The following is an 87503-nucleotide window of genomic DNA, read 5'->3' as shown; positions in this document are numbered from 1 at the left end:
AGTGGAGCGAGGGGGCACAGAGAGGTCTCACGGGTCGGCGGCTCGGCGGGGGACCGGGCTCGGGAGCAGGGGAAGCGGCTATGTCACCAGGCGGGGGTGGGAGACCGGTAAGACGGGCCTCCGAAAGCGCTCCGAATAACAGTACGGTAACGAGCGGCGCGTGTCACGCCCGATCGGGTCCGTCTGTGATCGCTAGACCGCCTAGGAAGTGGTCCCCGGCGCGTAATCGGGCGCATCCGGAAGGCCGAAGACGCGCTCGAGCGTCTCGATGCCGGAGTCGTGCAGGTACCGGGAGAGCTGGGTCCCGACGTACCGCAGGTGGTACGGCTCCGACTCGTACCCCGTGATCGGAGTGGTGTCGGGCTTGTAGCGCACGAGGAAGCCGAAGCGATGGGCGTTGGCGCCGACCCACTGCCCCTCCGGAGTGTCGCCCCAGCAGATCTCGAGCGCGCACGCGCCCGACGCTCCCACCACGTCGACCGCCCAGCCGGTCTGGTGCTCGCTGTGCCCCGGGCGCGCACTCGTCGCATCCGCTCCCGCCTGCCCGCGCGAGGACACCCAGCCCGCGTAGACGCTGACCTGGGTGTCGTAGGAGCGGTAGGCGCTCTGCACCGCCAGCGAGAGGCCGGCCTCGGAGCGGGCGGCGGCGAAGAGCGGGACGAGGGCGTCCGCGGTCGCCTGGCGCATCGGCTGCCGGTTGACGTAGGGCACGTCGGGGAAGGTCAGGTCGGCGGGGACGTAGTCGACCGGCGCGAGCGTCCGCAGCTTGTTGACGACGACCCAGGTGCTCGCCGGGTCGTCGACGGACTGCGCGGTGAGGTCGATCCCGGAGGCGGTGGGAGTGGGAGTGGGAGTGGCGGTCGGCACCGCCGTGGGCGTCGAGGTGGTCGCGGCCGCGGAGGGCGACGGAGCGGGCGGCGCCGTCGAGGGGGTCGGCGAGGGCGCCGGCGCTCCGTTCCCGATGGCGGCTCCGACCCCCAGCGCGGTCAGGCCCGCCGCGGCGGCCACACCCCCGATGACCAGGGCTCGGCGGCCGACGGGGCGCCCATCGGTCGGCTCGTTCTCGTTCGACGTCATCCTCCGAGCCTAGACAGACCCGTTCCTGCGCATCTGCTGAAGCACCGGCGATCGGTTCTGTCCACCCGTGCCCCTCCACGCGGGTCGCGCATATCCTCTAAGGATTCACATAAGCAGACCCCCTAGCTTGAGTGACAGCCACGACTCCGCGTGCGACCGCCCCCTCGGCTGCACGGCCCCCCACGGAGCCGTCGATGGAAGGACCCCATGCTCCGACCCCTCACCGCACCCTCCGTCCCTCTCGCCGCCCTCGCTCGGACGCTCGAGATCGGCGACGAGGGCGGCCTGACGGCCGAGATCAGCGGAGTGACGCTGATCGCCTCCGACGTCGAGCCCGGCGACCTCTTCGTCGCCCTGCCCGGGGTCAACCGCCACGGGGCCGAGTTCGTCGAGCAGGCCGTGGCCCGCGGCGCCTCCGCCGTGCTGACCGACGCCGCGGGCGCCGACGCCGCGCGCGCGACCGGTCTGCCCGTCCTCGTGGTCGACGACCCCCGCTCCCGCCTGGGCGCCGTCGCCGCCGCCGTCTACGGGACGGCCGAGCGCTCCCCCGTGCTGCTCGGCGTGACCGGCACCAACGGCAAGACGTCGACCGTCCACATGCTCGAGGGGATCCTCCGCCAGCTCGGCGTCGTGCCCGGCCTCAGCTCGACCGCGGAGCGCCACATCGGCGACACCTCGGTGACCAGCGGCCTGACCACCCCGGAGGCGACGGAGCTGCACGCGCTCGTCGCCCGCATGGAGGAGGAGGGCGTCGGCGCGGCCGCGATCGAGGTCAGCGCCCAGGCGCTCACCCGCCACCGCGTCGACGGCGTGGTCTTCGACGTCGCCGGCTTCACGAACCTCAGCCACGACCACCTCGACGACTACGGCGACATGGACACCTACTTCGGCGAGAAGGCCCAGCTGTTCCAGCCCGATCGCGCGCGCCGGGCCGTCGTCTCGCTCGACTCCCCCGCGGGCGCGCGCCTCGTCGAGGTCGCCGGCGTGCCGGTCACCACGATCACCTCCCTCCCGGGCGTCGACGCCGACTGGACCATGACGGTGCTCGAGCAGGAGTTCGGCCGCACCCGCTTCCGGATCGGCAACCGCGAGGGCCGTGCCATCACGACCTCCGTCCCGATCATCGGCACCCACATGGCCGCCAACGCCGGACTGGCGATCGTGATGCTGATCGAGTCCGGTCGGCCGATCGGCGAGATCCGCGCCGCGCTGCACCGCGACGGCGGAGTGGACGCCTCCCTCCCCGGCCGCACCGAGCGCGTCTCCGGCGACCGCGGCCCCACGGTGTACGTCGACTTCGGACACAGCGCCGACGCCTTCGCCCGCACCCTGGAGGCCGTCCGCGAGGTCACTCCCGGCCGCGTGGTCATGGTGTTCGGCGCCGACGGCGACCGGGACGCGCTCAAGCGCCCGGCCATGGCCGAAGCCGCCGTCCTGGGCAGCGACGTGCTGGTCGTGACCGACCACCACCCGCGCTTCGAGGACCCGGCCTCGATCCGGCGCACCCTCGTCGAGGCCGCCCGCGCCGCACGTCCGGACGCCGAGATCCACGAGGTCGACGACCCCAAGCGCGCCATCCGCGTCGCCGTGTCCCTGGCGCACGAGGGCGACGCCATCCTCTGGGCCGGCCCCGGGCACCAGAACTACCGCGACATCCTCGGCGTGCGCACGCCGTACTCGGCCCGAGCCGAGGCCCGCGCAGCGCTCCGCGAGGCCGGCTGGGCGGACGAGGCGGTCCCCGCTCCGGCCTGATGCACGGCCCCGGCACGGCGGCCCTGAGATCCCGTTCAGGCTCGCCGGACGCTCTGTCGCGCTCTCCGCACGCGGTGTAACTTTGCGCAGCACGCAACGTTTGCGGCGGATCGCCGTGCCTGGACGCGTCCGCCAGACAAGGGGACCACCGTGGCCGACTCCGCCTCCGCTCCATCCGCTCCGACCTCGACGCCGTCCGGCGCCGTGATGTCGCACCGGCAGATCCTGTTCGTCATCTTCGGCCTGATGGCGGGGATGTTCCTCTCCTCGCTCGACCAGACCATCGTCGGCACCTCGATGCGCACCATCGCGGACGACCTCGACGGCCTCTCGCAGCAGGCGTGGGTGACCACCGCCTACCTGATCGTCTCGACGATCGCGACGCCGATCTACGGCAAGCTCTCCGACATCTTCGGACGCCGCCCGCTCTACCTGATCGCGATCGTGCTGTTCCTGATCGGCTCGACGCTCGCCGGCTTCTCGACTTCGATGCTCGGCCTCGCGGGCTTCCGCGCCGTGCAGGGCCTCGGCGCCGGCGGGCTCATGTCGCTCGCGCTCACGGTGATGGGCGACATCCTGCCCCCGCGCGAGCGCGCCAAGTACCAGGGCTACTTCCTGGCCGTCTTCGGGATCTCCAGCGTCGTCGGACCGCTCATCGGCGGCCTGCTCGCCGGCACCCCCGAGATCCTCTTCATCACCGGCTGGCGCTGGGTCTTCCTGATCAACCTCCCGATCGGCGCCGTCGCGCTCTTCATCGTCGTGCGGTTCCTCCACCTGCCCAAGCCCGCCGGCAAGCGCTCGGTGCGGATCGACTGGTGGGGCGCCTCCCTCGTCGTCATCGCCGCGGGACCGCTGCTGCTGATCGCCGAGCAGGGCCGCGAGTGGGGCTGGGGCTCGCCGATCGCGTGGGTCTGCTACATCGTCGGCGCGCTGGGCGTCATCGGCTTCATCGCGGCCGAGCGGATGATGGGCGACGACGCGCTCATCCCCCTCAAGCTCTTCCGCTCGCCGACCTTCTCGATGGCGACCGTGCTGGGCGTCCTCGTCGGCTTCGGCATGTTCGGCGGCATGATGGCGATCCCGCTGTACCTGCAGCTGGTGAACGGCGCCACGCCGACCGAGTCCGGCTTCCTGATGCTGCCGATGATCCTCGGCCTGATGATCGCCTCGATCGTCTCGGGTCAGATCATCTCGCGCACGGGCCGCTACCGCGCCTTCCCGATCGTCGGCACGTTCCTGATGTCGGCCGCGTTCTTCTACTTCACCTTCGTGACGATCGACAAGCCGGTGATCTTCATGATGGGCGGGATGCTGATGCTGGGCCTCGGGCTCGGGCAGATGATGCAGACCCTCACCCTGGCCTCGCAGAACTCGGTCGACGTGGCGAACATGGGAGTCGCGACCAGCGCCTCCACGTTCTTCCGCCAGATCGGCGGCACCCTGGGCACCGCCGTGATCTTCTCGGTGCTGTTCAGCCGGATCCCCGACACCATCGCCGCGGCCTTCAAGAACCCGGCGCTCACGGCGGATCTGCAGCGGGCCGTCACCGATCCGGCCGTCGCCGCGGACCCGGCCAACGCCGGGATTTTGAAGCTGCTGCAGTCGCAGGACACCGCCGCGATCGGCTCCGCGCTCGACGGGGACACGTCGTTCCTGAACACCGCGGACCGCGCCCTGTCGGCCCCGTTCCTGACCGGGTTCAACGACGCGACCGTGACCGTGTTCCAGGTCGCGCTGGGCGTGGTCCTGCTGGCCTTCGTGCTCTCGTGGTTCCTCAGGACCCCGCCGCTGCGGGCGAAGTCGGCCATGCAGGAGGCCCACGACCTCGCGGCCGAGGACAGCGCGGAGGAGCTGCGCCGCACGGACCCGCAGCTGGCCGCGCGCGCCGGGGCCGACCTGGCCGCGGGCAGCATCGAGCCGGACGTCCGGACGGACTCGATCCGCACCGCTCCTCCCCGCGACGGGCACGGCGCCCACCGGGCCTGATCGGGAAGCGCCGACCGGCCCGCGTCCTGCGCTCCGCTCCTCTCCTCCGAGGCGCCGCCTCCGCCGCCCGGACACCGCCCTCACCGCGGTGTCCGGCCGGGGAGGCGGCGCCTCGCGGTCGTCCGGGGCGCGGTGTCCCGCGTTCCGGGGCGAGAGAGCGCTCCACCGGGGCTCTAGGATGGTCGGACCGCTGCCGAAGGAGTCCGCAATGAGCGCCGCCCCCACCCCCTCCCCCGCGACCCCGAGCCTCTCGGAGCAGATCGCCCGCGTCGACCGGCTCGCCGTCCGCGACTGGCCCGCCGGCTTCCTCTGGGGATCCGCGACCGCCGCCGCCCAGATCGAGGGCGCCGGCCACGAGGGCGGCAAGGAGGACAGCATCTGGGACGCGTTCTCCCGCGTCCCCGGAGCGGTCGCGAAGGGCGACACCCCCGAGGTCGCGGTGGACCACTACCACCGGATGCCCGCGGACGTGCGGCTGATGAAGGAGCTGGGGCTCGGCTCCTACCGCTTCTCGGTCAGCTGGGCGCGCGTGAAGCCGGGCGACCGCGCCGTGAACCCCGAGGGCCTCGACTTCTACTCCCGCCTGGTCGACGAGCTGCTCGGCGCCGGCGTGCTGCCGTGGCTGACCCTCTACCACTGGGACCTCCCGCAGGCCGTCGAGGAGACCGGCGGCTGGGCGAACCGCGACACCGCCGAGCGCTTCCGGGACTACGCCGAGGCCGTCTACGAGAGCCTCGGCGACCGGGTGCAGCACTGGACGACGTTCAACGAGCCGTTCTGCTCGACCCTGCTCTCCTACGGGGCGGGCGTGCACGCCCCCGGCGTGATCTCGCAGCAGAAGGCCCTCGCCGCCGTGCACCACACGCACCTCGCCCACGGGCTGGCCGTCTCGACGCTCCGGCAGCTCGGAGCGCAGAACCTGGGCATCACGCTCAACCTCTCGAACGCCGTCCCCGACGACCCCGAGGACGAGGCCGACCTCGACGCCGCACGCCGCTTCGACGCCCTCCAGAACCGGATCTTCCTCGACCCGCTGCTGCGCGGCGAGTACCCCGAGGACCTGCTCGAGGACGTCGCCGGGCTCGGGCTCGACGAGCTGATCGTCGACGGCGACCTCGATCTCATCTCGCTCCCGCTCGACTTCCTCGGCGTGAACCACTACCACGACGACAACGTCTCTGCGCATCCGCTGCCGGCCGGAGCCGACGACTTCGCCCAGGCGACCGACCGCGAGGTCGGCTCCCCCTGGGTCGGCTCCGAGTTCATCACCTTCCCGTCGCGCGGGCTGCCGCGCACCGCGATGGACTGGGAGGTGAACCCCGACGGGCTGCGCTACCTGCTGACCCGCCTGGGCCTGGAGTACGAGAACCTCCCTCCGCTCTACGTGACCGAGAACGGCGCCGCCTACGACGACGTCGTCGAGGACGGCCGCGTGCACGACGCGGACCGCACGCAGTACGTGCTCGACCACGTCGAGAAGGTCGCCGACGCGATCGACCAGGGCGCCGACGTCCGCGGCTACTTCGTGTGGTCCCTCCTCGACAACTACGAGTGGGCTTGGGGCTACGAGAAGCGCTTCGGCGTCGTGCGCGTCGACTACGGCACGCAGGAGCGGATCGTGAAGGACTCGGGCCTGGTCTACTCCCGACTGCTCGGCGGCAGCGCCGCGGCGATCCTGGACTGACCCGTGAGCGAGCCGACGGGCGTCCGCGGCGGGGGCCGCTCCCCCACCCTCGAGATGGTCGCGGCGCGGGCCGGAGTCTCGCGCGCGACGGTCTCGCGGGTGGTCAACGGCGCCCCGCAGGTGGCGGCCGAGATCGTGGCCGCCGTCGAGAAGGCGATCGGCGAGCTCGACTACGTGCCCAATCACGCGGCGCGGATGCTCGCCTCGCGGCGCACGCAGTCGATCGCGCTGATCGTGCCGGAGTCGACCGCGCGCGTCTTCGCGGACCCGTTCTTCGCCTCGATCGTGCAGGGCGCCGCGATGCGCCTGGCCGACACGGACTACACGCTCTCGATGCTGATCGCGTCCGAGACGGACGGCGAGAAGACGCGGCGGTACCTGCTCGGCGGCAATGTCGACGGCGCGCTCGTGGTCTCGCACCACTCCGGCGACCACTCCTACGCGGCGCTCTCGGGCACGCTGCCGATCGTCTTCGGCGGCCGGCCGCTCTCGCCGGACGAGCGCGGCTCCTACTTCGTCGACGTGGACAACACGGAGGGGGCGGCCGTCGCCACCGCGCACCTGATCGAGCGCGGCCGGCGCCGGATCGCCACCATCGCGGGCCCCGCCGACATGCCGCCGGGCGTCGACCGCCTGATCGGCTGGCGCGGAGCACTCACCGACGCCGGCCTCGCCGACGACCTCGTCGAGTGGGGAGACTTCTCGCCGGCCAGCGGCACCGAGGCGATGCGCCGCCTCCTCGCCCGCGACCCCGACCTGGACGGCGTCTTCGCCGCGAACGACCAGATGGCGGTCGGCGCCTACGCCGCCCTCCGCGAGGCCGGCCGCCGGATCCCCGAGGACGTGTCCGTCGTGGGCTTCGACGACGATCTCTTCGCGCGGAACGCCGTCCCCGCGCTGACCACCGTTCGCCAGCTCCCCGACGAGCTCGGCGCCCGCATGGTGGAGCTGCTGACCGCCCGCATCGAGGGGCTCCCCGTGGAGCACCGCACGCTGATGCCGACGTCGCTGGTCGTCCGCGCCAGCAGCTGACGCCGGCCCGCGACTGTCCAGGAGTCGTCGCAGTCGACGCCGAGTGCGACTACTTCTGCGTAGTCGGAGGGCTCTGCGTGCTCGATCGGATGCGGACCGGCGGGCGGATCCGGACGGTGGGGCGGACGCGGGCGGCGGGGCGGGGATGGACGAGCGGGTCGATCCGTCGACGGGGTGCGTCACGGTCGCCAGCCGTGGGCCACGAGAGCGGCACGGAGCTCGGCGATCGTGCGCGCCCTGCCCCGAATCAGACCCTCCGCGCGGACGACCACGACGATCCAGCCCGCGAGGTGCAGGGCCAGGAGCCGTTCACGATCGCGTGAGAACTGCGCGTCGTCCGTCCGGTGCTGGCCGCCGTCGTACTCCGCCACCACCTTCCACCGTTCGAAGACCAGATCGCCGACCGCGAGCAGTCGGCCGCCGATCCTGATCTCGGCGTTCACGTCGGGCGCGGGCAGTCCCGCCTCCTCGACGAGAGCGCGGAGCCAGGTCTCCCTCCGCGAGGCGGCTCCGGTCGATGCCAGCCGCAGAGCCTCAGCCAGGCCGCGTCGGCCCCGGCCCCGATGGGAGGCCAGGCGGTCCTGCAGCTCGTGAAGCCGGACATGGGGACGCGGATCGTCCCGGCGCGGGTAGCGCGGCTCGAACAGGAGGTGGTCCGTCGCCGCGAGGAGATCGCGGGCGGACAGCAGTGGCGCGAGCGCGATCCACGTCGACACCGCTCCCGTCACCGGCAGGCCGTGCCGCTCGACCCTGTCCGTCTCCGTGAGGGTGTGGCCGATCACACCCCGGGTCCTGGGGGGCCGGTGCGGCGTCGTCGCCGCCACGTGGATCGGATCGTCCTCGCCAGGTCGCGCCGGGAGCGGCACTCCCCAGGCTTCGGCCGCGGTCAGGTGGGAGAAGAGCTGCCAGGGCCGCAGCCGCGGCAGGTAGGCGGCGGCTCGTTCCAGGTGCGTCACGGGCGCCACCCGGGTGCGCACTCCGTGGAAGGGGCTGGCCAGGGCGGGAGTGCGCAGTCGGGCGTCCGTCACCCCTGCGCGGAGTGCCGCTCGCCGGGTGAAGGCTCCGAGGTCGGTGCTGGACATGCCGCGATTCTGGCGGTCCGTGATCCTCGTCCGACTCCCGCGATCCGCATTCTGTGGACGAACCCCTGATCCCGTATCTGGGGAGGCGTGCCTCCCACCACGACTGTCCAGGAGTTGTCGCAGTCGGCGTCGAGTGCGACAACTCCTGGACAGTCGGAGCGATCGATGTCGAGTGCGACACCTTCTGGACAGTGGGAGCGACCGAACTCGACTGCGACGACTCCTGGACAGTGGGAGCCGGCCGGTGCGCAGGAGTCGCGGGGGTGGCGAGCGAGGACTGCGACGTCTGAGGAGTCGCGAGCGCCCGCGTCAGAGGAAGAGCGGCGCCGGGTCGAGGGCGGCGAAGCGTCGGCGCATGACGGCGACCGCGTCGGCGTGCTCGTCGACGAGGACGAAGCGGCGGCCGAGAGCGTGCGCGACGGCGCCGGTCGTGCCGGAACCGGCGAAGAAGTCGAGGACGGCGTCGCCCTCGCGGCTGGACGCCTGCACGATGCGGCGGAGGATCCCCTCCGGCTTCTGCGTCGGGTACCCGGTCTTCTCGCGGCCTGTCGGCGAGACGATCGTGTGCCACCACACGTCGGTCGGCCGCTTGCCGCGCTCGGCCTTCTCGGGGGTCACCAGGCCCGGGGCCATGTACGGCTCGCGGTCCACGGCGGCGGAGTCGAAGTGGTAGCCGCGCGGGTCCTTCACGTAGACGAGGATCGTGTCGTGCTTGGTCGGCCAGCGGCGCGTGGCCTTCGCTCCGTAGTCGTAGGCCCAGATGATCTCGTTGAGGAAGCACTCGCGGCCGAAGAGCGCGTCGAGCAGCACCTTCGCGTAGTGCGCCTCGCGGTAGTCGAGGTGGAGGTAGAGGGTGCCGTCGTCGGCGAGGAGCCGCCACGCCTCGGCCAGACGCGGCTCGAGGAACGACCAGTAGTCGTCGAAGCGGTCGTCGTAGCGGAGCAGGTCGCCGCGGATCCGCTCGTAGCTGCGCCCCTTGAAGCCGGCGATCGTGCCTGTGGTGGAGCGCACCGAGGTGGTCGAGGTGCGCACCTGCGCCCGGCCCGTGTTGAACGGCGGGTCGAGGTAGACGACGGTGAAGGCCCCGTCGGCCAGCTGCGGCAGGACCTCGAGGTTGTCGGCGTGGAACACCGCGCTCCGCGACTCCGGGACGCCGTCCGCGATCTGGATCGTCCTGGGCACCCGGCAATTGTGCCAGTGCGCGCGAGCCCGGCGACACGCTCCGCGCCTCGCGCCCGGGCTCGACGGGTGCCGGGGAGGCTCCGGCGTAGAGTGGCGCGATGATCTCCGAGGTGCGCCACGACGAGGACTCGTCCCGCTACACGCTCTGGCTCGACGGCGAGACCGTCGGAGTCGCGGACTACGCCGTCCGCGGCCGCGACGTGGTCTTCCTCCACACCGAGATCGCGCCCGAGCACCGCCACGAGGGCCTCGGCGAGACCCTCGTCGAGGCGGCCCTCGACGACGCGCACGAGCGCTTCGGCGGGCGCATCGTCCCGGCCTGCCCGTTCGTCGCCGAGTTCATCGCCGATCACCCGGACTACCAGGAGCTCCTCGCGAGCTGAGGGGCTCCCGCCGGTCCGGTCCGCCGCGTTCCACTCCGGGGCCACGCGCCGGCGACCGCCGCCTCGGACCCGCGGGTCAGGGGACGCGCCGCAGCCACTCCGGAGTCGAGTACTTCGTCCGCACCAGCTCCTCCGCCGCCGCGTACTCCTCCTCGGTCAGCGTCCCCGCCTCGCCGCCGTGCAGCTGCACGAAGGTCGCCTTCATCCGCTCGATGATCTCGGCGCGGCTGAGCCCGGTCTGGCTGCGCAGCGGGTCGACGCGCTTCACGGCGGAGGCGATGCCCTTGTCCGAGAGCTTCTCGCGGCCGATCCGCAGCACCTGCACCATCTTCTCGGCGTCGATGTCGTAGCTCATGGTCACGTGGTGGAGGACCGCGCCGGAGCCCAGGCGCTTCTGCGCGGCGCCGCCGATCTTGCCCGAGGGCGAGGTGATGTCGTTGAGCGGCTGGTAGACCGCGTCGATCCCGAGCGACTGCAGCGCGCTGACAGCCCACTCGTCGAGGAAGGCGTAGGAGTCGGCGAAGGTCAGCCCCTGGACGAGGTCGCCGGGGACGTAGAGCGAGTACGTGACGACGCTGCCCGCCTCCATGAACATCGCGCCGCCGCCCGAGATGCGGCGGACCACGTCGACGCCGTACTTCGCCGCGTTGTCGAGGTCGACCTCGTTGCGGAGCGACTGGAAGCTGCCGATGACGACGGCGGGCTGGTCCCACTCCCAGATCCGCAGCGTCGGCTCCCGGCGGCCCTCGCCGACCGCGGCGGTCAGCACCTCGTCGAGCGCCAGGTGGGTCGCGGGAGGGACCGCCCGGTCGTGCACGATGCGCCAGTCGTAGTCGCGCCAGCTGGTCGCCTTCTGCAGCGAGCGGCGGATCGCGACCGCGACGGCCTCGGGCGTGAAGCCGAGCAGGACCGCATCGGCCGGGAGCGCCTGCCGGATGGCGGCGGCGATGGACTTCGCGTCCGTCTCGGCCGGGAGGCCCACGACCGCGCGGTCGATGTCGTCGAGGGCCGTGTCGGGCTCGAGGAAGAAGTCGCCCGCCAGGCGGAACCCGGCGAACCTCCCGTCGACCACGTCGAGGTCGACGACCACGAGCTTTCCGCCGGGGACCTTGTACTCGCCATGCATGACGCCAGCCTAGGCGCGAGCCGGGGCGGGGAAGCGCTCGCCCAGCCACTCCACGAGATCGGCGGTGACCTCGGCCCGGTTGAGCTCCTGGAACAGCTCGTGCCGCGCCTCCGGGTACACCCGCACCGAGACGTCCGTGTACCCGGCCCGCCGCCGGTAGGCCTGGGCGAGCGCGCGCACCGACCGCTCACCGCCGAGGGTGTCGTCGGCGCCCACGACCAGCAGCAGGGGCAGCGGATGCGCGGGCCCGCGCTTCGGGCGGCCGACCAGCCGCAGGGTCTCGACCAGCCCGATCCGCTTCGCGAGCGGCGTGGTGAAGGTGAGGGGGTCGTCGTGGAACCGCTGCCAGACCTCCGGGTCGCGGGAGAGCCACTCGAGGCCGAGGCCGCCGGCGACGCGGTGCCGCTTCGCCAGGTCGCCCGCGTTCATGTGCCCGGGGAGGCGGTAGGCCGTGCCGCTCAGCACGAGCGCGGCGTAGGCGCCGGAGTGGTGGTCGACGATCCGCTGCGCCATGAGCGACCCCCAGGAGTGGCCGAGCAGCACGATCGGCACTCCCGGGCTCTCCTCCGCGAGCAGCTCCGTCAGCCGGAGGAGCGCCGCCTCGGTCGCGCGCAGGCCGCCCGGCCCCAGCAGTCCGAGCCGGGAGGAGTCGCCGCCGTGCTGCTCGAGGCCGGTCCGGCCGTGCCCGCGGTGGTCGTCCGCCGCGACCGCGTACCCGGCGGCGACCAGCGCCTCCGCCAGCTCGACGTAACGCCCCGAGTGCTCGCCGACCCCGTGGGCCAGCTGCACGATCGCGCGGGGCGAGGGGTGCGGCCACCAGCGGTAGTGGATGACGACGCCGGAGGCGTCCTGGAAGGTCCTGTCGACAGCGGCGCCGGTCATGGTGACCAGTGTGGCGCTCCGGCCGCTGGGCGCGAGGGACGCGCGGAGAACTGAGAAGATACTCACGATCCATCGGCGGGCACCCTGCTCGCTACGGTGCCTCGCTACCTTTTCCCTTGACGAGCGACCCCCGCGACCGTCCCCCGACCCCCCTTCACGAGCGAGGCCAGCCCCTTCATGACCGTATCGCCCCTGATCTGGACCCTGACGATCGTCTTCATCGTCCTGCTCCTGCTCTTCGACTTCTTCTTCCACGTCCGGAAGGCCCACGAGCCCACGCTGAAGGAGTCGTCTATCTGGTCGGCGCTCTACGTCGGCATCGCCGTGCTCTTCGGGCTCGGCGTCCTCGTCTTCGGCGGAGCGACGCCCGGATCGGAGTACTTCGCGGGGTACATCACCGAGAAGGCCCTCTCGGTCGACAACCTGTTCGTCTTCCTCATCATCATGGCGAGCTTCAAGGTGCCCCGCGCCGACCAGCAGAAGGTGCTCCTCTTCGGCATCGTCTTCGCGCTGATCGCCCGCACCGGCTTCATCTTCCTCGGCGCCGCACTGATCAACTCGTTCGCCTGGGTCTTCTACATCTTCGGCCTGATCCTGCTGCTGACCGCGTTCAACCTGGTCAAGCCGGGCGACGACCACTCCAGCGACAACGTGATGGTGCGCCTGGCCAAGCGGATCTTCAAGACGAGCGACCAGTACGACGGCGACAAGTTCTACACGCACATCGACGGCAAGAAGGTCCTCACGCCGATGATCCTCGTCATGGCGGCGATCGGCGGAACGGACATCCTGTTCGCCCTCGACAGCGTGCCGGCGATCTTCGGCCTCACCAGCGACGTGTACCTCGTCTTCACGGCGACCGCGTTCTCGCTGCTGGGCCTGCGCCAGCTGTACTTCCTCATCGACGGCCTGCTCGACCGCCTCGTCTACCTCAGCATCGGCCTCGCCGCGATCCTCGCCTTCATCGGCGTGAAGCTGATCCTGCACGCGCTCCACGAGAACAACCTGCCGTTCATCAACAACGGCGAGCACGTGGAGGTCTTCGAGATCGGCACCGGACTGTCGCTCTCGGTCATCATCGGCGTCCTCGTGATCACGGTGATCGCCTCCCTCGTCAGCCCCAAGGGCCGCCGCATGGCCGCCGAGGCCGCCGAGCGCCGCCGCGTGGCCGAGGCCGCGGGCGCGGACGTCGACGCGACGCACTGAGTCGTCTCGTGCGCCGCGAGGCGGCGCACCGCAGTCGGCTCTCCTAGGCGGTCGGTTTCCCGAGAGCGGGTCCCGACCGCCTAGAACGATCCGCTGACACGCGGATCGCTCGTTCGACGGGCCGTCTCGTGCGCCGCAGGGCGGCGCACCGCAGTCGGCTCCCACGGGCGGTCGGGTTCCCGAGAGCGGGTCCCGACCGCCTAGGAGGATCCGCTGACACGCGGATCCCCCGTTCGGCTCGACCGAGCACCGCACGCCGGTGCTCCGCAGTCAGCTCCCCTAGGCGCTCAGGTCCCCGAGAGCGGGTCTTGACCGCCGAGAACGCCCCGCCGGCTCGAGCGCGGACTCCGCTCGCGGAGGGTCAGCGGGCGCGGTAGCGGTGCTCCGGGCGGCCGGTGGTGCCGTAGCTGAGGGTCATCTCGACGAGGCCGCGGCCCGCGAGACCCGAGAGGTAGCGCTGGGCGGTGGCGCGCGAGATGCCGGCGCGCTCGGCCACCTCGAGAGCCGACAGCTCGGCGCCCGACTCGGCCAGGCGCGCCAGGACGAGCTGCTCGGTCGCCGAGCGCGAGGGCTGCGCGGCGGTCGCGTCGCCCGAGTGCAGGATGCGCAGCGCCCGCTCCACCGCCTCCTGATCGGCCGCGCGGTCCTCCCGCAGCACGTTCCGGAACCGCACGTACGCGTCGAGGCGCTCGCCGAGCAGGCGCGCCTCGAACGGCTTGATGAGGTACCCGAGCGCTCCCGCGTGCAGGGCGCGCCGCACCGTCGCCCCGTCGGAGGCGGCGCTCACGACGAACGCGTCGGTGTCGAGCTCGCGGAGCAGCGCGATCCCGCTCTGATCCGGCAGGTGCACGTCGAGCAGCAGCAGATCGGGCGCGTGCTCGGCGACGGCCGCCCGCGCCGCGCGCGCCGTGTGCACCGGAGGAAGGGCCGTCAGCCCCTGCCGCGCCTCGACCAGGTCCGCGTGCAGCTGCGCGACCCGGAAGTCGTCGTCCACCACCAGCACCGTGCGCTCCCGCGCCGTGTCCGCGCTCATGACCCGTCCCCGTCCTGCTCCGGCGGCAGCACCGCTCCGGGGAGGCGCGCGCACAGCACGGCCCCCGACTCCGCTCCGCCGGGGTCCGCCAGCCAGACCTCGCCGCCGCGCCGGGCGGCCACCTCACGGCACAGCGGCAGGCCGAAGCCCCGGCCGTGCACGCGGCCGTCGTCCTCGACGGGGTCGCCCGCGCCGGCCCGGTCGAACAGCGAGTCCGGATCGAGCACTCCGTCGCCGGAGTCGGCGACCGTCACGAAGAGAGCGTCGCCGTCGTCGAGCAGCTCGACCTCGACGAAGCGCACGTCGCGCCGCCCCTCGACCGCCGCGCGCACCGCGTTGTCGACCAGGTTCCCGACCACCGTGGCGACGTCCTCCGGCTCGACGACGGTGCCGCGCACCAGCGTCTCCTCACCGAGCGTCAGCAGCACGCCGCGCTCGGCCGCCTCGATCCCCTTCGCGCCGACGAGCGCCTGGAGGTACGGCTCCTGCAGCCGGTCGGCGTGCTGCACCGGGTACTTGAGCGGGCCGCGGGTCAGCACCTCGTCGAGGTAGTCGCGAGCCGACGCGGTCCGCCCCGCATCCAGCAGGCCGGCGACCACGTGCAGGCGGTTGGCGAACTCGTGCCGCTGCACCCGGAGCGCGTTGGTCATCGCGCCGACCGCGTCGAGGCGCCGGCTCAGCGCGGCGAGGTCGGTGCGGTCGCGCAGCACCACCACCACGCCCAGGTCGCGGTCGCCGCGGGTCACCCGGCGGATGTCGACGTAGACGATGCGGGAGCGGACGACGAAGCCCTCCTCGCCTCCGGGACGGGGCGGTTCGACGGAGTGCAGCGCGGCCCCGATCGCGTCGGCCAGCGGAACGGGCAGGTCGAGCTCCGCGAGCGGCCGCCCGTGCAGCGCCCGCCCGGTCGGGTCGTCGGAGCCGAGGATCGCGGCGGCCCGCGCATTGCAGACGCCGACGCGCCCGTCGCGGTCGAGCGCGAGCACGCCCTCGTCGACTCCGTCGAGCACGGCGGCCTGGTCCTGCACGAGCGAGGTGAGCTCCTCCGGGGCGAGGCCGAGCGTCAGGCGCAGCAGGCGGCGGCGGATGAAGACGGAGGCGACGGCGGCGAGCACCAGCCCGGCGAGCGCCGCGGCGAGGACGCCGAGCAGCGCGGTCGGCAGGTCGGTGAAGACGCTGGAGCGCGCGAAGCCGATGCTGACCTCGCCGACGACCCGCTGCTCCCCCGCGGCGAAGACCGGGACCTTGGCCCGTGCCGACTCGCCGAGCGTGCCGGTGCCCCACGAGACGCTCTCGCGCCCGGCGAGCGCCTCGTCGGGGCTGGTCGAGACCCGCTCGCCGAGGCGGTCCTCGTCGGGGTGGGCGAGGCGGATGCCCTGGTCGTCGGTGATCACGACGAAGAGCGCGCCGGTGCGCTGCTCGACGGCGGCGGCGACGTCCTCGAGCGGTCCGCCGCGCAGCTCCGAGGCGGCGGGCGCGCCGGGCACGGCGGAGGACGCGGCGACCGCGTCGCGCACGTCGGGGTCCTCGGCGACGGTGCGGGCGATGGCGAGCGCCGTGCCCTCCGCCTCGCCGCGCAGCTGCTGGACGCTGAGCGCGGTGACGAGCCCCGCGCAGACCAGCACGGCGGCCGACACCGTGGCGAGCTGCAGGACCAGGACGTGGGTCGCGAAGCGCATCGGGGCCTCCTCGCCGTCGTCGTGCGCAGAATGCGCAGAAGCCACACTATGCGCAGATGTCGCCGTAATGAGCGATACCCCGGCGCCGGACGCGGGGCTGCCTAGGGTTTCCACCATCTCCCGGCCGGCTCTCCCGCCGAGCGCGGGCGGAGGCACTGGACGAAGGAGTCAGCTGTGTTGGTATTACTCGGTTTCACCATGATCCTGGCCTTCATGGCCCTGATCATGACCAAGCGGCTGACGCCGATGGTCGCCCTGATCGTCGTGCCGACGATCTTCGGCCTCTTCGCGGGCGCCGGCCTCGGCATCGGCGACATGGTCCTCGAGGCGATCGGCAGCCTCGCGCCCACGGCCGCGCTGCTGATGTTCGCGATCATGTACTTCGGGATCATGATCGACGTCGGGCTCTTCGACCCGCTGATCCGCTTCATCGTCCGCGCGCTCGGCGACGACCCGGCGAAGGTCGTGCTCGGCACGGCGCTGCTCGCGGGTGCGGTCTCGCTCGACGGCGACGGCTCGACCACCTTCATCGTCACCACCGCCGCGATGCTCCCGATCTACCTGCGCCTGGGGATGAACCCGGTCGTGCTGACCTGCGTCGCGGGCCTGGCCAACGGCACGCTCAACATCGTCCCCTGGGGCGGACCGACGGTGCGCGCCGCCGCGGCACTCCAGGTCTCGCCGAGCGAGATCTTCGTGCCGATGCTCCCCTCGCTCGCGGTGGGCCTGGCCGTCACGCTCGTCTTCGCCTGGTTCCTCGGGCTCGGCGAGCGCCGCCGCCTCGGCTCGCTCGCGCTGGCCGAGCCGATGCTCGAGCAGGAGCTCGTCGGCGCCGGCCGCGGCTCCTCCTCCCGCTCGGGCGGCGCCCGCACCGGCGGCCTCGCGGCCCTGACCGGGGGCATCCGCACCGTCGCCCGGGAGCGCTTCTCCTTCCTCCGCGGCCCCCAGGCCCTGCGCGGAGCCCAGGTGGCCGTCGCCGCCCGCGTGCAGGCCGACGACGCCGACACCGCGATGGCCGACACGATGCTCGACCCCGAGCGCGAGACGCTGCGCCCGAAGCTGATCTGGGTGAACCTGGTCCTGACCCTCGCGGTGATGACGCTGCTGGTCGCCGACATCCTGCCGCTGCCCTACGTGTTCATGGTCGGCTCCGCGGTCGCCCTCCTGATCAACTTCCCGAAGATGAAGGACCAGGCGGCCGAGATCGTCAAGCACGCGCCGAGCATCGTGGGCGTCGTGTCGATGGTGCTGGCGGCCGGCGTGCTGATCGGCGTCCTCAACGGCACCGGCATGGTCGACGCCATGGCGGAGTGGGTCGTCGCGGTGATCCCGCCGGCGCTCGGCCCGTTCCTCGCCGTGATCACCGGCGTGCTCAGCATCCCGATGACCTTCTTCATGTCGAACGACGCGTTCTACTACGGCATCCTCCCCGTGCTCTCCGAGAGCGCGGCGAACTACGGCATCTCGCCGGTCGAGATGGCGCGCGCCTCCATCACCGGGCAGCCGGTGCACCTCCAGAGCCCGCTGGTCCCGGCGATCCTCCTGCTCGTCTCCCTCGCCGCGGTGAACCTCGGCGACCACCACCGCAAGGTGCTGTGGCGAGCGGTCGTCGTCTCGCTGGTCATGCTCGCCGTCGGCGTGCTGGTCGGCTCGATCCCCTTCGGCTGAGGTCGGCGGAGCGGAGCGCCGAGCGATCGGAACGAGGACGGGACCCCTTGCTGCGGCGGGGGTCCCGTCCTCGTTCCGCGGCTCGGTCCCGGAGCCCGCGCTAGCGCAGCAGCGGCGCCAGGTTCTCGGTCCAGACGTCGGAGCCGACCTTGAGGATGAGGGCGCCGACCACGACGAGGAACGCGACCCGGATGAAGCGGCTGCCACGAGCGACGGCCATCCGCGAGCCGAGGTACGCGCCCGCCACGTTGGCGGCGCCCATCAGGAGGCCCAGCAGCCAGATCATGTGCCCGCCCGGCACGAAGTAGAGCAGGGCGCCGAGGTTGGTCGCGACGTTGACGATCTTCGCCTTGGCGCTGGCGAGCAGGAAGTCGTAGCCCAGCGCGGTGATCAGGGCGATGATCAGGAAGGTCCCGGTGCCCGGTCCGATCAGGCCGTCGTAGAAGCCGATCAGGAGTCCCAGCACGGCCGCCGTGACGAGGTGGCGCCGGCCCGCGTGCTTGAGCACCGTGACGCTGCCCAGTGCCGGGCGGGCGATCGTCACGACGGCGACCACGATCAGCGCGACGACGATGATCGGCTTGAACACCGCGGCCGGGAGGAGGCCGGCGAGCGTCGCGCCTCCGTAGCTGCCCGCGAGGGCGACCGCCGCCATCGGCAGCGCGGTGCGCAGATCGGGCTTCGCGCGCCGGTAGTAGGTGATCGCGCTGGTGGTCGTGCCGAAGATCGAGGCCAGCTTGTTCGTGGCGAGCGCCTGCACGGGCGAGATCCCCGGCACGAGGAGCAGGGCCGGGAGCTGGAGGAGGCCGCCGCCGCCTACGACCGCGTCGATCCAGCCGGCCGCGAAGGCGGCGAGGATCATCAGCGCGAGGACGGGGAGTCCGAGATCCTCTGTGAAGGTCAGCATCGGTCGGAAGCGTACGCGAGCACCGCGACCCCCTCGACCTCGGGGGCCGGGCCGCCCTAGGGTCGGCGGCATGCGATTCGGACTCTTCATCCCCCAGGGCTGGCGCCACGACCTCGTCGGCGTCCCGACCGCCGACCAGTGGCGCACCATGAGCGACCTCGCCCGGCACGCCGACGACGGCGCCTGGGAGTCGATCTGGGTCTACGACCACTTCCACACCGTCCCGCAGGTGACGGAGGAGGCGACGCACGAGGCGTGGTCGCTGATGAGCGCGTTCGGCGCCACCACGTCGCGCGTGCGGCTGGGCCAGATGTGCACCTGCATGGGCTACCGGAACCCCGCCTACCTCGCCAAGGTCGCGACGACCGTCGACATCGTCTCGGGCGGGCGGGTCGAGATGGGCATCGGCGGCGGCTGGTACGAGCACGAGTGGCGCGCGTACGGCTACGGCTTCCCGCCGATCGCCGAGCGGCTGGGCCGGCTCGACGAGGGAGTGCAGATCCTGCAGCAGGCCTGGACGACCGGGTCCGCGACCCTCGACGGCCGCTACTACCAGGTGGACGGCGCGCAGAACCGGCCGCTGCCCCTGCAGGAGGGCGGCATCCCGCTGTGGGTCGCCGGCGGCGGCGAGAAGGTCACGCTGCGGATCGCGGCCCAGTACGCGCAGTACACGAACTTCGCCGGGACCCCGGAGGCGTTCGACCACAAGAGCTCGGTCCTCCGCGGGCACTGCGAGCGCCTGGGCACCGACTTCTCGGCGATCACCCGGAGCTCGAACTACAACGTCGTGATCGGCGAGACGGAGGCGGAGGTCGAGGCGGCGCTGCAGCGTCTCGAGGAGCGCGTGGTCCCGTACCTCGGCGCGGAGGGAGCGGCGTCCTTCGTCGCCGAGTACCGCAGCCCCGACGCGCTCGCGGTCGGCACTCCCGCGCAGATCGTCGACCGGCTCGCCGGCATGCAGTCGCGCGGGATGGACTACGGCATCCTCTACTTCCCGGACGCCGCCTACGACCGGTCCGGCATCGAGCTGTTCGAGCGCGAGGTGCTGCCGGCGCTCTCCTGAGCGCGGAGCGGCGGGGGGGCGGGAGGCGTAGGAGCCCCCGCCGCTCCGCGCCTACGGTCGGAGCATGGACGCACAGGACATCCGCTGGAACGACGAAGCCCGCGACAAGATCCTCGAGGACTCGGACAGGGTCCTCCGCGAGGCGGTGCTCGACCTCGCGACGAGCAAGAAGGGCGAGCCCTGGGAGGACGTGTTCGCCGAGCTGAACGCGCGCCTCAAGGACCGCTTCATCGACTTCGAGCCCGGCCCGGACCTCCGCAAGTACGCCGAGGCCGTCTCCGCCGGGGAGATCGAGACCGGCTCGTGAGCGAGCACGACCGCGACGCCGCGCTCGAGGACGAGATCACCTCGATCCACGCCCTCGGCGAGGGCCGCGTCGGCGAGACGGCCGGCCCGGAGGACGAGGACCACGAGCTCTCGCCCGAGCAGGACGCCCGCATCGAGTCCGAGCTGAAGAGCCGGGGCAGCGAGAGCTGATCCCCCCGGTACGCGGAAGGCCCGCTCCCCCTCGAGGGAGCGGGCCTTCCGCGTGAGTCGCGACTACGCCGAGAGGGGCTCGTAGTCGGTGTAGCCCTCGGCTCCTCCGCCGTAGACCGTCTCCTGGACGACCCCGTTCTCGGGGTGCCCGCCCTGCCAGCGCTCGACCAGGTCGGGGTTGGCGATCGCCGGGCGGCCGACGGCCACGGCGTCGGCGTGGCCCTCGCTGATCAGCTCGGTCGCCTCCTCGCGGCTGGTCGGCGAGCCGAAGCCGCTGTTGGCGATGAAGACGCCGTCGAAGCGCGAGCGGAGGTCCTGGACCAGCTCGCCGGCGGGCTCGGCGTGCAGGACGCTGAGGTAGGCCAGGCCGAGCGGGGCGAGCCCGTCGACGACGGCCTCGTAGGTGGCGCGCACGTCGTCGCCGTCGGTCTCGACGACGTCCTGGATGTTGTGGGCCGGCGAGAGGCGGATGCCGACGCGGCCCGCTCCGACCTCGTCGACGATCGCGCGGGTGACCTCGAGCGGGAACGCGGCGCGCTCGGCCGGGGTCCCGCCGTACTGGTCGGTGCGCACGTTGGAGACGGGCGAGAGGAACTCGTGCAGCAGGTAGCCGTTGGCGCCGTGCACCTCGACTCCGTCGAAGCCGGCGTCGATCGCGCGGCGGGCGGCGGCGACGAACTCGTCGCGGACGGTCGCCAGCTCCTCGGTGGTCAGCGCGTGCGGCACCGGGAAGGGCTTCTTGCCGGAGGGGGTGTGCACCTCTCCGTCGATGGCGACGGCGCTCGGGGCGACGATGCGGTCGGTGCCGGTGATCTCGGTGTGTGAGACGCGGCCCGCGTTCATCAGCTGCATGACGATGCGCCCACCCGCGGCGTGCACGGCGTCGGCGACGGCGCGCCAGCCCGCGGCCTGCGCGTCGGTCTCGATGCCGGGCTGCCCGGCGTAGCCCTTGGACTCGGCGCTGGGGAAGACGCCCTCGCTGATCAGCAGGCCCATGCTCGCGCGCTGGGCGTAGTACTCGGCGACGATCGCGCCGGGCACGCCCTGCTCGTCGGAGCGCAGTCGCGTCATCGGTGCCAGGACGATGCGGTTGGGGAGGTCGAGGTCGCCGGCGGTGAGGGGGGAGAACGGATCCACGGGATCGCCTTTCTACGGAGCTGTCTCAGGGGCTGCCCTGAGGGGGGAGGCACGTGCACCTGCGGAGCACTCCGGTCGGCAACCGCGAGCGGAGCACGGTCATTCCTCCTCCCAGCGTTCTCCCATCCCCCGCGCCCCGGGCACGCGGTCGACGGCCTGCCGCCTCCCGACCCCTGCTCGGACATCCGGGCTGTCTACACTCGGGAGGCGACGACGAAGGAGTGTGCGCGATGCCGGCGAGACCCCACCACCCCGTGAGCTCCCGGCTGCTGCCGGCGCTCGCGGCCCTCCTGATCGCCGCGGTCCTCGCGCTGGTCCCCGCGACCGCGGCGACGGCCGAATCGCCCGTCTCCTTCTCCTCCTCCACCGTCCTCGACTCGGTCGGGGTGCTGAGCTCCGGAGAGACGGCCGAGATCGAGCAGGCCTCGCGGGCCCTCTACGACCAGCACCGCGTGCAGCTGTTCGTCGCCTTCGTCGACTCCTTCACGGATCCGTCCGACCGCGCCGCGTGGGCGGACGAGACCGCGACCCGCAACGGACTGGGCACCGACGACGTCCTCCTGGCCGTCGCGGTCGACGCCCGTCAGTACCAGGTGTCGGTCGCGCAGGGCTTCGCCCTCGACGACGCGCAGGTCTCCTCGCTCCAGTCCGACGACATCGAGCCGAGGCTCGCCGACGGCGACTGGGCCGGAGCCGCGGTGGCCGCCGCCGACGGGATCGGGCAGCGCCTCGACGCGCCCAGCGCCGGCGAGTCCCTCGGCTCGGGGCTGCTGATCGCGCTCGGCGTGCTCGCGGCCCTCGTCGTGGTCGGCCTCGTGGTGCTGCTGCTCGTCCGCCGCGCGCGGAAGCGCCGCGCCCAGGAGGCGGTGGAGGCCTCGATCGACGAGCTCGCCACCCGTGCCGGGTCGGCCCTCGTCCACGCCGACGACGCCGTCCGCACCAGCGAGCAGGAGGTCGGCTTCGCGGAGGCGCAGTTCGGCGCCGACGCGACCGGCGCGTTCCGCGAGGCGCTCGTCACCGCGAAGCGCCTGCTCGGCGAGGCCTTCACCCTGCAGCAGCGCCTCGACGACGCCGAGCCGGAGACCGATCAGGAGCGCCGCGACGGCTACCAGCGCATCCTCCAGCTCTGCGCCGACGCCGAGCAGACGCTCGACGAGCGCGCGAGTGCGTTCGAGGAACTGCGCGACCTCGAGAAGAACGCGCCGCAGGTCGCCGCCGCGCTCTCGGCTCGCGCCGCCGAGGTCGGCGACCGCCTCCCGTCGGCCCGCGCCCGCCTCGCCGAGCTCGCCTCCCGCTACGCGCCGACCGCGATCGACGACGTGGGCGACGACGCCGACCAGGCCGAGGACCGCCTCCGCTTCACCCGCGACCAGCTCGCCGGCGCCCAGCAGGCGCTGCAGGTCGGCGACTCCGGCCGCGCCGCCGTGCTGCTGCGCGCCGGGCAGCAGGCCGCCGAGCAGGCCTCCGGGCTCGTCGACGCGGTGGCCACGCGCGGCGACGAGCTGCAGAAGGCGGAGGCGTCGCTCGCCGGCCGCGTCGCCGAGATCCGCGCCGACGTGGCGCAGGGACGATCGCTCGCCGCCTCCCAGGACGCGGAGTCCGCCGCCCAGGCGCAGAACGTCGCCGCGGCGGTCGCCTCGACCGAGGCCGCCCTCGACGACGTCGAGCGCGCCGCCTCCGTGCGGCCGAACGACCCGCTCGCCCTGCTCGAGGCGCTCACCGCCGCCGACGCCACGATCGACGCCGCCGTCGGCGGGTTCCGCGACGCGCAGGCCCAGCGCGAGCGCGAGCGGGCCGCCCTCGGCGCCGAGCTCACCTCCGCCCGCAGCCGCGTCTCGGCCGCCGAGGACTTCATCGCGGCCCGCCGCGGCGCGGTCGGCTCGGAAGCGCGCACCCGCGTCGCCGAGGCCGCCCGCTCGGCCGAATACGCCGAGCGCATCGCCGCCACCGACCCCCGCGAGGCTCTCGCCTCCGCCCAGCGCGCTTCGCAGCTCGCCCAGCAGGCGCTCGAGCGGGCGCGGGCCGACGCCGGCTCCTACTCCGCCCCGAACGCCGTCGGCAGCCCCTACGGAGGCGACACGACCGGCGCGTTCCTCGGCGGGATCCTGGTCGAGTCGCTCCTGGGAGGCGGACGCCGCAGCGGCTACCGCTCGGGCGGCTTCGGCGGAGGCGGGTTCAGCGGCGGCTTCGGCGGCGGCGGCTCGTCCCGGCGCTCCGGCGGCGGCGGCTTCGGCGGCGGGCGCAGCAGCGGCGGAGGCGGACGCCGTGGAGGCGGCGGGCGCTTCTGAGCGCCCCCGGGCATCCGCGCACGACCGACGACCACCACCTCCCCCACGACTCCGGCACCACCTCCGACATCCGCCACCACCCACGACGCAAGGAGAGACACCCATGGCTCAGAGACAGTCGATCTTCGGCCGCATCGCGCAGCTCGCGAAGGCCAACATCAACGCGCTCCTCGACCAGGCCGAGGACCCGCAGAAGATGCTCGACCAGATGGTCCGCGACTACACCGACAGCATCCGCGACGCCGAGGCGGCGATCGCCACCACGATCGGCAACCTGCGCCTGCTCGAGGACGACTACCGCGAGGACGTGCAGAACGCCCAGGAGTGGGGCGGCAAGGCCCTCGCCGCGAGCCGCAAGGCCGACGAGCTGCGCACCGGCGGGAGCGCCGGCGACGCCGACAAGTTCGACGCGCTGGCCAAGGTCGCTCTGCAGCGCCAGATCCAGTCCGAGAAGGAGGCGAAGGACGCCGAGCCGACCATCGCCTCGCAGACCGAGGTCGTCGACAAGCTCAAGTCGGGCCTGAACCAGATGCGCGAGAAGCTGCAGCAGCTCTCGAGCAAGCGCGACGAGCTGATCGCCCGCTCCAAGACCGTCGAGGCGCAGAGCCAGGTCCAGGACGCCGTGAAGAGCATCGACCTGATGGACCCGACGAGCGAGGTGAGCCGCTTCGAGCAGAAGATCCGCCGCGAGGAGGCGCGCGTCCGCGGCGCGGAGGAGCTCGCCTCCTCGAGCCTGGACGCGCAGTTCGAGTCGCTCGAGGACCTCGGTGAGATGACCGAGGTGGAGGCGCGCCTCGCCGCGCTCAAGTCCGGCCGCCCGCAGGACTCGATCGGCTCCTGAGCCCGTGCGCCTCCGGCGGCGGTCCCGCCGGAGGCGCAACCCACCCTTCCCGACACGCGCGGAGCGAAGGCTGGCAATCGCCATGGTGCGGTGCCGCCGCCGCCCCCGTAGTGTTCACACCAGGTTGCCCTTGACCCCGGTCGCCCTGATGCCGCGTCCGGCCCCTACCGACGCGGTGAACCATGAGCGGACCGCCCCCGTCGGGATCGCTCGCCGAGAGACCGTCGACGCCGACGGTCACCACGAAGAGCGAGGCGCCGATGAGCACCCCCACCACCACGTCCGTCACCGGAGGCGCCCCCCGCGTCGTCCGCACCCGTCCCCGCGCCGACGGCCGCGTCAACCCGACGACCGAGTACTCCGGTCTCCTCAGCACGGTCCGCGACGCGGGGCTCCTCCGCCGCCGCACCGGCTTCTACTACACGATGTTCGGCGCGCTGGTCCTCGCGCTCGGCGGCATCGTCACCGGCTTCGTCCTGCTGGGCGACTCCTGGTTCCAGCTCCTGCTCGCCGCCGCCCTCGGCATCGTGCTGACGCAGTTCGCCTTCCTCGCCCACGAGGCCTCGCACCGCCAGGTGTTCGAGTCAGGCAAGGCCAACGACATCGCCGGCCGCACCCTCGCGAACCTCTTCGTCGGCATCAGCTACTCCTGGTGGATGACCAAGCACAGCCGCCACCACGCGAACCCGAACGTGCTGGGCAAGGACCCGGACATCGAGCGCGACGTCGTCTCCTTCACCGCCGAGGACGCGGCCCGCTCGCGCGGCCTCTACGCCTGGCTCACCCGCCGCCAGGGCTACGCGTTCTTCCCGCTCCTGCTGCTCGAGGGCCTCAACCTGCACCTGCACGGCTTCCGCACCGTGTTCGGCAAGGGCAAGGTCGACAAGCGCTGGGTCGAGATCACCATGCTCGTCACCCGCGTCGGCCTCTACCTCGCCGTCGTCTTCTGGGCCCTCCCCCTCGGCATGGCGTTCGCCTTCGTCGGCGTGCAGCTGGGCGTCTTCGGCCTCTACATGGGCGCCTCGTTCGCGCCGAACCACAAGGGCATGCCGCTGCTGCCGAAGGAGGCGCGCGTCGACTTCCTCCGCCGCCAGGTCCTCACCTCGCGCAGCATCCGCAGCACCTGGTTCACCGACCTCTACATGGGCGGCCTCAACTACCAGGTGGAGCACCACCTCTTCCCGAACATGCCCCGCCCGGCGCTGCGCCGTGCGCAGGTCATCGCCAAGGAGTACTGCACCACCCACCAGATCCCCTACACCGAGACCTCGCTGATGGAGTCGTACGCGATCGTCGTCCGCTACCTCAACAAGGTCGGCCTGTCGGCCGGCGGCGACCCGTTCGACTGCCCCGCCGCCTCCGCCTACGGACGCTGAGCACTCCCCCTTCGGAGGCCCCTCGCACCTTCCCGGTGCGGGGGGCCTGCGTCGTTCGCGGGAGCGCAAGGGGGTGCCCCCGCGGGCGGCGGAGTCGTAGCGTCAGGGCATGAGCAGCTCCGACTACGACATCGAGCCCACCCCCACCGACACCACCGACGGCACCGACACGGCCGACGGCGCGCGCACGCCCGACCCCGCCACCGAGACCGGCACCTCCGCGGGCCTCGACGAGGTCGGCGGCGCGGCCTCCCCCCTCGCCGACGGCGTCGGCGCCGACGGCGAGGAGCAGAACCCCCCGCTGCCCGACTGGGGCCCCACCGACGGCGTCCACGGCACCGACGCCGAGACCGACGCCTCGGGCACCGAGCAGCACTGACACGGCTCCGCGAGGGACCTCCCCGGCCGGTCGGCGAACGTTCCGACCGCGTTCCGAGGAGGTCCCTCCGTGTTCGCCGGAGGGTCGGCCGGCGCTCGGTCGGCGCGCCCTACACTGGCGAAATGCAGCCGACCGAACGCGCCCTCCGCGTGATCTCCTACAACCTCCGGGAGCACCGAGCGCACGCCGAGATCGCCCCCCTCGCCGCCCGCCACGACATCGACGTCCTGTGCCTGCAGGAGTGCGACACCACGAAGCTGCCGCAGGAGGTGGGCTCGCTCCGGCTCGCGTCCGTCACGGCCCGCAACCGCCTGGGCCTGGCCGTCTACTACTCGCAGGACCGCTTCGAGCTCTCCGGCAGCGCCGCGTTCGAGCTCAGCAAGTCCATGCACGACCGGGTGATGTCCCCCGCTCACGAGCGCCTGCTGGCCGTCCGCCTCGACGACCGCGACGGCGGATCGATCGCCGTCTCCTCCTTCCACGCCGCCCCGCTCTCGGCCGGCAACGCCCTGCGCCGCAAGCAGATCGACGAGGCGCTCAACCGGCTGCGCGAGTACGCGCCGGACACCCCCTCCCTGATGGTCGGCGACTACAACTACCCGTGGTTCTTCCGCGGACTCGACCGCCGGATGACCCGGAACGGCTACCTGGTCTCGCGGAGCGACTCCCCCACCTACGCGCGCTACCGCTACTTCAGCGGCCACTTCGACTTCGCGATCAGCGACTCCGTGCGGATCGAGCGGGTCTCCACGCTGCCCCAGGGCGTCTCGGACCACCTCCCGGTGATGGTCGACGCGCACTACGGCGTTCCCGCCGCCTGAGCGCGGGGCCCGCGGGCCCGCGCGGTCGGTAGGCTCAGGGGGTGACGACCCTGATCCTCGCCCGGCACGGAGAGACTGTCTGGCACTCCGAGAACCGCTTCGCGGGCTCCTCCGACATCGCGCTGACCCCCCGGGGCCAGGACCAGGCGGCGACTCTGGCCGCCTGGGCCGTCGACGCCGACCTCGAGGCGGTGTACTCCTCCACCCTGGTCCGGGCCGTGCGCACCGCCGTGCCCGCCGCGCGGGCGGCCCACCTCGAGCTGCAGCCCGACCCGGCGCTGGTCGAGGTCGACTTCGGCCGCGGTGAGGGGCTGACCACCGACGAGATGGAGAAGCGCTTCCCGGACGAGTACCACGCGTGGGTCGCGGCGCCGGCCATCCAGCCGATGCCCGGCGGCGAGTCCGGCCTCGACGCCGTCGCCCGCGCGAACACCTCACTCGCGCGCATCCACCGCGAGCACCCCGACGGCCGGGTGCTCGTCGTCGCGCACGGCACGCTCATCCGCCTCCTGCTGTGCGCCTACCTCGGCATCAACCCCGAGACCTACCGGCACACCTTCCCGGTGGTCGACAACGTCTCGCTGACCACGCTGCGCTGGGACGCGACCGGCGTCGGCCTGCTCGGCTACAACGTCCCGCCCGTCCAGACGCAGCGGCGCTCCAGCTGAGCGCAGCGGCCGCTCCGGAGCGGCGCCCGGCGAGCGCTGGCTCGATCGGCCTGGTGCTCGGGTCGGTCGCGAGCGTGCAGCTGGGCGCCTCCTTCGCCGTGCTGCTCTTCCCCGCCGCGGGGCCGATCGGCACCGTCACGCTCCGGCTGGTGTTCTCGGCCGTCGTGCTGCTCCTGGTCTGCCGTCCGCGGCTGCGCGGCCACAGCCGGAGCGACTGGGCCACCGTCGCCGCCTACGGCCTCGCCCTCGGCGGGATGAACGCCTGCTACTACGAGGCCATCGCCCGGATTCCGCAGGGCGCCGCCGTCACCCTCGAGGTGCTCGGGCCGCTGACGCTCTCGGTGATCGCCGGGAGGAGCGTGCTGAGCCTGGTCTGGGCGGTGCTCGCGCTGGCCGGAGTGGTGACCCTGTCGCAGGGCGGGTTCTCGGCGCTGGACCCGGTCGGCGTCGGCTTCGCGCTGGGGGCCGCTGTGCTCTGGGCCGCGTACATCGTCTTCGCCGGCCGCACCGGCGGGAGGTTCCAGGGGATCGACGGGCTCGCGCTGGCGCTGGCGGCCGGCGCGATCGTGTCGCTGCCGTTCGGCCTCGCCTCCGCCGGGCCCGCCCTGGTGGTGCCGCCGGTGCTGCTCCTCGGGCTCGCCGTGGCGGTGCTCTCCTCCGCGGTGCCCTACGCGCTGGAGCTGCTGGCGCTGCGGCGCCTGCGCTCCTCCACCTTCTCGATCCTGATGTCGCTCTCCCCCGGCGCGGCCGCGCTCTCGGGCTTCCTCGTGCTCGGGCAGCGCCTCAGCGCCGTCGAGGCCGTCGGGATCGCGCTCGTGGTCGCCGCGAGCATCGGGGCGGTGCGGACCGCGCGGATCTCCGCCTGAGCGGCAGTTCTTTTGTTAGGCTAACTATGTGCCATCGACCGAGACCCTGCAGACCGAGACCCCTCCGACCGACACCCCGCAGACCGATCTCCCGCTGACCTCCCTCGCGGGCGAGGTGCGGGCAGCGGTCGGCCGGCTCGGACGGCGGCTCCGGCAGGAGAAGGCCCAGCACGAGCTCAGCGATCCGCAGTTCAGCGTGCTCGCGCTCCTGCACCGCGAGGGCGCGAAGACCCTCGGCGAGCTGGCCCAGGCGGAGCGGGTCCGCCCGCCGTCGATGACCCGCACGGTCGGCTGCCTGGTCGACGAAGGACTCGCGGAGCGCCTGGCCGACCCCGCCGACGGCCGCGTCACCCGCATCCGCCCCACCGGGGCCGGCACCGCACTGGTGCTCGACGTGCGCCGCAGCCGCGACGCGTGGCTCGTGGCGCGCCTCGAGGAGCTCCCTCCCGAGGACCTGCGCCTGCTCCACGACGCGGCGGCGGTCCTGCGCGCGGTGGCCGACCGATGAGCGCGATGTTCCGCTCCCTCGCCGTGCCGAACTACCGCATCTGGTTCGCGGGCGCGATGGTCTCGAACGTCGGCACCTGGATGCAGCGGACGGCCCAGGACTGGATCGTGATCAACGACCTGACCGACCACGACGCGACGGCGCTCGGCGTGACCATGGCACTGCAGTTCGGACCGCAGCTCGTGATGGTCCCCTTCTCCGGCTTCATCGCCGACCGCTTCGACCGGCGGAAGCTCCTGATGGCCACCCAGGGCGCGATGGGCGCGCTCGGCCTCGGCCTGGGACTCATCGTCGTGACCGGGGTCGTCCAGCTCTGGATGGTCTACCTCTTCGCCCTGCTCCTCGGCTTCGCCGCGGCGATCGACGCGCCCGTGCGCCAGACGTTCGTCTCGGCGCTGGTCGAGGAGCGCGACCTCACCAACGCCGTCTCGCTGAACTCGGCCTCCTTCAACTCGGCGCGGATGATCGGACCGGCCCTCGCGGGCGTGCTCATCGCCGCGGTCGGCTCCGGCTGGGTCTTCCTCCTCAACGCCGCGAGCTTCCTCGCCGTCCTGCTCTCGCTGCGCGCACTCCACCGCGACCAGCTCCGCAGCGCCCCGCGCGCCACGCGCGGCCCGGGTGCGCTGCTGGAGGGGTTCCGCTACGTGTCGAAGCGGCCGGACATCCTCGTGGTGCTCGCGATCGTGTTCCTGATCGGCACCTTCGGCCTGAACTTCCCGATCTTCGCCTCGACGATGGCGACGGTCGAGTTCGACATGGGGGCGAGCGAGTTCGGCCTCCTCTCCTCCGCGATCGCCGTCGGCTCGGTGCTGGGGGCGCTCCTCTCGGCTCGCCGCGACCGCCCGAGGCTCCGGCTCATCGTCGGCGCCTCCGCAGCGTTCGGCGTCGCGCTCGCGCTGGCCGGCGTCATGCCGACGGTCTGGGCGTTCGCGATCCTGCTCCCGTTCGTCGGCATCGCGGCGCAGACGCTGATGACCTCGGCCAACGGCTACGTGCAGCTCTCGACCGCCCTCGAGATGCGGGGCCGGGTCATGGCGCTGTACATGGCGATCTTCGTCGGCGGCACCCCGATCGGCGCACCGCTGATCGGCTGGGTCGCGAACGCCTACGGTCCGCGCCAGGCGATGCTGGTCGGCGCCGCCTCCGGGATCGCGGCGGCCGCCATCGGACTCGCCTTCCACCTCCGCCTGCGCCGCGCCGCCCGGCTCGCGGCCCCCGGGCCGGAGGCCCTGCCGGCGACCGGCGGTGTCCCCCTGCTGCGCCCCCGCGCCTAGGGTCCGTCAGCCGGTCCGCGCGCCGGGGCGGATCCGTGGACAGCCCGCTCGACGGGGCGGCTCCGCGGACAGCCCGCTCGACGGGCCGCCCCCGACGCCGGGCGCGTCCGCCGCCCGCCCTCAGGCCTCGCGGGTGATCTCGACGCGGACGAAGAGCTTCGACGAGCGGGGCCCGGCGAACACCCCGCGCAGCGGCGCGATGTCGTTGTAGTCGCGGCCGCGGCCGACGATGACGTGGCGGTCGCCGATGTCGATCAGGTTCGTCGGGTCGTAGCCGCGCCAGGCGCCTCCGCAGAACCACTCGACCCAGGCGTGCGACTCCCCCACCACGGTCTCGCCGATCTCCGCGTGCGGCTTGGGGTGCAGGTAGCCCGAGACGTAGCGCGCCGGGATGCCCACCGAGCGCAGAGCCCCGAGCACGATGTGCGTGATGTCCTGGCAGACGCCCTCGCGCGCGGTCCACGACTCCGTCGCGGTGGAGTGCACGCCGGTGACGCCCTGCCGGTAGGTCATCGCCCGGCCGATCGTCTCGGCGATCGTGAGCGCAGCCTCGCACGGCCCGGCCGCCTCGTCCGCGAGCGAGCGCGCCATCGCCGAGAGGTCCTCCGGCGGCGCGGTGCGGTGGGTCTGCTTCGACTGCTCCACGTACTCGGTGCGCGTCTCGACCTGCTCGGACAGCTGATCCCACCCGGTCGGGTGGTCGGGGTGCTGCTTCGGCCGGATCTCGACGAGCGAGGTCGCCGTCAGCGAGAGCTCGCGGTGGGCGTCGAGCACGTCGAACGACGAGACGCGGGTGCCCCAGTAGTCGGTGTAGGCGTGCACCGAGGTCACCGGCCGGATGTCGAGGTTCGAGAACAGCACCAGCTGCCCGTCCGAGGAAGCGGGAAGCATCCGCGCCTCGTTGTAGGACGCGACCACGTCCCCCGCGTAGGTGAAGCCCGTGGTGTGCCTGATGCGCAGCCTGCTCACAGCGCCTCCCCGATCCAGCTCGGCATGACGTTGGTGGGGAAGTACCGCTGACGGATCGCCTCGGACGCGGCCGAGGTCGCCTCCTGCACGCTGTCCATGTGCCGCGGGAGGTCCTCGAGGATGTCGCTGATCGGCCGGAACTCCAGCTCGCTGCGGATCCGCCCGAGGACGCGCTGCGCGTCGCCGGAGTGGCCGATGCGGCCGGTGCGCGGCTCGATGTCGCGCATGCACGCCTCCGCCCGCGAGACCGAGAAGAGGATCGAGCGCGGGAACAGCCGGTCCAGGAGGAGGAACTCGGCCGCGTTCCGCGCGCTCGGCACGCCCCGGTAGGTGCGCAGGTACGCCTCGTAGGCGCCGCAGGAGCGGAGGATCGTGGTCCAGGAGGGGCCGCTCGCCTCGGTCAGCGAGCGGGTGGCGAGTAGGCGGGCGGTCATGTCGGCGCGCTCGATCGAGCGGCCGAGGGTGAAGAACTGCCAGGCCTCGTCGCGCGAGGTCGCCGACTCGATGATGCCGACGGCGAGGGCGGAGCGCTCCCTCACCCAGCTGAAGAACTCCGACACCCGCTCGCCCGAGACGCGGCGCGGCATCCGGGTGCGCGTGGTGTTGAGGCACTCCCAGAGCTCGGTCGAGACGATCTCGCGCGCTCGGCGGGCGTTCTCGCGGGCCGCGCCGAGCGAGTAGGCGATCGAGGCGGGGTTCGTGCGGTCGATCGCGAGGATCGCCAGCACGTCGGCGCGGGTGATCTCGCGCATGTCGTCGGGCGGGGTCGAGCCCATCACCGACAGGAGCGAGCGGCAGGCCGTGTCCTCGTCGATCCACGGGTCCTCGAGCAGGAGCTGGAGGTGGACGTCGAGGATGCGGGCGGTGCCGTCGGACCGCTCGATGTAGCGGCCGATCCAGAACAGCGACTCGGCGATCCGGGAGAGCATCAGTCGTCCTCCCCCGCCGCGAGCGTCTGCTGCTGCTGCTGGTCCTGGTCGGTGTTCGGCGCGTCCTGCGGCGAGTGGTCGGGCGTGTGGTTGAGCGGGTAGACGATCGGGATGGAGCTGGTGACCGCGGCCTGCTCGGCGACGAGCGCCTGGATGTCGCGCGCCTCGGGCTCGGCGCTGCGCGCCTCCTCGAGGCCGACCACCCAGGTGTCCTTCGATCCGCCGCCCTGCGACGAGTTGACGACGAGCTGCCCCTCCGGGAGCGCGACGCGGGTCAGGCCGCCGGGCAGCACCCAGACGTCGGTGCCGTCGTTCACGGCGAAGGGCCGCAGGTCGGCGTGCCGGGGGCGCATCCCGTCGTCGACGAGGGTGGGGATGGTGGAGAGCTGCACGACCGGCTGCGCGATCCAGCCGCGCGGGTCGGCCTGGAGGCGGGACCGCAGCTCCGCGAGCTCCTTCGCCGAGGCGGCCGGCCCCACGACCAGGCCCTTGCCGCCGGAGCCGTCGACCGGCTTCACGACGAGCTCGTCGAGGCGGTCGAGCACCTCCTCGAGCGCTCCCGGGTCCTCGAGCCGCCACGTGTCGACGTTCTTGATCACCGGCTCCTCCGAGAGGTAGTAGCGGATGAGGTCGGGCAAGTACGTGTAGACGAGCTTGTCGTCGGCGACGCCGTTGCCGACCGCGTTGGCGATCGTGACGTTCCCGAGCCGGGCCGCGAGCATCAGCCCGGGCGAGCCGAGCATCGAGTCGGCGCGGAACTGCAGCGGATCGAGGAACTCGTCGTCCACGCGGCGGTAGATCACGTCGACCCGGGTCGGGCCGGAGGTGGTGCGCATGAACACCTTGCCGCCCGTGCAGAACAGGTCGCGGCCCTCGACCAGCTCGACACCCATGAGGCGGGCGAGGAGGGTGTGCTCGAAGTAGGCGGAGTTGTAGACGCCCGGGGTGAGCACGACCACGGTCGGGTCGTCGACGCCGTCGGGGGCGGAGGCGCGCAGTGCCTGCAGCAGCTTGTTCGGGTAGTCGCCGACCGGGCGCACCCGCATCGAGACGAACAGCTCGGGCAGCGTCTGCGCCATCACCCGGCGGTTCGAGATGACGTAGGAGACGCCGGAGGGCACGCGGACGTTGTCCTCGAGGACCCGCCAGCCGCCCTTCTCGTCGCGGATCAGGTCGATCCCGGACACCTGGATCCGCACGCCGTTCGCGGGGACGATGCCCGCGGCCTGCCGGTGGAAGTGGCTGGAGCTCGAGATGAGCCCGGCGGGGATGACGCCGTCGGCCACGGCGTTCTGCGGGCCGTAGACGTCGGCGAGGAACGCCTCGAGAGCACGGACCCGCTGCTTGATGCCGGTCTGCACCTCGTTCCACTCGGCGCGCTCGATCACCCGGGGGACGGCGTCGAGCGGGAACGGCCGCTCCTCCCCCGCGAAGTCGAAGGTGACGCCCTGCGCGAGGTAGGAGGAGGCGAGCGCGTCGGTGCGGCCGCGCAGCTCCTCCTGGGTCATCCGCGCGAGCGAGGAGTAGATGTCGCGATAGGCGCCGCGGACCCCGTCGGGGCCTCCGGTCGACGCCACGTCGGCGAACATCTCGTCCCAGGGGGTGGCGCCCGTGTCGGGCCGCTCGACCTTCTGGGACCCGTATCCGTCGAAGAGGTCACCCATGGCACGACTCTAGTGCGGGGCGTATTGCGGGGATGTTTCGGGCGGCCGCGGGGCGAGCGGGGCGGGTCGGCGACGTCCGGGCACGGCACCGGCGCCGTCCTCCGACAGGCCGGCGGAGGCCCGGGGATCCACGGGAATAGATCCGGCCGCACGTGGTTGAATGAGGATGTACATGCAAACGCATGGACCAGGCCCCACCGGGCCGGAGGACAGAAGGAGCGCCTGATGCAGTTCGGCATCTTCACGGTCAGCGACATCACGACCGACCCCACGACCGGACGGACCCCGTCCGAGTCCGAGAAGATCCAGGCGACCCTCGCGATCGCGCTGAAGGCGGAGGAGATCGGCCTCGACGTCTTCGCCCTGGGCGAGCACCACAATCCGCCGTTCTGGTCCTCCTCCCCCACCACCACGCTCGGCTACCTCGCGGCGAAGACCGAGAGGATCACGCTCTCCACCGCGATGGCCCTCATCACCACGAACGACCCCGTGAAGCTCGCCGAGGACTACGCGATGCTCCAGCACCTCGCCGGCGGCCGCGTCGACCTGATGCTCGGCCGCGGCAACACCGGCCCCGTCTACCCGTGGTTCGGCAAGGACATCCGCCGCGGCATCGAGCTGACGATCGAGAACTACGACCTGCTGCACCGCCTGTGGACCGAGGACTTCGTCGACTGGGAGGGCCAGTTCCGCACGCCCCTCCAGGGCTTCCAGTCGACCCCGCGCCCCCTCGACGGCGTCGCGCCGTTCGTGTGGCACGGATCGATCCGCTCGCCGCAGATCGCCGAGCAGGCCGCCTACTACGGCGACGGCTTCTTCGCGAACCACATCTTCTGGCCCGCCTCGCACACCCAGAAGATGGTGCAGCTCTACCGCCAGCGCTTCGAGCACTACGGCCACGGGACCGCCGACCAGGCGATCGTCGGCCTCGGCGGGCAGATCTTCCTGGCGAAGAACTCGCAGGACGCGGTCTCGCAGTTCCGCCCCTACTTCGACAACGCCCCCGTCTACGGCCACGGCCCCTCGCTCGAGGACTTCACGGAGCAGACCCCGCTCACCGTCGGCTCCCCGCAGCAGATCATCGACCGCACCCTCGGCTTCCGCGAGTACGTCGGCGACTACCAGCGCCAGCTCTTCCTGATGGACCACGCGGGACTCCCGCTGAAGACCGTCCTGGAGCAGATGGACATGCTCGGCGAGATCCTCCCCGCCCTCCGCGCCGGCTTCGCCGAGGGCCGCCCCTCGCACGTGCCCGACGCCCCCACCCACGCCTCCCTCGTGGCCGCGCGCGACGCGCAGCCCGCGGCCGAGCCCGTCACCGTCTAGTCAGGAGCTCTCCATGGACACCCGCAGGATCACCGTCCTCTCGGCCGGCCTCAGCCAGCCGTCCTCGACCCGGCTGCTCGCCGACCGCCTGGCCGACGCCGCCGAGTCCTCCCTCACCGAGCAGGGCTTCGCCGTCGAGCGGAGCGTCGTGGAGCTGCGCGACCTCGCGCACGACGTCACGAACAACCTCCTCACCGGCTTCGCGAGCCCCGCACTACAGACCGCGCTCGACGCGGTCGCCGGCGCCGACGGCCTGATCGCCGTGACGCCGATCTTCACCACCAGCTACAGCGGGCTCTTCAAGTCGTTCGTCGACGTGCTCGACACGGAGGCGCTGCGCGGTCTGCCCGTGCTGCTGGCGGCCACGGGCGGGTCCCCCCGCCACTCCCTGGCCGTCGACTACGCGATGCGCCCGCTCTTCACCTACCTGCACGCGGCGCCCCTCGCGACCACCGTGTTCGCGGCGACGGACGACTGGGGCGGCGCGACCGAGGACGGACGGGCGCTGCCCTCGCGCATCGAGCGCGCCGGACGCGAGCTGGCGGATCAGGCCGCCCGCTCCTCCCGCTCGGGCTCCACGCCCGACCCGTGGGCGCTCGACGGCTCGTTCGAGGGGATGCTCGGCCGCCGCGGCTGAACGCCCGCCGGGCGGATCGGCCGCTCCTCTCATGGATCGGCCGATCCGTCCAGCCGCGATAACCGCGGCCCTGCCGGAATAGCCTGCCCCCGGGAGCCTGCCGCTGGCCCCCGGAAGGAGGCCGTCATGGGCCTGACCAGCAAGGGGCTCCCCGCGGGGGCTCTCGACCTCTCGCAGCTCGGACGCGCGGTCCTCGACCGCCGCCGCTTCCTCGGAGCGCTCGGCGTCGCCGCCTCCGTCCCGGTCCTCTCCGGCTGCGGCTTCGCCCCCGCGGGCCCCGCGGCGAGCGCCGGCAGCGACACCCTCACCTTCACCACCTGGGGCACCGACGCCGAGCTGGCCGGCTTCCAGCGCGCGATCGACGCGTTCCAGACGGCGAACGCCGGCGCCACCGTGACCCTCAACGCGGTCCCGTACGAGCAGATGTTCACCAACATCGACGCGCAGCTGCAGGCGGGCAACCCGCCGGACGTCTTCCGGGTCCCGTACTACACGTTCGGCAGCTACGCCGGCCGCGACCAGCTCCTGGACCTGTCGGGCTTCCTCGACTCCGACGTCGCCGAGCGGTTCACCGATCCGGCCTGGGCCGCGGTGCAGAGCGGCGGGAGCCCCTTCGGCGTCCCCCACCACACCGACTCCTCGCTGATCCTCTACAACACGCAGGTGCTGGCCGACGCGGGCGTCACCTCCTTCCCCTCCTCGCCCGAGGAGGCGTGGACCTGGGAGGAGTTCACCGAGGTCGGGCGGAAGCTGCGCGCCTCGCTCCCCGCCGAGCGCTACCCCTTCGCCTACAACTGGCAGGGCAACGGCGTCACGCGCTGGCTCAGCCTGCTCTTCCAGGCCGACGGCCGCTTCCTCACCGAGGACCTGTCCGGGCCCGCGATCGACTCCGCCGCCGGCCGCGCCGCGATCGACTTCAGCCGCAGCTTCTTCACCGACGGCCTCGTGCCGCCGAGCAGCTCTGTGCAGGCGACCACCTACGCCAGCGACCTCTGGTACTCGCAGACCACCGCGATGACCTTCGCCGGCGCGTTCCTCATCCCCGACGCCGACTCCACCCTCGACTTCGAGTGGGGCGCCACCTACTCCCCGCGCAACGTGCGCGGAGGCGGCGACTTCGGCGGCAACGCCCTCGTCGCGACCAAGGCCGCGAAGAACCCGGAGCTGGCCGCCTCCTTCCTCGCGTTCGTGACGGAGGAGGAGGCGATGCGCGACTTCTGCGCCGGCGCCTCGCTCCTCCCCACTCGCCGCGACCTCACGGAGTCGGGCATCGAGTTCGCCGTGCGCCCCGAGCTCGCCGAGGTGTTCCTCGGCCAGGCGGGCACCGTCCAGGCGTCCGACTCGGCGCAGGTCGCCTCGCCCGACATGGCCGCGATCATCACGGTGCTCAAGGAGCAGCTGGAGCAGGCCTTCGTCGGCGGGCGCAGCACCGAGGACACCATCGCCGGCCTCACCGCCGGCATCGCGGCCGCGACGCAGTGAGCGGGTCGGTCCTCGCGCCGGAGGCGGTGACCGCCCGCCCCCGGCGCACCTCCCGCGCCCCCGCCCGCGAGACGGCGGCCGCCTACGCGTTCCTCGCGCCGAACCTGCTGATGCTCGGCCTGTTCGTGTTCGTCCCCCTGGGCGGCGCGTTCCTGATCGGCTTCCAGCGCACGAACGGCTTCGGCGACGGCGTCTTCGTCGGGCTCGACAACTACGCGCGGCTGCTCGGCGACGGCCTCTTCTGGCGCTCGACGCTGAACACGGCGCTGTTCACCCTGATCGTGACCCCGCTCTCGATGGCGCTGGGCCTCGGCGCGGCGGTGCTGATGAACTCGGTGCTGCCCGCGCGGCCGGTGTTCCGCAGCATCCTCATCCTGCCGATGGCGGTCTCCGGCGTGGCGACGGCGCTGATGGGCGTGCTGATCTTCGACGAGAACAGCGGCGTGCTCGACGGCATGCTCCAGACGATCGGCCTCCCCCGCATCGCCTGGCAGTCCGGCGGAGCGGCGGCCTTCGCCTCCGTGGTGCTCGTCACCCTGTGGTGGCGCACCGGCTTCAACATGCTGATCTACCTGGCGGGGCTGCAGGGGGTGAACCCGGCGCTCTACGAGGCGGCCCGGCTCGACGGAGCGAACGCGTGGCAGCAGTTCCGCCACGTGACGCTGCCGCTGGTCGGCCCGTCGTCGTTCTTCCTGCTCATCCTCAACGTCATCTACTCGTTCCAGGTGTTCGACATCGTCTTCGTGCTCACCGGCGGCGGACCGCAGAACGCGACCTCGGTGCTCGTGACCTACGCCTACGACACCGGGTTCGTCACCCGCGACCAGGGCTACGCCGCGGCCATCGGCATCGTGCTGCTGATCCTGACCATGATCTTCACCGCGGTGCAGTGGCGCACCAACCGCTCGAGGGACCTCGTCGAATGATCCGCACGTCGCGCACCTCGCGCCTGCTCCGCCTCGCCCTCGCCCTCGGTGTCTCGGTGGTCATCGTCTTCCCGCTGTACTGGATGGTCGTCGTCGCGTTCTCCTCGCGGTCCGAGCTGCTCGGCGGCACCCTCCGCCTCTGGCCGCGCGAGCTGACGCTGGTGAACTTCGAGCGGGTGTTCTCGTCGTTCCCCGTGGCGACCTGGTTCGGCAACTCCCTCGCGATCAGCCTGGTCACCGCCCTGATCACCGTGACGATCAACCTGCTCGGCGGCTACGCCTTCGCGCAGCTGCGGTTCCGCGGATCCGGAGTGCTCTTCCTCCTGGCCCTGTCGACGCTCACCCTGCCCGTGCAGGTGATCATGGTGGCGCTGTTCCGGCTCGTCACCGACCTCGGCCTCTACGGGAGCTACTGGGCGGTGATCCTGCCGACGGCGGCATCGGCGTTCGGGCTGTTCCTGGCGCGGCAGTTCATCCTCGCGATCCCGCGGGACCTGATCGAGGCGGCCCGGATCGACGGCGCCGGGCACTTCCGCGTGTTCACGGCCATCGTCCTCCCCCTCTCGAAGCCGCTCATCGCCGTGCTCTTCTTCATGTCGCTGCTCGGCTCCTGGAACGACTTCGCCTGGCCGCTCATCGCCCTGAAGGAGAACGCGCTGTTCACGCTCCCGATCGGGCTGCTCTTCCTCCAGGGGCAGTTCGGCAGCGACTACGGAGCGACCATGGCGTTCGCCCTGGTGAACGTCGTGCCGATGGTGGTGCTGTTCCTGGTGTTCCAGCGCTACTTCGTGCAGGGCTTCGCGCGCAGCGGCCTCCGCTGACCCTGCGGCGGGGGGGGGTGCGGATCGGTGCGCTGAGCGGCCATTCGTCCCCCCGTCCGGGGCCGGGAGTGTCAATCCCCCCGTTCCGCCGACCCGGCCGGCGCCGCCCCGCGGTACCGTCGTCGCAGGCGCCCACCTCGTGCGCTCCGGAGCGCACCGTTCGAGCGGAAGGCGGGATCGCCATGAGTACCGTCGCCGCGAACGCCGCCCAGCAGAAGGTGGCCGGCCGCTACTACCTGATCGAGCGCATCGGCTCCGGCGGGATGGGCTCGGTCTACCGGGCCCGCGACGAGACCGTGCAGCGCGAGGTCGCCGTGAAGGTGTTCCGCGCGGAGGCCTCGAACCCCGAGGACGTGGCCCGCCAGGAGCGCGAGGTGCGGATGCTGAGCTCCTTCGCCCACCCGGGCATCGTCAACCTCTTCGACGCGGGGCTGCACAACTTCGGCGGCGAGGTCCGCCGCTACGTCGTGATGGAGCTCGTCGCCGACCCCACGATGGAGGCGCGGCTCGAGTCCGGCCCCCTCCCGGCGGCGGAGGTCGCTGCGATCGGCACGCAGCTCGCCGAGGCCCTGGCCTACCTGCACGAGCGCGGCGTCGTGCACCGTGACGTGAAGCCCGCGAACATCCTGGTCAGCGAGGTCGCCTCCAGCGGCTACGCCCGCACCGCAAAGCTCACCGACTTCGGCGTGGCCCACTTCATGGACGGCTCCCGCCTGACCAGCGACGGCGTCGTGATCGGCACCGCGAGCTTCGTCAGCCCGGAGCAGGTCGCGGGCGAGCCGATCAGCGGAGCGAGCGACGTCTTCTCCCTCGGCCTGGTCCTCCTCGAGGCGATCACCGGTCACCGCGAGTACTCGGGCACCGTCCTCGAGGCGGCCATCGCCCGCCTCCACCGCAGCCCCTCCGTGCCCGACACCCTGCCGGCGGAGTGGCGGGCGCTGCTGACCTCGATGACGCAGCGGGACCCGGAGAAGCGGCCGACCGCCGACGAGGTCGCGCACCGGCTCCGCGGCGGGATGACGACGGGCACGGCGGCGGCCGCGCCGACCGCCTCGGACTCGCGCGCGGCACGGATCCGGCGCTCCGTGATCATCGGCTCGAGCGTGGTCGGCGTCGGCGCGATCGCGGCGCTGTCGTGGATGCTCGGAGCGCTCGCCGGTCGCTGACCGTTCGGGCGCGGGGCCCTAGGCCTCGCCGGGGAACGCGGGACGGAGCACGATCCGCGTCCAGGCGCCCACGTAGATCCGATCGCCCTCCTCGACCTCGCGGCGCTGACCGGCGGCGATCGGCGACTGCGGGAGCGGCGCCCCGGCCGGGGCGAGGTACGTGCCGTTCGCCGACTGCAGATCCTCGACCCACCAGCGGTAGCCGTCGGTGCTCAGCTGGCAGTGGCGCCGCGAGACACCGGAGTCGGAGCCGCAGTCCACCTGCGGCGAGACGCCGCGGGAGACGGACGGGCGGCCGACGAGCAGGGTGCGCTCGCGGAGGACGACGGTCGCGGGCGGGCCGGGCGAGGGCATCGGGTCGTCGGCGCGCTGCTCGGCGTACCACTCCGGGTCGACCCAGAGCTCGGCGATCCACGGGCGGTCCGGGTCCGCGGAGGCGGCGGCGGGGCGGGCGGAGCCGGTGGCCGGCGCGGACGCGGCCTCCTCCTCCGACGCTGAGGCCCCGGGTGCCGCGTCGGGGGCTGCGGCCTCGGGTGCAGGGGCCTCCGGGATCACCTCGGTCGGCGGAGCGGCGGGCGGCGCGGTCGCGACCGGGGTGTCGAAGCCGGCCTCCTGCTCCGGGACCAGCTCGGTCGGAGCCGCGGGATCGGCCTGCGGCGCGGGCGCCTCGCCCAGGTGCTGGGCCGGGTCCCCCGACGGCGTCGCGGAGCCGCCGACCTCGCCCGGAGCGCGGACGGCGCCGGAGGAGGTGAACGGATCGGCCTCGGGGAGGGAGCCGGTCGTGAAGTCGTAGCCGCAGTTCTCGCAGAACAGGGCGCCGGGCTCGTTCGGGAACGAGCAGTGCGGGCAGACCGAGGGGCCGGTCGGGATCGCGGTGGTCGGCGCGGCGGGAGCGAGCGACGGGGCTGCAGCGGCACCGATGGGCGCCCCGCAGACGTCGCAGTAGTCGCCGGACTGCGAGGTGTGCCCCTCGGGACAGCGGAAGCTCACTTGCGCACCCGCGTGGTCTTGGTCGACGCGGTGTCCAGCGCCATCTCGTCGAGGCGGTCCACGCCGCGCTTGAGCCGCACGGTGCCCTCGTTCGGGTCGTCGATCTCGACGACCTTCCGCAGCTTCGCGGTCGCCTCGTCGTTCCCGGTGACGGAGGCGAGCTGCACCGCCCGCCCGAGCTTGACCGTGGCGGTCGCCTCGTCGCCCCGCGCCTTGGCCGCGAGCCCGTCCTGGATCGCGGAGGCGAGCTCGGTCTGGCCGGTGTAGTGGGCGACGGCGGGGTCGATGCGGGCGGTCAGGGCGGAGTCGTCCGTCCAGCGCGCCTTCACCAGGGCGGAGGCGACCACCTCGTCGCGCACGCTGAGCTGCACCCGCGCGGCGAGCTGCTCCGAGCCGACCGGCTTCGACGCGACCCGGACCGCCACGTGGTATTCCCGCGACTCGTCGCCCCAGGCGCCGGTCGGGTAGGCGCCGGTGAGCGGGTTCACGGCGTTCCGCCGGGAGCTGAGGTCCTCGAGGTTCGGCGCGACCTGGCGGACGAAGAGCAGCTGCGCGCCCTGCGGAGTCCAGACGCGGAGCTCGCCGTTGGCGACTCCCCGGCCCATCGACGCCCGCATCAGCGACTCGAAGTCGGCCGCCATGTCGGCCGGGTTCGCGATCAGGCCCACGGTGCCCAGCAGGGCGCTCGCGATGGTGCGCGCCTCCTCGACGATCCAGCGGGAGCCGACGCCGCGCACGTCGCACTGGAAGTCGCCCGACGCCGCGCGGATCGCCGCGTCCAGCTGCATCCGCGACTCGTGCTCGTTCTTGCCGTCGGTGAGGAGGATCGCGTGCCTCTGCGTCGCCTCCGGCACGGTCGCGAACAGCTGGCGGGCGAGGGTCAGCCAGGTGCCCATCGCGGTGCCGCCGTCGGCCTGGAGGTAGCCGATCGCCTCCTTCGCCGCGGCTCGCGCCCCCGGCTCCATCCGCACCATCGAGACGGTGGCGTTGGGGTACGGGAAGGCGCGGTCGGCGCGCTCGGACCCGGCCACGACGGCGAAGAAGGTGCCGTCCAGGATCTGGTCGACGGCCACGGCGGCGGCGCGCTTCGCGGCCGTCATGTTCTCGCCGGTCATCGATCCGGAGCAGTCCACGATGATGATCTCGGCCGCGGCCCCGTCGGACCCGGCGACCCCCGTGCCGGACGCGGTCACCGTGACGATGGCGTGCACGTCGGTGGCGCCGTCCGAGAGGAACTCGTTCTGGAAAACACTCGCGCTGAACTCCGCCATTCCGGCAGTTTACGGGGACGCCCGGCCCGAGCGGCCCTCCATCGCCGAGGATCGGCCGGGCATCGCGGCCCGACGCCTGCACGACAGCTGTCGGGGCCGGCGGAGGCGGGTCGAGCGCCGCCGGAGCGCCCCCGTCAAGCCCGCCGCGACCGGACGCCGCCGATGCCAGGGTGGAGCCGTGCCTCCCTGGACCCTCGCCCTCGCCAGCGGCGCCATCGGCGGCGCCACCCTCCTGATCGGCGCCGCGCTCGCCTGGTTCGTGCGCGTGCCCCCGAAGCTCACCGCCGCGATCTCCGCCTTCGGAGCAGGGGTACTGATCTCGGCGCTCGCCTACGAGCTCGTGCAGGAGGCGGCGGACGACGGAGGACTGCTCCCGACGATCCTCGGCACGCTCGCGGGAGCCGTCGTCTTCGTCGGCGCGGACGCGCTGCTCACCCGCGCCGGCGCGGGGAACCGCAAGAGCGCGAAGGGGTCGGGTGGAGGAGGAGGCGCGGCCATCGCGGCCGGCGCCCTGATCGACGGGGTCCCCGAATCGATCGTGCTCGGCCTCTCGGTCGCCCAGGGCGGCGCGGGAGCGGCGATCAGCGTGCCCATCGTCGCCGCGGTCGCGATCTCGAACCTCCCCGAGGGCCTGTCCTCGACGGTCGGCATGAAGGCCGACGGCCGCTCCGCCCGCTACGTCTTCACCGTCTGGGGCGGGATCGCCGCGATCTCGGCCGCCGCGGCGCTGGTCGGCTTCCTGGTCTTCGCCACCGCACCGGGCGCGGTCGTGGCCTTCGTGACGACCGTCGCCGCCGGCGCGATCCTCGCCATGATCTCGAACACGATGATCCCCGAGGCGTTCGACCGCGACGACGTGCTCACCGGGCTGTACGCGGTCCTCGGGTTCGTGACGGCGTTCGCCTTGCACAGTGCTGGTTAGGACGCCGCTCCCCGCGCGGCGTCCCGCAGTCGGCTCCAGCGCGCGGCCGGGTCCCGAAGAGCGGCAGGCGCACGGCGACGCGGATCCGCTGGAACGCGGATCCCCGGATACGCCTCGCGAGGACGCCGCTGGTTAGGACGCCGCTCCCCGCGCGGCGTCCCGCAGTCGGCTCGAGCGCGTGGCCGGGTCCCGAGGAGCGGGATGCGTACGGCGACGCGGATCCGCTGGAACGCGGATCCCCGGATACGCCTCGCGACGGCGCCGCTCCCCGCGCGGCGTCCCGCAGTCGGCTCGAGCGCGTGGCCGGGTCCCGAGGAGCGGGATGCGTACGGCGACGGGGATCCGCTGGAACGCGGATCCCCAGATACGCCTCGCGAGGACGCCGCTCCCCGAGCGGCGTCCCGCAGTCGGCTCCAGCGCGCGGCCGGGTCCCGAGGAGCGGGATGCGTACGGCGACGGGGATCCGCTGGAACGCGGATCCCCGGATACGCCTCGCGACGGCGCCGCTGCCTTCGCGGCGTCCCGCAGTCGGCTCCAGCGCGGGGCCGGGTCCCGAGGAGCGGGATGCGCACGGCGACGCGGATCCGCTGCACCACCGATCCCCGGACACGCCTCGCGAGGACGCCGCCGCCTGCGGCACGGAGTGCGGTCAGCCGCTGAAGGCGGTGAGGGCGTCGTCGAGGATGCCGAGGCCGCGGGCGACCTCGGCGGGGGTGATGACGGCCGGCGGGACCACGTGGATCCGGTTGTCGGCGGTGAAGGGCAGGAGGCCGCGGGACAGCAGGTCGGCCTTGAGGCGGGCGACGGAGGCCGCCGGCAGCGGGGTGCGCGCGGCCCGGTCGGTGACCAGCTCCAGCGCCCAGAACACTCCGGAGCCCCGGACCTCGCCGATCAGGTCGTGCTTCGCCTCGAGCGCCGCCAGGCCGGGGGCCAGGTGCTCCGAGCCGATGGTGCGCGCGTTGTCGACGATCCCCTCCTCCTCCATCGCCTGGAGCGTCGCGACGACGCTGGCCGCGGCGAGCGGGTGGCCCGAGTAGGTGAGACCGCCGGGGAAGACGCGCTCGTCGAAGTGGTGGGCGATCGGATCCGAGATGACGACGCCGCCGATCGGGACGTAGCCGGAGTTCACCCCCTTCGCGAAGGTGATCAGGTCGGGGCGCACGTCGAAGGCGTCGAAGGCGAACCACTCCCCCGTGCGGCCGAAGCCCGCCATGACCTCGTCGAGGATCAGCTGGATGCCGTACCGGTCGGCGATCTCGCGCACACCCGCGAGGTAGCCGGGCGGCGGGGTGAGCACGCCGGCGGTGCCGGGGATGGTCTCGAGGAGGAACGCGGCGATCGACTCCGGCCCCTCCGCCTGCACGACGCGCTCGAGGTGGTGGAGGGCGCGCTCGCACTCCTGCTCGAGGCTCTCGGCCCAGAACTCGCTGCGGTACAGGTAGGGCCCGAAGGCGTGCACGTGCCCGCGGGAGTACTCGTTGGGGATGCGGCGCCAGTCGCCGGTCGAGACGATCGCCGCTCCCGTGTTGCCGTGGTACGAGCGGTACAGCGAGACGACCTTGTCGCGGCCGGTGAACAGCCGCGCCATGCGGATCGCGTTCTCGTTCGCGTCCGCGCCGCCGTTGGTGAAGAAGACCTTCTCCATGCCCTCGGGCGCCCGCTCGGTGATCAGGCGGGCCGCCTCGGCGCGGGTCTCGTTCGCGTAGGCCGGGCCGACGGTGGTGAGGACGCCCGCCTGCTCCTGGATCGCGGCGACGACCTTCGGGTGCTGGTAGCCGATGGTGACGTTCACGAGCTGGCTCGAGAAGTCGAGGTAGCGGGTGCCGTCGACGTCCCAGACCTCGGCGCCGAGACCGCCCGCGATCGGCAGCGGATTCAGCGCGCCCTGCGCCGACCAGGAGTGGAACACGCGGGACCGGTCGGCGGCGGTGACCGAGGCGTTGTCGCGGACGGTGGGGGCGGTCGAGGACGTCATGCTCCCCATCGTGCCGCGCGGGCCTCGGAAGAGGGCGTGCGGATCCGTCGATCCGCGGACCCTACGATGGACGGAACGTCGAAGGGAGCCGCGCATGCCCGCGACCGTCCGCGATCTGCTGGCCGAACCGGCCTTCCGCCTGCGCGTGCTCGCCGGCGTCCACGACGAGGCCGACCTCGACGCCCCCCTGGTGTGGGCGCACTCCTCGGACCTCGTCGATCCGACGCCCTGGCTCGAGTCGGGCCAGCTGCTGCTGACCGACGGCGTCCACTTCACCGGGCACGACAGCGCCGAGTTCTCGGAGGAGTACGTCGCCCGGCTGCGCGGCCGCGGCATCCGCGCGCTCGGCTTCGCCACCCGCATCGTGCACGACGAGGTGCCCGCCGCTCTCGTCACGGCGTGCGAGCGCCAGGGCCTGCCGCTGCTGGAGGTGGCGGACCTGACTCCGTTCATGGGGATCATCCGCTTCGTCGCCGACGTGATCTCGCGGGAGCAGCGCGAGCGGCTGGAGTGGTCGCTCGAGGCGCAGCGGCGGGTCGCCCGCGCGGCGCTGCGGCCGGACGGGCTCGCGGCGATCCTCACCGAGCTGGAGCGGCAGCTGGACTGCTGGGTCGCCCTCTACGACGCGGCCGGGCAGAGGGTGCACCTGCCCACCCGGCTCGACGTGCCGGCGGAGGAGGCGGTCGCCGCGGCCGCGAGGCACGCGCTGACCCGCGGCAGCCGAGCGGGACTCCGGCTCGACGACGGCGGCGGAGTGACGCTGCAGACGATCGGGCGCCGCGACCACCTGCGTGGGGTGCTCGCCGTGGGCACGGGCACGCCGCTGGACCCGGCGGGCAGCGACCTCGTCGCGAGCGTCATCGCCCTGGCGAGCATCGCGCTGGAGCAGCGGCGCGCGCTGGACTCCTCCCGCCGGCAGCTGCGCTCCGGACTGCTCGAGCTGCTGGCCGCGGGAGCCTTCGACGTCGCCGAGAGCACCGCACGGCGCCTGGGTAGCCCGCTGCCCGCCGAGCCCGTGCGGGTGGTCGTGCTGAGCGCGCCCGTGCACGGCGACTCGCTCCTCGACGAACTGGAGGTCGTGGCGGAGGAGGACGGCGCGCGCCTGTTCTTCGCCGAGAGGGACGGCTCGCTCGTCGCCGTGGCCGCCGCCGACGGACTCGAGCCGCTGACCGCCGTGCTGGAGCGGCACGGCGCGAGCGCCGGCGCCTCCGCCCCGATCGGCTGGTCGGACCTGGACCGGGGCCTCGAGGAGGCGCGGCGCGCCGCCGAGCGGACAGGAGACGGGCCGGTGGTCCGGTTCGAGGACGTCGCCGCCGAGGGGATGATCGGGCTCCTCGCCGCCGCCGGAGCAGCACCGCTCGCCCGCCGGATGCTCGCACCGCTGCTGACCCCCGAGGGAGCCGTGCTGCTCGAGAGCGCCCGCGTCTGGCTCCGCCGCAACGGCGCCTGGGAGCCCGCCGCCCGTGACCTCGGCGTGCACCGTCACACCCTCCGCAACCGCATCACCGCCGTCGAGCGCGCCCTCGGCCTCGACCTCGACGACGTCTCCGCCCGCACCGAGCTCTGGACGGCGCTGCGGCTGCACTCATAGCCGATCTCCTCCTGGCGTCGTCGATCGGCCGCGGTCGGCCTCAGGAGGTGGGGACGATGGGAAGAGCGGGTCGCGTACCGCGCACGACGATCCGCTCCCACGCGGATCGCCGGTTGCGCTCAGCCGTGCTCAGGAGCCTCTCTCCTCCTGCGTCGTCGATCGGCCGCGGTCGGCCGGGGAGGGTGGTCGCGCTGGGAAGAGCGGGTCGCGTACCGCGCACGACGATCTGCTCACACGCGGATCGACGGTTGCGCTCGGCGGTGCTCAGGAGCCTCTCTCCTCCTTCGTCGTTGGTCGGCCGCGGTCGGCCGGGGCGGGTCGTCGCGTTCCGCAGAGCGGGCCGCGTACCGCGCACGAAAATCCGCTCCCACGCGGATCGGCGGTTGCGCGGTGCTCAAGAGCCTCTCTCCTCCTGCGTCGTCGATCGGCCGCGGTCGGCCGGGGAGGGTGGTCGCGTTCCGCAGAGCGGGTCGCGTACCGCGCACGACGATCCGCTCACACGCGGATCGACGGTTGCGCGGTGCTCAAGAGCCTCTCTACTCCTGCGTCGTCGATCGGCCGCGGTCGGCTGGGGAGGGTGGTCGCGTTCCGCAGAGCGGGTTGCGTACCGCGCACGACGATCCGCTCCCACGCGGATCGCCGGTTGCGCTCAGCCGTGCTGGTGAGCCTCTCCGGTCGACCCAGCGCCTCCCGCCGGCGCGGAGCGCAACCGGTGATCCGCGTCTCAGCGGATCGACGTGCGCGGAACGCAGGACGCTCTGCGAGACGCGACCACCCTCCCAGGCCGACTGCGGGCGATCGACGACGAAGGAGGAGAGAGCCTAGGAATGCTGCGGGAACCCGAGGTTGATGCCGCCGTGGGAGGGGTCGAGCCAGCGGCTGGTGATGGCCTTCTGCTGGGTGAAGAAGCGGACGCCTTCTGCTCCGTGAGCCTTGGTGTCGCCGAAGAGGGACGCCTTCCAGCCGCCGAAGGAGAACGTGGCGACGGGGACGGGGATGGGGACGTTGATGCCGATCATGCCGACCTCGACCTCGTTCTGGAAGCGGCGGGCCGCTCCTCCATCGTTGGTGAAGATGGCCGTGCCGTTGCCGAACGCGCCGTTGTTGATCAGCGCGACGCCCTCCTCGTAGGAGGCGACGCGGACGATGGAGAGCACCGGTCCGAAGATCTCCTCCGTGTACGCGCGGGAGGTCGTGGGGACCTTGTCGAGCAGGGTCGGGCCGAGCCAGAACCCGTTCGCGTCCCCGTCGACCTCGATGCCGCGGCCGTCGATGACGACCTCCGCGCCGTCCTCCTCCGCGATCGCGATGTAGGAGGCGACCTTGTCGCGGTGCACCTGGGTGACCAGCGGGCCCATGTCGCAGCCACGGCGGCCGTCGCCGATGCGCAGCTTCGACGCCCTGTCCTGGATCTTGGTGATGAGCTCGTCGGCGACGGGCTCGACCGCGACGACGACCGAGATCGCCATGCACCGCTCCCCCGCCGAGCCGAAGCCGGCGTTGATGGCGGAGTCGGCGACGAGGTCGAGGTCCGCGTCGGGGAGCACCAGCATGTGGTTCTTCGCCCCACCGAGGGCCTGGACGCGCTTGCCGTGCTTCGTGCCCGTCTCGTAGACGTACTGCGCGATCGGGGTGGAGCCGACGAAGGAGATCGAGCGCACGTCGGGGTGCTCGAGCAGCCCGTCGACGGCCTGCTTGTCGCCGTTGAGCACCGTGTAGACGCCGTCGGGGAGGCCGGCCTCCTTCCAGAGGGCGCCGAGCCAGATCGCCGGGGACGGGTCCTTCTCGGAGGGCTTCACCACGACGGTGTTGCCGGCGGCGATGGCGATGGGGAAGAACCACATCGGCACCATCGCAGGGAAGTTGAAGGGGGAGATGATCCCGACAACGCCCAGCGGCTGCTTGGTCGAGTAGACGTCGACGCCGGTGGAGACCTGCTCCGAGTACTCGCCCTTGAGGTGGTGCGCGAGACCGGTCGCGAACTCCACGACCTCTTGGCCTCGGGTGATCTCGCCGAGCGCGTCCGAGACGACCTTGCCGTGCTCCGACGTGATCAGCTCGGCGAGCTCCTGCTTCTTCGCCTCGAGGAGCTCGCGGAAGCGGAAGACGATCTGCTGCCGCTTCGCGAGCGACGTGTCGCGCCAGGCGGGGAAGGCGGCCTTCGCGGAGGCGACGGCGGCGTCCACCTCGGCGGAGTCGGCGAGCGCGACCTCCTTGGTCGCGACTCCCAGCGCCGGGTCGTAGACGGGAGCGGTGCGGCCGGACGAGGAGGCCGAGGGAGCCCCGTCGATCCAGTGGCCGACGACGGACAGGGCGGTGGCGGGCTCGGCGATGCTCATGGCGACGACTGTAGGGGCGTGACCACGGCCGCGGGGGTGCCGATCCGTCCAGCGGTGGAGGGGTGGTCTGGACGGATCGGCGCGCTCAGTCGGTGGGACGGGAGGCGTCGGCGTCGGGCGAGGGGGTGGCCGCGTCGGGGCTCGAGGCGGCGGGGTCGGCCGCGCTCGGGTCCGCAGCGCCGAGGTCGGCGGCGCCGGCGTCGGCGTCGGCAGCATCCTGCTCGGCTGTGCCGGTCTCCTCACCGTTCACCTCGGCAGCGGACGCTTTAGCCGCAGTCTCCGCCGCGCCCGCCGGGTCGAACCGCGCCAGCGCCGCCGTGATGTTGTCGTGCCCGCCGCGCTCGTTCGCCCAGGCGACCAGCGCCTCCGCGAGCGTGACCGGATCCGCGCCCACCCGCTCCTGCGCCTCGCGCAGCACGCGCGCGAGGTCCTCGGCGGCGGACGCATAGTTCCACAGCCCGTCGGAGCAGACCAGCACCCAGCCCGGCTCGGTCAGCTCCTCGGAGGCGACCCGCGGCTCCTCGTCGTGCGCGTCGGCGCCGAGCCAGCGGGTGATGGCGTGAGCGTCGGGCGCCGTCTCGGCCTGCTCCCGCGGCACTCCCGAGGCGATCTGCTCCTGCGCCCACGAATCGTCGACCGTGAGCTGCCGCGGCTCGCCCGCGTCCGGCATCCAGTAGCTGCGGCTGTCGCCCACGTTGCCCGTGACGAGCAGCGCGCCGTCCAGCACCGCCGCGGTGAAGGTGCACGAGGGCGGATTCGACCGCTTCTCGGGCACGGCCGCGTCGATCGCCCCGGAGGCGCGCGCGGTGGCCATCTGCAGCAGCGCGCGCCAGCGGTCCGCTCCCGCGCTCTCCCCGCCGACCTCGGCCTGCAGCGCGCTGAGTGCCGCACGGGCCGCAGCGAGCGACGCCTTGTCGGAGTCGGGGGTCGAGGAGACCCCGTCGCAGACCACGAGCAGCGCCGTCCTCAGAGAGCCGTCGGCGCCGGTGGTCGCCCCGAGCGCCATCGCGTCCTCGTTGGCCGGGTGCCGGAGCCCGCGGTCGCAGACGCCGCCGACCAGCGGGTGCGGCGCTTCGGCCCAGTGCTCGCGCTCGGTCGGAGCTGGGCGTCCGCACTGCTCACAGTAGCCGTCCTCGGCGACCGCTCCCCCGCAGTAGACGCAGGCGGCGGATCCTCCGACGGCGACGGGCGGAGCGGAGGGGGTGGCCGCGACGATCAGCGGCGTCCCGCAGGCCTCGCAGAACGCGTCGCCCGTCGTGACCGGCTCGCCGCAGTTCGGGCAGGGAGTCGACAGCGCGCCGCTCATGTCAGCGTCCAGCGTCGGACCTCGTTGGCCCGGTCGACGAGGCGCAGGCGCTCGTCGCGCTCGCGAGTGGAGGCGGCGAGCGCGCGGTAGGAGGCCTCGAGGCCGTCGCGGATGGCGGCCTCGTTCGCCTCGACCCCGCCGAGGGTCGCTCCCTCGGCCGGGCCGTCGCGCCGCACCAGCTCGAGGGCGGAGGCGAGGACCTGAGTCGTGAGCTCGAGGCGGGTCCGCTGATCGATCGACACGGAGTCGACGCTCGCGAGGGCGGCCGAGAGCGCGGGCAGCCCGCGGCCCGACTCCGCCAGCAGCTCCGCCCGGCGGCGGCGCGCGTCGGAGTAGGAGGAGCGCGTGGGCGCGACGATGTCGAGCGCGTCGAGCGCCCCGTCGAGGTCGGAGCGCAGCTGCCGCACCCGCGCGAGACCGAAGGCGGCGGGTGCCGTGTAGTTCGCGTCGGCGCGGGCGCAGATCACGTAGAGGGACTCGGCGACCTCGGGCTCACCGCTCGCCTCGCACGCCGCGGCGAGCGCGAGCTTCGGGGCGAGCTCGCCGGGGACCTGCCCGTAGACGGTGTTGAAGGAGGCGCGGGCCCCGATGTCGTCGCCGCGCGCGAGCTGCGCGAGACCGCTCATCCAGACCGCCCGCCACTCCCACGGGTCCTCCGTGAGGATCTCGCCCGTCGCGCGGGCCGCCTCCTCCCAGCGCTGCGCCTCGATCGCCGCCCGGGCGCGGGCGAGCCGCACCTCGACCGTCACGGTGGGCGCGAGCGCGAGAGCGCGCATGCGCACGATCGGGTCGGCGACGTTCACGCCCGCGAGCCACGACCGGGCGGGATCGGACTCGTCGCGGCGGAGCGCCGGCAGCGCGTCCCACGGCGGGACGCGGTCGACCACGTCGGCCACGGGCGCCTCGAACAGGGCCGACTCCGTCGAGTGCAGCGCGGGGTGTCCGGGACCGCGGTCGGTCGCGACGACCTCGCGCAGCACCCCGAGCAGCTGGCCGCGCATCTCGTCCACCGTGGCGAAGCGGTCCTGCGGGTCGGGAGCGCACGCCTTCGCGATCAGGCGGTAGAAGGAGTCGTAGCGCTGGAACAGCGGCGTCTCCGACACCGGCGGCAGCGAGGCGACGAAGGTCGTCTGGTTGCCGCGGAAGTCGAGCACCAGCGAGGCCAGCGTGCGGCCGATCGTGTAGACGTCGGAGGCGACCGAGGGACCGAGGTCGGCGACCTCCGGAGCCTGGTAGCCGACGGTGCCGTAGATGGCGGAGTCCTCGTCGTCGATCCGGCGCACTCCGCCGAGGTCGATCAGCTTGACCTGGTCGCCCACCTGGATCATGTTGTCCGGCTTGAAGTCGCAGTAGAGCAGGCCGTGGTCGTGCAGGTAGGCGAAGGCGGGCATGACCTCGAGCACGAAGGCGAGCGCCTGGTCCACCGGCAGCGGATCCGCGGCGCCGCCGTTGGCGTCCAGCCGCTCCTTCAGGATCTGCTTGAGGCTCGGCCCGCCGACGTACTCCATCACGATGTAGCCGGCGCCGTCGTGCAGGACGAAGTTGTAGATCTCGACGATCAGCGGGTGCTCGACCTCGGCCAGGAACCGGCGCTCGGTGACGGCCGCGGCGTACGCGTCGGGGTCGCCGGAATTGAGCAGGCCCTTGAGCACCACCCAGCGCCCCGAGACGTTCCGGTCGCGCGCGAGGTAGATCCAGCCGAGGCCGCCGTAGGCCAGGCAGCCGACGACCTCGTACTGGCCGCCGACCACGTCGCCCTTCACCAGCTGCGGAGTGAACGAGAACGGCGTGCGGCAGTTGGGGCAGAACCCCTCGGTGCGGCCGGGCCGACCGTCGCGCCCGCGGCCGACGGCGGTGCCGCAGTGCGAGCAGAAGCGCTTGCGCTCGGGGAGGACCGCCTCGGTCATCAGAGCGGCCATCGGGTCGGCGGCCGGGCGGGACGGGACGGTGGTGAGCCCGGCGCCGAGCCTCGGGCCGCGCAGTCGGGTCGAGGTGGTGCCGACGCGGCGGGTGACCTTCGAGCCGGTCTGCGCCGTGCGGGCGGAGCCGAGGGCGGCGGTGGCGAGGCGGGCGGAGGAGGTGCGCGTGCTGCGCGCGGTGGCCGACTCCTCCGCGGGCCCGGGTGCCGTGGCGCCGGGGGTGCCCTCGACGAAGCCGGTGCCGAAGGCGGCGGAGGCGGTGGCCGGCGGGGAGGCCGGAGCGGCGCGGCGCGCGGTCGGCGTGGAGGCGGCGGCGCCCTCCTCGGGCGGGAGGCCGCAGACGTTGCAGTAGCCGTCCTCGATCGTCCCGGTGCAGCCGGGAGTCGCGGTGCAGGGGGCGCCGTTCATGGGGTGGCCTTCCGGTGGTGCGCGGGGTCGGGCTGCGGGAGGTCGCGGGTGACGACGTCGTACTGCTCGACCAGGTGACGGGCGAGCGGGACGGAGCACGGCACCGTGTCGAGGGCTGCGCGCACCTCCTCCTCGGCCGCGACGCCGACGGCGGTGGCAGCGCGGCCGTTGCCCTCGGCACGCTCCCGCAGCGCCCGGAGGCGGAAGCCGAGGGCGGCCCGTTCGCGCAGCGGCGAGGTGTAGGCGGCCTCGACCGCGTCGAACGCGCGGCCGACCGCGGTGAGCCGGGCGAGGTGCGCGTCGAGCGCCTCGCGGTCGGACGGAGGATCGCCCAGCCGGGAGACGTCGGGCACGGCCAGCCGCGGCGGGTCGGCGATCTCGCGGCGGCAGCGGGCCACGAGCTCGCGCAGCGGCGCCTCGCGTCGCTCGGCCGCCTCCGCCAGCTCGCGCGCCCGACGGCGGTCGCGCTCGAGTCCGCGCCGCTCGGACGCGGCGATGATCAGGTCGCGCTCGAGCCGGGCGGAGTCGCTCTCGAGCTGGCCGAGCGGCCCCGACACGTCGGCTCCCCGACCCGCCCGCTCGGCGAGCGCGTCGAGGCGGGAGCGCAGCACGGCGACCCGCTCCGCCCGCTCGCGGTCGACCGTGCCGCCGCCGTCACGGGTGAGGTCGCGGCAGCGCTCGATCTCGGCGCGCACCCCCACGATCCGCCCGGCGACGTCGGTGCCGCTGGGGTCGAGCTCGAGCCGGGAGCGCAGCTGGCCGACGACCGCGTCGCAGAGGCGCACCGCCTCCACCAGCGAGACCGCGCCGCTCCCGGAGGCGTCGAGACGGCCCCAGATCAGCTGCGACATCCGCTCGCGCGCCACGACGTCGACGCGGCCGGAGTCCCAGACCGCCTCGAGCTCGGCGAGGCGCCGGGTGACGGACTCGCGGAGCGACTGGGCGAGCACCACGTCGGCCGTGTAGTTCTCGGCCTGCGGCGACGCCAGCGCGGCGGCGTCCAGCCGCGAGAGCTCGCGCGTGGTCCGCTGGAGCCAGCGGGTGAGAGCGGCGAGGTACTCGAAGAGCTCGCGCTGCGGCGCGGCCTCCCCGAGCCGGCCCGGAGCGACGGGGGTCCCCTCCGCGAGACCGGTGCTCATCGGCCGTACACCGGGGCCGGCGGCGAGGCCTCGCCGAGGACCCCGAGCCAGCGCTCGTAGATGCTCTGCCAGCGGCCGTCGCTGCGGATGCTCTCGAGCGAGGCGTTGACGAAGCGCACGAAGTCGGGGTCGTCGGCGGGCAGGCCGAGGCCGTAGGGCTCCGAGCTCAGGGCGTCGCCGACGACCTTCGCGTACGGGTCCTGCGCCACGAAGCCCGCGAGGATCGTGTCGTCGCCCGCGATGGCGTCGACCTCTCCTGCCTGGAAGAGGGCGAGGCACTGCGAGTGCGTGGCGGCCTCGACGGCCTCGACCTCCGGGTAGTCGTTCTGCAGGCGGCTGAGCGTCGTGGTGCCGCTGGGCGCGCAGACCCTCTCGCCGTCGAGGTCGCCGATGCCCGTGATCGGGACGCCGTCGGGGTCGTCGGAGACGAGCACCTTGAGGCCGGCGTCGTAGTACTCGGACGAGAAGGCGATCGAGCTCCAGCGATCGCAGGTCATCGTGAGGGTGCGGGCCACCATGTCGACCTGCGGGGCGCCGTCGCCGCCGGTGAGCGCGGGGAGGCGCTGAGCGGAGGTGATCACGACGTAGTCGATGGAGTCGCTGCCGAGGATCGCCCGGGCGACCTCGCGGGCGATGTCGACGTCGAAGCCCTCGATCGCCCCCGTGATCGGGTTGCGGGCGCTCATCAGGAGGGTGTCGGCCGAGACGCCGACGCGCAGGGTCCCGCGCCCGCGGATCTCCGTGAGCCTGGTGCTGTCGGTCACGCCGGTCGGCGCGTAGGAGGTGACCGCCGAGGGCGAGCAGTCCGCCGCGGCAGGAGCGGCGGGAGCGGACGCGCTCGCCGTCGGAGTCGGGGTCGCCGCGGCGAGGGGCGTGCCGAGGTCGTCCGCCCCCGTCGTGCAGCCGGTGAGGGCGAGAGCCGCGGCGGTGGCCAGGGCGAGGGCGGCGGCGCGCAGGCGGTTCATCGGTACTCCTCCAGTCGCTGGGCGATGCCGCGCCAGGCGAACACGGCTCCGGCGAGACCGGCCGCCAGCAGGATCCACGAGACGAGGGTCGCGAACTCCGCACCTCTGTCGAGCGTGGTGGCGGCGGCCAGGGCCTTCTCCTGCACCACGTCGCGGGCGTCGTCGGAGAAGGTGGTGAAGAGGTCGTTCGGCGTGCCGTTCCCGGTGATCGTGGCGACGCGGACGGCCTGGTCCCAGTTCCCGGCGTCGTCCGCGGCGCGGATCTCCTCGTGGAACGACTGCCACTGCCCGAACTCGTCGACGAGCCGCGTCCTCGCCAGCTCGTCCTGCAGGTCGCCCGAGAGCTTCTCCCGGGCGGAGTCGACGGCCTGGGTGTAGCGCTCCTCGAGGGCGGCGCCGGAGCCGCGCTTGATCAGCGTGAAGCTCTCGAGCGACTTGGCGTCGCTCGCGGCGATGAGCGCGTTCGACACGGTGAGCGCCTCGCGGTAGGACTCGACCCGTGCCGTCCCCGCGTCCGCCGCGACCGATCCGTAGGCGACCGCCCCGCCGACGCCGACGACCAGCAGGAGGGCGGTCCCCGTGGCGAGCGGGCGGTTGAGGTAGCGGTGCGTGCGGCGGGCGAGCCAGAGCTGCGCCGCCAGGAGGAGGACCAGCATCACGAGCGAGCCGATCATGAGCAGGACGCTCCAGCGGACGGCGTCGTAGGCGGCCGCGACCCGGTCAGCGCCGGAGTCGACGAGCCCGTCGAGGTCCTCGAGGATGCCGCCGTCCCCCGAGAGGGCAGTCGACGCCTGGTCGAGGTACGCCGAGGCGACGGGGAAGCCCTGCCGGTTGTTGGCCCGCGCCTGCTCGATCAGCCCGCTGTAGGTCGTGATGCTGCTGGCGACCCGGGCGAGGGCCCGGGTGTCCGCCGAGTCGGCGGCCGAGAGCCCGGCGATCGCGGAGGCGGCGCCGGTGAGGCTCGAGACGTACGACGCCCGCAGCTCGGTCGGCTCCAGTCCGCCGACGAGGAAGGTGTTGGCCGCGATCGCGTTGGCGTCCACCAGCAGCGTGCGGACGTTCTGCACGCCGAGCAGCTGCGCCGACTGCTCCCGGGCCGTCGTCGCGGCGCGCGCCTGCATCGCTCCTGCCTGCTGCGCGAACACGCCGAACAGCACGGCCGCCAGCGCCGTCAGGGCGAGCAGGAGGCGCAGGGTGGCCGGAGTGGTCGCGGTCGCGCGGGCCAGCAGCGACGGCTTCCGCTGCGCCGGCCGGTTGGCGACCTGGACGAGGGGCGGCTCGGGGATCCTCTGCGCGGGCGGCGCGGCGGGTGCGGTGCTCAACGGCTCTCCTCCTCGGGGTCGTCGGTGACGGGGACGGCCGTGCCGCTCGGGGCGGCGTCCGCCTGCCCGAGGGCCTCCTCAGAGCCGTCGACCGCGCCCTCGTCGTCGTCGCCGGCTCCGTCCGGGCTGCTCGAGGCTTCGGGGCTCTCCACCACGTCCTCGGGGAGCAGGATGCGCAGCTCGTCGAGCGTCGGCTCCTCCACGTCGCGGAGGCGCCAGGCGTGCCGGGCGATCGCCGCGTCGAGGACGTTGCGGACCCAGCGCCCGTTGCCGAACGCCTCCGTGCGCTGCTGCGCCGAGGCGAGGCCCGCGAACGCGGCGAGCGCCTCCTCCGTCGGCTCGAAATCCGCGGAGGCGGCGAGGCGGCCGAAGATCGCCGAGAGCTCGTCGTCGGAGTAGTCGGCGAAGTCGATCGTGGTCGAGAAGCGGCTGGCGAGTCCCGGGTTCGTGTCGAGGAAGCCCTGCATCGGCCCGGAGTAGCCGGCGACGATCACGACGAGGTCGCCGCGGTGGTCCTCCATGTCCTTCACGAGGGTGGTGACCGCCTCCGCGCCGTACTGGTCGAGCGCGAGCGCGTAGGCCTCGTCGATGAAGAGGACGCCGCCGCGAGCGGAGGCGATCACCTCCGCGGTCTTCGTCGCGGTCTGCCCGAGGTAGCCGGCCACCAGCTCCGATCGGTCGACCTCGACGAGCACGCCCTTCGAGAGGATGCCGAGCGAGCGGTAGATCCGCGAGACCAGCCGCGCCACCGTCGTCTTGCCCGTGCCGGGGTTCCCCGTGAAGACGAGGTGGCGGGTGAGCGTGGGCGTGCTGAGTCCGGCGGCCTGGCGCAGGGTGTCGATCCGGAGCAGCTGCGTCTGCCGCTTGATCTCGCTCTTCACCCGGTCGAGGCCGATCAGCGCGTCGAGCTCGGCGAGCAGGTCGTCGATGGACTCCGGCGGGTCGAGCGGCTCCGGCTCGGAGGCGGGCTCCGCGGCGGGAGCGGCGGCGGGCGCCGGCTCGTCCTGAGGACCGTCGTGCTCGGTCCGGCGGAGGCGCTCGAGGATCTCGTCGACCCCGGGCACGCCGGCGGGCAGACCGGTCGGCAGGTCGGCGCCCGCGGCACCGTCCGGCGACCGGCCGGTCGTATGCGGTACTCCTCCGCTCGTCGTCGGAGCGGCGCCCCGGGCGCCCGGGACGGCGGAGAGCTGGGCCGCGGCGGTCGCGGAGGCGGAGGCGATGCCGCCGATGCCCGGGTCGCCGAGAGCGCTGGCCGCCGAGACGACCTCGGTCAGGGCGCGGGCGTAGGCGGAGGAGTGGTGAGAGCCCGCGCCGACCAGGGCGGCCAGCTGATCGGTCGGCCCCGACCGCCAGCGCCGGCCGCTCGAGGCGGCGGTGAAGAACGCCTCCAGACCGCCCGTCGCGCCGGTCGCCGCGAGCCAGTCCTGCCCGGCGCCGCGGATCGACTCGGCGACGGCGGCGGCCAGCCGCGCACCCTCGTCGCGGACGGCCGCGGCGTCGAGGCCGGCGGCCGTCCCCGCGAGCACGAGGGCGTCCAGCGCCGGGGCGAGCGCGGTCACGAGGCGCTCGGCGGGGTCAGCGAGCCGGATCCGGACGGCGCTCCCGGCTGCGGAGGCGCGTCGAGACCGCTCGGGGAGAGCGAGGACTCCGTGAACTTCTCGGCCAGGAACTGCCCGTGCGCGATCAGCGCCGAGGCGTCCTGCCGCGAGACGGCGTCCGAGATGCGGTCGAGCGTGCCTCCGAGGAGGTCGAGCTGATCGCAGAGGATCATCAGCGAGGTCTTCCCCCTGTGCACGGCGCGGCGGTCGGCGAAGTCCCTCGGCAGGCGGAGGTAGCCCTCCACCGCCTCGGGGAGGTAGCTGGTCGCGGTCGCGACGACGGTGTGGCCCTGCCGGCTCATCCCGCCGAGGCGGTCGAGACGGGGCACCATCTCGCGGACCGTCTCGTCGATCCGCTGGATGCGCGCCGCGACGATGCCGGGAACCCGGCCCTCCGTCCGCGCGCCGACCCTGTCGAGCGCCGCGAGGATGTCGTCGCTCGTCGGGACGCTCGGCAGAGCGGGCGCGGTCTCCTCCGGCGCCGCGGGGGCACCCGTGAACAGTCGGGAGAACCAGCCCATCGGCTAGCGGCCGAGATCGAGCGAGGACGTCGCGTCGATGTCCGAGTTGCTGCGGCGGGCCCGCTCGACGTACTCGCCGGCCTTCGCCGTCTCGGTCTGCAGGACTCCGACGGTCTGGGCCATGCTGTCGAGCGCCTTGATCTTGAAGTCCGAGATCGAGTCCATCGTCTGGTAGATGTTCGCGAACGCGGCCTGCAGCTGCGGCAGCCCGACCGTGGCCGAGGCGGCCTGCGACTGGATCGAGGCCGACTGGTCGGCGAGCATGCGCGAGGTGGCCTCGATCATGTTGGACGTCGTGGTGTTCAGCGCCGTGATCTGATCGAGCACGAGGCGCTGGTTGGCGAGCGCCTGCGCCACGATGACCGCCGTGCGCAGCGCCGAGACGGTCGTGGTCGTCGCACGGTCGACGCCCTTGATCAGCTCGACGTTGTTCTTGATGACGACGTCGATCGCGAGGTAGCCCTGGATCGACACGGCCAGCTGGGTCAGCAGGTCCTGGTGCTTCTGGCGCGCGTAGAAGAGGACGTCCTCGCGCAGCGCCTTCGCCCGCTCCGGATCGGTCGCGTCGAGCTCGGCGATCTTCGCCGAGAGCTTCACGTCGAGCCGCTCGGCGACGTAGATGTACTCGTTGAGACGGGTCATCGTCTCCCAGAGGTTCTGCTTCTCGAGATTCAGGGCCGCGTTGTCCTTCCGCAGCTCGTCCTGCCCGTCGTACAGGGCCTGGATGATCGCGTTCAGGTGCGACTGGGCGCTCTCGTAGCGGCGGAAGTAGTCGGTGATCTTGTTGCCGAACGGGATGAAGCCCAGGATCTTCTTCTGCAGGTTGTCCTCGGACGGGTCCAGATCCTCCACCGTGCGGCGCAGCTCGAGCAGCGTCTTGCCGATGGTCGACCCCTCGGAGAGCCCGCCCTCCTGGAGGGCGCGCACCGGCGTGCTCAGCAGCCGGTTCGACGAGTCGGCGGCCGAGCGGATGTCGGCGTCGCCCATCGTGCGGATGTCGTTGGCCCGCGTCGCGAACTCGGGGCTGCGGGACTCCGTCGCCAGGAGCGTGTCGAGGTAGCCGTCGACCTTCGCCTCGAGGCCGGGCAGTGCGGCTTCCGGCACCTTCGGCGCGATCGACGGCGCCGAGGTGGTCGGCACCGCTGCCACCGGCTCCGGAGGCGTGAGCGAGAGGGCGTTCTGGACGGGCGGCTGCAGGGCCTCGGTCATCGGGATCCTCACCGTTCCTGGCGCTCGGCGCCGACTGGGATGAACGTCCGCCCAGCATATCCCGGGCCCTCCCGCGGGATCCCCGCGAGCCGCCTCGTCCGAGGACTCGACGCGATCGGGCGGCTGTGGAGGAGCGTCCGCCGCCGGTCAGACCGCCTTCGGGCGCCTCCGCAGCGTCGCCACCGCGACTCCGGCCAGGGCGAGCGCGCCTCCGAGCAGCGCGGCGAGCGGCGGGGTCTCGCCCAGGACGAGCCAGGACAGCAGCACCACCACCGCGGGCACCGCGTAGGTGGACGCCGCGGTGCGACCCGCGCTGGAGCGCGCGAGGACGTACCCCCACGTCGTGAAGGCGACGGCCGTCGGGAAGATCCCGAGGTAGACCACGGCCAGGATCGAGGAGAGCGGAGCGGCGGCGAGCGCCTCGACGAGCTCCGGGGCGAAGGGCAGGCACGCGACCGTGCCGGCGAGGCAGCCGAGCCAGGTCATCGTCGGTGCGTCGATCCGTCCCAGCAGGCGCTTCTGAAGGGTCGCCGCGCTGCCGTAGACGACGGCGGCGACCAGGCCGAGGGCGACGCCGATCACGTCGAACTGCCCGGTGGAGGTGGAGAACGCGATCACCGCGACGCCGGTAAGCGCCACGAGCATCCCGGCGAGGAGACGGCGGGGGAATCCCTCCCCCAGCAGCAGCCCGGCGAGCACGGCGGTGATCATCGGCGCGATGTTCACCAGCAGCGCCGCCGTCCCCGCGTCGACATGCCGCTCCGCAGCGTTCAACGCCAGGTTGTAGACCCCGAACCAGGCGACCCCCCAGCCCAGCACGAGCAGGAGGAGGCGCCCGCGCGGGACCGCCGTGCGCGGATCCGGAGCCGCCTCCGAGCGGTGCCTCCGGGCGATGAGGACGACGCGCACCACCGTGAGCGCGAGCGACCCCACCACGATGCGGCCGAGGGTCAGCGCGCCCGGGCCGAAGTCCTCCGTCGTGGCGCGGATGCCGACGAAGGCCGACGCCCAGAGCAGGACGGTGACCGCGATCGCTCCCCACAGCGGGAGGGCGTCCCTCGTGGAGGGCGGGGCGGAGGAGGAGACGTCGGTCATGAGGCCATCGTGGCGCTGCCGGGGATTCAGCACCAGTTCCGTTCACTGTCGGATCGTTCAGCCGGACTGTACGGTCGTCTCATGCTCGATGTGCACCGGCTCCGCATCCTCCGCTCCGTCGTCGCCTCCGGCTCGATCGCGGGAGCCGCCTCCAGCCTCGGCTACACGTCCTCCGCCGTCAGCCAGCACCTCTCCGCTCTGCAGCGCGAGACCGGACTGACCCTGCTGGAGCGGGTGGGCCGCGGCGTCCGCCCGACCCCAGCCGGACGCGCCCTCGCCGCCCAGGCGGACCGCGTCCTCGAGCGCCTCGCCGAAGCGGAGGCCGTGGTGGAGGAGCTGCGCGAGGGCCGCTCCGGCCGCCTCTCGGTGACGTACTTCGCCTCCGTCGGCAGCGCCTGGATGCCGGAGGTCGCCCGCCGGCTGAGCGCCGCGTTCCCGGGCCTCGCCCTCGACCTGCGCCTGGGAGAGGAGCTCGACGACGACCTCGGCGCGCGCCCCGACGTGCAGCTCCTCGTCGCCTCCTCCGAGCCGACCGCCCCCGGATTCACGGCGCACCACCTCCTCGACGACCCCTACCTCGTCGTCCTGCCCGACGGTCATCCGCTCGCCTCCCGGAGCGAGATCGACCTCGCCGAGCTCGCGAACGAGCGCTGGGTCGACAACGACCTGCCCACCGGCTGGTGCCGCCGGAACGTCGTGGAGGCCTGCGCCGCCGCCGGGTTCGCGCCGCCCTTCCACGTCCAGGCCAACGACCACATCACCGCCGCCGCGTTCGTCGCCGCGGGCATGGGCGTGACGGTCCTGCCGGAGCTCGCGGCCCACCGCCTGCCGGACGGCGTCCGCGCCGTGCCCGTCGTCCGTCCCCGGCCCGTCCGCTCCCTCGAGGCCGTCGTGCGGAACTCCGCCGCCTCCTCCGCACCGGTGGCCCTGGTGCTGGAGACACTGAAGGCACTCGTCGCACGCCGTTGAGCGCGCCTGCACGGGCGAGCTCGCAGCACATCGGAGCACGATGGGCGCGTGAGCTCCGTCGAACCCGTCACCCGTTCCGCGCCCGCGCTCGGCGGACCGCGCATCCTGAAGCAGCGCTGGACCGAGGCGACGTTCCTGCACTGGCGGGTCGACCCCGCCCTGGTGGCGCCCCACCTCCCGGCCGGGACGAGGCCCGACGAGCACGACGGCTCCTCCTGGGTGGGCCTGATCCCGTTCCGGCTCTCGCGGACGGCCTTCCTCGGCGGCCCGCGGGTGCCCTGGCTCGGCACCTTCCCCGAGGTGAACGTCCGGCTCTACTCCGTCGACGAGCAGGGACGACGCGGAGTCGTGTTCGTCTCGCTCGACGCCTCCCACCTCCTTCCCGTGCTCACCGCGCAGGCGGTGTTCGGGCTCCCCTACCGCTGGGCCCGGATGAGCATCGAGCACCGCCACGGCGCGGTGATCTACGACACGATCCGGCACTCGGACTCGGCCGCCCGCTCCCGGATCGTCGTCCGCCCGGGCGACCCGGTCGGCGAGGACCCGCTCGCCTCGTTCCTCACCGCACGCTGGGCCTACCACGAGCGCCACCTTGGCTCCACCTGGTACGGCCGCAACCTGCACCGGCCGTGGCCGCTGCGCCGCGCGGAGCTGCTCGCGCTCGACGACGGGCTGCTCGACGCCGCGGGCTTCCCCGGGCTGGCGACGCGCGCGCCGGACTCGGTGCTGTACTCGGCGGGAGTGGAGACCGTGTTCACGGTGCCGCGGAAGGTGTGAGGGGGCGACGCTCCTCCACAGACGGTTCTTCGCGATGCTGTCCGATGAAACGGCGCTCCCGAGGCCCACGGCGAGACTTCGTCCGGTGAGATCAGGGCATGAAGGAATCGGCGACAGTAGACGACGCGCTCACGGAGGCGCTCGCGCTCGCCGGCTCACGGCACGCTGAGCGGTCCGCCGTCGAGGCATCCCGGTATCGGGCAGTCGAGGAGGCACGCCGCCTCGCGATGGCGGCACCGGCGGCGCTCGTCGGCGAGCACGTCCAGGTGCAGGTGGATCGGGCGGAGGCGGCGCACCGGGCGCTGATCGCGGAGCTCGCGACGGGACTTCGGGTCTCGGAGGCGCACGCCTCTGCACTGGTCGACGAGGCGCGCCTGCTGGTGAACGACCTCCCGGCGACGTTGCGCGCACTCGCGGACGGAGCGCTCTCCCCCGAGCACGCGCGACTCGTGGTGCGAGGAGCGCTCGACGTCCCCGCCGAGGTCCGTGGGCGCTTCGACGAGGAGGCCGCGACGATCGCGGTCGCCTGCACGCCGCCCCAGCTGCGACGCGCCCTCCGGTCGCTCCGGGAACGGCTGCACCCGCAGACGCTCAGCGAACGTCATCGGGACTGCGCCCGTCGACGCGCGCTCTGGGTGGAGGGCCTCGACGACGGGATGGCGATCCTGCACCTCTACACCGCAGCTCCCGATGTGCTCGGCGCGATGGACAGGATCGACCGGGCCGCCCGCTCCCTCGCGGATCTGCCGGACGAGGAGCGGACGCTGGGCCAGCTCCGCGCAGACATCGCCGCTGCGCTGCTGGTCGACGGGGAGACATCGGCCGAGGGAGACGGCACGTCGATGCCTGCGGGAGTGCGCGCCGAAGTCGCGGTGACCGTGCCTGCACTGACCCTCCTCGGGCGCTCCGACCAGCCCGCCGTCCTCGACGGATACGGACCCGTCGATCCGGAGACCGCGCGGCGTCTCGCAGCAGGTGCTCCCTCGTTCACGCGGCTGCTCACCCATCCGGAGAGCGGAGCGGTCCTCTCCGTCGGACGCGATTCCTACCGAGTGCCGGCGGACCTGCGTCGCCACCTCCAGCACCGCGACGGGACCTGCCGGTTCCCGGGATGCACCCGCAGCACCCGCCACGCGGACGTCGACCACACGAACGACTGGCAGCACGGAGGCACCACGTCGGCCGACAACCTCGCGCACCTCTGCCGACACCACCACCGGCTCCGCCACACCACGGGGTGGACGCACCGGCAGGAGCCGGACGGCACGCTGCGCTGGACGAGCCCGACGGGACGGCAGCATGTCACCCGGCCGGGCGAGCCGGGGGACAGGGCGGAGGGCGGACAGGTCCGAGCGGAGACCGCGGGCCGTGACACGGGCAGGTCGGATGGTCGAGACCGGCAGGTCAAGGGGCGGGCCCGCTTCGGCGCGCCTGCGTAGCGTGGACGGCACGGGCCGATAGGCGCGGAAGCGACAAGAGGGGCAGCGACATGGCAGGAACGAAGGACAGGAAAGACGCGACGACGGGGACCTCCGCGGTGCTCTTCGACATCGACGGGACCCTCGCCGACACGAACTTCCTCCACGTCGAGGCGTGGTCGCGCGCCTTCTGGCAGGCCGACCTCGTCGTCCCCGCCTGGCGCATCCAACGAGCGATCGGCGCAGACTCGTCGGAGCTGCTCGACATGCTCCTCGAGGACGACGTGAAGGAGGAGCAGCGCGCACTGGTGAAGTCGCTGCACACCAAGAACTACGCCGAGACGACAGCACGCATCGTTCCACTCCCGGGAGCTCGCGAGCTCATCGCGACGCTTGTCGGTCGAGGCGTCCACGTCGTCCTCGCCACCTCGGCACCGCAGAACGAGCTGGACGTGCTTCTCGACGTCCTCGACTTCGGCGGCTCCGTCCACGCTGTCACCAGCGGCGCAGACGTCTCGACCGCCAAGCCAGCACCCGACCTGATCTCGATCGCGCTCGACCGCGCGGGCGTCTCCGTCGACCGCGCCGTCATGGTCGGCGACGCGACCTGGGACGTCCTGGCCGCCGAGCGCGCGGGCCTGGCAACGGTCGGAGTCCTCTCCGGCGGTACCTCGGAGCACGAACTCCGCGAGGCCGGGGCCGTCGCCGTCTACGAGGACGCGGCGGCCGTCCTCACCGGTCTCGGTGAAGGGCCCCTCGCTAGCCTCCTGAACTGACCGACCGCCACCCCAGGAGGCTCACGAGCCTCAGTCGCGGGGTCGCCGTCGCAGCACGAGGAGCGTCACTCCGATGGCGGCGGCGACCGCGGCGAGAGCGCCGCCGATCCACAGGACGTCCTCGAGGAGTGCCGGGTCCGATCCGGACGTCGCCTGCGCTTCGTCGGCGGACTCGGCCTGTCCTCCTGAGACCGCGACGGTGCCGTTGCAGTCCGGGACCGAGTCCGACCCGTCGGCGAGCGCGGTCCCGTCGGCCGGCGTCCAGTCGAACGCGTACTGGCCCGACACGGGGTGCCCGTCGGTCGACACGACCTGCCACGTCACCTCGTACTCCCCCGCCGCGCCGAGCTCGAGCGGCATCGACGCTTCCGGCCCGACGACGCTGACGCAGCCGTCGCCGTAGTAGAGCCCGTCCGGCCCGACGACGCGCAGAGCCGCCGCCGTTCCGTCTGTCCCGAGGACGAGCAGGTCGTCGTTCGTCGTCAGCACCAGCGTTCCCGGCTGCTCCGTCACGGTCGAGTCCGCAGCGGGAGTCGTCGAGACGAGGTAGTTGTGCGCGCTGGCGGGCGCCGCCACAGCGATCGAGCCGAGCAGCCCGATCGCGGTCGCGGCGACGAGGGCCTTCCGACGGGTCACGCCGACGCCCGGGGTCCGCGGCGGCGGGAGGCGAGCCCGACGGCCAAGCCGACCGCGCCGACGACGAGCCCGCCGACTCCGAGGATGCGGGCGAGCACGTCGTCGCCGCTCGTGGCCGTCGTCGCCGAGGCGGTGGTCGCGACCGCGTCGTCACCGTCGCCGTCGTCGTCGTGTCCGCCCCCGTGGCCGGACCCTGCTTCCGCCGCGGTCACCGCGACGGTGGGAGCGGGCAGCTCGGGCTCGTCCTGGCCGTCGACGGTCGGCTGGTCCCAGGCGGTGCTGCCGGTCTCGCACGTCTGCAGCACGGGGAACTCCAGCGTGGAGCCGGCTGCGTCCTCGGGGAGCTGAAGCTGGAGGGCGACGGTGTCGCGGTAGCCGTCGGCGAGGGGCGTCTTCGCCGTGTAGACCACGTCCGAGACCCGCTTGGTCGCGGTGTTCCCGTGGGAGTCGGTGACCGGGTCGGCGATCGCGACCTCGTTCTTCACGACGTCCCAGTTCGGGTTGATCGTCGGGCTGACCGAGTTGATGCCGTCGGGCATCGTGATCGTGAGTCCCGTCGTCGGCGAGCCCTCGCAGCCGTGGGCCAGCGAGAACGTCACCACCGTGTACGAGCCGGCGGCGGTGCTGCTCGCCGCCGCGGTCACGTGGGCGCTGGCCGCCGTGGGCGCGGCGACAGCGAGCGCGATCGATCCGACGGCGACGAGTGCGCCGCTGCCGACGAGGCGGAGCCGCGAGAAGGAAGAAGAAGAAGAAGAAGAAGAAGAAGAACGGGTCATGACGGTCGTGTCCTCGGGGGAGATCCGGCGCGGGGCCGGGAGTTCTGGACGCAGCGCGGGTTCGCGGTGCGTGCGGGGCGCCGACCGGAGCCGCTCCCGCACGGGAGGGGCGTCAGGCGGCGCGGAGGACCCGCAGCGGCGGCCCGCGGTGCCGGAGGATCGAGAGGACCGCGTCGAGGGATCGAGTCGCCCGCGGCTCGTGGGTACCCGTTATCGAGACGCCGGGGGCCGACGGGAGTGCGACCGCGGACGCGCGGGCGACGATCCGTACGACGACGCGCTGGAGGCCTGCTCCCAGCGTCCAGAAGAGGCGCTCGCCGTACCGGAACGCCGCGATCGTGAAGGCAGCCGCAGCGAGGTGGGCGACGAGCATCAGCGGAGCGTGAGTCGCGTGTCCGCCTCCGCCGGCGATCAGCTCGATGGTCGACCCGTCGTGGAAGTGCGCGCCGGTGCCCGTCGTCCCGACCACGCTCACCTCCCCACCGCTGCCCGTGATGAGGAAGAGGCCGTGGTACGCGATCTGGCTGAGGAGCACGGAGAGCGTCAGCCGGGGAAGGGACAGACGGCGCCCCGAGAGGAGGACGCAGACGACGACGGCGAACGCCGCGGCGAGGGCGAGCACGGCAGGAGCGGGGGTCTCGGCGCCCGCGAGCGTGTGGGAGGCGGCGGCCGTGGCGGTCGCTGCGAGAGCGGCGGCGACGCCGCGAGCCACTCGTGCACCTCGGGTCTGCACTCGCCCGTCCTCTCGTCGTCGCGTCGACGCGTGCGCGCGACGTCTCCAGGGTAATCGACGCGGCGGAGCAGCTCCCCGCCGTCCCGGTTCCCTGCCGTTACGAAGCCGTTACCTAGATCACCGAAAGAAATCCAAACCCCCGCAGGGAGGGCTCCGAACACATGTCAACGGCCGCGACACGGTCCACACAGAACAGGTCCTCCGCATCACGTGGGGGCCGTCTCACGAAGGAGTAATCCCATGCGATCCACCAAGCGTTCCGCCCTCGCCGCATTCGCCCTGCTGGGCACCGCCGCCCTCGGCCTCACCGCCTGCTCGAGCGGAAGCGGCTCGACCACCGCCGCCAGCGACGCGGCGACCGAGATGTCGACCCCGATGGCCACCTCGTCGGCCTCCGCCTCCTCGACCCCCATGGCGACCATGGACCCGGCCGCGAACCTCGTCGGCCCCGGCTGTGCCGCCTACGCCGAGCAGGTCCCGGACGGCGCCGGCTCGGTCGAGGGCATGTCGCTCGACCCCGTTGCGACCGCCGCGTCGAACAACCCGCTGCTCACCACCCTGACCGCTGCGGTCTCCGGTGGCCTCAACCCCGACGTCAACCTCGTCGACACGCTGAACAGCGGCGAGTTCACCGTCTTCGCCCCGGTCGACGACGCGTTCGCCAAGCTCGACGCCGCGACCGTCGACTCCCTCAAGACCCCCGAGGGCGCCGCCACGCTGTCCTCGATCCTGACCTACCACGTCGTCCCCGGCCAGATCGCCCCTGACGCGATCGCCGGCGACCACGCCACCGTCCAGGGTGGCAACCTCACCGTCACCGGTTCCGGCGACGACCTGAAGGTCAACGACGCGTCCGTCATCTGCGGTGGCGTCCAGACCGCCAACGCGACCGTCTACCTCATCGACACCGTGCTGACCCCCCCGGCCAGCTGATTCCCCTCACCGGCTCCGGCCGGTGAACACGCCGAAGGGCGGGCACCGCGAGGTGTCCGCCCTTCGGCGTTCGTGCGTGCAGAAGCCCTCCGCGAAGCCGGACACTGCAGAGTCGTCCGGCACAGAGTCGTCCAGCACAGAGCCGTCCAGCACAGAGTCGCGCAACGCAGCGCCGCCCCACGGGAAGCCGCACAGCGCGGAGCCCTGCGCAGCGCGGAGTCGGAGGGTCACCACGACCCGGCACTCGCCGTCACGCCGCACCACAGCACCCACCACGAAAGACGACGAGGCGCGGACCCCGATGCAGGGGTCCGCGCCTCGTCGTCGTGCGGTCGGCGGCTACTCGGCCGGGGCGCTGATCTCGCGCAGGACGCGGTCGCCGGGGCGGGCCTCGATCATCTCGGCCTCGATCTCGGCACGGTCGAGCAGCTCCTCCATGCGGCGGCGGCGGTTGCGCGTGATGAGCGTCACGACCGTGCCCGTCTTGCCCGCGCGGCCGGTGCGGCCGGAGCGGTGGAGGTACGTCTTGTACTCGTCGGGAGCGTCCGCCTGGATCACCAGGTCGATGTCGTCGACGTGGATGCCGCGCGCGGCCACATCGGTCGCGACCAGCACGTCCACGCGTCCGCTGGTGAGCAGTGCGAGGTTGCGGGTGCGGCGCGACTGGTTGAGGTCGCCGTGGAGGCTCGTCGCGGGGATGTCCGCGTGGTCGAGCTGCTCCGCGAGCTGCTCCGCGAACGCGCGGGTCCGGGCGAAGATCAGCGTCTTGCCCTGGCGGGCGGCGAGCTGCTCGATGATCTCGGCCTTGTCGCGGTGCTCGATCAGGAGCACGCGGTGGTCGATGGTCGAGGACGCCTGGTCCTCGCCGGCGACCTCGTGGACGCTCGGCTCGACCAGGAACTCGTCGACGAGCGTCGCGACGCCCTTGTCGAGCGTGGCCGAGAACAGCAGCCGCTGGCCGCCGTCGGCGGTCTGGCGGAGGATGCGCTGCACCGGCTCGAGGAAGCCGAGGTCGCACATGTGGTCGGCCTCGTCGAGCACCGTGATGGTGATGTTCGAGAGGTCGAGGCGGCCCTGCTCGACGAGGTCCTCGAGGCGGCCCGGCGTCGCGATGACGATGTCGACTCCGCGCTGGAGGGCTCCGACCTGCTTGTACTGGGGGACGCCGCCGTAGATGGTCGTCGTGAACAGGCCGACGGAGCGGGCGATCGGCTGGATCGTCCGGTCGATCTGCATGGCGAGCTCGCGGGTCGGCGCGAGGATGAGCGCGCGCGGAGCGCGGCCCGGCTTGCGGCCCTTCGCTCCGTTGTTCTCCATCAGGCGCTCGACGACAGGGGCGCCGAAGGCGATGGTCTTGCCGGAGCCGGTCTTGCCGCGTCCGAGGACGTCCTTGCCGGCGAGCACCTCGGGGATGGTCGCGGCCTGGATCGGGAACGGCGCGGCCGCTCCGAGCTCGGTCAGCATCCGGACGATGTTCCCGCCCAGGCCGAGGTCGCCGAAGGTGACGCCCTCGACGTCGACGGCGAGCGTGGCCGTCGCCTCGAGGCGCTCGAGCACGACGTCGTCGGCCTGGTGCGGCGCACGGGCGTCGCGGCTGGGGTAGAAGTCCGAGCCGGAGTCGCGGCGCGAGGGCCGGGAGTCGCGGTCGAACGAGCGGGTCGGGCGGTCGCCGCGGTCGTGGCCGCGCGAGGGACGCGCGTCCCGGTCGAAGGAGCGGGCCGGACGGTCGCTGCGGTCGAACGAGCGGGCGGGACGCTCGGTGCGGTCGTAGCCGCGCGAGGGGCGCTCGTCGCGGTCGCCGGTGCGGGCGGGCCGGTCGTCGCGTCCGTAGGAGCGGGTCGGACGATCGTCGCGGTCGTTCGAGCGGGCCGGACGCGCATCGCGGTCGAAGGAACGGGCCGGGCGGTCGCTCCGGTCGAAGGAACGCGCCGGACGCTCGTCGCGCCCGTAGGAACGGGCCGGACGCTCGTCGCGATCGTTCGAGCGGGCCGGACGCGCGTCACGGTCGAAGGAACGGGCCGGGCGGTCGCTCCGGTCGAAGGAACGCGCCGGACGCTCATCGCGCCCGTAGGAACGCGCCGGACGATCGTCGCGATCGTTCGAGCGGGCCGGACGCGCATCGCGGTCGAAGGAACGGGCCGGGCGGTCGCTCCGGTCGAAGGAACGCGCAGGACGCTCATCGCGCCCGTAGGAACGGGCCGGACGCTCGTCACGGTCGTTCGAGCGGGCCGGACGCGCGTCGCGGTCGTAGCCGCGCGAGGGCCGCTCGTCGCGGTCGTTCCCGCGGGCGGGCCGATCGGCGCGCTCGGTGGCCCGCTCGGCGCGCTCGTCGGCGTTCCAGCGCGCCTTCTTGGGGGCGTTCTCGTCGACGGCGCGGAATCCGCGGTGGCCCTCGCTGCGCGAGCCCGGCTTGGCGCCGGGGAAGCGCGAGCGGCCGCCGAGTTGGGACTTGCCGCTCGAGGCGCCGAAGCGGTTGGGCTCGAAGTTCTTGGCCGGACGTCCGCCGGCGGGCTTCTTGTTCTTGGGCATGGCAGTTCTTCCTGGGTTCAGGTCGTGCGCGAGGAGGCGACGCCGGAGGAGCCCCGTCGTGAGGGGCGTCCGTGCGCTGGACTGCTGCGGGGCAGCAGGGGGAGAACCCGGGCGAGTCATTGACCGGGGCCGATTCACACATGTGATTCGTCTCACGACGACTGTCGGAGACTCGGCCCACTTGACTAACAAACCCATCCGCACGAGAACGCACGGTGTCAAGAGCCGACCGAGCGAGTCTACACGCGGCCCCGGAGCCTGGCTAGGGCGGGGAGACGTGCGGCCAGGAGCCGCTCAGGTCGGGAGCCGCGAAGCCCGGGAGTCGCGCACCTCCGCAACCGGTCCCCCGCGGAGTCGCCCCGCATACAGCCCCCCGGCCCCGAGCCGCAGCACGATCGACGCGCGCCCGCGCGCAACGACCGCCCGTCCGCTACTGCGACGCCCGCCGGGCCCGGTACGCGGCCACGTTCGCGCGATTGCCGCAGTTGCCCGTGTCGCAGTAGCGCTTCGAGCGGTTGCGGGAGAAGTCCACGAGCACCGCCTCGCAGTCCTCCGCCGCGCAGACGCGGATCCGCTCGCGCTCGTCGCCGCGGATCACGTCGACGAACGCCATGGCGGCCTCGACCAGGATGCGCGTGGCGAGCGGGCTCTCGTCGCGCGTCGCGTGGAGGTGCCAGCCGTAGGGTCCGTGCCGGACCAGCTGCGGGAGCGCGCGGCCGGAGTCGAGCATCCCGTTGACGACGGGGACGAGGTCCTCCTCGGCCCGCGTGAGCCAGAGGGTGCGGAGGGAGGAGCGGATCGCCCGCACGGCCTCCAGCTCCTCGGCCGATCCGTCGCGGCTGCCCGTGTACCGGTTCTCGAGGAGGAAGTCGTCCAGCTGCTCGATCGTCGCCATCTCGTCCTCGCCGGACGGCGACAGCTCGGGGAGCGTGTTGACGAGGGTGGCGGTGGAGGTGAGCGACGCCTCGACGTCATAGGCGAACACCATGTTGACTCCTGACAGTGCGGCTCAGTAGTGTGCGATCAGCTCGCTGTCACGAGTGTAATCCTTTTGACTCCTGAAGGAGCCGGCCATGACCGCCGAGAGCACCGCCGCCGTCACCCTCCCCGCCGCGAGCGCGCCCGCGCCTGCACGGCGCCTCGGCTCCGGCCTCGTCGCGGCGCTGGCCGCGTCGGCGGCGTTCGGTCTGGGCGGGCCGTTCGTGAAGCCGCTCCTCGAGGCGGGCTGGACGCCGGCGTCCGCGGTCCTCTGGCGGGCGGGCGGCGCGGCCCTGATCCTCGCGATCCCGGCGATCCTGTCCCTCCGCGGCCGCTGGCCCGTGCTCCGCCGCAACCTCGGCACGATCGCCCTCTACGGAGTCTTCGCCGTGATCGCCGCGCAGCTCTGCTTCTACAGCGCGATCGAGCACATGTCGGTCGGCGTCGCCCTGCTGATCGAGTACCTCGCGCCGGTGTTCCTCGTCCTCTTCGCCTGGGCGCGCACGCGCCGGCACCCCGGCCGCTTCACCCTCGCCGGCTCCGCGCTCGCGCTCGGCGGCCTGGTGCTCGTGCTCGACCTGTCCGGCGAGTCGACGCCCGAGCTGGTCGGCATCGCCTGGGCGCTGACCGCCTCGCTCGGCCTGTGCGTCTACTACGTCATCGCCGGTCGGGTGGATCCGGAGCTGCCGCCGATCGCGCTCACGGCGGGGGCGATGACGGTCGGCGCCGCGATCCTGCTGGCACTCGGGGCGCTCGGCGTCACACCGCTGCGCGCGACGTTCGGAGAGGTGGTGTTCGTCGGAGCGGAGGTCAGCTGGCTCCTTCCCGCGGGCGTGATCCTCGGCATGTCGACGGTGCTGGCGTATCTGCTCGGGATCGAGGGCGGACGCCGTCTCGGCACGCGGATCGCCTCCTTCGTCGGGCTGACGGAGGTGCTGTTCTCGATCGCGGCCGCGTGGCTGATCCTCGGCGAGCTGCCCGCGCCGATCCAGTTCGGCGGCGGCGCGCTGATCCTCGCGGGGGTCGTCCTGGTCCGGCTGCAGCGCGAGCCCGGCACCCCCTGATCGCGGGGGTGCCGCATCCGGGGCGCCGGGCACCCCGTACGCTGATCGCACTCATGCGCGAGCCCACCCGATCCCCGCGACGCGTCGCCGCGGTCCTGGCCGCCCTCGCACTGCTCCTCTCGGGCTGCGCGAGCACCACTCCCGTCTCGGAGCCGGTGGCGCAGGCGCTCGGAGCGGCACCCGCACCCGACTGGTCCGGCGTGAGCGTGACGGCCGACGTCGTCTACGACGCGAGCACCGGGCAGAGCGTCGACGTCTGCTCCTCCCCTGCCTTGTCGGCGAAGCCGCGGCCCGCCGTCCTCGTCGTGCACGGCGGCAGCTGGGCCCGTGGAGGCAAGGCGGACGCGAACTGGCGTCCGATCTGCCAGTGGCTCGGATCGGAGGGGTTCGTCGCCGTCTCGGTCGACTACCGCCTCGCGCCCGCCGCCGTGTTCCCCGCGCAGCTCGACGATGTGACGGCCGCCCTCGACTGGCTGCTCGAGCCGGAGCAGACCGCGCGCTTCGGCATCGATACGGAACGGGTGGCGGCCTTCGGCGGCTCGGCCGGCGGCAACCTCGCCTCTCTGCTCGGCACGCTGCCGTCGACCTCGTCCCGCCTGGCCGCCGTGGTCGACCTGAGCGGCCCCTCCGATCTCAGCGCCGCCGGCCTCGCCGACGACGACCCGGTGGTCGGAGTCGCGGCCGCCGTGCGCAGCTACCTCGACTGCGCGGACCTCGCCTCCTGCCCCGCTGCGACCGCCGCCTCGCCCCTCGCGCAGGTGGACGGCTCCGAGCCGCCGTTCCTCATCGCGCACGCGGCGCACGAACGGGTCGCGCTCAGCCAGTCGACCCGCTTCGCCGAGGCGCTGCGCGGAGCGGGCTCGAGCGTCGACCTCCTCGTCCTTCCCGGCTCGCTGCACTCGATCGCGCTGCTCGACGACGCTCTGCGTGCTCGGGTCGTCGAGTTCCTCCGCGCCCACCTGGGCTCGTGAGCGGAGTCGTCGTCCGCCTCGAGGACGCAGCCGGAGCGGAGGGCCTCCTCGCCGCGGTCCCGCCCCCGCACGCCCGCGTCCTGGTCGCCCGGATCGACGGGGCGGCGTCCGGCGTGCTGGTGCTCGCTCCCGGCCCGGACGACTTCGCCGAGGTGCTGGAGCTCGTGGTCGCCTCCGTCCACCGGCGCACGGGAGTCGCCCGACGGCTCGTCGCGGCGGCGGAGTCGTGGGCGCGGGTGCAGCGGATCCGCACGCTGCGCCTGGCCGCCGCGCCGGAGCTCGCCCCAGCGGCCGGGGCGCTCGGCTTCACGGCGATCGACGGCTTCGGAGCCCACGTCGGCGACGATGCGGTGCTCTGCTTCGCGCGTCCGGTCTGAGCAGCGCCCGATCCGAGGCGAACCGGGTCCGAGGAGCCCGGCCCGAGGGCCCGCCCGGTCGGAGGCCGACACGGCAGGACGCCCGGCGCCATCCCTGTGCCGCTCCCGAGAGGCGGCCCCGCCCTCGTCCGGCGCGCACCCCCGCCGTCAGTCGATCGAGCAGCCCTGCTCGTCCGACAGCGCCCGCTCGATCCGGGCGCGGTGCTCGTCCGACATCGGCGGCAGCGCGTCGGGCGCGAACCAGCCGACCTCGGTCGACTCGTCGTCCGCGACGTGGGCCTCCCCCGAGATCCAGCGGCAGCGCACCACGTGGTCGAGGTACTGCGAGCGGTCCCCGTTGGGGTACTGCATCGGCGGGAGGGTGTGCACCTGCACGAGGCGCTCGACCTCGATCTCGACGCCCGCCTCCTCCTGCGCCTCGCGGCGGGCGGTGCCGGCGACGGTCTCGCCCGGGTCGATGATCCCGGTGACGGCCGTCCAGGCTCCGGTGTCGGCGCGCCGGACGAGCAGGACCTCGAGCGCCGGCTCCTCGCGGAGGATCACCGCGGTCACGCCGGTGAGCCAGAGCAGCTCGGTCCCGATCCGCTCGCGCAGCCGCAGCACGAAGTCGGGAGTCGCCATCAGTGCTCTTCGGGTCGGAAGTCGAACGCGACGATGCCGGCCGTGTCGACGAACGGCCCGACGAACTCCTTGAACGCGTCGTGCGCCGGATCCCAGTGCGCGGGGTCCTCGACGGCCGGCCGGCCCAGGTAGTAGTGCAGGTCGCCCTCGGAGGAGAAGGTCAGCAGGAACGCGCGGTCGAACCCCTCGCCCGCGCCCTCGATGCTCAGCTGCGGCCCGGTCTCGATCGACTCGATGTAGGGCCGTCCGTCGCGGACGCACTCGTCGGCGAGGGCGAGGAAGCGGCGGGTGACCTCGTCCGCCTCGGCGACCAGCGCCGTCGGGCGGAAGCGGATCAGGACGAGGTGCCGGAGCGTGCCCGGGCGGAAGTCGCGGGCGACGAAGCGCTCCGGACCGATCTCGTCGAGGACCGCGGTGGCGCGCTCCGGGCCGCTGCGCCAGCGCGAGCCGACCGTCTCGGCCGCATCCCTGATGTCCGTCATGCCGACGCCTTCCCGGCGCGGGCGGCACGCCGCCGCTCACGATACCCCTCGACCAGGTTGTAGACGACGGGCAGGACCACGAGGGTCAGCACCGTCGAGGACACCAGGCCGCCGATCACGACGATCGCCAGCGGCTGCGAGATGAAGCCGCCGTGGCCCGTGATCCCCAGCGCCATCGGCAGGAGGGCGAAGATCGTCGCGAGGGCGGTCATCAGAATGGGCCGGAGCCGCCGCTCGGTGCCGTGCAGCAGCGCCTCCCGCACCGGCATCCCGCGGTCGCGGTACTGGTTCACCAGGTCCACGAGCACGATCGCGTTCGTGACGACGATGCCGATCAGCATCAGCACGCCGATCAGGGACGGCACGCCCAGCGGCACGCCGGTGATCACCTGCAGGAGGATCGCGCCGGTCGCCGCGAACGGCACCGACACGAGCAGGAGCAGCGGCTGCAGGAGCGAGCGGAACGTCGCCACCATCACGACGTAGACGATCAGGATCGCGACCAGCAGCGCGATGCCCAGCTGCGAGAACGCGTCGGCCTGGTCGGCGGTCACTCCGCCGAGGGAGGCGCCGACACCGGCCGGAAGCGCCGTCGCGTCGATCGCGTTCTGCACGGCGACGTTGGCCGAGGCGAGGTCGTCGCCCTCCGGGGTGACGGTGATGGTCGCGGTGCGCTGCCCGCGCTCGGTGGTGATGCTCGCCGGACCGTCCGTCTGCTCGACCGCCGCGAGGGTGGAGAGCGCGACGGTGCCGGTGAGGGTCGGCACCTCGAGGTTCCGCAGCTCGTCCACGGTGGCCGGCGGCTGCCCGTCGGCCAGGTAGATCGAGAGGGTGCGGTCGTCGATCACGACGCTGCCGACCTGGCTGGGCTGGAGCGCCTGGCTGACGATCGTGCCCACGGCGACCTCGCTGAGACCCGCCCGGGCCGCGGCGTCGCGGTCGACCCGCACCGCGATGTAGGGCAGCGAGGAGGAGAGGTTGCTCTCGGCCTGGCTGATCCCGTCGGTCCCGCGCAGGGCCTCGAGGAGCTGGTCGCTCGCGCTCTGGAGGTCGCTCTGCGAGGCGGTCGAGAGGTCGACCTCGATGTCCGAGGAGGCGCCGAAGCCGGAGGAGGCGGCGACGCTGATGTCCTCGGCCGAGGCGACGCCCGACAGCGCGTCGCGGACGTCCGCCTGCACGGCCTCCTGGTCGGCCGACTCATCGGTGGTGACGGAGTAGCGGATCGAGGTGCCGCCGCCTCCTCCCCCGCCGAACGCGCTCTGCAGACCGCCGGAGGAGCCGACGGTGAGCTGGACGGTCTCGACGCCGTCGACGCCGAGGATCGCCGTGCTCGCCTGCTGCGCCGTCGCGTCCTGCGCGTCGAGGCTCTGGCCGACGGGGACCGTCTGTGTGACGGTGAAGGTGTCCTGCCCGCTGGAGCCGAGGAAGTTCGTCTTCATCAGCGGGTACAGCGCACCGGTCCCGACGAGCACGAGCAGCGCGAGGAGGACGGTGACGACCGAGTGCTTCAGCGTCCAGTGGATGATCGGGCCGTACACCGACTGCAGCCCGCGCGCCCGCCGGGGAGCGGCGTGGGCGCCGTGGTGCGGGGCCTCCTCGACCGGCGCGGCGGTGTCGGCCGGGACCCCCGAGGCGGGTGCCCCTCCGGCCGCCGCGCGCTCCTCCGCGAGCGCCGCCTGCGCGGCCTGGCGCACCGCCGGCCGCTTCGAGGGGCGGAGGAACCAGTAGGCGAGCACCGGCACGATCGTCAGCGCCACCACGAGGGAGGCGAGCAGGGCGATCGACACGGTCAGCGCGAAGGGCCGGAACAGCTCGCCCGTGGTGCCGCCGACGAACGAGATCGGCAGGAACACCGCGACCGTGGTGATCGTGGAGGCGGTGATCGCGCCGGCGACCTCGCGGACGGCGACCGCGATGGTCCGGGCCCGGTCCTCACCCGCGTCGAGGTGCCGCTTGATGTTCTCGATCACGACGATGGAGTCGTCGACCACACGGCCGATCGCGATGGTGAGCGCGCCGAGGGTCAGGATGTTGAGGGTGTAGCCGGCCGTCTGCAGGCCGATGAAGGTGATCAGCACCGAGGTCGGGATCGAGATGGCCGTGACCAGGGTCGAGCGCACCGACAGCAGGAACAGCAGGATCACCAGCACGGCGAAGACGAGGCCGAGCGCCCCCTCCTGCGCGAGCGACGCGATCGACTCCTGGATGTAGGGCGCCTGGTCGAAGACCGGGGTGAAGGCGGCGTTGTCGCCGATCGACTCCTCGAGGTCCGGGAGCAGCGCGGCCACGCCGGTCGACACATCGACGGTGTTCGCGGCCGGGAGCTTCGTGATCGAGAGGGTCAGGGCGGGCTGGCCGTTGACGCGCGAGATCGAGGTGACGGGGGCGTCGGTGACGGCGACCGTCGCGACGGAGCCGAGGGTGGTGACCGTCGGCTCTGCGGTCACGGCCGCGCCTCCCGCCGCCGCTCCGGCGTCGGAGCCGCCGGCGGAAGCCCCGGCACCCGCGGAGGCACCCGCGCCCGCTGACGCACCGGCGCCGCCCGCACCCGCGGAGGCACCTGCGGACGGCAGCAGCGGCAGCGCCGCGATCGCGTCGGTCGAGTCGAGCTTGACGCCCGACTGCACCGAGAAGGTCGACCCGTCCTGGGTGATCTGTCCGCCCGCGACGAGCACGCCGTTCTGCTGCAGGGCCGAGCGGATGTCGCCGGTCGAGAGGCCGGCCGCGGCGAGCGCCGCGTCGTCCGGAGTGATCGTGACGCGCTGGGCGGTCTCGCCGACGAGCGCCGCCTCGCGCACGCCCTCGACCTTCTCCAGGTCCGGGATGACCGTGGTGCGCAGGCGCTCGGCCAGCGCGTCCGCGTCGCCGTCGCTCGACACGGCGAGCTGCAGCACCGGCAGGTCGTCGAGGGAGCCGGTGACCACCTGCGGGTCGACGCCGTCCGGGAGCGTGCTCTTGATCCGGTTGATCGCCTGCAGGATCTTCTGCTCGGCGGTGGCGAGGTCGGTGCCGTAGGTGAAGGACGCCGAGATGAGGGAGGAGTCCGTTGAGGACGTCGCGCTGGTCGTCTCGAGCCCCGGCACCCCCTGGATGGCGGTCTCGATCGGCGTCGAGACGTCGTCGTTGACCACCTCCGGAGCGGCGCCCGGGTAGGACGTGACGACGGCGAGCTGCGGGAAGGAGATCGACGGCGCGAGCTCCTGCTTGAGCCCGGTCAGGGCGACTCCGCCGAAGACGGCGATGACGACGGTGACGAGCGCGATGAGCGCCCGGTTCTTCATGCTGAGGACCGCGAGGAGATGCACCCTCCGAGTCTTCCATCAGCCGACTGAGTGTTGGGAGGGACGCGGCGTTCCGGGGCGCGCGACGGGGCGACCCGCGCCACCGGCGGGCCCGGACGCCCTCAGCCCAGGCGGACCTCCGCCGTCGACGACCCGACGGGGAGGCTCACTGCAGCGCCCGCCCCCGCGCTCGAGAGCGCGAAGTCCCCGGCGAAGGCCCGGACGCCGACGCGCCCCTCGGCGTCCGTCCGGAGCACCGTCGGCTCGAGCCACCAGTCCCCGCGGATCCGCGAGCGCAGCGCCTCGTAGGCCGGCTTCGGGCTCCCGTCGCGGCGGAGGAACCCGCCCGGCGCTCCGAGCCAGGCGCCGGCGTCGTCGAAGCCCCAGTAGGTGATCGCCTCGACCGCCGGATGCGCGACCAGCGTCTCGTAGTGCCGCACCATCTCGTCCGCCTGCCGCGCCTCCCCCTCCGGAGTGGTCGGCCAGTCCTCGACCACGTGGTCGTTGAGGTCCTCGATCTCGGCGGGCATCAGCTCGCCCGAGACGAGGGTGGTCTCGGTCCAGTGCAGCGGCAGGCCGAAGCGCGCGAACCTGTCGCAGATCGCCGCGATCTGCTCCTCCCCGCGGAACCCCTGGTGCATGTGCGACTGCAGGCCGATCGCGTCGGGCCGGATCCCGGCCTCGAGCACGTCCTCGATCAGCCGCTCGTACTCGGGCCCGAGGTCGAAGTCGTTCAGCACGAGCACCGGTCCGGTGCCGAGGCTGCGCGCCTCCGAGAAGGCCAGCTCGACCATGCCGACGCGTCCATTCTCGCGGGCGAGGCGGGTGACGGCGTTCGTCACGCCGTCCGGGTCGTTCGCGAAGCGCGGCATGATGACGACCTCGTTGATCGCGTCCCAGGTGTCGATCAGCCCGGCGAAGGCGCCCACCTCCCGGCGGATGCGCGCGCGGAGGAGCTGCTCGGCCTCGTCCAGCGGCAGCGCGTCGAGCCACTCCGGCTTCACGTAGTGCCAGACGAGCGGGTGCCCCTTCAGGCGGACGCCGTCCGCGGCGAGCGCGCGCGCCTCGGCGAGCACCTCCTCCGTCGCGGTGCGGCCGCGCTCCGGCTCGAAGCGTCCCCAGTAGACGGGGAGCGTCGCCGTGTCGAACAGGTCGAGCCAGAGCCGGCGCTCCTCGGCGCGCGCGGGGTCGGTGCTCGGAGGGGTGCAGCCGAAGGCGAAGGCGTGGCGGCGCTGCTCGACCGTCACGTCGGCGTGGGCGAGCGGAGCGCCGTCGGCACCGAGGACGGTGACGAGGGCGTCGGCGAGACGGGGGCTGAAGTCGGTCATGCGGGGCCTCTCAGGCGGGGTGGCGCTCGTCGAGCGCCGTGTACTCGGATCGGGTGAGCGGGAGGACCGCTCCGTGCTTGGTGTCCTCGGGCAGGTCGAACTCCTCCGCGAGCTCCCAGCGGCCCGAGGCCGGGTCGGTGCTCGTGTAGGCGCGGTAGCCGTAGGGGCGGAGGGCGTACTGGTCGACCCAGAGCGACCAGCGCTCCTCGCGGTGGTGCCGGAAGACCAGCGGCCCCTCGATGCTCGGGCCGAGCTCCTGCCCGATCCCCCGGGCGACGGTGGCGAAGTCGTCCGCGAGGAGGGAGGAGCCGACCTGCTGGAACACCTGCATCGTGTCGGGGGCCTCGTCGTGCTGCTTGGCGAAGCGGTGGACGGCCGTGCCCTCGATCAGCAGCGTCATGTCGATCACTCCGCCGGGCAGCCGCAGGTAGGTCTCGGGCTCGGCGAACGTGCGGAAGTCGCGCGTGCGGGACATCAGGATGCGGCTGTCGCCCGTCTCGCCGGTGGCGGGGTCGCCGTCCTCGGCCAGGCCGGAGGACCAGTGCACGAGGAAGTCGCCCGAGACCGGGTCGTAGACCGACTCCGGCGCCCAGGCCATGCCCGCGCCCTCGGGAGCGACGGCGACCGCGCGCGGCTCGGACCACTCGAGGAGGTCCGGGGAGTCCCAGACCACGAGGTCGCGGCTCCCCCGGTGCCGGTAGTGGTCCCAGTCCGGGCCCTCGGGCCGCCAGACGCGGAGGTCGGTGGCGACGAGGTGGAAGCCCCGCGGCCCGCGGACGATGTGGGGGTCGCGGACGCCGCCCGTGCCGCCGGTCCACTCCAGCACCGGCCCGAGCGCGCGCCAGCGCAGCGGATCGTCGCCCCGGCTGAGCGAGAGGAAGATCTTCTCGCTGTGGCCGGTCCGGTCCTCCACGAAGTGGACCAGCAGGTAGCCGTACCCGTCACTCATGAGAGAACGATCTCACACGCCCGGCGGGCACTCCACCTCAGACCACGTCGGCGAGGTACCCCGGGTCGGCTGCCGGGTGCCGCGCGACCTGCGCCCACGCCGTCGCGAGCGCCTCCACGGCCCGGTCGGTCGCCTCGGGCGAGTAGCCGATCGGGATGCGGAGGAACCGCTCGAAGGCGCCGTCGATCCCGAAGCGCGGGCCCGCGGTGATCAGCAGGCCCGCCGTCCGGGCGGCGAGCGCGAGCTGCGAGCTCGCCGGCCGGCCCAGGCCCACCCAGGTGGAGAGGCCGCCCGAGACCCGCGGCACGCTCCACTCCGGGATCGCGCGCGCCAGGGCCGCCTCGAGGTGGTCGCGGCCCGCGCGCAGCTGCGAGCGCCGCAGCTCCAGCACGCCGTCCATCCGGCCGAGCATGTCCGCGACCAGGAGCTGCTCCAGGATCGGCGTGCCGAGGTCGCTCGCCGAGCGCGCCAGCGCCAGCTTGCGGATCACCGCCCGCTCGGCGCGGATCCAGCCGATCCGGATGCCGCCCCACAGTGTCTTGCCGACGGAGCCGATCGAGAGCACCGTCCCCTCGGGCCCGTAGGCGGCGAACGGCAGCGGCGTCATCCGCCGGTCGATGTCGAGCTCGGCCGTCGTCTCGTCGGCGATGATCAGCGTGCCCTGCCGCGCCGCGGCGGCGATCGCCCGCTCCCTCAGCTCGGCGGCCATGGAGCGGCCCGTCGGGTTGTGGAAGTCGGGCATCAGGTAGGCCAGGCTCGGGCTCGTGCCGCGCAGCGCGGCGATCAGGCCCTCTCCGTCCCAGCCGTCCGCCCCGTCGACGTTCACCGGCACGAGCCGCGCGCCGGCCAGCCGGAGGGCCTCGTAGGCGTGCGGGTAGGTCGGGGCCTCGATCAGCGCCCGGTCGCCCCGCGCGAGCAGGGTGCGGGCGACGAGCGCGATCGCGTGCTGCGCGCCGATGGTCACCATGATCTGGCCGGGCTCGGTGCGCAGACCCCGCGCGGTGTAGCGCTCGGCGATCGCGCGGCGCAGCACCGGCAGGCCGACCGTGTCGTAGGAGCCGGAGTCGAAGTGCTCGGGGGCCGCCTGCGCCGCGCGGGTGTACGCCTCGGCCAGCTCGGGGACGGCGGGCAGTGCCGCCTTGGTGAAGTCGAGGAAGTCCGGCGCGAGCGAGGGCACCGCGTGCACGGCCGCTCCCGGCAGGCGGGTGACGCTGCCGGAGCCGCGCACGCTGACGAGGTAGCCGCTGTCGCGCAGCTCGCGGTACGCGGCGGCCACGGTCGTGCGGCTGACGCCGAGGCGGGCCGAGAGCTCGCGCTCGGCGGGCAGGCGGCTGCCCGCGGGGATGCGGCCGTCGATCCCGAGGAGGCGGATCCGGTCGGCCAGCGCGAGGTAGGCGGGCCGGGTGCCGCGCTGCTCGCGCCAGTCGCCGAGGAGGGTCTGCAGGGCGCGCGCGCCGAAGTGGACATCAGCCATGCGTCCAAGGTAGCCGGATTGGACCGCGCGAAGAAGGCCAATGCCGCGCTGTGATGAGTCCATGACCCTCACCGCTCCTGTCGCCGCCGCCGCTCCCCCAGCGGGCCAGTGGCGCCTCCGACCCGTGCCGCGCCTGCTGGTGGGCCTGATCCTCTACGGATTCGCCGACGCGATGATGATCCGAGCGGCGATCGGCGTGGACCCGTGGACCGTCTTCGCCCAGGGGGTCGCGCACCAGACCGGGCTCGGGATCGGACTGCTCACGAACGTGATCGGCCTGCTCGTCCTGCTGCTGTGGATCCCCCTCCGACAGCGGCCCGGTCTCGGCACCGTGCTGAACGTGCTCGTGGTCGGCACGATGATCGATGTCGGGCTGCGCGTGCTGGCGACGCCGGACGAGTGGTGGGCCCGCGGCCTGCTCTTCGCCGGAGGCCTCGTGCTTCTGGCGGTCGCGAGCGGGATCTACATCGGCGCCCACCTCGGTCCGGGGCCCCGCGACGGACTGATGCTGGGCCTGCACACCCGCACGGGCCTGCCGATCTGGGTGGCGCGCTCGGGCGTCGAGCTCACGGTGCTGCTCATCGGCTGGGCCCTCGGCGGCGACGCCGGCCTCGGCACCCTCCTCTTCGCGGTGCTGATCGGGCCGCTCTGCTCGGTGACCCTGCCTCTGCTCGGGGTGCGGAGGCACTGACCCTCGCACGACGGAGGCCCCGCCTCCCGGACCGGTTCCGGGAGGCGGGGCCTTCGCGATCGGATCGGCTAGCGCTTGGCCGCGATCTCCGCACGCATCCGCGACGCCTCGTCGGAGTCCTGGATCGAGGCGATCCCCTCGGTGATCGAGGTGCCCGACGCGGGGGCCTCGTGCTCGTCCGCTCCGAGCGTGGTCTCGTCGAAGGGCGAGCGCCCGCCGAGGACCTCGCGGACCTGCACCATGTCGATCTGCTTGGTCCAGGTGCCCACGAGAAGGGTGGCGACCGCGTTGCCGGTGAAGTTGGTGACCGCGCGGGCCTCGGACATGAAGCGGTCGATGCCGACGATCACGCCGACGCCGTTGACCAGGTCGGGACGGAAGGACTGGAGGCCGCCGGCCAGCGTGGCCAGGCCCGCTCCGGTGACGCCCGCGGCGCCCTTCGAGGCGATCATCATGAAGAGGAGGAGGCCGATCTGCTCCGGGATCGACATCGGCGCTCCGGTGGCCGAGGCGATGAACAGCGACGCCATCGTGAGGTAGATCGCCGTGCCGTCGAGGTTGAAGGAGTAGCCGGTGGGCACGGTGATGCCGACGACGGGCTTGGAGACGCCGAGGTGCTCCATCTTCGCGATCAGGCGGGGCAGCGCCGCCTCCGAGGAGGAGGTGCCGACGATGAGCAGGTACTCGCGGGCCAGGTACTTCATCAGCGAGAAGATGCTGACGCCGGTCACCAGGCGCAGCAGCAGGCCGAGGACGACGACCACGAAGATCGCGCAGGTGATGTAGAAGCCGATCATCAGGGTGGCGAGAGCGACGACCGCTCCCCAGCCGGTCTTGCCGACGACCGCGGCGATGGCGCCGAACGCGCCGATCGGGGCGACCCAGAGCACCATCGAGAGGATGCGGAAGACCAGGACCTGGAGCTGCTTGATCGCTCCGAGGATCGGCTGGCCCTTGGCGCCCATCTTCTGCAGCGCGAAGCCGACGAGCAGCGCGACGAAGAGGGTCTGCAGGATGCTGCCGTCCACGAGCGAGGAGAACAGCGAGACGGGGATGATCCCGAGGACGAAGTCGCTGGTGCTCTCGGCCTTGAGGTCGCTGGTGTCGTAGGTGGCGCTCGAGATGTCGAGGCCCTCGCCCGGGTGCAGGATGTTGCCGACGACGAGGCCGATCGCCAGGGCGAAGGTCGACATCACGATGAAGTAGCCCAGCGCGAGTCCGCCGACCTTGCCGACCGTGGCGGCCTTCGCGATGGAGCCGATGCCGATGACGATGGTGCAGAAGATGATCGGCGCGATCATCATCTTGATCAGTCCGACGAAGGCCTTGCCGACGGGCTCGAGCGTCGCCGCGAAGGCGGGAGCGACGAGTCCGACCACGACGCCGGCGACCACGGCGATGATGACGGCGATGTAGAGCCAGTGGTTCCGGTCGATGCGCCGCCGGGTCTTCGGAGGGGTGACCGCGGGGATCAGCCGGTCGGACGGCGTCTGAGGCGTCTTCGCCATGGGGGTGTCCTTCTCTTCGTCGAGGTGAGGGGGTAGGACGATGGTGGCCCCGCCTCCGGAGCCCGGCACGGTTGCGTTCATACTGTTCACGGCGGGGCGCCCCGAGCGCTCGCTCACGAGGGAGTGGCATGGTCAGGACGCCGAGCGCACGCGGACCGCGCGGCAGCATCGCCGCGCGCCTGTTCGCCGTGCAGCTGCTGAGCATCCTGCTGATCGCCGCGGCGGCCGTCGCGGTGCTCGCCCTCGACGCGCGGAGCCGAGCCGGCGACGAGGCCGCCCAGCGGAGCCTCGTCGTGGCGCGGACGGTGGCCGACAATCCGTTCGTCCTCGAGTCGACGGCCGGCGCGGACCCCTCCGCGAGCCTGCAGCCGTACGCCGAGGAGGTCATGCGGGACACCGGCGTCGACTTCCTCACGATCATGGCCCCCGACCGCACCCGGTACACCCACCGCGACCGCGACCGGATCGGCCTGCCGTTCCAGGGCACGATCGAGCCCGCGCTGGAGGGGCGGACCTTCACCGAGACGTACGCCGGCACGCTCGGGCCCTCCGTCCGCGCCGTCGCACCGATCGAGGACGCCGACGGCGCGGTCGTCGCGCTCGTGTCGGCGGGCGTCACGCTCTCGGCCGTGGACGCCTCCTTCGCCGCCCGCGTGCAGGTCGTCGCGTGGGGCGCGCTCGGCGCGGTCGCGCTCGGCGCGCTCGGCTCGTGGCTCCTCGCCCGCTACCTGAGGCGGGTCACGGGCGGGCGGGGCCCGGAGCAGATGAGCCAGGTCTTCGCCTACTACGAGTCCGTCCTGCACTCGGTGCGGGAGGGGCTGCTGCTGGTCGACGACCGCGGCCGACTGGTGCTCGCCAACGACCACGCGCTGGAGCTGCTCGGGCTCGAGGGCGTGCGGACGCCGGTGCCGGTCGCCGAGCTCGACCTCCCCGTCGCCCTGCGCGAGCTGCTGCAGGACGACGAGCCCGTCTCGGACCGCCTGGTCGTGGCCCGCGAGCGGATCCTCGTGGTGAACGAGCGGCCCGCCGCCTCCCCCGGCGCCCGCCCCCTGGGCACGGTCGTCACGCTCCGGGACCGCACCGAGCTGCAGCGGGTGAGCGGCGAGCTGGAGTCGCTGCGCACCCTCTCGGACGCGCTGCGCTCGCAGACCCACGAGTTCTCGAACCGCCTGCACACCATCGCGTCGCTGATCGAGCTCGGCCGGCCCGACGAGGCGCTCGCGTTCGCCGCCGGCGAGCTGAACCTCAGCCAGCGCCTGGCCGACCGGGTCCTCGGCTCCGTGCAGGAGCCGGTGATCGCCGCCCTGCTGCTGGGCAAGGCCGCACAGGCCCGCGAGCGCGGCGTCGAGCTGCACTTCGAGACGCACCTCGAGCCCGGCACGCAGGGGCTGGAGCCCGGGGACCTCGTGACGGTGCTGGGCAACCTGATCGACAACGCCCTCGACGCGGCCGCCTCCTCCGCTCCGGACCGCGAGCCGTGGGTGGAGGTCTACCTCGGCCTCGCGGAGGGCGAGCTGGTGGTGCAGGTGTCGGACAGCGGCCCCGGAGTCGCGAGCGCCGCCGACGTCTTCGCGCGCGGCTACTCGACGAAGGAGTCGGACGGCTTCGGCCGCGGCATCGGCCTGGCGCTGGTGCAGCAGGTGGTGGAGCGGCTCGGCGGCTCGATCGAGGTCTCGCGCCACATCGGCGCGGTGTTCACGGTGCAGCTGCCGCTGCCCGCGCGGGTGGCGTCGTGATCCGGGTGCTCGTCGTCGAGGACGAGCCGCTGACCGCGAGCGCCCACGCCGACTACGTCCGGCGGGTCGACGGCTTCGAGGTGGCCGCGGTCGCCGGCAGCGGGGCGGAGGCGATCCGGGCCCTGCGCGCGGACCCGGGCATCGCGCTGATCCTGCTCGACATGAACCTGCCGGACATGGGCGGCCTCGACCTCTGCCGGGCCGTCAGGGCGGCGGGCTTGGACGTCGACGTCATCGCGATCACCGCCGTCCGCGACGCCGCGAACGTGCGCGCCTCCGTCGCCGCCGGCATCGTGCAGTACCTGATCAAGCCGTTCGTCTTCAGCGCGTTCGCCGCCAAGCTCGCCAGCTACCGGTCGTACCGCGAGCGGATGCACGGCGCCGACGTCGCCAGCCAGCACGAGGTGGACGGGGCCTTCGCGGCGCTCCGCACCTCCAACGCCCCGGGTCTGGCCAAGGGGCTCTCGGCGCAGACCCTCGAGGCCGTCACCGCGCTGCTGGGTCCCGTCGGCCTCTCGGCGGCCGAGCTCGCCACCCGCCTCGACATCTCGCGGGTGACGGCGCGCCGCTACCTCGAGCACCTCGCCGACTCCGGAGTCGCGGGCCGCGCGCCCCGCTACGGCTCCCCCGGCCGCCCGGAGCTGGAGTACCGCCGCCGCTGAGCGCACGTCAGGCGGCCCGCAGCGCGGCGGCGATCTCCTCCTCGATCAGGTCGTGGTTGATCGCCGCGCCCACGCGCAGCCCGTCGGCGGACGAGGCGACGACCTGCGCCATCGGCTCGACCAGCGAGCCCGCGGCGAAGACCCCGGCGACGCCGGTCCGGCCCATCGGATCGACGGCGAGGTGCCGCGCGACTCCCGACGGGTGGTCGGCGAGCTCGAGGCCGAGCCCCTCGGGGAGCCGCCCATCGACCCGCGGGCCGACGACGAGCGCGTCGAGCTCGTGCCGCCGACCGTCGATCACCACGCCGACCAGGCGGTCGTCCTCGACGAGGACCTTCTCGACGCGACCCGGCACGAGAGCGATCCCGCGGGCGGCCAGCGCCGCCGCCTCGTCGCCGACGGGCGCGGGTGCGCCGTGGAGCAGGATCGACGTCCGGTCGCTGAGCTGTCGGAACATCTGCGCCTGGTGCCCGGCGAACGAGCTGCCGAGCACGCCGATCCGCCGGCCGCGCACCTCGAAGCCGTGGCAGTAGGGGCAGTGCAGGACGTCCCGTCCCCAGCGGGCGCCGAGCCCGGGGATCTCCGGCAGCAGGTCGCGGACGCCGGTCGCGAGCAGGAGGCGGCGCGCGCGGAGGACCGTGCCGTCGGCGAGGGTCGCGGTCACGCCCTCGGCACCCGCGGAGGCGCGGACCGCCTCGCCCTCGACCACCCGGGCTCCGTAGCCCTCGGCCTCGGCGCGCGCCAGACGCACCAGCTCCGTGGGCGGGACGCCGTCGCGGGTCAGCACGTTGTGGGCACCGGGCGAGGGTGCGTTGCGCGGAGGTCCGCCGTCGACGACGAGGACGTCGCGGAGACTGCGGCCGAGGGCGGTGGCGGCGGCGAGGCCGGCGAAGGAGGCGCCGAGGATCAGGACGTCGGCGGCGCTCGCGACTCCGGGGCCGCTGTCCGACACCTGCACCACCAGCTC

76 protein-coding genes are annotated in these 87503 nt (G+C 73.1%); 38 read left to right on the top strand and 38 right to left on the bottom strand.

What is annotated here, in order from left to right:
* Positions 1–201 precede the first annotated feature (201 nt).
* The gene (locus tag C5C63_RS10120) at positions 202–1077 is read right to left on the bottom strand and encodes a D-alanyl-D-alanine carboxypeptidase family protein (RefSeq protein WP_104325986.1); all 876 of its coding nucleotides are present in this window, start codon (positions 1075–1077) and stop codon (positions 202–204) included.
* Between the two features lie 207 nt (positions 1078–1284).
* On the opposite strand from C5C63_RS10120, the gene C5C63_RS10115 reads away from it, so the two are divergent.
* The 4 genes from C5C63_RS10115 (at position 1285) to C5C63_RS10100 (ending at position 7531) form a co-directional block, all read left to right on the top strand.
* A complete protein-coding gene (locus tag C5C63_RS10115; protein ID WP_104292504.1) occupies positions 1285–2829 on the top strand; it encodes a Mur ligase family protein in 1545 nt (514 codons plus the stop codon).
* 207 nt (positions 2830–3036) lie between these two features.
* The gene (locus C5C63_RS10110; protein ID WP_104325988.1) at positions 3037–4815 is read left to right on the top strand and encodes an MDR family MFS transporter; all 1779 of its coding nucleotides are present in this window, start codon (positions 3037–3039) and stop codon (positions 4813–4815) included.
* A gap of 208 nt (positions 4816–5023) precedes the next feature.
* A complete protein-coding gene (locus C5C63_RS10105) occupies positions 5024–6499 on the top strand; it encodes a GH1 family beta-glucosidase (RefSeq protein WP_104325985.1) in 1476 nt (491 codons plus the stop codon).
* A 54-nt stretch (positions 6500–6553) separates the two neighbouring features.
* On the top strand, positions 6554–7531 hold the full coding sequence (locus tag C5C63_RS10100; protein ID WP_104225165.1) for a LacI family DNA-binding transcriptional regulator: 978 nt from the start codon (positions 6554–6556) through the stop codon (positions 7529–7531).
* A gap of 179 nt (positions 7532–7710) precedes the next feature.
* Here C5C63_RS10100 and C5C63_RS10095 read toward each other — a convergent pair whose 3' ends face one another.
* Both C5C63_RS10095 and C5C63_RS10090 read right to left on the bottom strand, forming a co-directional pair.
* Positions 7711–8613 carry a hypothetical protein gene (locus C5C63_RS10095; RefSeq protein WP_104267120.1) on the bottom strand — a complete coding sequence of 301 codons (903 nt, stop codon included), beginning with the start codon at positions 8611–8613 and terminating at the stop codon, positions 7711–7713.
* Positions 8614–8922: 309 nt separating this feature from the next.
* A complete protein-coding gene (locus C5C63_RS10090) occupies positions 8923–9795 on the bottom strand; it encodes a site-specific DNA-methyltransferase (protein ID WP_104225160.1) in 873 nt (290 codons plus the stop codon).
* A gap of 98 nt (positions 9796–9893) precedes the next feature.
* On the opposite strand from C5C63_RS10090, the gene C5C63_RS10085 reads away from it, so the two are divergent.
* Complete coding sequence (locus tag C5C63_RS10085; protein ID WP_104238619.1) at positions 9894–10178, top strand: GNAT family N-acetyltransferase; 285 nt, start codon at positions 9894–9896, stop codon at positions 10176–10178.
* 76 nt (positions 10179–10254) lie between these two features.
* On the opposite strand, the gene C5C63_RS10080 is transcribed toward C5C63_RS10085, so the two are convergent.
* Both C5C63_RS10080 and C5C63_RS10075 read right to left on the bottom strand, forming a co-directional pair.
* Positions 10255–11304, bottom strand: a complete 1050-nt coding sequence (locus C5C63_RS10080; protein WP_104225162.1) for a biotin/lipoate A/B protein ligase family protein — start codon at positions 11302–11304, stop codon at positions 10255–10257.
* A 9-nt stretch (positions 11305–11313) separates the two neighbouring features.
* Positions 11314–12186 (bottom strand): alpha/beta fold hydrolase, encoded by an 873-nt coding sequence (locus C5C63_RS10075; RefSeq protein ID WP_104325984.1) that lies wholly within the window; start codon positions 12184–12186, stop codon positions 11314–11316.
* A gap of 177 nt (positions 12187–12363) precedes the next feature.
* Between C5C63_RS10075 and C5C63_RS10070 the strand changes: the two genes are divergently transcribed.
* Positions 12364–13392 (top strand): TerC family protein, encoded by a 1029-nt coding sequence (locus C5C63_RS10070; RefSeq protein WP_104223866.1) that lies wholly within the window; start codon positions 12364–12366, stop codon positions 13390–13392.
* Between the two features lie 361 nt (positions 13393–13753).
* Here C5C63_RS10070 and C5C63_RS10065 read toward each other — a convergent pair whose 3' ends face one another.
* Together C5C63_RS10065 and C5C63_RS10060 are read right to left on the bottom strand one after the other, a co-directional pair.
* A complete protein-coding gene (locus C5C63_RS10065) occupies positions 13754–14425 on the bottom strand; it encodes a response regulator (protein WP_104223865.1) in 672 nt (223 codons plus the stop codon).
* Positions 14422–16104 carry a sensor histidine kinase gene (locus C5C63_RS10060; RefSeq protein ID WP_104267124.1) on the bottom strand — a complete coding sequence of 561 codons (1683 nt, stop codon included), beginning with the start codon at positions 16102–16104 and terminating at the stop codon, positions 14422–14424. The genes C5C63_RS10065 and C5C63_RS10060 overlap by 4 nt, the downstream gene beginning before the upstream one ends.
* Positions 16105–16302: 198 nt before the next feature.
* Between C5C63_RS10060 and C5C63_RS10055 the strand changes: the two genes are divergently transcribed.
* The gene (locus C5C63_RS10055) at positions 16303–17772 is read left to right on the top strand and encodes a CitMHS family transporter (protein ID WP_104233156.1); all 1470 of its coding nucleotides are present in this window, start codon (positions 16303–16305) and stop codon (positions 17770–17772) included.
* Between the two features lie 100 nt (positions 17773–17872).
* On the opposite strand, the gene C5C63_RS10050 is transcribed toward C5C63_RS10055, so the two are convergent.
* Complete coding sequence (locus C5C63_RS10050; protein ID WP_104325983.1) at positions 17873–18679, bottom strand: TSUP family transporter; 807 nt, start codon at positions 18677–18679, stop codon at positions 17873–17875.
* Positions 18680–18749: 70 nt separating this feature from the next.
* On the opposite strand from C5C63_RS10050, the gene C5C63_RS10045 reads away from it, so the two are divergent.
* The 3 genes from C5C63_RS10045 (at position 18750) to C5C63_RS17020 (ending at position 20219) form a co-directional block, all read left to right on the top strand.
* A complete protein-coding gene (locus C5C63_RS10045) occupies positions 18750–19742 on the top strand; it encodes an LLM class F420-dependent oxidoreductase (protein WP_104325982.1) in 993 nt (330 codons plus the stop codon).
* A gap of 64 nt (positions 19743–19806) precedes the next feature.
* The gene (locus C5C63_RS10040; protein WP_068251275.1) at positions 19807–20049 is read left to right on the top strand and encodes a hypothetical protein; all 243 of its coding nucleotides are present in this window, start codon (positions 19807–19809) and stop codon (positions 20047–20049) included.
* Positions 20046–20219: a hypothetical protein gene (locus tag C5C63_RS17020; protein ID WP_160035225.1), complete on the top strand. Its 174-nt coding sequence runs from the start codon at positions 20046–20048 to the stop codon at positions 20217–20219. Before C5C63_RS10040 ends, C5C63_RS17020 begins: the two co-directional genes overlap by 4 nt.
* A 63-nt stretch (positions 20220–20282) precedes the next feature.
* Here the strand turns inward: C5C63_RS17020 and C5C63_RS10035 are convergent, their stop codons facing one another.
* Positions 20283–21356: an alkene reductase gene (locus C5C63_RS10035; RefSeq protein ID WP_104308423.1), complete on the bottom strand. Its 1074-nt coding sequence runs from the start codon at positions 21354–21356 to the stop codon at positions 20283–20285.
* Between the two features lie 230 nt (positions 21357–21586).
* Here C5C63_RS10035 and C5C63_RS10030 point away from each other — a divergent pair, with 230 nt between their 5' ends.
* The 9 genes from C5C63_RS10030 to C5C63_RS09990 all read left to right on the top strand — a co-directional run bounded on the left by C5C63_RS10030 (position 21587) and on the right by C5C63_RS09990 (position 30377).
* Entirely contained in the window at positions 21587–23644 is a 2058-nt protein-coding gene (locus tag C5C63_RS10030) for a TPM domain-containing protein (RefSeq protein WP_104325981.1), read from the top strand.
* A gap of 103 nt (positions 23645–23747) precedes the next feature.
* Positions 23748–24485 carry a PspA/IM30 family protein gene (locus C5C63_RS10025; RefSeq protein WP_104223858.1) on the top strand — a complete coding sequence of 246 codons (738 nt, stop codon included), beginning with the start codon at positions 23748–23750 and terminating at the stop codon, positions 24483–24485.
* A 260-nt stretch (positions 24486–24745) separates the two neighbouring features.
* On the top strand, positions 24746–25861 hold the full coding sequence (locus C5C63_RS10020; protein ID WP_104292262.1) for an acyl-CoA desaturase: 1116 nt from the start codon (positions 24746–24748) through the stop codon (positions 25859–25861).
* Between the two features lie 109 nt (positions 25862–25970).
* Positions 25971–26240, top strand: coding sequence for a hypothetical protein (locus tag C5C63_RS10015; RefSeq protein WP_104233151.1), 270 nt, complete (start codon positions 25971–25973; stop codon positions 26238–26240).
* Positions 26241–26362: 122 nt separating this feature from the next.
* Positions 26363–27061 (top strand): endonuclease/exonuclease/phosphatase family protein, encoded by a 699-nt coding sequence (locus tag C5C63_RS10010; protein WP_104223855.1) that lies wholly within the window; start codon positions 26363–26365, stop codon positions 27059–27061.
* Positions 27062–27102: 41 nt separating this feature from the next.
* A complete protein-coding gene (locus C5C63_RS10005; protein WP_104223854.1) occupies positions 27103–27729 on the top strand; it encodes a histidine phosphatase family protein in 627 nt (208 codons plus the stop codon).
* A gap of 53 nt (positions 27730–27782) precedes the next feature.
* A complete protein-coding gene (locus C5C63_RS10000; RefSeq protein ID WP_258065430.1) occupies positions 27783–28595 on the top strand; it encodes a DMT family transporter in 813 nt (270 codons plus the stop codon).
* Positions 28596–28623: 28 nt separating this feature from the next.
* Complete coding sequence (locus C5C63_RS09995) at positions 28624–29103, top strand: MarR family winged helix-turn-helix transcriptional regulator (protein WP_258065429.1); 480 nt, start codon at positions 28624–28626, stop codon at positions 29101–29103.
* Positions 29100–30377, top strand: a complete 1278-nt coding sequence (locus tag C5C63_RS09990) for an MFS transporter (protein WP_104325980.1) — start codon at positions 29100–29102, stop codon at positions 30375–30377. Before C5C63_RS09995 ends, C5C63_RS09990 begins: the two co-directional genes overlap by 4 nt.
* A 120-nt stretch (positions 30378–30497) precedes the next feature.
* On the opposite strand, the gene C5C63_RS09985 is transcribed toward C5C63_RS09990, so the two are convergent.
* The 3 genes from C5C63_RS09985 to C5C63_RS09975 are packed head-to-tail and all read right to left on the bottom strand — an operon-like array spanning position 30498 to position 33939.
* Positions 30498–31346: a transglutaminase family protein gene (locus tag C5C63_RS09985; RefSeq protein ID WP_104256498.1), complete on the bottom strand. Its 849-nt coding sequence runs from the start codon at positions 31344–31346 to the stop codon at positions 30498–30500.
* The gene (locus tag C5C63_RS09980) at positions 31343–32275 is read right to left on the bottom strand and encodes an alpha-E domain-containing protein (RefSeq protein WP_104325979.1); all 933 of its coding nucleotides are present in this window, start codon (positions 32273–32275) and stop codon (positions 31343–31345) included. The genes C5C63_RS09985 and C5C63_RS09980 overlap by 4 nt, the downstream gene beginning before the upstream one ends.
* Positions 32275–33939: a circularly permuted type 2 ATP-grasp protein gene (locus C5C63_RS09975; RefSeq protein WP_104223850.1), complete on the bottom strand. Its 1665-nt coding sequence runs from the start codon at positions 33937–33939 to the stop codon at positions 32275–32277. Before C5C63_RS09975 ends, C5C63_RS09980 begins: the two co-directional genes overlap by 1 nt.
* 225 nt (positions 33940–34164) lie before the next feature.
* On the opposite strand from C5C63_RS09975, the gene C5C63_RS09970 reads away from it, so the two are divergent.
* From C5C63_RS09970 to C5C63_RS09945, 6 genes are all read left to right on the top strand, one after another.
* Positions 34165–35265, top strand: coding sequence for an LLM class flavin-dependent oxidoreductase (locus C5C63_RS09970; RefSeq protein ID WP_104223849.1), 1101 nt, complete (start codon positions 34165–34167; stop codon positions 35263–35265).
* A 13-nt stretch (positions 35266–35278) separates the two neighbouring features.
* Positions 35279–35902 carry an FMN reductase gene (locus C5C63_RS09965; RefSeq protein WP_104249848.1) on the top strand — a complete coding sequence of 208 codons (624 nt, stop codon included), beginning with the start codon at positions 35279–35281 and terminating at the stop codon, positions 35900–35902.
* A gap of 126 nt (positions 35903–36028) precedes the next feature.
* Entirely contained in the window at positions 36029–37384 is a 1356-nt protein-coding gene (locus C5C63_RS09960) for a sugar ABC transporter substrate-binding protein (protein WP_104325978.1), read from the top strand.
* Between the two features lie 26 nt (positions 37385–37410).
* The gene (locus tag C5C63_RS09955; RefSeq protein WP_244229482.1) at positions 37411–38310 is read left to right on the top strand and encodes a carbohydrate ABC transporter permease; all 900 of its coding nucleotides are present in this window, start codon (positions 37411–37413) and stop codon (positions 38308–38310) included.
* Positions 38307–39131, top strand: a complete 825-nt coding sequence (locus C5C63_RS09950) for a carbohydrate ABC transporter permease (RefSeq protein WP_104223846.1) — start codon at positions 38307–38309, stop codon at positions 39129–39131. The genes C5C63_RS09955 and C5C63_RS09950 overlap by 4 nt, the downstream gene beginning before the upstream one ends.
* A 182-nt stretch (positions 39132–39313) precedes the next feature.
* On the top strand, positions 39314–40297 hold the full coding sequence (locus tag C5C63_RS09945) for a serine/threonine-protein kinase (protein ID WP_104325977.1): 984 nt from the start codon (positions 39314–39316) through the stop codon (positions 40295–40297).
* 18 nt (positions 40298–40315) lie between these two features.
* Here the strand turns inward: C5C63_RS09945 and C5C63_RS09940 are convergent, their stop codons facing one another.
* Together C5C63_RS09940 and C5C63_RS09935 are read right to left on the bottom strand one after the other, a co-directional pair.
* Positions 40316–41287, bottom strand: coding sequence for an FHA domain-containing protein (locus tag C5C63_RS09940; RefSeq protein WP_104325976.1), 972 nt, complete (start codon positions 41285–41287; stop codon positions 40316–40318).
* A complete protein-coding gene (locus tag C5C63_RS09935; RefSeq protein WP_104223843.1) occupies positions 41284–42558 on the bottom strand; it encodes a VWA domain-containing protein in 1275 nt (424 codons plus the stop codon). The genes C5C63_RS09940 and C5C63_RS09935 overlap by 4 nt, the downstream gene beginning before the upstream one ends.
* Before the next feature lie 178 nt (positions 42559–42736).
* Here C5C63_RS09935 and C5C63_RS09930 point away from each other — a divergent pair, with 178 nt between their 5' ends.
* Positions 42737–43480 carry a ZIP family metal transporter gene (locus tag C5C63_RS09930; RefSeq protein ID WP_104223842.1) on the top strand — a complete coding sequence of 248 codons (744 nt, stop codon included), beginning with the start codon at positions 42737–42739 and terminating at the stop codon, positions 43478–43480.
* Positions 43481–44129: 649 nt separating this feature from the next.
* Here C5C63_RS09930 and C5C63_RS09925 read toward each other — a convergent pair.
* Positions 44130–45455 carry an aspartate aminotransferase family protein gene (locus C5C63_RS09925; RefSeq protein ID WP_104325975.1) on the bottom strand — a complete coding sequence of 442 codons (1326 nt, stop codon included), beginning with the start codon at positions 45453–45455 and terminating at the stop codon, positions 44130–44132.
* A gap of 94 nt (positions 45456–45549) precedes the next feature.
* On the opposite strand from C5C63_RS09925, the gene C5C63_RS09920 reads away from it, so the two are divergent.
* Complete coding sequence (locus C5C63_RS09920; protein WP_181110591.1) at positions 45550–47046, top strand: PucR family transcriptional regulator; 1497 nt, start codon at positions 45550–45552, stop codon at positions 47044–47046.
* An 821-nt stretch (positions 47047–47867) separates the two neighbouring features.
* On the opposite strand, the gene C5C63_RS09915 is transcribed toward C5C63_RS09920, so the two are convergent.
* The 10 genes from C5C63_RS09915 to C5C63_RS09870 all read right to left on the bottom strand — a co-directional run bounded on the left by C5C63_RS09915 (position 47868) and on the right by C5C63_RS09870 (position 60867).
* Entirely contained in the window at positions 47868–49385 is a 1518-nt protein-coding gene (locus tag C5C63_RS09915; RefSeq protein WP_104325973.1) for a CoA-acylating methylmalonate-semialdehyde dehydrogenase, read from the bottom strand.
* 85 nt (positions 49386–49470) lie between these two features.
* Positions 49471–50691, bottom strand: coding sequence for a PP2C family serine/threonine-protein phosphatase (locus tag C5C63_RS09910; protein ID WP_104325972.1), 1221 nt, complete (start codon positions 50689–50691; stop codon positions 49471–49473).
* Positions 50688–53018: a serine/threonine-protein kinase gene (locus C5C63_RS09905; protein ID WP_104325971.1), complete on the bottom strand. Its 2331-nt coding sequence runs from the start codon at positions 53016–53018 to the stop codon at positions 50688–50690. Before C5C63_RS09905 ends, C5C63_RS09910 begins: the two co-directional genes overlap by 4 nt.
* Positions 53015–54157: a hypothetical protein gene (locus C5C63_RS09900; protein ID WP_104295290.1), complete on the bottom strand. Its 1143-nt coding sequence runs from the start codon at positions 54155–54157 to the stop codon at positions 53015–53017. The genes C5C63_RS09905 and C5C63_RS09900 overlap by 4 nt, the downstream gene beginning before the upstream one ends.
* Positions 54154–55122, bottom strand: a complete 969-nt coding sequence (locus C5C63_RS09895) for a glutamate ABC transporter substrate-binding protein (RefSeq protein ID WP_104295289.1) — start codon at positions 55120–55122, stop codon at positions 54154–54156. Before C5C63_RS09895 ends, C5C63_RS09900 begins: the two co-directional genes overlap by 4 nt.
* Positions 55119–56444, bottom strand: coding sequence for a hypothetical protein (locus C5C63_RS09890; protein WP_104295288.1), 1326 nt, complete (start codon positions 56442–56444; stop codon positions 55119–55121). The genes C5C63_RS09895 and C5C63_RS09890 overlap by 4 nt, the downstream gene beginning before the upstream one ends.
* Positions 56441–58003, bottom strand: a complete 1563-nt coding sequence (locus C5C63_RS09885; RefSeq protein ID WP_258065428.1) for an AAA family ATPase — start codon at positions 58001–58003, stop codon at positions 56441–56443. The genes C5C63_RS09890 and C5C63_RS09885 overlap by 4 nt, the downstream gene beginning before the upstream one ends.
* Complete coding sequence (locus C5C63_RS09880) at positions 58000–58563, bottom strand: hypothetical protein (RefSeq protein WP_104226185.1); 564 nt, start codon at positions 58561–58563, stop codon at positions 58000–58002. The genes C5C63_RS09885 and C5C63_RS09880 overlap by 4 nt, the downstream gene beginning before the upstream one ends.
* Positions 58564–58566: 3 nt before the next feature.
* On the bottom strand, positions 58567–59772 hold the full coding sequence (locus C5C63_RS09875; RefSeq protein WP_104223833.1) for a toxic anion resistance protein: 1206 nt from the start codon (positions 59770–59772) through the stop codon (positions 58567–58569).
* Between the two features lie 147 nt (positions 59773–59919).
* Positions 59920–60867, bottom strand: coding sequence for a DMT family transporter (locus C5C63_RS09870; protein ID WP_104325970.1), 948 nt, complete (start codon positions 60865–60867; stop codon positions 59920–59922).
* Positions 60868–60948: 81 nt separating this feature from the next.
* Here C5C63_RS09870 and C5C63_RS09865 point away from each other — a divergent pair, with 81 nt between their 5' ends.
* The 4 genes from C5C63_RS09865 (at position 60949) to C5C63_RS09850 (ending at position 64807) form a co-directional block, all read left to right on the top strand.
* Complete coding sequence (locus tag C5C63_RS09865; RefSeq protein WP_104325969.1) at positions 60949–61836, top strand: LysR family transcriptional regulator; 888 nt, start codon at positions 60949–60951, stop codon at positions 61834–61836.
* A 48-nt stretch (positions 61837–61884) separates the two neighbouring features.
* Positions 61885–62613, top strand: a complete 729-nt coding sequence (locus C5C63_RS09860; RefSeq protein WP_104237664.1) for a YqjF family protein — start codon at positions 61885–61887, stop codon at positions 62611–62613.
* 98 nt (positions 62614–62711) lie between these two features.
* Entirely contained in the window at positions 62712–64052 is a 1341-nt protein-coding gene (locus C5C63_RS09855) for an HNH endonuclease signature motif containing protein (RefSeq protein WP_104325968.1), read from the top strand.
* Positions 64053–64102: 50 nt separating this feature from the next.
* Positions 64103–64807, top strand: a complete 705-nt coding sequence (locus tag C5C63_RS09850) for an HAD family hydrolase (RefSeq protein WP_104325967.1) — start codon at positions 64103–64105, stop codon at positions 64805–64807.
* A 30-nt stretch (positions 64808–64837) separates the two neighbouring features.
* Here the strand turns inward: C5C63_RS09850 and C5C63_RS09845 are convergent, their stop codons facing one another.
* From C5C63_RS09845 to C5C63_RS09835, 3 genes are all read right to left on the bottom strand, one after another.
* Positions 64838–65443, bottom strand: coding sequence for a copper resistance CopC family protein (locus tag C5C63_RS09845; RefSeq protein WP_104325966.1), 606 nt, complete (start codon positions 65441–65443; stop codon positions 64838–64840).
* Positions 65440–66219 carry a YcnI family protein gene (locus tag C5C63_RS09840; RefSeq protein ID WP_104325965.1) on the bottom strand — a complete coding sequence of 260 codons (780 nt, stop codon included), beginning with the start codon at positions 66217–66219 and terminating at the stop codon, positions 65440–65442. Before C5C63_RS09840 ends, C5C63_RS09845 begins: the two co-directional genes overlap by 4 nt.
* A gap of 112 nt (positions 66220–66331) precedes the next feature.
* A complete protein-coding gene (locus tag C5C63_RS09835) occupies positions 66332–66952 on the bottom strand; it encodes a hypothetical protein (RefSeq protein WP_146086375.1) in 621 nt (206 codons plus the stop codon).
* A 240-nt stretch (positions 66953–67192) separates the two neighbouring features.
* On the opposite strand from C5C63_RS09835, the gene C5C63_RS09830 reads away from it, so the two are divergent.
* Positions 67193–67885 (top strand): fasciclin domain-containing protein, encoded by a 693-nt coding sequence (locus C5C63_RS09830; protein WP_104223824.1) that lies wholly within the window; start codon positions 67193–67195, stop codon positions 67883–67885.
* A 339-nt stretch (positions 67886–68224) separates the two neighbouring features.
* Here C5C63_RS09830 and C5C63_RS09820 read toward each other — a convergent pair whose 3' ends face one another.
* Both C5C63_RS09820 and C5C63_RS09815 read right to left on the bottom strand, forming a co-directional pair.
* On the bottom strand, positions 68225–70414 hold the full coding sequence (locus tag C5C63_RS09820) for a DEAD/DEAH box helicase (RefSeq protein ID WP_104325962.1): 2190 nt from the start codon (positions 70412–70414) through the stop codon (positions 68225–68227).
* Positions 70415–70844: 430 nt separating this feature from the next.
* On the bottom strand, positions 70845–71402 hold the full coding sequence (locus C5C63_RS09815; RefSeq protein ID WP_104226176.1) for a CGNR zinc finger domain-containing protein: 558 nt from the start codon (positions 71400–71402) through the stop codon (positions 70845–70847).
* Between the two features lie 85 nt (positions 71403–71487).
* On the opposite strand from C5C63_RS09815, the gene C5C63_RS09810 reads away from it, so the two are divergent.
* The 3 genes from C5C63_RS09810 to C5C63_RS09800 are packed head-to-tail and all read left to right on the top strand — an operon-like array spanning position 71488 to position 73804.
* The gene (locus C5C63_RS09810) at positions 71488–72456 is read left to right on the top strand and encodes a DMT family transporter (protein WP_104237656.1); all 969 of its coding nucleotides are present in this window, start codon (positions 71488–71490) and stop codon (positions 72454–72456) included.
* Positions 72457–72509: 53 nt separating this feature from the next.
* Positions 72510–73427: an alpha/beta hydrolase gene (locus C5C63_RS09805; protein WP_104325961.1), complete on the top strand. Its 918-nt coding sequence runs from the start codon at positions 72510–72512 to the stop codon at positions 73425–73427.
* On the top strand, positions 73424–73804 hold the full coding sequence (locus C5C63_RS09800) for a GNAT family N-acetyltransferase (RefSeq protein ID WP_104246893.1): 381 nt from the start codon (positions 73424–73426) through the stop codon (positions 73802–73804). The genes C5C63_RS09805 and C5C63_RS09800 overlap by 4 nt, the downstream gene beginning before the upstream one ends.
* A 147-nt stretch (positions 73805–73951) precedes the next feature.
* Here C5C63_RS09800 and C5C63_RS09795 read toward each other — a convergent pair whose 3' ends face one another.
* The 6 genes from C5C63_RS09795 to C5C63_RS09770 all read right to left on the bottom strand — a co-directional run bounded on the left by C5C63_RS09795 (position 73952) and on the right by C5C63_RS09770 (position 81939).
* Positions 73952–74425 carry an NUDIX domain-containing protein gene (locus tag C5C63_RS09795; RefSeq protein WP_104325960.1) on the bottom strand — a complete coding sequence of 158 codons (474 nt, stop codon included), beginning with the start codon at positions 74423–74425 and terminating at the stop codon, positions 73952–73954.
* Positions 74425–74907 carry a Dabb family protein gene (locus C5C63_RS09790; protein ID WP_104249875.1) on the bottom strand — a complete coding sequence of 161 codons (483 nt, stop codon included), beginning with the start codon at positions 74905–74907 and terminating at the stop codon, positions 74425–74427. The genes C5C63_RS09795 and C5C63_RS09790 overlap by 1 nt, the downstream gene beginning before the upstream one ends.
* A complete protein-coding gene (locus C5C63_RS09785; protein ID WP_104325959.1) occupies positions 74904–78212 on the bottom strand; it encodes an efflux RND transporter permease subunit in 3309 nt (1102 codons plus the stop codon). Before C5C63_RS09785 ends, C5C63_RS09790 begins: the two co-directional genes overlap by 4 nt.
* Positions 78213–78310: 98 nt before the next feature.
* Entirely contained in the window at positions 78311–79516 is a 1206-nt protein-coding gene (locus C5C63_RS09780; protein ID WP_104325958.1) for an endo-1,4-beta-xylanase, read from the bottom strand.
* 10 nt (positions 79517–79526) lie between these two features.
* Positions 79527–80465, bottom strand: coding sequence for a glycoside hydrolase family 43 protein (locus C5C63_RS09775; protein WP_104325957.1), 939 nt, complete (start codon positions 80463–80465; stop codon positions 79527–79529).
* A gap of 37 nt (positions 80466–80502) precedes the next feature.
* On the bottom strand, positions 80503–81939 hold the full coding sequence (locus C5C63_RS09770; protein WP_104325956.1) for a PLP-dependent aminotransferase family protein: 1437 nt from the start codon (positions 81937–81939) through the stop codon (positions 80503–80505).
* Between the two features lie 61 nt (positions 81940–82000).
* Here C5C63_RS09770 and C5C63_RS09765 point away from each other — a divergent pair, with 61 nt between their 5' ends.
* The gene (locus tag C5C63_RS09765) at positions 82001–82630 is read left to right on the top strand and encodes a YitT family protein (protein ID WP_374952930.1); all 630 of its coding nucleotides are present in this window, start codon (positions 82001–82003) and stop codon (positions 82628–82630) included.
* 68 nt (positions 82631–82698) lie between these two features.
* Here the strand turns inward: C5C63_RS09765 and C5C63_RS09760 are convergent, their stop codons facing one another.
* Positions 82699–84138 (bottom strand): cation:dicarboxylate symporter family transporter, encoded by a 1440-nt coding sequence (locus C5C63_RS09760; RefSeq protein WP_104223811.1) that lies wholly within the window; start codon positions 84136–84138, stop codon positions 82699–82701.
* Positions 84139–84266: 128 nt separating this feature from the next.
* Here C5C63_RS09760 and C5C63_RS09755 point away from each other — a divergent pair, with 128 nt between their 5' ends.
* Together C5C63_RS09755 and C5C63_RS09750 are read left to right on the top strand one after the other, a co-directional pair.
* Positions 84267–85874: a sensor histidine kinase gene (locus C5C63_RS09755; RefSeq protein WP_104325955.1), complete on the top strand. Its 1608-nt coding sequence runs from the start codon at positions 84267–84269 to the stop codon at positions 85872–85874.
* On the top strand, positions 85871–86536 hold the full coding sequence (locus C5C63_RS09750) for a response regulator (protein ID WP_104325954.1): 666 nt from the start codon (positions 85871–85873) through the stop codon (positions 86534–86536). Before C5C63_RS09755 ends, C5C63_RS09750 begins: the two co-directional genes overlap by 4 nt.
* Before the next feature lie 7 nt (positions 86537–86543).
* On the opposite strand, the gene C5C63_RS09745 is transcribed toward C5C63_RS09750, so the two are convergent.
* Positions 86544–87503 (bottom strand): NAD(P)/FAD-dependent oxidoreductase (locus C5C63_RS09745; RefSeq protein ID WP_308471544.1); only part of this gene is annotated, 960 nt, incomplete at its 5' end.

The sequence above is a fragment of the Rathayibacter sp. AY1B8 genome (genome assembly GCF_002932775.1).
Lineage (GTDB): Bacteria > Actinomycetota > Actinomycetes > Actinomycetales > Microbacteriaceae > Rathayibacter.
The sequence above is the reverse complement of the archived record's forward strand: the minus strand, read 5'-3'. Positions and strand labels throughout refer to the sequence as shown.

Bases quoted from the DNA above. Each gene is read 5' to 3' on its own strand.
- C5C63_RS10120 (WP_104325986.1), bottom strand. From the start codon at position 1,077: ATGACGTCGAACGAGAACGAGCCGACCGATGGGCGCCCCGTCGGCCGC.
- C5C63_RS10115 (WP_104292504.1), top strand. From the start codon at position 1,285: ATGCTCCGACCCCTCACCGCACCCTCCGTCCCTCTCGCCGCCCTCGCT.
- C5C63_RS10110 (WP_104325988.1), top strand. From the start codon at position 3,037: ATGTCGCACCGGCAGATCCTGTTCGTCATCTTCGGCCTGATGGCGGGG.
- C5C63_RS10105 (WP_104325985.1), top strand. From the start codon at position 5,024: ATGAGCGCCGCCCCCACCCCCTCCCCCGCGACCCCGAGCCTCTCGGAG.
- C5C63_RS10100 (WP_104225165.1), top strand. From the start codon at position 6,554: ATGGTCGCGGCGCGGGCCGGAGTCTCGCGCGCGACGGTCTCGCGGGTG.
- C5C63_RS10095 (WP_104267120.1), bottom strand. From the start codon at position 8,613: ATGTCCAGCACCGACCTCGGAGCCTTCACCCGGCGAGCGGCACTCCGC.
- C5C63_RS10085 (WP_104238619.1), top strand. From the start codon at position 9,894: ATGATCTCCGAGGTGCGCCACGACGAGGACTCGTCCCGCTACACGCTC.
- C5C63_RS10080 (WP_104225162.1), bottom strand. From the start codon at position 11,304: ATGCATGGCGAGTACAAGGTCCCCGGCGGAAAGCTCGTGGTCGTCGAC.
- C5C63_RS10075 (WP_104325984.1), bottom strand. From the start codon at position 12,186: ATGACCGGCGCCGCTGTCGACAGGACCTTCCAGGACGCCTCCGGCGTC.
- C5C63_RS10070 (WP_104223866.1), top strand. From the start codon at position 12,364: ATGACCGTATCGCCCCTGATCTGGACCCTGACGATCGTCTTCATCGTC.
- C5C63_RS10065 (WP_104223865.1), bottom strand. From the start codon at position 14,425: ATGAGCGCGGACACGGCGCGGGAGCGCACGGTGCTGGTGGTGGACGAC.
- C5C63_RS10060 (WP_104267124.1), bottom strand. From the start codon at position 16,104: ATGCGCTTCGCGACCCACGTCCTGGTCCTGCAGCTCGCCACGGTGTCG.
- C5C63_RS10055 (WP_104233156.1), top strand. From the start codon at position 16,303: ATGATCCTGGCCTTCATGGCCCTGATCATGACCAAGCGGCTGACGCCG.
- C5C63_RS10050 (WP_104325983.1), bottom strand. From the start codon at position 18,679: ATGCTGACCTTCACAGAGGATCTCGGACTCCCCGTCCTCGCGCTGATG.
- C5C63_RS10045 (WP_104325982.1), top strand. From the start codon at position 18,750: ATGCGATTCGGACTCTTCATCCCCCAGGGCTGGCGCCACGACCTCGTC.
- C5C63_RS10040 (WP_068251275.1), top strand. From the start codon at position 19,807: ATGGACGCACAGGACATCCGCTGGAACGACGAAGCCCGCGACAAGATC.
- C5C63_RS10030 (WP_104325981.1), top strand. From the start codon at position 21,587: ATGCCGGCGAGACCCCACCACCCCGTGAGCTCCCGGCTGCTGCCGGCG.
- C5C63_RS10025 (WP_104223858.1), top strand. From the start codon at position 23,748: ATGGCTCAGAGACAGTCGATCTTCGGCCGCATCGCGCAGCTCGCGAAG.
- C5C63_RS10020 (WP_104292262.1), top strand. From the start codon at position 24,746: ATGAGCACCCCCACCACCACGTCCGTCACCGGAGGCGCCCCCCGCGTC.
- C5C63_RS10015 (WP_104233151.1), top strand. From the start codon at position 25,971: ATGAGCAGCTCCGACTACGACATCGAGCCCACCCCCACCGACACCACC.
- C5C63_RS10010 (WP_104223855.1), top strand. From the start codon at position 26,363: ATGCAGCCGACCGAACGCGCCCTCCGCGTGATCTCCTACAACCTCCGG.
- C5C63_RS09990 (WP_104325980.1), top strand. From the start codon at position 29,100: ATGAGCGCGATGTTCCGCTCCCTCGCCGTGCCGAACTACCGCATCTGG.
- C5C63_RS09980 (WP_104325979.1), bottom strand. From the start codon at position 32,275: ATGCTCTCCCGGATCGCCGAGTCGCTGTTCTGGATCGGCCGCTACATC.
- C5C63_RS09975 (WP_104223850.1), bottom strand. From the start codon at position 33,939: ATGGGTGACCTCTTCGACGGATACGGGTCCCAGAAGGTCGAGCGGCCC.
- C5C63_RS09970 (WP_104223849.1), top strand. From the start codon at position 34,165: ATGCAGTTCGGCATCTTCACGGTCAGCGACATCACGACCGACCCCACG.
- C5C63_RS09965 (WP_104249848.1), top strand. From the start codon at position 35,279: ATGGACACCCGCAGGATCACCGTCCTCTCGGCCGGCCTCAGCCAGCCG.
- C5C63_RS09960 (WP_104325978.1), top strand. From the start codon at position 36,029: ATGGGCCTGACCAGCAAGGGGCTCCCCGCGGGGGCTCTCGACCTCTCG.
- C5C63_RS09950 (WP_104223846.1), top strand. From the start codon at position 38,307: ATGATCCGCACGTCGCGCACCTCGCGCCTGCTCCGCCTCGCCCTCGCC.
- C5C63_RS09945 (WP_104325977.1), top strand. From the start codon at position 39,314: ATGAGTACCGTCGCCGCGAACGCCGCCCAGCAGAAGGTGGCCGGCCGC.
- C5C63_RS09935 (WP_104223843.1), bottom strand. From the start codon at position 42,558: ATGGCGGAGTTCAGCGCGAGTGTTTTCCAGAACGAGTTCCTCTCGGAC.
- C5C63_RS09925 (WP_104325975.1), bottom strand. From the start codon at position 45,455: ATGACGTCCTCGACCGCCCCCACCGTCCGCGACAACGCCTCGGTCACC.
- C5C63_RS09920 (WP_181110591.1), top strand. From the start codon at position 45,550: ATGCCCGCGACCGTCCGCGATCTGCTGGCCGAACCGGCCTTCCGCCTG.
- C5C63_RS09915 (WP_104325973.1), bottom strand. From the start codon at position 49,385: ATGAGCATCGCCGAGCCCGCCACCGCCCTGTCCGTCGTCGGCCACTGG.
- C5C63_RS09910 (WP_104325972.1), bottom strand. From the start codon at position 50,691: ATGAGCGGCGCGCTGTCGACTCCCTGCCCGAACTGCGGCGAGCCGGTC.
- C5C63_RS09905 (WP_104325971.1), bottom strand. From the start codon at position 53,018: ATGAACGGCGCCCCCTGCACCGCGACTCCCGGCTGCACCGGGACGATC.
- C5C63_RS09900 (WP_104295290.1), bottom strand. From the start codon at position 54,157: ATGAGCACCGGTCTCGCGGAGGGGACCCCCGTCGCTCCGGGCCGGCTC.
- C5C63_RS09895 (WP_104295289.1), bottom strand. From the start codon at position 55,122: ATGAACCGCCTGCGCGCCGCCGCCCTCGCCCTGGCCACCGCCGCGGCT.
- C5C63_RS09880 (WP_104226185.1), bottom strand. From the start codon at position 58,563: ATGGGCTGGTTCTCCCGACTGTTCACGGGTGCCCCCGCGGCGCCGGAG.
- C5C63_RS09875 (WP_104223833.1), bottom strand. From the start codon at position 59,772: ATGACCGAGGCCCTGCAGCCGCCCGTCCAGAACGCCCTCTCGCTCACG.
- C5C63_RS09870 (WP_104325970.1), bottom strand. From the start codon at position 60,867: ATGACCGACGTCTCCTCCTCCGCCCCGCCCTCCACGAGGGACGCCCTC.
- C5C63_RS09865 (WP_104325969.1), top strand. From the start codon at position 60,949: ATGCTCGATGTGCACCGGCTCCGCATCCTCCGCTCCGTCGTCGCCTCC.
- C5C63_RS09855 (WP_104325968.1), top strand. From the start codon at position 62,712: ATGAAGGAATCGGCGACAGTAGACGACGCGCTCACGGAGGCGCTCGCG.
- C5C63_RS09850 (WP_104325967.1), top strand. From the start codon at position 64,103: ATGGCAGGAACGAAGGACAGGAAAGACGCGACGACGGGGACCTCCGCG.
- C5C63_RS09840 (WP_104325965.1), bottom strand. From the start codon at position 66,219: ATGACCCGTTCTTCTTCTTCTTCTTCTTCTTCTTCTTCCTTCTCGCGG.
- C5C63_RS09830 (WP_104223824.1), top strand. From the start codon at position 67,193: ATGCGATCCACCAAGCGTTCCGCCCTCGCCGCATTCGCCCTGCTGGGC.
- C5C63_RS09820 (WP_104325962.1), bottom strand. From the start codon at position 70,414: ATGCCCAAGAACAAGAAGCCCGCCGGCGGACGTCCGGCCAAGAACTTC.
- C5C63_RS09815 (WP_104226176.1), bottom strand. From the start codon at position 71,402: ATGGTGTTCGCCTATGACGTCGAGGCGTCGCTCACCTCCACCGCCACC.
- C5C63_RS09810 (WP_104237656.1), top strand. From the start codon at position 71,488: ATGACCGCCGAGAGCACCGCCGCCGTCACCCTCCCCGCCGCGAGCGCG.
- C5C63_RS09805 (WP_104325961.1), top strand. From the start codon at position 72,510: ATGCGCGAGCCCACCCGATCCCCGCGACGCGTCGCCGCGGTCCTGGCC.
- C5C63_RS09795 (WP_104325960.1), bottom strand. From the start codon at position 74,425: ATGGCGACTCCCGACTTCGTGCTGCGGCTGCGCGAGCGGATCGGGACC.
- C5C63_RS09790 (WP_104249875.1), bottom strand. From the start codon at position 74,907: ATGACGGACATCAGGGATGCGGCCGAGACGGTCGGCTCGCGCTGGCGC.
- C5C63_RS09780 (WP_104325958.1), bottom strand. From the start codon at position 79,516: ATGACCGACTTCAGCCCCCGTCTCGCCGACGCCCTCGTCACCGTCCTC.
- C5C63_RS09775 (WP_104325957.1), bottom strand. From the start codon at position 80,465: ATGAGTGACGGGTACGGCTACCTGCTGGTCCACTTCGTGGAGGACCGG.
- C5C63_RS09770 (WP_104325956.1), bottom strand. From the start codon at position 81,939: ATGGCTGATGTCCACTTCGGCGCGCGCGCCCTGCAGACCCTCCTCGGC.
- C5C63_RS09765 (WP_374952930.1), top strand. From the start codon at position 82,001: ATGACCCTCACCGCTCCTGTCGCCGCCGCCGCTCCCCCAGCGGGCCAG.
- C5C63_RS09760 (WP_104223811.1), bottom strand. From the start codon at position 84,138: ATGGCGAAGACGCCTCAGACGCCGTCCGACCGGCTGATCCCCGCGGTC.
- C5C63_RS09755 (WP_104325955.1), top strand. From the start codon at position 84,267: ATGGTCAGGACGCCGAGCGCACGCGGACCGCGCGGCAGCATCGCCGCG.